The sequence below is a fragment of the Janthinobacterium sp. BJB301 genome, assembly GCF_002735685.1.
GTDB classification, from domain to species: Bacteria; Pseudomonadota; Gammaproteobacteria; order Burkholderiales; family Burkholderiaceae_D; genus Janthinobacterium; species Janthinobacterium lividum.
Genome location: NZ_PDZJ01000006.1, coordinates 56741 through 168948 on the forward strand (window position 1 = coordinate 56741; position 112208 = coordinate 168948).

Genomic DNA, 112208 nt, shown 5'->3' on the forward strand with positions numbered 1-112208 from the left:
CGCCATAACCGGCCACCGAAGCGACGATGCCGATGCCGCCACTGCCCTGGCGCAATAGCCACGGCAAGGCCTGCTCCAGGCAATTGAAGACGCCGCCCACATTCAGGGCCAGCAAGCCCTGGGCCGCCTCGAGGTCGAAGCTATCGGCGCGCATAGCCTGATAGCCGCCGGCGACCACCAGTATCAGGTCGATATGCGTCCACTGCTGCTGCAATTCTACGAAGACGGCCCGCAGCTGCGCGTGCTGGGTGATATCGAGCGGCAATGCCTGCGCCAGCGCCTGTCCCTCGCACAGCCGCTCAAGGCTGGCGCGATGGCGGGCTGACAAGGCCACGCTGGCGCCCTGCTCCAGCAACAAGGTGGCGCACGCGGCACCGATGCCGCTGGAAGCGCCGATGATCCATACGCGCTTGCCGGCCCAGCTGGTAACCTTGCGATTCATGGGGCCGCCTGCGGACGCTTGCTGAACGATAAAGTGACGGCGCCCAGGCTGAAGCCGAACTTGCTCATGGCGGCGCGATTCAGCATGACCTTGTCATCCATCAGGAACATCCAGTCCTCGAAGTCGACGTGGTAGACCGTGCCATCGACGGGCAACGCCATCACGTATTGCCAGCGCAGCGCATTGCCGGCCACTTCGCCGATGGCTTCCCCGATCACGTCGGGCGCCGTGCCGATGAAGCGCCCGGGCGCCGTCTTGCGCAAGGTCCACACGCGCCGTTGGCGGCTGCCGTCCGAATACGTGAAGTCTTCATCCAGGGTGCCCGTCTCGCCCACCCAGCTGGCCCGCATCACCACGGTGAAGCGCTTGACCACCTTGCCGGAGCGGTCCTGGAAGATGCCGTGGGCATCGAGCGTGCCATTGAAATACTGTTGCAGATCCAGTATGGGCAATTCCTGCGCATACGTGGCCGGCGTGGGCGGCGTGGAGCAGGCGGCCAGCGCCAGCATCAGGACCGCCAGCGGCAAACGGTGTTTGCAATAACTCATGAAGCGCATGCGCGATTCTCCAGGTGGTCACTATATATATGTTGCAAGGGTGCACGCCACAACAGTAACGCCGCCAGCAGTTTCAAGGCGCAGGGAAGCAAGGCGTAGGCGGCAGCCAAGGCCGGCAAGCCTTTGCTGCTGCCCGGCACATAGCCGAGCCAGGCCAGCAGGGGCAAGGCGATACCGGCCGCCAACGCCAGGCTCATCTGGACGCCCCAGTTCCACCAGCCGAAATACGCCGCTTCGTGCCGCCCGGCATGGCCGGCCGCGCCGATCAGCCCTGCCAGCAGGGCCGGCGGCAAGGCCAGGTCGGCGCCCAGCGCCAGGCCCGACAGCAGACAGATGGCGGCAAAGCCCCAGGCGGCGCCCGCGCCCAGGCCATACGCCCAGACAAACACGGTTGCGGCCAGCAGCATGGCACCACACCAGGCACGGGCTTCGCCAAAGCGTCGCGCCAGGGCCACCCACACGGGCATCGAGGCGGCCGCCGCGCAAAAGTAGACGATCAGGAACGGCCCTGCGTAATGGCCCAGGCGCAAGTAGTCAGTGGCAAAGAACAGGAACAGGGTGGCGGGAATGGCGGCCGCCACGCCATTGACGAGCAAGACGGCAAACAGCCAGCGAAAGGCGCGCTGGCGAAACGGCAGGCGCCAGGCGCCAGCGGGCAGCGCCTGCGGGCCTTGGCGCAACACCGGACGCGGCGCGCGCGCCAGCAGCAGCGCACCCGCCGCCAGCAGGCAGACGGCGAAGGCCAGCGACAAGCCGTCATAGCCGAGCACGGAAGTGAGCCCCGCTGCCAGGATCACGCCGAGCAAGCCGCAGCCTTCGCGCACGGCCGTCACCCGCGCCCGCTGCGCGCGCAGCTGGCTCAGGGCCGCGCCCCAGCTCTGGTGCGCGATGCCGGCCAGGCCATAGGCGGCATACACGAGCAGCAAGGCGGCCAGAAACCAAGCCAGGGTGGCAGCTTCCCGCATGGCCGGCGGATGGAACAGGGCAGCAAAGCCCAGCAGCAGCAAGGGCAGCGAGGCGCCAACATATATTGCATAGCTGCGCCCGCCACGTGCCATCCAGACACCGAGGGCAGGATCGATGAAGGCGGCGGCGATGCGTGCCGCCAGCAGCACGGCACCGATTTGCGCCAGGTCAAGACTGCTGCGCTGCGCATAAAACGGCGCCACATATATATAGATGGGCAGCGCCAGCATGGCCAGCGGCAGGCCGAACAGGCCATAACTGAACAAGGCAGGCAAGGTCAAGGCGCTGGCCCCGGCGTTCATGGCAGCGGCGCCGCACTCTGCAGCAAGGCCGCGCGCAGCTTCGGTGCCGTGGTCGACGGCGAGAGCCAGATGGCAAAGAAGGCGCGCGCGAAGTCGCCATCCGTCACGTCGGCCAGCACCTTGCCATCGAGATAAAAACGCACACCGGGCGCGATGCCCGCCCGATAGGCGCCCGCGATGCGCTGGTCTTCCTTGACGTCAGGAAAGATGCGCTGCATGGTGGCCAGCCAGGCCAGGCGCTGCTCCGGCGTACCCGCGCCGATTTTCTGCATCTGTTCGTAGCTGGCTTCGGCGATTTTCTTGCCGTCGAGCGCGCGCGCGTAGCGCAGTTCCAGTACAAACGGCGCCGATTCGGATGCCGTACCCTGGTAGCCTTGCGGTCCCACCCAAAGTTGCGCGCGGTAAATACGCATGCCGAACCACGTGTATTCGCCCTCGCCCGCCAGGCGGGCCTCGGGTACGTCGGCAACGATAAAGGCTGGCGGCGCGGCAGCGGCGCCCAACATGGTCAATGACAGCACAACAGTGGCAAGCAGGCGGCGCATGGTCAGTCCTTGATCAGGGTAAATTGCATCACATCCGTGTTGTGCTCCTGGAAGGCGGCCTCGCAATACGCGAGGTAAAACTCCCAGGTGAGCAGGAAACGGCCATCGAAACCCTGCTTTTCCAGCGCCGCGCGCTGGGCCAGGAAGCTGGCGCGCCACTGGCGCAAGGTTTCCGCGTAATCGAGGCCAAAGCTGAAGGCGTCTTCCACGCGCAAGCCCTGCGCCTCGGCGGCGCGGCGAAACCCGGCCGGCGAAGGCAGCATGCCGCCCGGGAAAATGTACTGTTGAATGAAATCCGTGCTCTTGCTGTAGCGCTCGAACAGTTCGTCGGCGATGACGATGGTCTGGATGCAGGCGCGTCCGCCCGGCTTCAGGTTGCGCGCCACACACTCGAAATAGCCGGGCCAGTAGCTTTGTCCCACGGCTTCGAACATCTCGATCGAGGCGATGGCGTCGTACTGGCCATGGCTGTCGCGGTAATCGCACAGCTGCAGGTCGGCCTGCCCTGCCAGCCCCGCATCGTGCAGGCGCTGGCGCGCATAGGCGAGCTGTTCGGTCGACAAGGTCAGGCCCGTCACGTGGGCGCCGTAGCTGCGCGCCGCCGTTTCCGCAAAGCCGCCCCAGCCGCAGCCGATTTCCAGCACGCGCTGGCCCGGCTGCAGTTGCAACTGGTCCGCGATGCGCCGGTATTTGGCACCTTGCGCCTGCTCCAGGCTGGCGCCTTCGGAAAACAGCGCGCTCGAATACGTCATCGACGGGTCCAGCCACAGCTGATAAAAGGCGTTGCCGATGTCGTAATGGGCGTGGATATTCTTCTTGCTGCCGGCACGCGAATTGCGGTGCAGCAGATGGCGCACCTTATAGATCAGGTTGCCCCACCAGTTGCCGTAGATCAGGGATTCGATGTGCGCACGGTTGCGTATCATCAATTCGATCAAGCCCGGCAAATTATCCGTGCGCCAGTCCCCCGCGATAAACGTTTCGGCAAAGCCGATGTCGCCCGAGCGCAGGACGGCCGCGCACAGGCGCCAGTTGTGCAAGTCCAGGGTGACGGGCTGGCTGCCATCGCCGTACAGCAAGATGCTGCCATCAGGCGTGCGCAGGCGCAAAGCGCCATATTGCAATTTTTCCAGCAAGCGCACAATCATGCGCCCGGCAGCGGGCATGTCACGATGGTCATGCACATGCACGGGAGTGGAACTGCTGCGCGCATGCAGGCCGGTCGGCAGGGAATCGGAGCTCATCGGGACACCTTTTCTTGTGGAGGGTGGGGTTTGCTGAAAAACGGCACGCGGCGCAGCCACAGGCGCAATGCCTGCCAATGGATGCGCGCCATCACGCCAAAGGTCATCAGGGGGTAGCGCAGCAAGGCCCAGGCGATGGCGCCATCGCGCAGCGGCTGCGCCGTGCCGGACAAGCTCGTCCGCAGCAGCGGGCCGTCGAGGTCGTCGTAATCGACCCTGGCCAGGTGGCGCTCGCCGCCCTGAGCCTGATTGCGCAGGAAACGGAAGCGGTACTGGCCTTCCACCTTGCAAAACGGCGACACGTGGAAAATTTTCTTGGCGACCAGTTCGCTGCCAAAGGCAATCGCGCCGCCCTGCTCGAGCAAGTACAAATGGCGCTCGCCAAAGGTATTGCGCACATCGCAGAGCACGGCCCGCAGCGCGCCGTCAAGCCCGTGGCAAAACCAGAAACTGACGGGATTGAAGACATAGCCGAACATGCGCGGCATCGTTTGCAGCCAGATTTCGCCGCCCGCGTCGACCACGCCATGCTGGCGCAGCAAGCCGTCGATCCAGTCCAGCAGCGGCGTCGTGCCATCGCCATGGTCGCTGTCGCGGAAGGACAGCACATTGGCGCCGTTGCGCGAAATCAAACGGGCAGCAAAATCGTGCGCGCCCAGGCTGCGCAAGGGCAAACGCAAATAAAACATGCCGTAAGCAAAGGCATGCGCGCGCGGACGCAGCCGCGCATGGCGCACCCGTCCCAGGCACAGCTGGGGCTGCGGCCGGAGCGGCTGCGTGGGATCACGCGGCATGGCCAAGCTCCGCCGACGCCAGGCCATTGAGTGCTTCGGCCACGGCCAGGCCCGACTTCAAGCCGTCTTCATGGAAGCCGTAGCCAGTCCAGGCGCCCGCGAACCACGTGTGCTGCGCGCCCTGGAAGCTGGCCAGGCGCGCCTGGGCCGCAATGGCCGCGCCATCGAACACGGGATGGGCATACGAAAACTCGTCGATGATGGTCGCCGGATCGGGCTCGTCGAGCGGATTGAGCGAAACGATGACAGGCGTGGTGAAGGGCAAAGGCTGCAACTGGTTCAGTAAATAATGCACGCACACTTGCGGCGCATCCCCGTGCGCGGCCGGCCGGCCCTGGTAATTCCAGGCCGACCAGGCACGGCGGCGCTGCGGCAGGCAGGACGCATCCGTATGCAGTACCGCGCGGTTGGGCTGGTAGCGCACGGCTTCGAGCACGGAGCGCTCGTCGTCGCGGATGTCTCCCAGCAGGGCCAGCGACTGGTCGCTATGGCAAGCGAGCACGACGTGGTCGACGTGGTCGACGCCGGCGGCCGTCTGCAGTTCCACCATGCGGGCGCCACCGTGCTGCTGGCGGCGCACGGCCAGCACGGGGCAAGCCAGGCGCTGCTGTGGGATGCCTGCCAGCAATTTTTCCACGTACACGCGCGAGCCGCCCCGCACCGTGCGCCATTGCGGCCGGTCGCTCACTTGCAGCAAGCCATGGTTGTGGCAGAAACGGATGAAGGTGGCCAAGGGAAAGGCCAGCATCTGGCGCGCCGGACACGACCAGATGCAGGCGGCCATCGGCAACAGATACCAGTGGCGGAACTCGTCGCCATAGCCGTGCAGGTCGAGAAACTCGCCCAGCGACACGGCCGGCGCCGGCAAGGCGGCCGTGGCCAGGGCGCTGGCCTGGCGGTTGAAGCGCAGAATGTCGCGCAACATGCGCAGAAAGGCGGGGCGCAGCAGATTGCTGCGCTGGGCAAACACGGTGTCCAGATTGGCGCCAGCCCATTCCAGCACGCGGACGTCCGGCGCAGCGCCCAGCGGCATCTTCACGGAAAACGACATATCGCTGTCGGCCGCCTCGACGCCCAGTTCCTGGAACAGTTGCACCAGGTGCGGATACGTGGCGTGGTTAAACACGAGAAAACCCGTGTCGACGCCATGCGTGATGCCATCGAGCGTGACATCCACCGTATGGCTGTGGCCGCCAAAATAGTCGCCCGCCTCGTACAAGGTGACGTCCCGGCCCGATTGCGCCAGGCGATAAGCACACGACAAACCTGCGATTCCTGCTCCGACGACGGCAATTTTCATGAGTACACCTGCATTAAGTTTGTCCTGGACAAAATCAGCTTCATGGATAATCGATGAAATATTGATTCATGTCAATGAGTGTGCGAGCCGCTCCAAAACTCATACGCCCGCGATTTCCAATCGGATTCAGCTATTTGGTATGGGGCGGCGGAAGGCGTAAAATGCATGCCACGTTCTTCCGCATGCGAGCAAAGCCACTCTGGTATGGATACTGACCTGCAACCTACTTCCGCCTTCAGCATCAGCGATGTCGAACGCGATACCGGACTGGCCAAGGAAACCTTGCGTGTGTGGGAGCGCCGCTACGCCTTTCCCCAGCCCCAGCGCGACGCCTTTGGCGAGCGCAGCTACCCGGCCGAGCAAGTGCAGAAGTTGCGCATGGTCAAGCGCTTGCTGGACCTCGGATTCCGCCCGGGCAAAATCATGCAGCACAGCACCGTGCAATTGCAGCAGCTGGCCAGCGCCAGCAGCGCGGCGCCGTCAACGCCAGCCCCCCAGCTCGAACACTACCTGTCCCTGTGCCGTGGCCACCAGATGGCAGAACTGGGCGACGCCCTGCGCAAGGCGCTGGCCGTGCTGGGCCTGAAAGCGTTCACCATCGACGTCATCGCCCCCCTCACCGGCATGGTGGGCGAAGCGTGGGCTTGCGGCGAACTGGCCGTGTATGAGGAGCATCTGTACAGCGAAACCTTGCAAACGGTGATGCGCCACGCCATCTTTTCCCTGCCACAAGCTAGCAGCCCGTCCACGCGCTCCCCACGCATCGTCCTCAGTACCTTGCCGCAGGAGCGTCATGGCCTGGGGCTGCTGATGGCCGAGGCGCTGTGCGCGGCGGCCGGCGCCCATTGCATGTCGCTGGGCGTGGAAACGCCGCTGACGGACATCGTCGCGGCCGCCCGCGCGCAACGGGCGGACATCGTGGCGCTGTCGTTTTCCAGCGCCAGCAAGCAACGGCAGACGCGCGACAGCCTGCAGCAGCTGCATGCAAGCTTGCCGCCCAACATGGAATTGTGGGCCGGCGGACGCAGTCCTGTGCTGACCAGGCAGCCGCCACACTTTTTGCATGTGCTGGACCTGCGGCAAGTCGACGAAAGCATCGCCGACTGGCGCCGCCGCCACCAGGCACTGGCCCTGCAAACCCACTGAACCGGCTGAAAAGCGCGGCAACTGCGGCGATCTCCGTGGATAGCCGCGCAATGTTGCCAATCGAACAGTAAAGCATGAAGGGCCGGGCGCGCTCTGGTAGAATAGCCCGTAACACAGTGTCCGGCGCCGCCGGGCCTTAGGTCAGCACCCGCCACCACACATCCATGTTTAGTTTCTTCAAGAAAAAACCCATCGCTCCCGAGGCTGCACCAGCCGAGCCTCTCGTCCTTCCCGCCGCCACGCCGCCTGCCGCTACGCCCCTGAGCGGTGCGCCGGCCGAGCTCGTGCCCGTGATCGTGGCCGCCGAACCCGAGAAAAAATCGTGGATGACGCGCCTCAAGGCCGGCCTGTCGAAAACCTCGAACACCCTGTCCGTGCTGTTTGTCGGCGCGAAGATCGACGACGCCCTGTACGAAGAGCTGGAAGCGGCGCTGCTGATGTCCGACGCCGGCATCGACGCCACGGAATTCCTGCTGACGGAACTGAAGAAGAGGGTCAAGGAAGACAAGCTGCTCGACGCAGCCGCCGTCAAGGCCGCCCTGAAAGTGCTGCTGATCGACCTGCTCTCGCCGCTGGAAAAGCGCTTCGAGCTGGGCCGCCACAAGCCGCTGGTGATGATGATTTCCGGCGTGAATGGCGCCGGCAAGACCACCACCATCGGCAAGCTGGCCAAGCACATGCAGTCGAACAACCAGTCCGTGCTGCTGGCCGCGGGCGACACCTTCCGTGCCGCCGCGCGCGAGCAGTTGATGGTCTGGGGCGAGCGCAACAACGTCACCGTGATTTCGCAGGAATCGGGCGACCCGGCCGCCGTGGCCTACGACTCCGTGCAATCGGCGAAGGCGCGCGGCATCGACGTGGTCATGGTCGACACGGCAGGCCGCTTGCCGACGCAGTTGCACCTGATGGAAGAATTGAAGAAAATCAAGCGCGTGATCGGCAAGGGCATGGATGGCGCACCGCATGAAACCTTGCTCGTCATCGACGGCAACACGGGCCAGAACGCCCTCACGCAAGTGAAGGCCTTCGACGATGCCCTGCAGTTGAGCGGCCTGGTGATCACCAAGCTGGACGGCACCGCCAAGGGCGGCGTGCTGGCGGCAATTGCCCGCGTACGTCCCGTGCCCGTGTATTTCATCGGCATCGGTGAGAAAATTGAAGACTTGCAGCCTTTCGTGGCTGCCGAATTTGTCGAAGCGCTGCTCGGATAAGCCCATACATGATTGAATTTCAGCACGTCTCCAAGCAATACTCCCCCGATGCCGTGGCGCTCAGCGACATTTCGCTCAGTATTGCCAAGGGCGAGCTGGTGTTTCTGGCTGGCCCGTCCGGCGCAGGCAAATCCACCTTGCTGAAAATGATCGCCGCCATGGAACGCCCCACGTCGGGCAAGCTGATCGTCAATGGCCAGGATATGGCGAAGATCAAGCCTGCCGGCGTGCCGTTTTTGCGCCGTAACATGGGCCTGATCTTCCAGCAGCAAAAATTGCTCAACGACCGCTCCATCCTGGCCAACGTCATGCTGCCGCTGCTCGTCGTCGGCGCCCACAAGGCGGCCGCCGAACAGCGCGCGCGCGCCGCGCTCGACAAGGTGGGACTGCTGGACCGCGCCATGGCGCGACCGCTGTCGCTGTCGGGCGGGGAACAGCAGCGCGTATCGATCGCGCGTGCCATCGTCAACCGGCCGCAGATCATCCTGGCCGACGAACCGACGGCCAACCTGGACCGCGCCAGCGCCAACAAGGTGCTCGACGCCCTGAAAGCATTCCACTCCGTGGGCGTGACCTGCCTCATTTCCAGCCATGACGAACAGATGCTCGACGCCGCCGCCCGCGTGATCCACCTGAAAAACGGCCAGCTGGTCGCCATCGACAAGGCCACGCAGGCGCCCGTCTTCGCGCCGCCCGATCCCGATTTTGCGCCCTCTCCCGACCAGGACGACGCGCAGGGAGAACAGGCATGAGAGGCTGGTTCCGTCAACACCGCTTCGCCCTCGGTTCGGCACTGATTCACTTGCGCAAGTCGCCGGGCGGCTTTCTATTGAACGTGCTCGTCGTCGCCATCGCCCTGTCGCTGCCGTTCGCCGGCTTGACCATGCTCGACAACGTGCGTCCCATGTCGGAACAGATGTCGGTCGACCCGGAAATCAGCGTCTTCCTGAAGATCGACACGCCGCGCGAGCAAGCCGTGGCCCTGGCCAGCGCCATGCGCAAGATCGTGGGCCCGCAAAAGGCGAAGATCGTCTTCATCCCGCGCGAACAGGCGCTGGACTCGCTGAAAAACAAGAGCGGCCTGGCCGATGTGCTCAGCACCCTGGGCGACAATCCCCTGCCCGACAGCTATGTGCTGAAACTCGATGCCTTCAGCAGCGCCAGCGAAGCGCAGGATGTCGATGCGGTGGCGGAACAGCTGCGCCAGCTGCCATTCGTGGAATCGGCGCAAGTCGATTCGGCCTGGGTCAAGCGCCTGGCGGCCCTGCTGGGCGTGCTGCGCCTGGTGCTGCTGCTGCTGGCGATCACGCTGGGCGTGGCCGTGATCGCCGTGGTCTTCAATACCATCCGCCTGCAGGTGATGCAGCAGCGCGATGAAATCAGCATCTCGAAATTGATCGGCGCCACCGATACCTTCATCCACCGCCCCTTTTATTACACGGGCGCCCTGCTGGGCCTGTGCGCCGGTGCGCTGGCCCTGGGCGCCGTGGCGCTGGCCTTGCAGCCGCTGAATACCGCGATTGCCGAGTTTGCCCGCCTGTATGCGTCCGAATTCCAGCTGGTGCCGCTGGCGCCGCTGCCGATGGCCGGCTTGCTGGCCCTCAGCGCCGGCCTGGGTCTGATCGGCGCCTTCCTGTGCGTGCAGCGCCACCTGGCGCGCCTGAACTGACCTTCCTTTCCATGGCGGCGCTCCCGCGCCGCCATGCGTCTCGCCATCTCCATATTGCTGTTATATTGATATTAAGCAAGTATTCTTAAGGCTCGCTTCAGTCAGAGGCCGTAGACTGGCCATGTTGTCGTAAAGCGGCCTGCAGCGCTGTTCAGATCGCTTTTTAAATATGTATATCAAGCACTCATTCGCCATAGCATTTAGGCTATCAGGTCGATTAAATGTGCTGATTGGCACTCTCAAGCAGAGAGTGCTAATATAGGGACATACCAACAGCAGAACCGCCATGGACGCCAGATGAAGATGGTGCCGCGATCTGCAAAGTGCAAGACCGAATACGCAAAAACGAAGATACGAGCTGCCACGTCGCGTGACGTGGCCAACTGGAACAAAGCAAGACTACGAGGGAGAAAACATGACTATGATGTCCGCAACGTCCGCATTGGTTCCGACCAAAAGTAATGCGCTGGGCCTCGGGTTCACTGGCAATCTGGGCAATATCGACGCCTATATTTCGGCCGTGAACCGCCTGCCCATGTTGACCCATGACGAAGAAATTTCGCTGGCGACACGCCTGCGTGAAAAAAATGACCTGGCCGCCGCGCAAGAACTGGTGCTGTCGCACCTGCGCCTGGTGGTCTCGATTGCCCGCGGCTACCTGGGCTATGGCTTGCCGCACGCCGACCTGATTCAGGAAGGCAATATCGGCTTGATGAAAGCCGTGAAGCGTTTCGATCCGGACCAGGGCGTGCGCCTGGTGTCGTACGCCATGCACTGGGTGAAAGCCGAGATGCACGAGTACATCCTGAAAAACTGGCGCCTGGTCAAGGTCGCGACGACGAAGGCCCAGCGCAAGCTATTCTTCAACCTGCGCAGCCACAAGACGGGCCTGGACGCGATGACGCCAAAGCAGATCGATGCGCTGGCCAAGCTGCTCGACGTGAAGCGCGAAGAAGTGATCGAGATGGAAACCCGCTTGAGCGGCCGCGACATCGCGCTGGAATCGCCGACCGACGATGAGGACGACAAGTTTTCGCCGATCGCCTATCTGTCGTCGGAGCAAAGCGAGCCGACCAAGGTACTGGAAGCGGAACAAGTGACGCGTCTGCAATCGGAAGGCCTGGAAACGGCACTGTCGAAGCTGGACGCCCGTTCGCGCCGCATCATCGAAGCGCGCTGGCTGGCCAACGACGACGGCTCCGGCGCCACCCTGCACGCGCTGGCAGAAGAGTTCGGCGTATCGGCCGAACGCATCCGCCAGATCGAAGTGGCGGCGCTGAAAAAAATGAAGGGCGCCCTGGCCGCCTACGTGTAATCGCAAGCAATGCCGCAATGCAAAAGGCGCCGCAAGGCGCCTTTTAGTTTTATAACTTGATATTTATCAACAGATAAACATTGTCAGCCCTTACGCTGCAGCCAAGCCCTTGGTGATCAGCTCGGCGACCAATTCATTCAGATCCGCGCCGCGTTCCTTGGCCAGGGTCTGCAATTGCAAGACCAGATCGCTGTTCAGCTTGACGGCGAATGGCACCAGGCCCAGGGCCTGATCGCGCTTGCGCTGCTCGCGGCGGTCGATGACCACCGCTTCCTTACCGAATGCACCGGCGCCGGGAACATTCATCTTTCCCATCAGTTTCTTGGCATCGCTTTTGGCCAGGTCGGTTTTTTTCATGGTTGTTTCCTGATTTTCAAAACAGCCATTCTACGCAGTAATCGGCGCGCCGCGTGGCTGGCGCATCAATTCACCGGCAGCACGCCAATAGCGCGCCGTAAAAATATCATTTTGTTACTATCATTTTCATCCCACGCGTGAACAAGCACGCCGGGGACGCTCCACCTGAAAGGAAAAACATGCATTATCTGACCCGCTCTTACCGCACCGTGCTGCTTCCCCTGTTCTACGCCTGCCTGGCCGTGCTGGCTGGCTGCGGCGCAGCCGGCAGCGCCGGCGACGCGGAAAACACGCCGCGCAGCGTCACCCACGTGCTGTCGCCGGGCGAACAGGTGGCCATCACGGCCACCGACACCCTGAAACTCGAACGTGTCAACGACAGCCGCTGCCGCAAGGGAGCCGTGTGCGTGTGGAAAGGCTACGTCAGCTACAGTTTCAGTTTGCTCAACAGCGCAGGCGCCACGGACATCGTCTTGTCCGACTCCATGCCCGGCGCCGCCAGTTCCGTCACCGTCAACCACCTGACGTTTACTTTGCTCGACGTCGATCCGGCCACGCCGCCCGCCCTGAATGCGGCCGAGCCCACGTACCGGGTCAAAGTGAAAATCACGCAGGGCGTACTGCCCCGCTAAACGCTGTGGCGCCGCCGGCTGTCGGCCGGCGCCTGCTGCCGGTCCAGCATGCCGTAATCGCGTACGACGGCGGCAATGCGCAGCCGGTAGTCGTCAAACACGCCCTGCCGGCCGGCCGTTTGCGCCGCGCGGTGCGCTTCCAGCTGCCGCCATTGCGCCAGCGCCGCCTCGTCGCGAAAGAACGATAGCGACAGTAATTTGCCTGGTTCGCTCAGACTGCTGAAGCGCTCGATGGAAATGAAACCGTCCACTTCATCGAGCAAGGGACGCAGCGCGGCGGCCAGGTCCAGATACTGCTGGCGTCCTTCCGCGCCGGGCCAGACTTCGAAAATCACGGCAATCATTTCATTTCTCCCAGGCTAAAAACAGGGATGCGCGCGTTCAGCGACGGCAGATAACGCCACGCCAGTGGCACGCGGTCCAGCCCGTCGGCCCACGCCTGCAGGCAAGCCGTGGCAATGGCCTGCGCGATGGACTGGCCCGGGCAGGCGTGGCGGCCATGGCCAAAGCCGCACTCCGCATGGCCGGCGCTGGCCAGCACGACGACGATCATCTGCCCGGCCGCCACGCGCACGCCATCGAATTCCACGTCTTGCGCCGTGTAGCGGCGCGTATTGTGGATGGAGGGGTCATGCCGGCTGACCTCGCGCAGCAGGGCTGGCCACAGCCGGGGGGCGGCACGCACTTGCGTGGACCACTGCGGTTGCGTGCGCAAGGCAACTATGGCATTGCCCAGCAAGCCGGCCGTGGCATCGCAGGTCTGCGACAGCAGACCCACGAGGTTGGCCAGCACGCCGCCCGAGGCTCGCCAGCCCAGCGCTTCCGCCTCGGACACGACCTTGGCCAGCAAGCTGCCGGGCAATGCATCCGCCTCGCGCAGCAACACGGTAAAACCTTGCAGCAAGGCGTCTGCAGCCACTTGCGCGCCAGCCAGTTGTTCTCCATCACTCAGCGGTGACAGGCAGGCGACGAAATCGCGCGTCCAGGCGGCCAGCGCCGGCCATTGCGCTGGCGCAAAACCCAGCAAGTCCGCCATGGCAAACAGGGGCAGTTCGAACAGCGCGCCGTTCAATTGCGCGGCGCTGGCGGGCACGCGGTCGCTGGCCATGCGCAATGTCCGCGCCTGCAGGCGCGCCAAGTCCACCTGTCCCAGCGAACGCGCCAGCACCTGCTTTGGCACGGCATGCCGTTCGCCTTCATTCATGCGCACCAATTCCGCAAAGATCGCACCGCACGGCGTGCCCGCCAGGGTATCCGGCACCGGCTGGCCGGTCGGGCGCACGCGGCAATCGGGATGCTCGAGCACGGCGCGCACGCCGGCCGCGCCCGTCGCCAGCCAGCAGTCGAGCTGCGCATCGAAACGCAGCGGCGGGCCGTCCGCCAGGCGCCGATAGTAGTCATACGGCGCCGCGTGGGTAAGGGCTGAAAAAGGGTCGGCGGGGTCGATAACAAAGTCGGCGAGCGGCATGCGCATTCCATTGCAGTGAGGTGGGGACACGAGTATGCTGCTCCTTCCACCACTACACTTCGCCCTGGAACGAATCATGGATGACAAGCTTCCCTCGGCCGACATGGGACTGGCGCAACTGGCCGGCGCCATCGCCGAACCGGCCCGCGCGCGCATGCTGTGCAGCCTGCTCGACGGCCATGCGCGCACGGCCACGGAATTGGCGGCGCTGGCCGAGGTGGGCGCCTCGACGGCCAGCGCCCATCTGGCGCGCTTGCGCGACGATGGCTTGCTGTCGATGTTGGCGCAGGGCAAGCACCGCTATTACCGCCTCGCCAGCGCGGAAGTGGGCCAGGCCCTCGAAGCGCTGCTGGTGGTGGCCGGCGTGGCGGCAACGCCATTTACGCCCACCACGCCGGACCGCTTGCGCCATGCGCGCACCTGCTACGATCACATGGCCGGCACGGTGGCCGTCGCCCTGCATGACCAGTTGCAAGCGCAAGGCTGGCTGCTGGACGATGGCGGCGAAGGCGAGTATCGGCTGTCGGCATCGGGCGCGGCCGGCATGGCGGCCCTGGGCATCGACGTGCCGCAATTGCAGCGCCAGCGCCGCCGCTTCGCCTGCGCCTGCCTGGACTGGAGCGAACGGCGCGCCCACCTGGGCGGCGCGCTGGGGGCGGCCATCCTGCAGCTGGCCCTGCGCCAGCGCTGGGCCGAACGCGAACTCGACAGCCGCGCCCTGCGCCTCACGCCGGCCGGTGAACGGCGCCTGCTGGCCGCCTTCGGTGGCGCTTGACCGGCGCAGGATTTTGTATCTCGGAAGCAACTAGAACGCAAAAAAAATGCGCTTTTATCATTCTTTTCATTCATCATATGCTGCGCCCTTGAGCGATCATCTTTACCTTTCGGCCATGGAAAGAGTCTATCTTGAAAACAGTGTCATCCAGCACGCGTCCCGCCAGCACCTGCCATAACTGCAATACCGATGCGCCAGGCAACTTCTGCAGCGCCTGCGGCCAAACGACTACCCTGCACATGCCCAGCGCGCGTGAATTCCTGCATGAATTTGTCGCCCATTATGTGGCGCTTGAAGGCAAGCTCTGGCGTACCCTGGCCCTGCTGCTGTTCCACCCAGGCGCACTCAGTAATGAATACCTCGCGGGACGCCGCGTGCGCTACGTCGAGCCGCTGCGCGTCTACCTGACCTTCAGCATCCTGTTCTTTGCCATCCTCAAGTTCAGCAGCCCCGGCGTGTTCCTCACCGTTCACGACCAGCAAGCCCAGGTAGGCGCCCATGGTCCCCGCCACATTGCGGAAAACAAGACATCGACCATGCAGGTCAGCATTCTGGGCCAGACGCCCACGCTGCCGCGCCAATGGCAAGACTTTGAGCAACTGCCCACGGCCGAGAAACAAAAACTCGTGGTGGAAAGCTTTTTCCATTACGCGCCGTACGCCATGTTTTGCCTGATGCCGCTGTTCGCCCTGTTCCTGAAAATCCTTTACCTGGGCAGCGGACGCCGCTATGGCGAGCATTTCCTGTTCGCCTTGCATACGAATGCCTTCGCCTTCATCACGATGGCGCTGATGATCCTGATTCCCGTCGACCTTGTCCGCCTCGTGCTCGGCGCCTGGCTGCTGGCCTATCTGCCCTGGGCCATGTGGCGCGTGTATCCAAGCGGCAAACTCGCCACCGTCTGCCGCTGGCTGTTATTGATGGTCGCCTACAGCCTCGCCATGAGCCTGGCGATCCTGGCCTGCATCGCCATCGGCGTGATGCTGCGGCATTAAGTTACGCCACTAAGGGACGCTCTGGCGGCGCCGTATCAGGCTATCATCCTGCACGCTATCTTTTTTGGGATGCACGATGATCAGCTTCGAAGGTTTGTCCAAACAGTACGGCGCGTTCGAGGCCGTCAAGCCGCTGACCTTGCAGGTAGGAAAAGGAGAGGTCTTCGGCTTCCTGGGCCCGAACGGGGCGGGAAAAACCACCACCATCCGTATGCTGATGGGCATCCTCGTGCCCAGCGCCGGGCGCGTGCTGGTCGATGGCCTCGATTGCCACCGCGATGGCGCCGCCGTCAAGCGCAAGGTAGGCTACCTGCCCGACAATCCCATCTTTTACGATTATTTGCGCGGCCGTGAAATCCTGCAATTCGTGGCCGAAATGCATGGTTTTTCGCGCACGGAAGCGGCCGCCCGCGCGGCGCGCCTGTTGACGGAATTCGGCCTGGACGAAGCGAGCGAGGATTTCGCCGTCAATTACTCGCTGGGCATGAAGAAAAAACTGGGCCTGGCCTGCGCGCTGATCCACGATCCAGCCGTGCTGATCCTCGATGAACCGATCAACGGCCTCGACCCGCGTGCCTCGCGCGACGTGCAGGAACGCTTGCTGCGCCGCGCCGCCGCCGGCGCCACCATCTTCGTGTCCACGCATTTGCTCGATATGGCGCAAAAGCTGTGCAGCCGGGTCGCCATCATCCACCGGGGCGCTTTAGTCGCCACGGGCAGCCTGGGCGATATCCGCCAGCAGTTGTCCAGCGATGGCAGCCTGGAAGAGCTCTTCTTGCAGCTCACCGATGAAACGTCGACGGCATGACACCGGCGCCGCCCACCGCCTGGCGCGCCGTCTGGCTGCTGACCCGCTTGCGCCTGCAGCGCCTGCTCAACATCAGCGGCCGGGGGCTTTCCTTCAAGAAAAACAGTAAAAGCCGCCCCGCCACGCCGGGCAAGCGCGGCGGACGCTGGCTGCTGGGCGCGCTGCTATTGCTGCCCATGCTGTTTTCCTTTGGCAGCATCGCCCGCCACAGCGTGCTGAACATGCATTGCTTGCTGGACCAGGTCGCCGCCTGCCAGGTGCGCGGCAGCCTGCACACGGACAGCGGCCTGCTCGACCCCGTCATCACGCAACTGATGGCCACGCCGTTCAGCGCGACGCTGATCGGCGGGCTGACCCTGCAACTAACGCTGTTGTGGCTGGTCAGCGTCCTGCTGCCGCTGGGCATGGGGGAACTATCGAAGCCGGATTGGGACCTGGAATGGCTGGTCACCCTGCCCGTCAGGAAAAGCACCCTGCTGTGGGCGCGCGTGCTCGAACGCACGCTCGTCAATCCGGCCGGCTTGCTGGCCTTGTGGCCCAGCACGACCGTCATCGCCTGGTATTCGGGCCAGGGCTGGTTTTCGCCACTGTCCGGCCTGCTCGCCAGCCTCGTCCTGCTGGCCCTGGCCGCCATGCTGCGCACTCTGGTCGACACGGGTTTGCGCCTGTCGCTCACGCCATCCCGGCTGGGCAACCTGCAGGCAGTGATTTCCCTGGCCGGGCTATTGCCCATGTATATCGGCATGTCGTTCGGCATGGGCACGGGCGGCTTCGCGTATGCCTGGGCGGCGGCCATGCCCGCCTGGAGCGGCTGGACGCCGCCGGGCCTGCTGCTGCGCCTGCTCAATGCCGATGGCGTGGCCGCCTTGCTGCCCGCCATCGTGCTGCTGGCGCAATGCTTGTGCTTGATGCTGCTGGGCATGGCCATCCTGCGCCGCCAGTTGCGCCATGGCGTCGTGGGCGCGGGCCAGCGCGAAGCCGCGCGCAAGCCGGCAACGGCGCCATCGCCCACGCAGCGGTGGCGCCCGCGCATCGGCACGGCGATCCAGCGGCGCGAGCTGACGTTGCTTTTGCGCGACCGCAATTTTCTCGTGCAAGCCCTGCTGATGCCCTTGCTGATCCTCGGCGGGCAAGCCCTGTTTACGGGCCAGGTGCGCGACGTGCACGCGCTGCTGGCCAGCCCCGTCTTGCTGGCCTCCACCGGCTTTTTCCTCGGCACGTATGTGCTGCTGATGTCGGCCTTCCAGACGCTGAACAAGGAAGGCGGCGCGCTGTGGCTGCTGTACACGTTTCCCGTCTCCATCGAACAGGCGCTGCGGCAAAAGGCGCAGCTGTGGGCCATGCTGGCCCTGCTGTATCCTTTGATACTGTTCGGTGCGGCGCTGGCCTGGCTGCCCGCGTGGTCGTGGCAGACGGCGGGCCTGATGCTGCTGGCCCTGGCCGGCATCCCTTTGTATGCGCTGATCGCCGTGGCGCTGGGCGTGTTTGCCAGCGACCCGCTGGCCACGGAAACCACGGCAAAGGTGCGCTCCACGTATATGTACCTGTATTTGCTGCTCACCGGCCTGTACATCGCCGCGCTGGCCGCCGGCAGCCTGGTGCAGCAACTCGTGTTTGTCGTGTTCACGGGCGCGCTGGCCGTGGCCCTGTGGCAAAAGGCGCGCGACGCGCTGCCCTGCCTGCTCGATCCCGCCGCTTCGCCGCCAGCGAGAATAGCGGCGGCCGATGGCCTGATCGCCGCCATGCTGTTTTTCATCTTGCAGACACTTTCCTTGATCTTGCTCAAAGGGAGCAGTGCGACGCCGCTGGCGCAGCTAGCCATCGCCTTCGGCGCGGCCGGTACGCTCACGTATGCGCTGCTGCGCCTCGTCTACTGGCGCGCCAGGACGGCCGGCGTGCCGCGCATCGGACAGGGCCGCCAGCCGTGGCGCCGGGGAGTCGCGGGCGCCTGTGCCGCAGTGCTGTTCGGCATCGGCTACGCGGCCCTGTTGCCGCCGCCCGCTGCACCATTGATGCAGATCAATGGCGATGGACTGTGGCTGCTGGCCGTGGGCGTGCTGGCCGCGCCCCTGTGCGAGGAATTCATCTTCCGCGGCTTGCTGCAGGGCGGCTTGCGCCGTTCTCTGCCCGCCTGGCAAGCGATCGGCATCGCCGCCGCGCTGTTTGCACTCGTGCATCCACCGGCCGCCATGCTGCCCGTCTTCGTGCTGGGCCTGTGCACGGGCATCGCATACGAGCGCAGCGGCGCGCTGCTGGCGCCCATGCTCGTGCACGCACTCTACAATGCCGCCATGCTCGGCTATCAGATGAATAGCTGATTGTTGCCGGGTTTGCTAGAATCCCACACGTTTCCGTCCGTATCCCAACCAATGACTACGCACAGATCACGCATGAATCCACGCTTGTTCGTCCCATTTATCCTCGTTGCGCTGCTGAGCGGCTGCACGGTACTCGCCCTGCGCCCCAACCGCGGCGTCGAAAACCGCACGTTTACCGTGCAGGAAACCCCGCGCCTGCGCATCGACGCGCCCAAGGCGCGCATCCAGAACCCCATGCCGAATGACCACTTCATCGGCATCGCCCTGTCCGGCGGGGGTAGCCGCGCAGCCAATTTCTCGGCCGCCTCGCTGGAACAGCTGGAACAGTTCGGCCTCGTCAGCGGCGCCTCGGCCATTTCCGGCGTGTCGGGCGGCGCCATCGCGGGCGGCTACTATGCGCTGCATGGCAAGCAGACGGACTGGCCCTTGCTGCGCAGCAAGCTGAAAACGGATTTCTTTGGCCAGACCATCTTGAAACCCGCCAACCTGACGACGATGCTGTTGACGAACAAGACGCGCACCTCGTTCCTGTCCGACGTGCTGGACGATGTGCTGTACGACAAGAAAACCTACCAGGACTTGCCGCACGACGGCCCCATCTTCCTGGCCAACGCAACGGACGCCACCGATGGCGGCAAGCGCGTGGTGTTTTCCTACGAGTATTTTTACAGCACCCTGCATTCGCCGATCCAGGATATCCGCCTGGCCACAGCCGTAGCCACCTCGGCCGCGTTTCCCGGCGTGTTCGATTCCGTCACCTTCGAGCGCTTCCGCCCGAAAAACAGTTTCGTGCCGGAACTCGGCTCCGAATCGCGCGAATCGCCGTCGTACGTGCATTTGTTCGACGGCGGCGCGGCCGACAACCTGGGCGTGGAAACCCTGTGGGACGTGGCCCTGACGCAGCTGTACGGCAACGACATGGCCGTCGTGCCGCCGCGCCTGAACAGCAAGCCCTTCATCCTCATTTCCATCGATGCCAACGCGCCCAATTCCAGCGCCGTGTTTGAAAAGATGTCGGACGAGCGCCAGCCGCTGGACCGCATCTTCAACAAGAATATCTACGATGCCGTCGACGCCCTGTTCTCGCGCCAGCGCAAGGAAAACCTCGTCAAGATGGGCTTTGGCCAAGCCCGCTTCGATACCATCACGCATGAAAACTTTGGCGACCTGAGCCAGAAATTCGTGAAGGGCAAGCGCACCTCGGCCTTTGCCATTCCCGTGCTGTGCCGCCCCCACCTGGGCCAGTACCGCTGCGAAGTCGATGCGGCCGATCCCTTGCCCGGCCAGATCCGCACGCGGCTGGAAGGCTTTGCCTGGCATATTTCCATCGACCAGATCGCCTCATTGGCGCTGCGCCTGGCCAGCGAGGACGTGCACGTCGACGGTGCGCGCAAGGAAGAGCGCGCCGCCCTCGTCAAGCTGCAACGCCTGGCCACGCAAACGAAAACCCATCTGAAGCTGACGGGTCCGGAAAATTGCAGCCCGGAAGTACTGCAATCGGCCCTGTACAGCGCCGCGCGCGTGCTGATCCTCGACGACGAAGAATCGCGCTTTGCCCTGTGCGACTACATGCTGGCGGGCCAGCTGATCAATGACGACACCGTCTGCAAGCAGCGCTATGTGCACGCCGTGCCCCGCTTTGCCATCGAAAGCGAAGATTTGCAGTACCGCAACCTGAGTTCGGACGGCAATTCCGTGAACGTGCCGATCCGCTGCAAGAAGTGAGCGCCCACAAAAAAGCCCGCACGATCGCTCGTGCGGGCTTTAGCGCAAGGATTCCAAGCGCCCGGCTGATCTAGATCAACCGACTACGCCTGCGCATGTAGCTGCGGCTTAACGCACCTTCCAGTTCCTGCTCCGTTTTATGCTGGTTCACCGTGTACAGGGCCCACAGGGCCGCCGGCGCCCAGCCGATCACAGTGCACTGCAAGAACAAGGCGGCGGCACCGGCCAGCGGGCGCCCCAGCATGAAAAACGTGAGACACGGAAGTAGCAAGGCTATCAGCAATCGCATCACGACATACTCTCCTAAATATAGAGCAGCGGACAAGGGCCGGTATCCGGTCCGTCCCCCGCCCGCTGCGTACTGCTCCTTATAGATGCACGGAAATCTGGGGCATTAAGTCGTCAAACGTGCGACCGTTGCCGTTTTCTCCGATGGCGTGCATCTTCCATTCGCCGTTATGGCGGTACAGCTTGGCCATGATCTGCGCCGTGTGGGAACCTTGCACAGACAGGTTGAAACGCGCGACTTCCTGGTTATTGCTGGCATTCAAGATGCGGCAATAAGCGTTTTCCACCTGCGAGAAGTTCTGGCCAGTAAAGCTGTTGACGGTGAAGACCAGGCTTTTCACGTTCGCCGGCACTTTCGACAGATCGACATTGATCTGTTCGTCGTCGCCATCGCCCGCGCCCGTGCGGTTGTCGCCCGTGTGGACGATGCTGCCGTCCTTGCTTTTCAGCTGGCGGAACCAGACAATGTCGGACGTGCTCTTGTTCTCATCGAACATGACGCACGACGCGTCCAGGTCGACGGCTTCCGTCTTCGAACCGAAACCGAGGAAACCCTTGGTCTTGGCCGCATCCCAGCCCAGGCCCATGGTGATACGGGTCAGGGTGGTACCAGCTTCTTTGTCCAGAGAAATCTTCTGGCCTTTGCTCAAATTGACAGACATACGCATTGCTCCTGTTTGGTTGGTTGCATCAACTGCTCTTACGCCGGCTTGCTTTGGGTCCAGGCGAGGAAGGCCGCGCGGTTGCGCGAACACACGAGGATTTTCCCCGTGCCTGAAAACTTCAGTACCATGCCTTCGCCGCTGGTCTGGCTATTGATCAGGTTACCCAGAAAGCCGCCGCTGCTGCCGGTCGTCATGGAAATTTCGTATTGCAGGCGGTTGTCCCAGCATACGACGTGCGAGTTATCGATCACCACGTCCTTGCCAGGCGTCACTTCCAGTATCGACATCGCGCCAAAACCGGACACCGCCAACTGGCCGCTGCCTGCCGTCTCGGTGATGAAAAAACCACCGCTCTGGGCAAACAGCGCATTGCCAAGGCTTTGCGTGCGCACCTTCAATTCCACGCCAGACGTGGCCGCCACGAAAGCGCCGTCGCTGATCATGTATTGTTGGGCGCCAACCTCGAGCACCCGCATCGCGCCAGGCAAGGTGGGCGACAGCAAGCAATCGCCGTCGCCCCGCATGGCCTCGATATGCTGCTGAAAGAACGATTCCCCGTTGGCAAAGGTGCGCATCAGCGCGGCGCCTATGCCGCCGGTCATCTTGCCTTTCAGCTCAAGATTGGTTTCCATCATCACCATCGCGTTGGATTCGCAATAAATCTTCTCGCCCTTCGCAAGCGACACATGCAGGAACGGATCGACGTCCCCGGTAATACTAAAAACTGGCATCTGACTGTTCCTTCCTCAACGATGATGATGGTCGGGCTAAACCGCCCTTACTACAGAATAACGGTGCCGCACAAAACCGTAGCGAGCGGATGTGATTTGTGGCCGAGAAGCGCAACCGTACTTTAGTACGGGGGCGCCGAGCCGGTGAGCATCGCCGGCCGCAAAGCGCACCGCGCAGTAGGTTTGGTGTGGCTACCTTACACGCCGACGCCGAACGATGCTGCGAGTGGACCCAGACCGCCCTTGTAGCCCTGGCCGATGGCCTTGAATTTCCAATCGGCGCCATTGCGGTAGATTTCGCCGAAGACCATGGCAGTTTCCGCCGAACCGTCTTCCGACAGGTCGAAGCGGGCGATTTCCGTGTTGCCATTGGCATTCACGCAGCGTACATACGCCTTCGATACCATACCAAAGTTTTGCTTGCGCGCTTCGGCATCGTGAATCGTGACGCAGACGGCGATCTTGTCGATCTCGGCTGGCACGGTGGCCAGGTCGACGATGACGGTTTCATCATCGCCATCGCCGGCGCCGGTGGTGTTGTCGCCCGAGTGGGTGACGGAACCGTCGCTCGATTTCAGGTTGTTGTAGAAAATCATGTCGACGTCGGCGCGAACCTTGCCGTCGGCCTTCAACAGGAACACGGAACCGTCGATGTCGAACGCGGCGCCATCGGTGGCGCGGGCATCCCAGCCCAGGCCGATGATCATCTTCGAAATGCCAGGGGCTTCCTTGCTCAGGTTGACGTTGCCGCCTTTTTGCAGACTGATTGCCATGATGTATTTCTCCTATGTGGGTTGTATATGACCAAACACCTGGCGTCCTCCACCGGCCTGACTCCCCAGGCCGGCGGCGACGCTTGCTACAACTTGCCGACAAACCGGTGTAGTCGTTTGCCGCGCATTCTTTACACTGCTGCTGTCTTGGCCGGTTCCAGCACTTCCGCCTGGCCTTCTTCAAGCGCCATCCTGCGCTTGTAGCGGATCGACGACCACAGCGAGGCGAGAATGAAGGCCACCCCGATCAGACCCGTGAAGATCTCGGGAATGTGGAACTTCATGCTGACCAACATGATCACGGCCAGGATACCGATCGCATAGTGCGCGCCGTGCTCCAGATAAACGAACTCGTCGAGCGTGCCCTTGCGGACCAGGAACACCGTCATCGAGCGCACGAACATCGCGCCAATCGCCAGGCCCAGCATGATGATCACGACATCCTTGGTGATGGCAAACGCGCCGATCACGCCGTCAAAGCTGAACGAAGCGTCGAGCACTTCCAGGTACAGGAAGCCGCCAATACCGCCGCGCTTGACGATGTCGCCCACGTTGCCGTCGCCGTTATCGCCTTCCAGCAAGCCGCTGACCACATCGACGCCCACGTAGGTCAAGATACCCCACAGGCCGGCCGTCAGCACCACCAGTTTCTGGCCTTCTTCGATCATCGACAGGCTGGCCATCAGGGTGCCCAGCGCGATCATCACGGAAATCGAGGAGATCTTGCCCAGCGCGCCCAGTTTTTCTTCAATACGGCCCAGCCAGTGCGTTTCTTTTTCCGAGTCCAGCAGGAAGTTCAGGAACACCAGCAGCAGGAAGATGCCGCCGAAGGCCGCCACTTCCGCATGGTGATTCGTCAAGTGCATCGAGTACTGTTCAGGATTGCTCAGTGCCAGATTCCATACTTCCATCAAACCCAGGTCCGCCGCTTGCGCCACGATGACCAGCGGGAATACCAGACGCATGCCGAAGACGGCGATGATGATACCGACGCCCAGGAACAGGCCCTGCCAGAACTTGTCCCAATTCTTCAGCACCGAAGCATTGACCACCGCGTTGTCGAACGACAGCGAGACTTCCATCACGCCCAGGATCACCGCGATACCGAGCGCCGCCAGCATCGTCTGCACGCCACCGTGCGTGTAACCCCACCAGGCGGAAATGCCCAGACAGATAAATGTCACTAGAAATGACACTCTGAAATGTTTCATCGATAGTTCCCCTTTATCCAAATTCAATGGAACGTAGTATAAGGACGTGTGACACATTTAAAAATAGAAGATAATGGAAGCATTACTTCGTAAAAACAGAAGATAGGTGCATGCGATGAAAACGACCGGTTTCAATTACCGCCATTTGTACTTCTTTTGGGTGGTCGCCAAGGAAGGCGGCGTGACGCGCGCGGCCGAGCGGCTGGGACTGGCCGTGCAAACCATCAGCACGCAGCTGGCCTTGCTGGAAAAGGAACTGGGCAAATCCCTGCTGCAGCCGCAGGGACGGCGCCTGGTGCCGACGGAAGCGGGCCGCCTGGCTCTCGGCTACGCGGACCAGATTTTCCTGCTGGGCGAACAGATGCAGGAAGCGCTGGCCGACACCGACGCGGAAAAGATGCGCCTGACGGTAGGCATTTCCGACTCGCTGCCGAAACTGATGGCGTATCGCATGCTCGACGCCACGCGCAGCCTGGACAAGCCCGTCAAGCTCGTGTGCCTTGAAGATGAATTCGAATCCCTGCTGGCCGACCTGGCCCTGCACAAGCTGGACCTGGTCTTGACAGACCGTGCCGTGCCGGCCGGCGCCAGCCTGCGCGTCTCGAGCCATTTGTGGGGCGAGAGCGCCATGAAGCTGTTCGCCATCCCCGCGCTGGCCGAGCGCTACCGCGAGGATTTCCCGCACCGCCTGAGTGGCGCCCCCTTCCTGCTGCCGGCGCGCAATAACGCCCTGCGCGGGCGCATCGACGAGTGGATGGTGCAGCAAGGCGTGCGCCCCGATGTGGTCGGCGAATTCGAGGATAACGCCATGCTCAACGCGTTCGGCCGCAAGGGCCTGGGCCTGTTCTTCGCGTCCGCCAGCCTGGCGGCCGACATCGAGGAGCAATTTGGCGCCGTGCTGGTCGGCGACGCCTCGTCCCTGCGCGAGCAGTTTTACGTCATCTCGAACGAGCGCAAGATCATGCACCCGGCACTCGATGTCATTTTGGCAGCTGTGCCGAGCCGGCACTGATCAGTCGCCCAGGTCGGCAGCGATGGCCGCCAGCCAGGCCGCCTGGTCCGGCTCGCAACTGTCCACATTCGCCAGCTGGATCACGGACAGGCCCGCCTCGGGCACGCGCAGCAGCAAGGCCCGGAAACCCCACAGTCCACCGTCATGGAACACCACCGTGCGTCCGCCATGCCCGATTTGCTCCAGCCCGTAGCGGTAGGACCAGCTCAGGCCATCGGGGCCCGGCGTTTCCGCCAGCTGCGCGCGCACCAGGCTGGACGGATCGCGGTACTGGCGCTGCCAGTCGCGCTCCCACAGGGCCAGGTCGTGCAGCGAGGCATACACGCCGCCGTCACCGACCGTATTCGCATTGCCCAGGTGCTGGCGATAGCCGCCCGCCTGCGCGGGATCAACGCTATAGCTGCGCACGCGCTGGGGCATGACAGCTTGCCGGTCGACATCAAAGGCCGTGGCGTGCATGCCCAGCGGCGCGAACAGGCGTTCGCGCGCCTGCGCCGCCAGCGGCTGGCCGGCGAGCGCTTCCACCAGCTTGGCCAGCAAGATGTAATTGCAATTGCTGTAGGCATACGCGCTACCGGGCGGAAATGTCAGATCCTCCATCCGCGCGATCAGGCGCAGCAGCAGCGCATTGTCAAAATAATCGCTGTCGTGGCGGCCCAGCTGGCACGCCAGGTAGTCGAAGTAATCGGGAATGCCGCTGGTGTGATTCAACAATTGACGCACCGTGACGACGGCGCCGAACTGGCGCACTTCGGGCAGATGGGGCGCCACGTCGTCGTCGAGGCCGATGGCGCCCTGGCGCACCAGGTCGAGCACGCAGGCGGCCGTGAATTGCTTCGATTCCGACGCCAGGTAGTAGCGCGACTGCGCCGTCAGGGGCACGCCCAGTTCCAGGCACGCCAGGCCATGATGCAGTTCCAATAAGGTCTCGCCATCGCGCTGGATCAGCGCGCTGAAACCGGGACCGTGCGCCGGCAGGCTGGCTTGCAAGGCAAGAAAGTGGCTGAGAAGATTTTTCATGGCGCGATCTTAGCATGCAGGCAAGATTACTTTTGTGCCATATTCATTAGCTAATCCGATAAATCCATTCGAAAATAACGTTTGAATAATCAATCAAAAGCGATTGTAATAAAGCCTGAGACAAACACGCGCCCGTCCCTCGCCGGCAGGGCGCGATCACCATAAAAACAGGAGCGACACTATGTCCACGGCAGGCACGACGATCGATATTCCCGATCTCATCAATAACAACAAGATCGGCTCCTTCCAGATCGGCATGCTGATCCTGTGCGGGCTATGCGTCATCATGGATGGCTTCGACGTGCAGGCGATGGGCTATGTGGCGCCTGCCATCATTGCCGACTGGCATGTGAGCAAGGCTAACCTGGGCCCCGTGTTCGGCGCGGGTCTCCTGGGCATGCTGGTGGGCTCGCTCGTCTTCAGCATCACGGCCGACAAGTTCGGCCGCCGCCCCGTGCTGATCGGCTCGACCATCTTCTTTTCGCTGTGCATGCTGGTCACGCCGCTGGCCACCACCATCGAGCAATTGCAGCTGATCCGTTTCATCACGGGCCTGGGCCTGGGCGCCGTGATGCCGAACGCCATGGCGCTGGCCGGCGAATACAGCCCCCTGCGCAAGAAAGTCACCCTGATGATGCTGGTCTCGTGCGGCTTTACACTGGGCGCCGTGCTGGGCGGTTTATTGTCCGCCGCGCTGATTCCCGCATTCGGCTGGCAATCCGTGTTTTACGTGGGCGGCGTGGTGCCGCTCGCCATCGGCGTGCTGATGTTCTTCCTGCTGCCGGAATCGATGCAATTCCTGGTGCTCAAGAAACGCAAGCTCGATAAAGTCGCCAAGTGGCTGAAACGCATCGACCCGACGGTCACCATCACGGCCGACACGCAATACCTCGTGCACGAGAAAGAGCACAAGGGCGCGCCCGTGCTGCAATTGTTTACGGGCGGCCGCGCAAAGATGACGATCCTGCTGTGGGTCATCAATTTCATGAACTTGCTCAACTTGTATTTCCTGTCCAACTGGTTGCCGACGATTGCCAAGGAAGCGGGCTTGTCCACGGCCAACGCCGTGCTGGCCGGCACGGCCCTGCAAGTGGGCGGCACCATCGGCACCCTGGTCATGGGCCAGCTGATCGACCGCTCCAGCTTCCGCCGCATCCTGCTGCCATGCTTCCTCGTCGCCGCCGTGGCGATTGCCCTGATCGGCCGTCCGGACGTCTCGCTCGCTTTCCTGTTCATCACGATCTTCATCGCCGGTTTTTGCGTGGTGGGCGGCCAGCCGGCCGTCAACGCCCTCGCGGCCAGCTACTATCCGACCACCCTGCGCTCGACGGGCATCGGCTGGAGCCTGGGCATCGGGCGCATCGGCTCCATCATCGGTCCCGTGCTCGGTGGCGAGCTGATCCGCCTGAACTGGCCCAACAGCACGATTTTCCTCGTCGTCGCCATTCCCGCCATCGTCTCGGCCATCATGGTGTTTGCCATGCGCGGCGGGCCGCAAGCGGCGGCCAAAGGCTGAACAAGCGTGAAAAACCTGCCGCGCCCGCCAGCCTGCACAGGCGGCGAGCGCGGCTAAATTAGGCTATGGCGCCCTTCGTCGTTTAAGATGTCGTTTTTACAGCCCATCTTCAGCGCCCCCATGCACAATGTCTTGCTAGTCCTGCTCGCCCTCTTCCTGGTCGCGCTGAACGGTTTTTTTGTTGCCGCCGAATTTGGCATCGTCACCTTGCGGCGCACACGCATCCGCGCCATCGCCAAGACACAGGGATTGCGGGGCCGCATCCTGGCCAAGGTGCATGGCCAGCTGGATGCCTACCTGTCCGCCTGCCAGCTGGGCATCACTCTCGCTTCGCTGGGCCTGGGCTGGGTCGGCGAACCGGCGTTTGCCGGCTTGCTCGAACCGCTGTTCGGCGCCATCGGCGTCACCTCGCAAGAGCTGATCCACGGCGTCTCGTTTGTCGTTGCCTTCAGCGTGATTTCCTTCCTGCATATCGTCGTGGGCGAACTGGCGCCCAAATCGATGGCCATCCGCAACCCGGAAGCCGTCGGCCTGTGGAGCGCGATTCCCCTGTACGGTTTTTACTGGGCCATGTATCCGGCCATCTACCTGCTCAACGCCAGCGCCAACTGGGTGCTGCGCATGGCGGGCCTGTCCGGCAAGGGCGGCCACGACGCCCATTATTCATCCGAAGAGCTGAAACTGATCCTGCGCACCAGCCAGCCGGGCGAGAAATTCACGCGCGACGAGCGCAACATCCTGGCGCAATCGCTTGATTTCGAACAGATGACGGTGTCGGACCTGATGCGCCCGATCAATGAAGTGATCGCCCTGCACGCTTCAAACACCCTGGAAGAAAACCTCGACACGGTGCTGCGCAACCGCTTCAGCCGCTACCCGTATTTCGACATGAATGAAGACGACGTGCTGGGCGTGGTGCACTTGAAAGACCTGTTCTTTGCCCAGCAGGCAGGCAAGCCGATCACCTCGCTCACGCCGTTTCTGCGTCCCGTCGACATCATTTCCGCGCGCACGCCGGCGCTGGAACTGTTCCGCCGCTTCCGCGACGGCGCACCCCACTTCGCCCTGATCGGCGAAAAGGGCAAGCGCCCGCTGGGGTTCATCACCCTGGACAACTTGCTCGGCGCCATGGTCGGCGAAATCCGCGATGAATTCCGCCGCAATGAAAACGACTGGCTCAAGCAAAGCGACGGTACCCTGATCGGCAAGGCCAGCCTGCCCATCTTCTCGCTCGAACGCATCCTCGGCATCGATATCGAAAACGAGGAACTGGGGCTGGACGACGTGGAATCGGTGGGCGGCTTGATCATGGTCAAGCTGGGCGACATTCCGAAGCAGGGCCAGCGCATCACCTTTGTCGACTTCGACATCGTCGTCAAGAAGATGAACGGGCCCCGCATCGTGCTGATCAAGGTGATCCCGAAGCAGGAACGGGACCTCGACGCAGACTTGCGCGACTGATTACTTCTTGCTCGTCAGGGTATCTTTTCCCTGCGGCACGGTGGTCTCGCCCACCGTCCACGTTTGCAGCAAGCTGTACAGTACCGCCAGCAGGGTCGGCCCGATGAAAATGCCGACGAAGCCGAAGGCCAGCACGCCGCCCAGCACGCCGAGCAGCACCAGCAGGAACGGCAGGCTGCTGCCGCGGCTGATCAGCATGGGCTTGACCACATTGTCCACGCCGCTGATCAGCAAACCGCCCCACACCAGCATGAAGATGCCCCAGCCCGTCTGGCCGTCATTGAACAGCCAGATGGCGGCGCCGCCCCAGATCAAGGGCGGGCCCACGGGAATCAGCGAAAAGATGAAGGTGGCCACGCCCAGCAGCGCCACGGCCGGCACGCCGGCGATCAGGAAACCCACCACGGCCACCAGGGCTTGCGCCAGCGCCGTGCCCAGCAAGCCGTACATGACGCCGCGCACGGTGCGGCTGATGGTCAGGCCCACGCCCGGCGCGCTGTCGCCGATGATGCGGCCGGCGCCCGTCATCAGGGCACGACTCAGCTGCTGGCCGTCGCGGTAAAGGAAGAAGCTGACGAACACGGCCAGGCTGGTCTGCGCCAGGCCCGTGCCCAGCAGGATGCCGCCGGAAGCGAGGAAATGGCGCGCCGGTTCCAGCATCGTCTTGCCCAAATTCAATAATTCCTCGCGGTCGGCGAGCAGGCGCTCCACGTAGCCAGCGATGGTTTCGCCCACCACGGGAATGCTGGCCAGCCAGGCCGGCGGATGCAGGCCGCCCGATTCCAGCGCCGTGCGCAACTGTTCATAGATGCGCGACACATTGTCGGCCAGGTTGTAGGTGACGAGGGCCAGCGGCAGCACGATGACCAGGATCAAGGACAGGGTCATGATGGCGGCCGCCCAATTGCGCCGGCCTTTCAGGCGTTCGAGCAGCAGCAGATACAGGGGCCAGCTGGAAATGCCCACGCAGGCGGCAAACAGCATGGCGGCGAGGAAGGGCCGCAAGACGAAAAAGCAGCCGATCAACAGGAAGATGATGGCTGCCAGGCGGGCGTGCGGCTCGAAATGTTTATCCATGTACTGCGTATCCTGAAGATGGCGCCCGGGGGCGCGATCAGGTCAGGATAGCAGAAGTTTAAGATCGTGCGCGATGGCGGCAGGCTTTTCGCCGTGGCGCACGAACAGGCGGATCTTGCCTTCGCGGTCGAAGACATAGGTGCCGGCCGTGTGGTCGACCGTGTAGCTCTCGTCCGTCTCGCCCTCGACCTTGGCGTAATACACCTTGAATTCCTTGGCTACCTTGGCCGTCGCGGCCGCATCGCCATACAGTCCCACGAAGCGCTTGTCGAAGGCCGGCACGTATTCGGCCAGCAAGGCTTGCGTGTCGCGCTCGGGGTCGACGGTGACGAACAGCACTTGCACCTGGTCCGCCTGCGGGCCCATTTCCTGCATCACCTGCGCCATGTCGGCCATGGTGGTGGGGCAGACGTCGGGGCATTGCGTGTAGCCGAAAAACATCAGCACCAGCTTGCCCTTGTAGTCGGCCAGGGTGCGCGGATGGCCCGTGTGGTCCGTCAGCGCGAACTCGCGCGCGTAGCCGAGGCCCGTCACGTCCGTGTTCTTGAAGGCCAGCTTCGGCGCGGCAGGCTTGCCGCAGCCGGCCAGGACGGCGACCAGCGCGGCCGCCAGCAACAGAGTCAGGTATTTTTTCATGTGCCGAGAGGAATGTAGTGGTCAACCAGCAAAGCCGCGAACAGCAAGGCCAGGTAGATGATGGAAAACGTAAAGGCCTTGCGCGCGATCAAGTCCGTGTAGTGGCGGTACATCTTCCACGCGTAATACAGGAAGCCGGCGTTCAGCACCACGGCCGAAGCCAGGTAGATCAGGCCGCTCATGCGCACGGCATACGGCAGCAAGGTGGTGGCGGCCAGCGCGATCGAGTATAGCCAGACGTGGAATTGCGTAAACTTCAAGCCGTGCGTGACGGGCAGCATGGGCAAGCCCGAGCGCGCGTAATCGTCGCGGCGGTACATGGCCAGGGCCCAGAAATGCGGCGGCGTCCAGACAAAGATGATCAGGACCAGCAGCCACGCCTGCATCGGCACGTCGTTGGCGACGGCGGCCCAGCCCAGCGCGGGCGGCATGGCGCCGGACAGGCCGCCGATGACGATGTTTTGCGGCGTTGCGGGTTTGAGCACCATGGTGTAGATCAGGGCATAGCCGACAAAGGTGACAAAGGTCAGCCACATGGTCAGCGGATTGACGAGGTGATACAAAATCGCCATGCCCAGGCCGCCGATCACCAGCGCGAATACCACCGTCTGTTTCACGGTGATGTCGCCCATGGCCATCGGGCGGCGCGCCGTGCGGGCCATGCGCGCGTCGATTTCGCGCTCGGCCAGGCAATTGACGGCAAACGCGGCGCCGGCCAGCAGCCAGATGCCGATGGTGCCGAACACCACTGCATGCCAGTCAGGCAACTCCTCGCTGGCCAGGAACATGCCGATGACGGCGCAAAATACAGCCAGTTGCGTCACGCGGGGCTTGGTCAGCGCCCAATACTGGGCGATGCGGGGGGATGGTTTACGGCTGATGGTCTGAGTAGTCATTTATGCGATACGGGAAGGACTGGCTGGTGCCGAGGGCACTGGCGCGGCGGCGGAAGCAGATTTCCGCGCTACATCGAGTTGGAATTTAGCCTTGTAGTTTAACATGGTCAGCAATAAGACGAGCAGCGCCGCGCCGCCGTTATGCATGACGGCAATCGACAATGGCCAGCTCAGGTAGATGGTCGCCAGGCCCGTGGCCGCCTGCAGTGCCAGCACCAGCGCCACCCAGCGGGCCGTGCCGCGCAAGGACGGCAGTTTCCACGCGCGAAACACCGTGTAGCCGATGCCAGCGAGCACGATAAAGGCGAAATTGCGGTGCACCCAGTGGATGGCCGTCAGCGCGGAAAACGGCAAATAATGGCCGGCGGCCGTCTTGCCCAGTTCGCGCCACAGATGAAAACCATGCTCGAAATCCATCTCCGGAATCACCTTGCCGCCGCACAGGGGGAAATCCGTGCAGGCCAGCGTGGCGTAGTTGGTGCTCACCCAGCCGCCCAGCGCGATCTGCACGGTCAGCAGCACGAGCGAAAAAATCGCCAGCGCGCGCACGGGGCGCAGCACGGACTCGTCCGCATCGGCGCGCTTGATTGGTGCCACGGCATGGTCCTGGCGTCCGCCCAGCCACGTCAGCATGGCCAGCAAGCCCATGCCCAGCAGCAAGTGGATGGTGACGATCACCGGTTGCAGCTTCAGGGTGACGGTCCAGGCGCCGAACGCGCCCTGCAGGCAGACGAACAAAAACAGCGCCGTCGGCAGCGCGGGAGCGAATTCCTCGCGTTTGCTTTTCTTCCACTGGCGCCACGCCTGCACCATCATCGCCACGATCAAGACGCCGATGGCCATGGCCAGGTAGCGGTGCGTCATTTCGATCCATGCCTTGACCACCGTGACGGGCCCCGTCGGCATCAGGGTTTCCGCCGCGACGATGTGCTCGTGCGCGAGGAAAGGATTGGCCGAGCCATAGCAGCCTGGCCAGTCCGGGCAGCCCAGGCCGGAATCGGACAGGCGCGTAAAGCCGCCAAACATGATCAGGTCGACCGTCAGGAAGACGGCGATCCACACGAGCTTGCGGTATTTATTGGCGTCCGCGGACACCCAGACCATGGTCAGCGGCAGCAGCGCCACCAGCAGACCCGTCAAGCCCAGCTGGGCCAGCGCGGAGAGATGCATCGTCGGCATGCAGACTCCTCAACCGATCGCCGAAGCTTTGAGCAGCTTGGCGATGTCTTTCTTGATCTTGTTCGGGTCCGCGTCTTTCGGGAAGCGCATCATCAGATTGCCCAGCGGATCGATCAAATAAAAATGGTCGCTGGTCTTGCCGCCCGGCTCCACGGGCAACCACGCTTTCAAGGCGTCGCTATTAACGCGCAGCATGCTGGTGCCGTCGAATTCGCGCATCACCAGGGTGTCGAGCGGCTGGGCATCCGTCACCAGCCAGACCCGTTCCAGGCGTTCGCGTTCCTTGCCCTGCATGAGGCGCAGTTGTTGCATGTCAAACAATTGCTTCTTGCATGTTTCCTGGCAATCGGATGGCCCCGTTTGCAGCAGCACCCACTTGCCCTTGAATTGCGCCAGCGGTGCCGCCTTGCCGTCCAGTTCCGTCACCTGCAATTGCGTTTCCGGTATCGGGTGCAAGCGCGGGTCGATCAGGGCGCCGTAATTGTTGCGGCCCGTGGGCTTGATGATGTAATACGTGAAATACGAGGCGATGATGGGAAACGCGCACACGGCAACGACGGCCAGCAATTTCCACCGTCCCGTATTTTGTGCCTGTTTATTGGTGCTGTCTTGCGTTGTGTCAGGGCTGTTTGTTTGCACGTCGAAATCCTGTAAAGACAAAAAATAGAAAGGCCATCAGTGCCAGTGCATACCACTGGAATGCATAGCCGCGGTGCTTGTCGGCGCCCAGGTCGGGCGCCGGCCAGTCGCGCACGGGAAGCTGGCCGGATGCTGGCGCCGTCGCTGAAGGATCCACTGAATCAGCCGTTTGTTCGAGAATAAATGGCTGCAAGGCCAGGCCGCTCGCCTGGGCCAGCTGGGCGATATCGGCATTTTGCACGATGGCGTGCGGCGCCAGGGCCGGTGCCGTGCCCAGTTCCATCACATGGCCCGCATTCAGCCGCGCGATGCCGGAAATCGTCACCGTGCCGGCCGGCGTGGCGTAATCAGGAATGCGCGTGCGCTCGGCATTGTTGCGCGGCAACCAGCCCTGCGCCACCAGCACGTGCATGGCAGAACCGTCGATCTGGAATGGAGTGAGCACGTGGAAGCCCGCTTGCCCTTTGTAGGGGCGGTTGTCCAGGTACACGGTCCAGGCGGGCACGAAATGGCCGGTGACGGTGATCCGGCGATATTCGATCGCTTGCGCATCGGCCGGCAGCAGGGGCGCGGCCGTCAATGCCAGCGGTGCGGCCAGGTTGCCCGCCTCGAGCCGGGCGGCGCGGGCGACTTTCTCGTCGCCACGGCGCTGCTGCCATTGCGCCAAAGAACACCCCAGGGCCACCAGTAGCAGCATTACAACAAATGGAATCCATCTAAAATGGAAGCGGATACGCATTACAATGAAACCTCCTCAAGCCAGGCGCTACCATCCATGAAAATCCTCGTTGCCATTGCCTTCATCCTGATTCTGGGCAGCCTGGGCTCGGCCCTGTTCTTCCTCATGCGCGACAAGGGCAAGAGCAACCGCACCGTGCAAGCGCTGGCCCTGCGCGTGGGCTTGTCGATCACCCTGTTTTTGCTGATCCTGCTGGCGCACAAGCTGGGCTATATCCAGCCGACGGGCATACACTAAGCTTCTTGCCTGATTGGCAAATTCTTCAGACTAAGAAAAAAGCCGTACCCAGGATGTCCCGGTACGGCTTTTTTTATGGTGCCGGCGCGCCCCTCAACAACGCGCGCCCTGCCCCGCCATTATAACCAATACACGACCACGTACAGACCCAGCCAGACGACGTCGACAAAGTGCCAGTACCAGGCGGCGCCTTCGAAGCCGAAGTGGTGCTCGGGCGTGAAGTGGCCTTTCAGCACGCGGTACAGGATGACGGACAGCATGATGGCGCCCAGGGTCACGTGGAAGCCGTGGAAACCCGTCAGCATGAAGAAGGTGGCGCCGTAGATGCCCGACGTCAATTTCAAGTTCAGTTCGCTGTAAGCGTGGATGTATTCATACACCTGGAAGCCCATGAAGATGGCGCCCAGCAAGATCGTGGCGAACAGGAACAGGGCCGTCATGCCGCGGTGGCCGGCGCGCAGCGCATGGTGCGAAATGGTCAGGGTCACGCCCGACAGCAGCAGCAAGGCCGTGTTGATGGTCGGAATCCAGAACGGCGTCATGGTGGTGAATTCCTGCACCGTGCCAGCCGGCCCCGTATTGCCCCAGTGGGCGGCGAAATCGGGCCAGATCACCTTGTGGTCAAGGTCGGCCAGCCACGGCATGGAGATGCTGCGCGCGTAGAACAGGGCGCCGAAGAAGGCGGCGAAGAACATGACTTCCGAAAAGATGAACCAGCTCATGCTCCAGCGGAAGGAGTGGTCGATGCGCTCGCTGTACAGGCCCTGTTCCGATTCGCTGATGGCGTCGCCGAACCAGAAATACAGCACCAGCAGGATGCCGGCCAGGCCCAGGTAATTCAGGTACGGGCCCCAGGAAACGTCGTTGACCCAGGCCGAGGCGCCGATCATGGTCAGCAGCAGGCTGGCGCCGCCCAGCATGGGCCAGCGCGACGGGCCAGGCACAAAATAATAAGGTACGGCGGCGTGGTTGGAACTCATCATCATCTCCTCAAAAACTTATAGGGTGGTTTTTTATAATTTATAAAACGACGAATTTGACAATCGAAATCAATATGCCGATCAGGCAAGCCACCACCAGGAAACCGGCGATGACGATGTGCACGGGGTTGAGCTTGGCCGAATCCGTGTCGAAATCGCTCTTGCGGCGCAGTCCCGTGAATGACCACACGACGGCCCGCAGCGAATACAGGAACGACGCTTTTTCAGGCTGCTTGGATTCGCCCATGCCACTCTCCTATTGGACGGCCGGCGTCTGAGCCTGGCTCAGACCGGCTATCTCGAAAAACGTGTACGACAGGGTGATGGTTTTCACCTCTTTCGGCAGGGCCGGATCGAGGAAGAACACCACCGGCATCTGCCGCGCTTCCTTCGGTTTCAAGGTCTGCTGCTTGAAACAGAAGCACTCGACCTTCTTGAAATGCGGCGTGGCGCTCTGTGGCGCGTAGCTGGGGATGGCTTGCGCGTTGACGACGCGGTTTTGCGTGTTGACCACTTCATACATGACGGTCACCAGTTCGCCCGGATGCACCTGCATGCTCGACACCGTCGGGCGGAAGCGCCATGGCCCCTGCGCATTGCCGTCGAACTCGACGGTGATGCTGCGCGTCGTGTCGACCTGCGTATTGTTGTCGTAGGCCACCGTGCCATCTTTTTGCGTCAGCACGTTGATGCCCATCACTTCGCAAATCTGCTTGTAGACGGGAATCAGGGCATAGCCAAAGCCGAACATCAGCACGGCAATGACGAGCAGCTTGCCCAGCATCTTGCGGTTCAGGCCGCGTGTTTCCTGTTGGTCGGGCGTCGTCACGTCAGAGCCACATGCGCTTGACGAATACGGACAGGAAGAAGAAGGCCGCCAGGGCCCCCAGTATCAGCCCGGTACGCAGGTTGTTCGGTTTTTTACGTTCGGTCATGACAGGCACTTTATTCAAGACGGGCCGCGGAACACGCCGGCCCGGGATACCTTATTTCACTGTCGGCGGCGTTTCAAACGTGTGGAAAGGCGCCGGGCTCGGCACGGTCCATTCCAGGCCTTCCGCGCCTTCCCATGGTTTCGCTGGCGCAGCCTTGCCGCCGCGGATGGTCGGCAAGACCACGAAGAACAGGAAGTACACCTGCATCAGGCCAAAACCGAAGCCGCCGATCGAGGCGATCATGTTGAAGTCGGTGAACTGCGCCGGATAGTCGGCGTAGCGGCGCGGCATGCCGGCCAGGCCCAGGAAGTGCATCGGGAAGAAGGTCACGTTGAACGTGATCAGGGACAGCCAGAAGTGGATCTTGCCGCGCGTCTCGTTGTACATGTGGCCCGTCCATTTCGGCGACCAGTAGTAGAAGCCGGCGAACAGGGCAAACAGCGAACCGGCCACCAGCACGTAGTGGAAATGCGCCACCACATAATAGGTATCCTGCAGCTGGATGTCGATCGGCGTGACGGCCAGGATCAGGCCCGTGAAGCCGCCCATGGTAAACACGAAGATGAAGCCGACCGAGAACAGCATCGGCGTTTCGAACGTCATGGAACCTTTCCACATCGTGGCGATCCAGTTGAACACTTTCACGCCCGTCGGCACGGCGATCAGCATGGTCGCGTACATGAAGAACAGCTGGCTGGTCACCGGCATGCCGGTGGTAAACATGTGGTGCGCCCAGACGATAAACGACAGAATCGCGATGGAAGCGGTAGCGTAGACCATCGACGCGTAGCCGAACAGGGGCTTGCGGGCAAACGCCGGCAGGATCTGCGAGACGATGCCGAAGGCCGGCAGAATCATGATGTAGACCTCGGGATGGCCGAAGAACCAGAAGATGTGCTGGTACATGACGGGATCGCCACCGCCTGCCGCGTTAAAGAAGGAGGTGCCGAAATGGCGGTCCGTCAGGGTCATGGTGATGGCGCCGGCCAGCACGGGCATGACGGCGATCAACAGATAGGCGGTAATCAGCCAGGTCCAGCAGAACATCGGCATTTTCATCAGTGTCATGCCCGGTGCACGCATGTTCAGGATGGTGACGATGATGTTGATCGAACCCATGATGGACGAGGCGCCCATCAGGTGCATGGCAAAAATCGCCATGTCCATGCCGGGGCCCATCTGCGTCGACAGCGGCGCATACAGGGTCCAGCCGGCAGCCGTGGCGCCGCCCGGCACGAGGAAGGACGTGGCCAGCAGGATGGCGGCCGGCGGCAGCAGCCAGAACGAGAAGTTGTTCATGCGGGCAAAGGCCATGTCGGACGCGCCCACTTGCAGCGGGATCATCCAGTTGGCGTAGCCGACGAAGGCCGGCATGATGGCGCCAAACACCATCACCAGGCCGTGCATGGTGGTCAGTTGATTGAAAAATTCCGGGTGAAAGAATTGCAAGCCTGGGTGAAACAGTTCCGTACGGATCATCAGGGCCAGCACGCCGCCCGACAGCAGCATGATGAACGAGAACCACAGGTACAAAGTACCGATATCCTTGTGGTTGGTGGCAAACAGCCAGCGGCGGTAGCCAGTGGGATGATCGTGGGCATGGTCGTGATCGTGACCGGCGTGGTCCAAGGTGCTAGTGCTCGTGCTAGTACTCATATGCGACTCCTAATTACTTGCGTGCAGCCACGATTTCGGCTGGTTGAACGATGTTCTCTTCGGCCTTGTTCGACCAGGTATTGCGCGTGTAAGTGATCACTGCGGCAATTTCCGTGTCGGACAGCTGTTTCCAGGCTGGCATTTCCGCCGGATACTTGCCGCTCTTTTGCCCGTTCAGCAAGACATGGATCTGTTCCGCTTTCGGACCGTTCACCACGGCCGAGCCGTCCAGCGGCGCGAATGCACCTGGCACGCCCTTGCCTGTCGCTTGGTGGCAGACCACGCAGTTGGCCGCATACACTTTCTCTCCCTTGACCTTCAACTCGTCGATGGTCCACACCTTGCTTGGATCATCAGCCAATGCCGCCATTTCCTTTTGTTTTACATCAACCCAGGCCTTGTAGTCATCGGCGGAGACCACCTTGACGACGATGGGCATGAACGCGTGTTCCTTGCCGCACAGCTCGGCGCAATTGCCGCGGAAGGTGCCGATATGGTCGGCCTTGAACCAGGTGTCGCGCACGAAGCCGGGAATCGCATCCTGCTTGACGCCGAAGGCGGGCACGGACCAGGCGTGGATGACGTCGTTGGCCGTCAGCACCACGCGGATCTTCTTGTTGACCGGCACGACAACTTCGTTGTCGACTTCGATCAGGTAGTTTTCGCCCCGTTTTTCCGTCGGCGGCACGCCTGGCGCGCCCACTTGCGAGCGCGGCGTGGCCAGGTTGGAGAGGAAGGAAATGCCTTCGCCCTCGCCTTTCAGGTAGTCATAGCCCCATTTCCACTGCATCCCGGTGGCCTTGATGGTGATGTCGGCGTTCGAGGTGTCCTTCATGCCGACGACGGTGCGCGTGGCAGGCAGGGCCATGCCGATGACGATCAGGAAAGGCACGACGGTCCAGGCGATCTCGACGGTGGTGCTTTCGTGGAAAGTGGCCGGCTTGTGGCCCAGGGACTTGCGGTGCTTGAAGATGGAATAAAACATGACGCCGAACACGGCTACGAAGATCACCAGGCAGATGATCATCATCAGGGTGTGCAAATCGTAGATTTCATGGGCGATCTGTGTCGCCGGCGGTTGCAGATTCATTTCGAACGGCACGGGACCGCCGGTGCCGGGATAGGTGCCGGCAGCCGGTGCCGCCGTGGCCCATCGCCCGATGCCAAACGCTGTCAAAGACAGCCCGAGCAGCAACGATTGAAGTCGCTTTGCATGTGTCATGTTTTCCCCAACCACCCAAAAATAATGATATTTTAAACGGCTGCGGACTTCTCCGTACTGGACCGCTGCCGCTCCTCCATGAAAGCAACACGGCCAGAATACGGCCATGTGCGTCAAGCACCAGCGAATTCCATGCTGGCTGCCGCAGCAAAAACGGCGGCGCGCAACCATGCTGGAACCCTGTTTTTCTTCCCCACACTGAAATGGCCTTGTGTGGAAGATGGTTACTATACTAATGCAGTAACTTCGAATTAGTCTTGCTTTGTTTTTTTTATTTTGTATGCAGCCCTTGTTTTTTCTACTTAGCAAGCTGACAAACAATCAACGATTATAATCAAGTAAACTTGAATCCATCAAGCAATAATCGGCTTTGTGCGCGCCCTTCTCCTGGCCGCCGCGCGCTTTGCAACGCTTGCTGCTGCATCCATGCGCGAATGCGACCAAGTGTCGGTTTCTTTAGCCTTTTATTTGGGCTTTCTCGGCAAATCAAAGCGGATGATCGCCTCGCCATTGCGCGTCACGCGCGGCGCGGGACGGAAGGCGTGGCCATAGATCACCTCGAAACTCAGGCCCAGCTTGCCGTCGGGACGGCGCATCTTTTCCAGCGCGGTCAGCATGCGCTGCCAGGCCGCCTTGCCCATCAGGCCGCGCCGGCGGGTGGTCAGCGGATTGCCGCCGAAGGCGCGCACGTCCGCCAGCAGTTTTTCCGCCGTATCGTAGGTGACGGTGATGATTTCCATATCCAGCACGGGCGTGGAAAAACCCGTCTCGACGAGCATGTCGCCAAAGTCGTGCATGTCGACAAAGGGCAAGGCGTGCGGATATAAATCGGCCTCGGCAAAGGCGTCGCGCACTTCGCGGAAGGTGTCGGGACCGAAACAGGAAAACATCAGCAAGCCATCGAGGCGCAGCGCGCGCCGCCATTCGGCAAACACGCGGTCGGGCTGGGCATGCCAGTGCAGCGCCAGGTTGGACCACACGAGGTCGATGCTGCCCTGCGCCAGCGGCAGGTCGCCGAGGTCGCCGCACAGCAGATCCACGCCCGCCTTGGCCGGCAGCAGTTTGCTGAGGAACTGGTTCAGGCTGGCCAGTTTCGACGCGGGCGCGCGCGCCGCCTGCATCATCGCTTGCGCTGCATCGAGACCGATAATCTGCGCGGCGGGATAATCCTTTTGCAACTGCGCCAGATCCGCACCGGGGCCGCAGCCGGCGTCAAGCACACGGTGCGGCGTGATTTTCACCAGCTCCAGGCGCTCGTGCATGCGTGCCGACACTTCGCGGCGCAGGAAGTCCGACGGCGCGATGCGCGCCGGACGGGAAAAGAAATCGCGTACTTGCACCGCATCGATGGGCGCACTCATTTTGGGCGGACTGGTGGGAACTGGCATGTTGAATCGGGTGAGGTGAGATAATGTCGGCAGTGTACATGGAACGACGCCATCGCGATGCGGACCGCCACCCAGCACCGCCTTGATGCCGCGTGGCAGGCGCTGCGGCTGTGGCTGGGCGCCACCTTGCTGCCGGCCCAGTGCGCGCTGTGCGGCATCGGCTGCCCGGAAGTGCTGTGCCCGCCCTGCCGCGCACAGTACCTGGGACTGCTGCGGCACCGCTGCCGCCAGTGTGCCAATCCGCTCGACGATGTGGCAACGCTGTGCGGACGCTGTTTGCGCCAGCGGCCCGCGTATGACGCCACCGTCACGGCGTTTGATTATGCGGCGCCCGTCGACCAGTTGCTGCTGCAGCTGAAATTCGGCGCGCGCCTGGCGCTGGCGCCCCTGTTGGCAGAATTGCTGCATGTTGCCATTCAGCAACAGCCGGATTGGGAGGCGCCGCAGTTGCTGTGCCCGGTGCCGCTGGGCCCGGCCCGGCTGGCCGAACGGGGCTTTAACCAGGCGCTGGAAATTGCCCGCCCGCTGGCGCGCCTGCTGCACGTGCATTTACAGCCCCGCCTGGCGCTGCGGGTGCGCGAAACCCGGGCGCAAAGCGGCGTGGCGCCGCAGGAGCGGCAAGCCAACCTGGCGCACGCGTTCTCCATTGCGCCGGAACACGCGCCATTATTGCAAGGATGCCATGTGGGCATCGTCGACGACGTGATGAGCAGCGGCCACACCGTCAACGCGCTGGCCGCCGCCTGCAAGAGCGAAGGCGCGGCCAGGGTCAGCATACTGGTGGTGGCGCGCACGCCGCCGCATTGAATTCGCTATATATTAGATACAGACAGACCCAAGGAGAGCATTTTGTTTCACGTTGTTTTGGTAGAACCTGAAATCCCGCCCAATACGGGCAACGTCATCCGCCTGTGCGCCAACACGGGCGCGCAGCTGCACCTGGTCGAACCGCTGGGTTTTCCGCTCGACGATGCCAAGATGAAGCGCGCCGGCCTCGATTACCACGATTACGCCAAGATGAAGGTGCACAAGAACTGGGCAGCGTTCCTGGCCGACACCCAGCCCGACCCGGCCCGCATGTTCGCCATGACGACGCGCGGCTCGCGCCCGTTCGGCGACGTGGCCTTCCTGCCGGGCGACGTGTTCGTGTTTGGTTCCGAGACGAAAGGCCTCGATCCGGCTCTGCGCGACGGCTTTCCTGCAGAGCAACGCATCCGCCTGCCGATGCGCCCGGACAACCGCAGCTTGAATCTGTCGAATACGGTGGCCGTCGTCGTCTACGAGGCCTGGCGCCAGCATGGGTATCAAGGTGGCGCGTAGGTCGGATCAGGCCCAAGGGGCCATAATCCGACAACATTGTTGGCGTTAGTGGCGTTGTCGGACTACGCGGGGCTTTACCCCGCTAATCCGACCTACGCGTTTGCATACGGCAATCAGCGCAGCGCCAGCTGCGCGTCAACGCCCGTATCCACGTCCAGCATTACCAGCTGCGTGCGCAGGTCGCGCGTGGCGGCCAGCTTGCCGTTCACGTACAGATTCGTCTTGACGCCATACACGCCCTGCGACACGCCGGCCGGCAAGGTCAGCTCGAACGAGTTTTCAAAGCGCCCGCCCGACTTGTTGTTGCTGGCCAGGGCTTTCGAGCCGGACTTGAATGGCTGGCCTTGCGGGTCGAGCACCACCAGCTCTTCGCGCACGTCGTTGACGCTTTGCGCGCTGCCGTTGACCAGCTCCACCACCGAATTAACCTTGAACGGCTGGCCGCGCTTGACGGTCGATGCGCTCAGCTGCGGCGTGTACGACACCACTTGCGGTTCGCGCGGCAGCGCGCCGCGCGTGCGGATGTAGTCGCGGTCCGCCTGCGCCGCCGTCTTGGTCTGGCGCGAATTGACATTGATGGCCAGGCAACCGGCCGCCGCCAGGCCGCCGCCGATGGCCGCGCCCTTCAGCGCGCTATTCTTGCCGCCCGCCAGCGCGCCCAGCAGTGCTCCCACGGCCGCGCCGGCAGCCGCCGTCGCGCCCATGCTGCACGGGTCCTCATCCGTGGCCGCCTGGCTTCCACCCTGCGGATAGGAATTGTCCTGGCGCACGCCGTTCGGGTTCATCGGCGCCGTGGCGCAGCCGGCCAGCATGGCCGCAATGGTCAGCGCAGCGGCTGCGCGCAAGGTGGTGTGGTTCAGCATGGTGATTCCCCAGATAGCTAATTGATCGTTGTTTCCGTCTGCAGCACTTGCCGTTCGCGCTCGCGGATGCGGCGCGACAGATTGTCGATGCGCGCATTGCCCGGATCGACGCGGCGCGCGCTTTCCAGATACGTCTTGGCCGCATCGAATTTCCCTTCCAGCAAAGAACGCTCGGCATCGCGCAAGAACGATTGCGCCATCTCGTTGCGCATGGCTGCGCCGCTATCGACGGGCGACGTTTCCGGCGGACGGCGTTCGGCCACCGCTGAACGTTCGACCGCGCGTGCGGGCGCAGGTTCCGCTGGCACGGCGCGGGCCGGTGCCGTTTCCACCGGCGCCGGGGCAGGCTCCGCGGCCGCCGACAGCGCCTGCACGTCGGCCTTCAACTGCGGCAATTCCAGCGCTTCGCGGTCGATCGCTTCCAGCCTGGCGATGCCATTCCTTGCCGCCGTCGCATCCTTGCCGTCCAGCGCCTGGCGCACTCCCACCAGCACGGACGCGGCTGCCGCCTGCTGGCGCGCCAGCTGTTTGCGCAGGGAATCCACGCTGGCAGCGCCCGCGCAATCGGCGTCGAGCGCGGCAATGCCCTTGGCCGCACTTTGCAATTGATGGCCATCAATGTTGCGCTCGATGGCGCGCACGCCCCGCTGGCAACTGCCCGATGCGGCGCCCGCCTTGCCGATGGCCGCCTGCAAGTCGTCCGCCTTGGCGCTGGACTTGCCCGTACACACATTCTTCGCCGTCGCCAGCTTCTGGCGGGCGCCTTCCAGGCTGCCATTCGCCACCAGTTGCAAGCCACTGTCGATGGCGTCATTGCAGGCCGACTCATTCTTTCCGCCCGGCTTGCCATTCATGTAGACGATGACGGCTGCCAGCACGGCAATACCGCCCAGCCAGCGCAGCCACTTGCGTGGCGGTGGCGGTGCTTCGGTTGACGCAGGTGGAGCTGCCTGCACGGGCTTCGGCACGGCTTTCGGCTGGGCCGGCTTCGGCGGCGCTGGCGGCGGCACGGCAGCCGGCGCGGACACCGGCACCGGCGGCGGTTTCGGCGTCGGCACAGGCGCCACAGGCACGGGCGGCGGCTTGGGCGCTACCGGCGGGGGCGCTGGTACCGGCTCTGGCCCGGGCAGCGGCGGCGGCACGGCCGCAGCTGCCCGGACAGCGCCAGCCACCGCGTGACCACAGTACGGGCAATGGCTGACAACGGTCCACAGGCCCGTCTTGCATTTGTTGCAGATATCCAAAACTAATCCTTCATTCCAACGTCATTCCAGCGTTCACAAAGGCGGCGGCATCAACGGTGGCGGCGCGCCTAGGAACAAAGGCGCCAGTTCAGGGAACTGGGCCAGGTCGACCCAGGCCGGCAAGCCGGCGCGCCACACCTTGGTGGTGCTTGGTGCGACTTGCCCTGCCTGCACGTACTGCACGATCTGCTGGGCCGTGAACGGTCCCTGCTGCTGGCCGTTTATACCCAGGAAATACTGGTATTCCACCAGCGGCGGCGGCATGCCGCCCAGCGGTGGTGGCATGCCGAACGCGGTTGCCGCAGGGGCAGCGGCCGCACCTGCCGGGCGCAGCAATTGCTCGAGGCGCCCCGCTTCCAGCATTTCCGCCTTGATCGCATATTTCAGGCGGGGCTGGCCGTCCGCTTCCGGCTCGCGCACTTCCCAGTCGTAGGCATCGCTGTCGGAGTCGCCGATGACGTTCGCCCACTCCTTCAGGCGTCCCAGCAAGGCTTGCACCGTGTGGTCGAGCTCGTCGCTGGCCATGCCCTTGCGGCGCGCCGACTCGCGCAGGCGCGCGCCCACTTCGGCGGAAATGGCGCTGCCAAAGCCGATGTACGGCAGCTGCGAGCCATCGGCCTGCGCCACCAGCTTGGGCGCATACACGCCACGCTCGTAGTATTTTGCCAGCGCCGCCATGGCCGCCGTCTGCACGGCGTCAAGCGCCGTCAATTTTTCTTCGATGCGCAGGGCGATATTTTTCTCGTACGAGGCAGGCATGCCGTTCTGGCGGATGGCCCGTTCATTGCCGATGCGACGCAAATCGCCCGGTTCGACGGCAAACTGGTACTGGCCCGGCGGCACGACCCGGCCCGTGTGGCGTGTCAACACGCCCAGCATGATCGCTTGCAGGAATTCGCCGAAGTCTTCCGCCAGACGCTTCATCTCGTCCGTGTTCGGCGCGATCGGGTGCGTGAATTGCGTCGGATCGATGTGCGTGTGGGTCGGCGCCTTGTCGTTGTCGCCTTCCTTGCGGTAACTGGTACGCCAGCCTTCCAGGCCGCGCAGCACCGTCATCGGCACGCCGGCCAGTTCGCAATAGCAGACGGCGCGCCCGCGGATGCCCGTCTCGACGATTTCCAGCTGGCTCACCGTGATGCCCACCTGGGTCGGCACGCACGATTCGAGCTCGGCGCCGAACTTCGCCTTGAAGGCGGCCGCGTTGGCCACGCCGATCACGCTCTTGAACTGGTCCGACACGACCGTGAAGTCGCCCGCCATGTTGGCGTCGATCCACGGCATGGAGCAGGCCAGCAGCTTGCGGAAACGGTCCAGGCGTTCGGACACATCCATCTGTTCCAGCGCTTCGAACAGCGGGTCGGGCGTACTCGTCGCCCCTTCGGCCAGGCCAGCCGTGGCGATCATGTTCTCGGCCATGCGCGTGACCTTGGCCAGGATCAAGCCCCGCTGCGCCGGTTCGCCCAGCATGGGGAACAGCGCTTTCGAGCCGCCCATGTCCTTGAACGCTTCATCGGCCCACTGGCGCAAGGTGGCCGCCGATGGCAGCGCGATGTCTTTTTCCGTGACGGGAATGACGATCAGGGTCGCGTGTTCCTTGTCCAGGTCCTTTTGCAGGATGGTATTGGCCGTCTTCAATTCCGCCAGCATGGCCAGCACGCCTTCGCGGCCCGTTTGCAGCTCGCCCACGAGGCCATTCCACTGCGCGCGGCCTTGTGCGTCGACGCCGATACGGTTGCCCAGCCAGCGCGACAGTTCGCCCAGCAGCAGCACGGACTCGTCCGCCGCCTTGGCGCGCAAATGGAATTTCAGGGCATTCGCCATTTCCGTGCGCAGATGGTCCATCACCACGCCCGCCTGCTTTTCACCATTGCTGAGGAAGCCGAAGGTACTGCGCGTCTGCTCCAGGTTGTTCAGCAGGCGCTCGTATTCGCGCGAGCGCACGGCTTCCTTGATTTCACGGTAACGCTCGGCATTGTTGCCGATCTGCGCCGTCAAGCCGCTGCCCGGCGCCTCGATGCGGTCCTTGATCTGTTCCACCAGCGACAGCACGTATTCGAGGCCGCCGAATTCCTTGTTGTCCAGGTAGCCATACAGCTGGTCGCGCACGACTTTCTTGACGTCTTCCAGCACTTCGCGGCGCCGCTTGCTGATACGGTCTTCCGTCGTGTCGGCCGTGGAATCCTGGTCGCGCACGGCGTCGCGCTCCAGGTGCTTCATGGCGTCGCGCACCTGCGCCGGCCATTCGCTGCGGTCGAAACCCGTGCGGATATCGTTGATGCGCGTATTGACGCGGTTTTCCACGCCGGCCAGCAAGTGGCCATGGCGGTCTTCCAGCAATTCATCGACGACGCGGAAATCGATGAAGTCGCCGCTGGAGCGCTTCAGTTCGATGCTCTTGTCGGAAAACTCGGGGAAATCGCTGAACGGCGTGCCCTTCAGGAACATATTGGCAGCGAGGAAATTATCGCGCTGCGTATCCGTGGCGCGGTTGGCGCCCGCATCCGTGCCGCCCACGCCAAAGAATGCTTGCAGCATGGCGCCGGCCCAGCGGTGGGCCCGCTCGTCGCGCGCCGCTTCCTGGCGCGTATCGAGCACGGCCATGCCGAACGAGGAAAAGCGCTTCGAGAAATACAGGCGCATGTCGCCGAAACGGTCTTGCGGCACGGGAGCGTTGTACAGCGAGTTCTTGTGCTGCGCCTGGTTGACGGCGATCGAACGCTTGGCGCGCGCGAAGTCGGCCGAGGCGAAATCCTCGAACAGCGAATCGGCCACCATATGGTAGACGTCGCTGACATCCTTGGTGTGCTGCTGCGCCAGGTTGCCCGAATCGATCAGGTAAACCTCGCTGTACGGCTCGCGCGTCAGTTCCGGGCGGTCATACGCATCCCAGCGGCCCACATAGCCCTTGTTGCCCATCATGGCCGATTCCAGCTCCATCAGCGCCGCGTAACCGTTGGCCTCGACCCGGTCCTTGTTGGCCTTGGTGTAGCCGGTCGGCAAGAACAGCATCAGCTCGACGTCGGCCGCGCCCACTTCGCTGCGCGCCAGCCAGCGCGCCAGCAAGCCCATGTCCAGGAAGGAACCGGAACCCGTGCCGCCCGCGACGGAACCGACGATGACGATGCGGAAACGGTTCGTTTCCATGCGCAAACCCAGTTCGGCCAGCTGGCGCTCGTGCGACAGGCCCGCTTTCAGGGCTTTCAGCTTCAAACGGATCTTGTCGCGGATCTTGGCATACTTGTCGAAGAAATACAGGCGCGAGACGGCGCGGATCTGGCCCGCGCCGCTGCTCATGTCGAAACGCAGTTCGCGGATGCGCTGCGGCGTCAGCGGCAGCCATTCCTTGATGTGCGGATACTTCTCCAGGGAATCTTCATCGCGGCTGTACTTGTCCATGTCGAACGATTCGACCACCTTGTCGTCGTCCGTGAACTTCACCTGGTCGAACTGCAAGTCCTTCGCCTGCGACTCGCCGCTTTCGATCACGGCGCCATTGTCGAGGTCGAAATGGATGAATTGCGCGATGGGAAAGTCGGCCAGCCCCTCGATGCGCGTACGGTTGCCCGCGCCGCCCCACAGGGTGTTGAGGATGCGCCGGCGCACGCGCATCAGCACCTGCATGCCAGTGCCGCCGATGCCGATGAACAGGGTCGGGCGCAGTTCGATGATCTTGTCCTGCTTGCGCTCGCTGGCGCCGCCGGTGATGGTTTGGTTCAGGTTCTCTGCCATGGTGATTCCTTCGATGATGCGTGCAACGGCGTGTTCTTAGCGGCGGCTGGAAGTAAATGTCAGCAACAGGGCAACCAGGCCCACCAGCACCAGCGGTCCCATGAACAGTGGCGCAAGGAATTTATGCGCGTTCACGGCGGCCAGCACGACACCGGTCGCCAGGCTGGCCAGGAAGATGAACAGCCACCAGCCCGAGGCATTGGCCTTGTTCGGCGGCACGCGCTTGGCCACCAGGCCATTCGCATAGGCATTCTTGGCAAAGAAAAAGGCGATAAACAGCAGCAACAGCACCACGCCGCCGACCAGGGTGTCGCGCGACGAGGTATCGGTCGTCCCGGCCGCATCGAACGCGGGCGCCGGTTCGGTGGTGGCCGTGGCGGTGGCGGCGCTGGCCGCGGATGCGTCGGCGGCCGGTGGTGCGGATGCCGGAGCCGTTACCGGGGCCGGCAAGGTAAAACCTGCGTTGTCTTTTGGAGTGTCTTGCGCCATGGTATGCCTCTGTTAAATGGAAGGAATTTTTAAGGAATCTGTGTTCAGGCCAGGGTCAAGGTATGGCCTTCGGCCACGCGCACGACGGCTGGCTTGCCCAGGCCCCGTTTGAGTTCGCCAATGTCGCGGCCGTCATCATCGCGGATCTGCACGCTCTTGAACGGTTTTAATAACACTTGCCGCTGCACGCCATCGGCCAGCACCTTGTAGCGCGTGGCGCGCGTGCCGACCAGGCCCAGCGCCAGCAAGCCCAGCACGAGCGCCAGCACGCCGCCCAGTATCACCAGCACGGGCAGCAGTGGATACTGTATGCGCACCAGCAACGGTATCGTTGCCTGCGAGGCGCGCACGCTGTCGGGCGGCGTAAACATGCTGGATATCGGGTCGCCCGGAAACAATTCCTGCAAATCCTTGCCAAAGCTGGACGCCAGCGCCAGCCGCTGTTCCGACAGGCCCACCTGCGCCTGCATGGGCAGCATCACCTGCTTGCCCATGGCGGCGATCGCCTGCGCCGACCACGGCGACGGAATTTGCGCCATCGGCAACGCGAACTGTACCAGCACGGACTGGCTGGCGCCCGGCTGCAACTGGCGGATTTGATCCGGCGCAACGTGCAAAGGCGCGTTCTGGCCGGCCAGGCTGGCGTGCACCCTGGCGCTGTCGATCACGTACGGGAAAAACATGTTTTGCAAGGACGCCTGCAGCACCACTTGCGGCACCAGGTTCGCCGCATCGACGTCGAGCACGATGGTGCGCCCGTCGCGGCCCAGGCTGGCGTGTACGTTGGCGCTGTTCTTGACGGACTGGGGCACGATGCGCACGGCATCCTGGTCCACCGGTTTCAGGCGCGCGGGCGGGCGCGTCAGCACTTGCGACAGCCGCCCTTCGGCCAGGATGCGGGTCAAAGCCTCGGACGCCGGCTGGCCATACGCCAGCGCATACACCATCAAGCCCCTGGCGCTGTACAGCTTGCCCTGCACGGGCATGCGCAGTGGAAACACCACCGTCTTGGTGATCGACGGCTCCAGATGCAGCAAGCGGTAAAAGTCGCGGTTGCGCTCGGCCGTCTGGCTGTCGTTGTTCGGGCTGTTCTTGTTATTCGTAAAGATCCACACGATGCCGGACGCGGACTGGAACGGCCCCGTGATGGTTTTTGTCACGGCTTCCTGGAAATCCGTGTCGGCCAGCGCGCCGCCGGCGCTCTTGCGCGCCAGGCCGAGATTGGCCAGCTGTCCCGCCACGCCGGCGCCGCCCTGCCCTTGCCCCAGCAGCGACGGCGACACGTGCGCGCCGCTGCTCTGGCTGAAGGCCAGCGTGTAGACCTTGTCGGACGGGCTCGTCGCGGCCTGCGCCACAGCGCCCACCAGGGCTTTCAGTTGCGAATGCTCATCCGTGTAAAACGGCTCCATCCAGCCCGAATTTTGCACGAGAAACGCTTGCTGGATGCCGGCCGCCTGCACGCTGGCGGTGGCGAACGAGAGGAAGGCGGCGCCGGCCGCGATCAGGACGCGCGCCTTCATGCCTGCAAGGCCCAGCCATCGATGCGCGACAGCAGCGGGTGATACGCCCACAAGGTGCCTTCATGGACAAACAGGCGCACGCGCCACGGCTCGCTGACGGCAAAGGTATGAAACACGGTTTCGCGCAACTCGTCGTCCTGTACCAGCTGGGCCGCCAGGCGCTCGTTCGAACGCAGCACGCTCGACAGGCCGGCGCTGGTGGCAAACTTCACGCCAAAGACGCTGCTGCCGGCACCCGATTCCAGCAAGGGCATGACAGCCTGGTTCTTGCCGCCATCGTCGCCATGTTCCGGCTCTTCCCACGGCGCCGTTTTCAGCTTGGTGGCGAAGCGGTAATTGAAGCTGCCCGAACACAGGCGCGGCGCCAGCGCATCGGCCCGTTCGGACTGCGCACCCAGTTTCACGTAGACATAGGTGCCGCGGCCACGCTCGAAGCACAGCTGCCACAGGCCGCCATCGCGCGACACGTACGGGCTGCCGAATTCGAAATGCGGCACCAGCCCTTCGGGCCAAGGCGTAAACGAAGCGGCCACGTTGCCGTCCGGCTGCAATTGCAGGCGCAGCTGGCCATTGGCGCAGGGCCACACGGCCATGCGGTTGTAGGCCACGGGCGCGCTGACGGTACCCAGCTCAACCACGCCGTCGAGCAGCACGTCGCTGCCCGGCTTTTGTTGCGCGTCAAGGTTGACAAAGCGGATGCGGCCATCGTCGTCGCGCAGCGGCGCCCACAAACGGCTCTGGAACCAGACGGGCGCGGCCGCGCACGGCGCGCCGCCCACATGCTCGACCACATAGGTGAGCGAAGGCACGTCGGGGCGGATGCAGGCGAGGCCATGGCTGGTCGGCAAGACCAGCACGCTGTTGAACTCCGGCACCAGCTCGGCGCGCCAGGCGCCGTGGGCCAGGTCCGATTCGGCCAGCAAGCTGCCATAGTCGGGGTCCAGCGCCAGCCAGCGTTTCGAGGCGGGCAGCCAGGCGTGCAAGACGGCCTTGCGCGGGTCGAGCGCCAGCAGCGCAGGCGCGCTGGTGCCGAACTGCGCGGAAAAGAATTCGTATTCGCCGGGCGGCGGCATGGGCAGCGAAGCATCGGCTTGCGCATGCTCTTCGCGGGCGCGCTGGTCGGCCAGTTTCAGGGGCACGCTGGCCTGGCGCAAGCCGGCCGGGCCCGCTGGCGGCACGTCGCTGACGGGATATGCGCCGTAGGGCGGCACCCAGGGCGGCGTGGCGGCCGTGTCGGGCGGCATTTGCAAGGTCGCGCCCGAGGCGGGGTCGAACGAAAATTCGGGCGGAAATTGCCGCACGGGCGCGCCGGCGGCTGCGGGCAGGCGCCGCGCGAGCATCAGCTTGCCGATATCGGCATGGCTCACCAAGGGCGAGACGTTCTGGCCGTCCGCGCTGCGTTGCATGCTCCACGCGCCATCGTCATCCACGTGCCAGGCGCCGGAGGGCAGTGGCCAATCCCCAGAAGTTTTATGATCCATTTATTTTCTATGACAAGCAATGCATTCAGACGGTGGAACGTGCTGGGGCTGACGAAACGAGGTCGCAGCCCTGGCAGTTCTCATAGTAACGTCTTTTTATCTGTATGGAAACATTGACGAGCTTCCTCAGCCCTGCTGCGTCCGCACTTTCGTCAACAGCTTGGTGGTCGAACGGTCGTGCTCGAAATCGATGGCCACGGCCTGGCCGCCATACGCCAGTACGGCCTTGCCTTCCGGAATGGCCGCCATGTCGTAGTCGCCGCCCTTGGCATAGATTTCCGGTTCGATGTCCAGCACCACTTCCAGGGCGCTGTCTTCCGAGAACGGCACGACCAGGCTCACCGCTTCCAGCGCAGCCAGCACGGCCATGCGGTCTTCGCAGCTGTTCAGGGGGCGGTCATCGCCCTTGCCCAGGCGTTTCACTGAAGCATCGGTATTCACGGCAACGATCAGCGAGGCGCCCAGCGCGCGCGCCTGCGCCAGATACGTTACGTGGCCGCGGTGCAAAATGTCGAACACGCCGTTCGTCACCACCACCGGTTTCGGCAGGGCCGCGGCGCGGGCGCGCAGTTCGTCACGGCCGCACAGTTTGTTTTCAAAATCAGGCATGGATATCTCTTGTTGGGTTAAATAGGGTGACGATACCGTCACGTTCAGGCGTGACTATCGCCTTGGATGCCGCCGGCATCCCGGCGCCAGGCATCGATCAAGGCCACGACGGCCGGGTCCAGCCCTTCTTCGGCGATGCGATCTTGCCGGTAGTAAATCATCAGCGCATACACGCCGGCCAGGCGGCTGACGGACGGCGACAGCGCATATTCATTGCCGCGCGCCGGTTGCCTGGCACGCCAGTAATTGATTGCCGCTTCCAGCGCCTGCAGGTGCAATTCCATCGCCATCTCCCTTCGCTGCCCGGTCCCGCATTATAGGGGGCGATCCGCTACAATACGCCATCGGCGCCACAGTTTCACGTTTGCGCCACCTTTCATTCATTGCAAGTAAGCACTTCCTGTGTTTCAATCAACCTATGACACTGACTGAACTGAAATATATCGTTGCAGTCGCGCGAGCGAAGCACTTCGGCCATGCCGCCGAAGCTTGCTTCGTTGCCCAGCCCACCCTGTCAGTGGCCATCAAGAAACTCGAAGACGAATTGGGCGTGGTCCTGTTCGAACGGGGCGGCGCGGAAATCTCCGTCACGCCACTGGGCGCGCAGATCATTGCGCAAGCCGAGCGCGTGCTGGAACAGACGGCCGCCATCAAGGAACTCGCCAAGCAAAACAAGGATCCGCTGGCCGGCCCCCTGCGCCTGGGCGTGATCTACACGATCGGCCCCTACCTGCTGCCGCCGCTGGTCAAGGCCATGATAGACCAGGTACCGCAGATGCCCTTGATCTTGCAGGAAAACTTCACGGTTCGCCTGCTCGAATTGCTGCGCCAGGGCGAACTGGACGTGGCCATCATGGCCCTGCCCCTGCCCGACCACGGCATGGCCATGCAGGAACTGTATGACGAACCGTTCGTCGTCGCCATGCCGCGCCAGCATCCGTGGACGGCGCGCGACAAAATCGCCGCGCAAGACTTGAAATCGGAAACCATGCTGCTGCTGGGCAATGGCCACTGTTTCCGCGACCAGGTACTGGAAGTGTGCCCCGAAATGGCGCGTTTTTCCTCGCCCGGCAACGGCATGCAGCGCACGTTCGAAGGTTCCTCGCTGGAAACCATCCGCCACATGGTCGCCAGCGGCATCGGCCTGACGGTCTTGCCGCGCGCCTCCGTTGCGAATATGCACGCCACCGACGGCATGCTCGAATACCGGCCCTTCGCCGCCCCCGTGCCATCGCGCCGGGTGGTGATGCTGTGGCGCAAGAGCTTTACGCGCAAGGCCGCCATCGACGCCCTGTGCGCGGCCATCGCCAGCTGCAACTTGCCGGGCATTACGCCGCTCTGCGAGGACGAAGACTAGCGCCCCAGGCGCAAAATAGTACATTTACATACTATTTGCGATAATCGACCTTTCTCTTCAACAAGATCGAGTCTTCCATGAACAAGCTGGCGCTGTATTTCCGCCTGATACGGCTGGACAAGCCTATCGGTACCGTATTGCTGCTGTGGCCTACCCTGTGCGCGCTGTGGCTGGCGCAGCAGGGCGTGCCGGACTGGCGGCTGCTGCTGATCTTTACCCTCGGCACTTTCCTGATGCGCTCGGCAGGCTGCGCCATCAATGACTACGCCGACCAGGATATCGACAAATTCGTCAAACGCACGGCCGAGCGTCCCATCACCAGCGGCCGCATCAGCGGCAAGGAAGCGCTGGCCGTGGCTGGCGTGCTGACCGTGCTGGCCTTTTGCCTGATCCTGCCCCTGAATGCGCTGACCAAGCAGCTGTCCGTGGCCGCCGTCATCATCGCCGGCACCTATCCCTATTTCAAGCGTTTCTTTGCCATCCCGCAAGCGTACCTGGGCATCGCCTTCGGCTTCGGCATCCCCATGGGCTTTGCCGCCATCACGGATGCCGTGCCCGCCGTCGCCTGGCTGCTGCTGCTGGGCAATGTCTTCTGGGCCGTGGCCTACGATACGGAATACGCGATGGTCGACCGCGACGACGATCTGAAGATCGGCATCAAGACCTCGGCCATCACCTTTGGCCGCTACGACGTGGCCATCGTCATGGCCTGCTATGCCGTTTTCCTGCTGCTGTGGCTGGCATGCGGCTGGTACCTGGGCTTGCGTTACTGGTTCGTGGCGGGCTTGCTGGTGGCGGCCGGCTGCGCCGTTTACCACTACACCCTGATACGCGCACGCGAGCGTATGCCGTGTTTTGCGGCATTCCGGCATAATAACTGGCTAGGAGCGGCGGTGTTTGCGGGCGTGGTACTGGACTTTGCTTTCCGTTAATCAATGATCCTTGCGCCGCGGCAGCCCTTGAGGCGGCGCAAGACAGGCCTGGCCGCAGCTGCCTACACTGGTATTTCACTGTGCAGTTTCACTTCCATGAGGTAATACATGAGCTCGATACATACCGGAAAATCCAGCAGCGACAGCATCCTCGCCGACGCCGACAAGGCCCGCGACAAACTGGTCGGCGACCTGAAAACCGTCATCAATGAAGCGGAAGGCTGGCTCGATGGCGCCAAGGATCAGACGGGCGAGAATGTCAAAGCCGTCAAGGACAAGTTCATCGCCACCCTGGAAACGGCCAAGAAAGACTTGATCAAGCTGGAAGAAGATTTGCTCGAACGTACCAAGCAGGCGGCCAAGGCCACCGATGAATACGTGCAGGACAATCCATGGAAAGCCGTGGGCGCGGGCGCCGTCATCGGCGTGCTGTTCGGCCTGCTGCTTTCCTCGTCACGCCGCTAGATAGTAACGACGCAGTACCGACGGCGCAGGCCGTCTCCTGACGCGAAAGGCAGCATATGGCTATCTTGCACCATGTCGCCCAAGTCGCAGCGACCCTCGCCGCCATCGTCCAGACCCGTCTGGCCCTGGCGGCCGTGGAAATGGAAGAAGAGTCGCTGCGCTTCCTGTCCTATCTGGCGCTGGCCATGCTGGCACTGCTGTGCCTGTTTGTCGGCCTGGTCTTGATCGTGTTCCTCGTCATCGTGCTGTTCTGGGATACGCACCGCATCGCCGCCATCGCCATCACGGCCGCCGTCTTCATCGGCGCCGCCATCGCCACCCTGCTGGGCGTGCGCGCCAGTTTCCGCAGCAAGCCGAAACTGCTTTCTTTTACACTTTCCGAACTGAACAAAGACCTGGACGAGCTGCAACTGCTGGCGCGCCGGGGATCGGAGCGGCCATGACCACGCATCCCACCAAGTTATCGCATGTGCACACGGCCGCCAGCCTGGCACAGCGGCGCGACGCGCTGCTGGCCGAATGTGCGCTGCAGCGCCTGGCCCTGGGCGTGCAGACGCGCCAATTGCTGGAGCCTTTAACGGGCGGCAATCTGCGCCACACCCTGGCCACGCGCTTTAAAATTCCCCTGATGATAGGGGGCGCCGTGCTGGGTTTGCTGCTCGTGCGCCCGCGCCGTTTCCTGCCGCTGCTGCGGGCGAGCGGCGCGCTGCTCAAGCACGCCACCACCGCCATGCCCGTCGTGCTGGCCCTGGCGCGGCGATTCAGCAAGAGAGAAACGCAGCCTTAGAATATTTTTCTCTGGCTGCATCCAAATGGCCAGCCCATGCGTAGTAATGGTATCAACCAGCCGGTTGAGCCAACTACCAGGAGTTCGCCATGCTTGCCACCATCGCCCCACGCCATACCGCCCCTTCGCTCACCGTGCTGTGCGCCGCCCTGCTCGTGGCCGCCTGTGCCCCCATGAGTGCCCGCTATTCGCAGGAACAATTACCGAATGCCGTCAAGGTGCCCGATGGCCACCAGGTAGCCATGCAAACGGTGGGCGTGGGCAAGATCGCCTACGAATGCAAGGCCAAGAAAGACATGACGGGCCATGAATGGGTCTTCGTGGGCCCGGACGCGGCCCTGAACGACCGCAGCGGGATGCAGGTCGGCACGTATGTCGGCCCACCCGCCACCTGGGCCAACCTGGATGGCTCGAAAGTCACGGCGACGCAAGTGGCCGTGGCGCCGGCCGGCGCCGGCAACATTCCGTATCAGCTGGTGAAAGCCAACCCGGCCACGGGCAGCGGCGCCATGCAGGGCGTCAGCTACATCCAGCGCGTGGCCACCAGCGGTGGCGTGGCGCCAAGCAGCCCCTGCGGCATGGAATCCGTCGGCACCAAACAATGGGTGCCCTATCAAGCCGACTACATTTTCTGGAAGGCCGCATAAATCAGTGAAAGCGACGGTTGGCAAGCGGGTTTCTGGCCTATACTCGGCCTTGAAAACTTGCTAACCGTTTACTCTTGACGATTGCGCCAACCTTGCCAACGCTAGCCGCCCCTTACGATTACGATGCCGCCCTGCGCGCCTGCGCCAGGGGCGAGCAGCAGGCATTGCACGGCCTGTACCAGCAGGAAAGCCGCTACCTTCTGGGCGTGGCCCTGCGCATCGTGCGCCAGCGGGCCCTGGCCGAAGACGTGCTGCACGACGCCTTCCTGAATATCTGGCGCCGCGCCGGCAGCTTCGACGCCACGCGCGGCAGCGGCAAGGGCTGGATCTATGTGGTGGTGCGGCACCAGGCGCTGGACATGGCGCGCGCCCGCGCCCATGAACTGTCAGCCGACGAGGATACCGTGGAAACCCTGCTGCACCAACGCCAAGGCCACGACGCGGGCGAGGCCTATGCCGACCAGGCGGACCTGGGCAAGCTGCACGATTGCCTCGGCCACCTGGATGAAGCCAAGCGCAATAGCATCCTGTACGCCTACGTCGATGGCTGTTCCCACAGCGAAATCGCGCAGCGCCTGCAAGCGCCGCTGGGGACCGTCAAAGCCTGGGTCAAGCGGGGCCTGGCCGCCTTGCGGGAGTGCATGGGATGATCAACAGCGACGAGGAATTGCACAGGCTGGCCAGCGAATATGTGCTGGGCACCCTGGAACTGGCCGAACGCGCGGAAGTGGAACAGCGCTTGCCGCGCGATGCCGCCTTGCGCGACGCCGTCGATGCCTGGGAACAGCGCTTGCTGCCATTGACCACCCTGGCGCCGCCCGAAACACCCTCGGCGCAACTGTGGCCGCGCATCAGCGCCAGCCTGTTCACGCCGAAAGCCGTGCAGCAGGCGGGCGGCTGGCAAGCGTGGTGGAACAGCCTGGCCTTCTGGAGACTGCTGGCCGGCGGCGGCCTGGTGGGGACAGCCGTGCTGGCCGTGCTGGTCAGCGTGCAGCTGCAAGCGCCGGGCGGACCCGGTTATCTGGTGGTGCTGGTGGCGCCGCAGGATAAATCGCCGGGCTGGATCGTGCAGGCGGGCGGACGCGGCGGCAAGAACCGCGACCTGAGCCTGATCCCGCTGGGTCCGACGAGCGTGCCGCAGCAAAAAGCCCTGCAATTCTGGACCAAGGGCAAGGATTGGGGCGCGCCTGTCTCGCTGGGCCTCGTCAAGCCGGGGCAAAGCCTCAAGCTGACCCTGGATAAGCTGCCGCCGCTGCAAGCCGATCAACTGTTTGAAATCACCCTGGAGCCGGAAGCAGGCTCGCCAACGGGCCGGCCGACAGGACCGATTTTATACATAGGCCGCGCCGTCAAGGTGATCTAATTACTTCGACAGCTCGTCACCCATCTCGCGCCCCCGTTGCGCGGCCGCCTTGATGCCCTTGACGATGGCCGCTTTCACGCCGCTCTCTTCCATGCTGGTGAGCGCCGCATACGTCGTGCCGCCTTTCGACGTGACCCGCTCGCGCAGCAAGGACACGGGTTCGCTGGAATTGGCCGCCAGTTGCGCGGCGCCCGTAAAGGTGGCAATCGCCAGCTGCGTGCCCTGCTCGGGCGTCAAGCCCAGTTCGGCGGCCGCCTGCTGCATCGCCTCGATAAAGTAAAACACATAGGCGGGACCGCTGCCCGACACGGCCGTGACGGGGTCGATCTTGGCTTCGTCATCGAGCCAGACGGTCTGGCCGACGGCGCGCAGGATGGCGTCCGCCATCTTCTTCTGTTCCTCGCTCACGCCGCTGCTGGCCACCATGCCCGTGATGCCCATGCCGATCAGGGCCGGCGTATTCGGCATGCAGCGCACGATGGCGGGGTAGTCGCCGAGCCAGCGCGACAGGTCGGCCGCGCGGATGCCGGCCGCGATCGACAGGATCAATGGCGCCCTATCCCCGTCGAGGAAAGGCAGCAACTGGGCTGCCACTTCGCGCATGCTTTGCGGTTTCACGGCCAGCACGATCACATCCACGCCGCGCAATGCCTCGCCGGCGGAAGCCGCCGTCGTGACGCCGAATTGCGCCTGCAGTTTTTCCAGCGCGGGCGCGTGCGGGTCGATCACGTGGATATTGCCGCCCAGGGTCAATTTGCCCGCCAGGCCCGCGATCAGGGCGGCCGCCATGTTGCCGCCGCCTACAAAGGCGATATTCAATTCTGTCGTCATGGTTATGCTTTCTGTCAATCAGTTAGGAATAGTTGCGGGAGCCGAAGATGGCGCTGCCCACGCGCACGATGGTGGCACCCTCGAGCACGGCGGCGCGCAAGTCGGCCGACATGCCCATCGACAGGGTATCGAGCGCCAGCCCTTCGGCATTCAATTGTTCGTACAGCGCGCGCAATTGCGCAAAGGCAACGCGCTGAAGCTGGAGCTCCGTTTCCGGCTCGGGGATGGTCATCAGGCCGCGCAAACGCAAGCGCGGCAGCTGCGCCACGGCGCGCGCCAGCGCTGGCAATTCGGCCGGCGTCACGCCGCTCTTGCTGGCCTCGCCGCTGATATTGACTTGCAGGCAGATATTCAGGTCCGGCAAGCCGGCCGGGCGCTGTTCGGACAGGCGCGCGGCGATCTTTTCCCGTTCCACCGTGTGCACCCAGTCGAAATGCTCGGCGATGGGGCGCGTCTTGTTGCTCTGGATGGGGCCGATGAAATGCCAGGCCGGGGCTTGCTGCGGTGCGGCTTCCTTCACAAAGGCAATCTTGTCGAGCGCTTCCTGCAGATAGTTTTCGCCAAACGCCGCCTGGCCCGCGCGCATGGCTGCCAGCACGGCATCCGCGCCGAAGGTCTTCGAGACGGCCAGCAGGGTCACGTCGGCCGGCGCGCGCTGCGCGTCAGCGGCGGCCTGCGCAATACTGTCGCGCACGGCTTGCAAGTTCTGTTCGATTGTGGACATAATCATTTTCTAGTGTATAGGGGCGGCGGCACAGTGCGCCAGCCCATCAATGCAGGCACAGGGATTATAAATGGACATCTCCGAACTACTCGCTTTCTCCGTCAGCAACAAGGCTTCCGACTTGCACCTGTCTTCCGGCCTGCCGCCGATGATACGGGTCAACGGCGACGTGCGCCGCCTGAACGTGGCGCCGCTCGAGCACAAGGAAGTGCACAGCATGATCTACGACATCATGAACGACAGCCAGCGCAAGGCCTATGAAGAAGCGCTGGAATGCGATTTCTCGTTCGAGATTCCCGGCCTGGCCCGCTTCCGCGTCAACGCCTACAACCAGGAACGCGGTGCCTCGGCCGTGCTGCGCACGATTCCGTCGAAGGTACTGACCCTGGAAGAACTCAACGCCCCGCGCATCTTCGGCGAATTGGCCATGCGTCCGCGGGGCCTCGTGCTGGTGACGGGACCGACGGGCTCCGGCAAGTCGACCACCCTGGCGGCGATGGTGAACCACGTCAACGAGCGCCTGAACCACCATATATTGACCATCGAAGACCCGATCGAATTCGTGCATGAACCGAAGAAATGCCTGATCAACCAGCGCGAAGTGGGCTCGCACACGCATTCGTTCAGCAATGCGCTGCGCTCGGCCCTACGCGAAGACCCCGACGTGATTTTAGTGGGCGAATTGCGCGACCTGGAAACCATCCGCCTGGCGCTGACGGCGGCCGAGACGGGCCACCTCGTGTTCGGCACGCTGCACACCTCGTCGGCGGCGAAATCGATCGACCGCATCATCGACGTCTTCCCCGCCGAGGAAAAGGAAATGGTGCGCGCCATGCTGTCCGAATCCTTGCAAGCCGTCATTTCGCAGAACTTGCTGAAAACCAAGGATGGCGCGGGCCGCGTGGCCGCGCATGAAATCATGCTGGCCACGCCGGCCGTGCGCAACCTGATTCGCGAAGCAAAAGTGGCGCAAATGTATTCGGCCATCCAGACGGGCAGCAACGTGGGCATGCAGACCCTGGACCAGTGCCTTGCCGACCTGGTGCGGCGCGGCACGATCTCGGCGGAAACAGCCCGCTCGGCCGCCAAGGCCCCCGAAAACTTCCCCGGATAAGCCATGCAGACGATGCACGAACACTATGGCGCCATGCACGCGCTGCTGGCGCAGATGCGCGCACGGGGCGGCTCGGACCTGTTCATCACGGCCGGCTTTCCGCCCGCCATCAAGCTCGACGGCAAGCTGACGCCGCTGGCAGAAGCCCCAGCCCCGCTCGACGCGCAGCAATCGGCCGGCTACGTGCGCGCCGTCATGAACGAACGCCAGGCGGCCGAATTCGCGTCCAGCCGCGAAGCCAATTTCGCCATCAGCCCGGAGGGGCTCGGACGTTTCCGCGTATCCGCCTTCGTGCAGATGGGCCAGGCAGGCATGGTCTTGCGCTTGATCAATACCGCCATCCCCACCCTCGATGGACTGGGTTTGCCCCCCATCCTGCAAGACATCGTGATGAGCAAGCGGGGCCTCGTCATCATGGTGGGCGCCACGGGCTGCGGCAAGTCGACCACGCTGGCGGCCATGGTGGGCCACCGCAACGCGCACAGCCACGGCCACATCATCACCATCGAAGACCCCGTGGAATTCATCCATCCGCACGGCAACTGCATCGTCACCCAGCGCGAAGTGGGCGTCGATACGGACGACTGGGCCACGGCCCTGAAAAACACCCTGCGCCAGGCGCCCGACGTGATACAGATCGGAGAAATACGCGACCGCGACACCATGGACCACGCCATCGCATTTGCCGAAACGGGCCATCTGTGCCTGGCGACCTTGCACGCGAACAACGCCAACCAGGCGCTGGACCGCATCATCAATTTCTTCCCCGAAGAGCGGCGCCAGCAATTGCTGATGGACCTGTCGCTGAATTTGAAGGGCATGATTTCGCAGCGCTTGATTCCCAGCAAGGAAGGCGGCGGGCGCAAGGCGGCGCTGGAAATCCTGCTCAACTCACCGCTGATGAGCGACCTGATCTTCAAGGGCCAGGTGCACGAGATCAAGGAACTGATGAAAAAATCGCGCGAGCATGGCATGCAAACCTTCGACCAGGCCCTGTTCGACCTGCACGAAGGGGGCGCCATCAGCTATGAAGACGCGCTGCGCAATGCGGACTCCGTCAACGACCTGCGCCTGACGATCAAACTCAAGGGCGCAACGGCGCCGGAACCGCCCCCGCAAACGGGCGCCACCAAACTGGGACTCCTCTGACATGACCAGCATCCACGATTTCCAGGCCGAGGCGCTCGACGGCACGCCGATCGACCTGGCGCAATACAAGGGCAAGGTGCTGCTGATCGTCAATACGGCCAGCGCCTGCGGCTTCACGCCGCAGTACCAGGGGCTCGAAGCGCTGTACCGCGAATTTCACGACCAGGGCCTGGTCGTGCTGGGTTTTCCCTGTAATCAATTCCGCCAGCAGGAACCGGGCTCGAATGCGGAGATCGGCGCCTTTTGCGAGAAAAACTTCGGCGTCACCTTCCCCCTGTTTGGCAAGGTCGACGTGAATGGCCCGCATACCCATCCCCTGTTTGCGCAATTAAAACAGGCGGCGCCCGGCATATTGGGCACGCAGTCGATCAAATGGAATTTCACCAAGTTTTTGGTGCGCAAGGATGGCAGCGTCTTTCGCCGCTATGCGACGGCCAGCAAACCGGCCAGTCTGGCAGCCGACATACGGCAATTGCTACAGGAGTGAAAAATGCAATACTTTGATTTAAGACAACAATCATGCGAAATCTATAAAACCGTATTTATTTCATGCCTGATATCAATATTGTGTTTCAAATAGCAAATATCGGTGATAATGTTTACATAATTATTCGCAGATATCGATCAAAAAACGATGCCAGTCTTTGGGAAAATATTATCTTCATGGATGCGGATGGGTAGTTATTCCCGCCTCTTCATCCCTATTACCTTCCTGATACTCGCCGTTTCCGCTGTACGCTATCACGCCCTGCTGGGTACGGAAACGGCGCTGGCCAATGCGCGCTACCAGAGCGACGCCCGGCAACTCGACCTGTTCCTGGCCAATAGCGTGCTGCCGCTGGCCGTGCATACGGACCGGCATGCGATGCACGACAGCGTGCAGCAAGCGCTGCGCAGCGCCCTGCCACTGAACCGCAGCCTCGCCTCCGTGCGCTGGGATACGGCTGGCGGGCATGTCGAAGTGCTGGCTGACAACAAGCTGAGCGATGCGCTGGCCGACGGCGTGCCGGCGTGGTTTGCGCGCCTGGCGGGCATGGCGGCCATCCGCAGCCGCCTGACGGTGGCGCTGCCGGACGGCGGCGACGGCATCCTCGACCTGCACTACACGCCCGGCCGGCCCCTGGCCCAGGTGTGGCAAAGGGTGCGCGAGCAGGCCGTGCTCAGCACCATCAATATCGTCCTCGTCTTCCTCCTGCTGGGTTTGATCCTGGCCTCGCACCGCAAGCTGCTGGCGCGGCTCGTGCAAGCGACGGACCGCTTTCGCGATGGCAACTTCGCCGTGCGCCTGGCGGCTGGCGCCACGCCCGAGGCGCAAGCCGTGTCGCAGTCGTTCAACGGCATGGCCGGCGATATCGAAGAACTGCTGACCTCGCTGAAAACCAGCCAGCGCCAGCTGGGCGAACAGCTGAACGAAACCGTGCACATGCAGCAGGCGCTGCAAAAGCTGTCCTGGCAAAACTACAATGACGTGCTGACGGGTCTCCCCAACCGTGCCGCGCTGGCCGCCCGCTTCGAGCAGGAACTGTTCCTGGCGCGCGAACGCCAGCGCCTGCTGGCCGTCTGCCTGTTCGACCTCGACCATTTTCAGGCCATCAACGACCGCTACGGCGCAGAAGCGGGCGATGAAATCCTCAAGCAGGTGGCCGGACGCCTGCACGCCTTTACCGGCCAGATCCATTACGCGGCGCGCCTGGGCGGCGATGAATTCGTCCTGCTGCTGTGCGGCCAGGCCAGCATCGCCAGCATCGAACAGAACATCACCCAATTGATGCAGGAACTGAGCCGCCCCTATCATTGCGACCAGCAGGCGCTGCACATGACGGCCAGCGTCGGCATCGCCGTCTACGCGGGCAAGGACCTGAATACGGAAAGCCTGCTGCGCCACGCCGACCACGCCGTCTACCAGGCCAAGCTGACGGGGCGCAACCAGTATCACTTCTTCGATACCAATCTCGATGAGGAAGTGCGTACCCACCACAACCAGCGCACGGAAGTGCGCCAGGCCCTGATCAATGGCGAACTGCGGCTGTACTACCAGCCCAAGGTGAATATGCGCGCCGGCACGGTGGTGGGCATGGAAGCGCTGCTGCGCTGGCAGCATCCACGCCGCGGCGTGCTGGCGCCCGCGCAATTCCTGCCGCTGGTGGAACAGACGGATTTGATCATCGACATCGGCGAATGGGTGCTGCGCCAGGCCCTGTGGCAGATGCAGCGCTGGGTCGCTTGCGGCAAGCACTGGGTGGTCAGCGTGAATATCGCGGCGCGCCACTTCCAGCAACCGGACTTCGTCTCGCGCCTGGAAACCATTCTCGGCGAATTTCCCGGCGTGCGCGCCAGCATGCTGGAACTGGAAATCCTCGAATCGTCGGCCCTGCACGACATCGAAGACGTGCGCCGCATCATCCGCGCCTGCCAGGCGCTGGGCATCACGTTCGCGCTCGACGATTTCGGCACCGGCTACTCGTCGATGTCGTATCTGAAACGCCTGCCGGCGAATATCGTCAAGATCGACCAGAGCTTCGTGCGCAACATGCTCAACGACCCCGACGACCTGCACCTGGTGCGCGCCGTCATCGGCCTGGCCCGGTCATTCAGCTTGACGGTGATCGCCGAAGGCGTGGAAAGCGTCGAGCATGGCGCGCGCCTGATCCAGCTGGGCTGCGACCTGGCGCAAGGCTACGGCATCGCCCGCCCCATGCCGGCCGACGCCGTGCTGGAGTGGGCCAACAATTTCATCCCTGCGCCGCAATGGCGCATCGCGCAATACAACGAAGTGCCTATTTGACCGGGGTCAAGGCGGAGTCGATCAATTCGATCCAGTGCCGCACGGGGGTCTCCGTGCCCGACTGCAGGTGGCTCAGGCAGCCGATATTCGCCGACACGATCATCTCCGGCTCGCACGCTTCCAGGTTCGCCACCTTGTTGTCGCGCAGCTGCTGCGACAGTGCCGGCTGCAGGATCGAATACGTGCCCGCCGAACCGCAGCACAGATGGCTGTCCGCGCACAGGCGCACGTCGACGCCGACGGCGCGCAAGACCTGCTCCACCTTGCCGCGCACCTGCTGGCCATGCTGCAGGGTGCATGGCGGGTGGTACGCCACTTTTTTGCCGATGCGCCCTTTCAGCAGCGCCACCAGTTCCGCTTCGAAGGCCGGCATGATCTCGGACAAATCGCGCGTCAGTGCGGCGATGCGCCGCGCCTTCTCCGCATAGCGGGCGTCGTGCGCCAGCAGGTGGCCATATTCCTTCACCGTGGCGCCGCAGCCGGACGCCGTCATGACGATGGCTTCCGCGCTGTCCACGCAGTCTACGTAGGGCCACCAGGCGTCGATATTGCGGCGCATGTCGTCCAGCGCCGCTTCCTGGTCGTTCAAATGATGGCGCAGCGCGCCGCAGCAGCCCGCCTTCGGCGCGACGATCAGCTGCACGCCAAGCGCGTCGAGCACGCGCGCCGTGGCCGCGTTGATGTTCGGCGACATGGCCGGCTGCACGCAGCCGTCGAGCAGCAGCATGGTGCGCGCGTGCTGGCGCGCCGGCCATGCGCCAGCGGCGGCGCCGGGTCGCAATTTATCCTGCAAGCTTTGCGACAGCAGCGGCCGCAGCGCCTGCCCCGCCTTGTACACGGGCGTAAACAGCCAGCGGCGCGGCAAGGCTTCCTTCAGGGCGAAGCGCAAGGCCCGTTCGCGCAAGGGGCGCTGCACGCGCTGCTCGACGACGCTGCGCCCGATGTCGACCAGGCGACCGTACTGCACCCCGGACGGACAGGTGGACTCGCAGTTGCGGCAGGTCAGGCAGCGGTCCAGATGCGTCTGCGTCTTGGCGGTGACGGGCGCACCTTCGAGCACTTGCTTGATCAGATAGATGCGCCCGCGCGGGCCATCGAGTTCGTCGCCCAGCAGCTGGTAGGTGGGACAGGTGGCCGTGCAAAAGCCGCAATGCACGCAGGCGCGCAGGATGGCTTCGGCTTCGTCGCCTGCCGGCGTATTCTTGATGAAATCGGCGAGATTGGTTTGCATGCACGCTCAATACATTCTGTGCGGGTTGAAGATGCCGGCCGGGTCGAAAGCCTGCCGCAGGCGCTGGTGGATGGTGGCCACGGCCGGCGCCAGCGGGTGGAACACGCCCACGGCCTTGTCGCCGCCGCGGAACAGGGTGGCGTGGCCGCCGGCGGCCGCTACGGCCTGGCGGATGTGCCGTGCGCCATCGGCATCGGCGCCGCCATCGAGCTTCAGCCAGCGCTGCGCCCCGCCCCACTCGATCATCTGGCGCCCCTTTAGAATCATGGCGCTGGCGTGCGGCGGCAACGACAAGCGCCACAGGCTGCCCGCGCCAGTAAAGAAATCGTGCGTTTGCTCGCGCACGGACAGCCAGAAGGCGGCCGCGTCATCGGCTGCCAGCAGCTCGCCTTTCAAGGCTTGCAGGGCCGCCGACACGGCCGCCTCGGCGCCGGACAGGCGCACCGTCAACACGCCGTCATGCCAGCAACTGGCCGATATCGGCAGCGGCTTGCCAGCCCATTCATTGAGCATGCGCAAGGCGGCGATTTCCGCACAGGCCACGCGAAACGTCGCTTCGCGCAGCGGCAAGGGCAGCACTTTCAGCGACACTTCCAGGATCAGGCCCAGGGTGCCCAGGGACCCCGCCAGCAGGCGCGAGACATCGTAGCCGGCCACGTTCTTCATGACTTGCCCGCCAAACGCCAGGCGCTCGCCATGGCCATCCATCAGCACGGCGCCCAGCACAAAGTCACGCAAGGCTCCTGCGCTGGCCCGGCGCGGGCCGGACAAGGCGCTGGCGACGACGCCGCCCACCGTGGCGTCCTGGCCGAAGTGCGGCGGCTCGAATGCCAGCATCTGGTTGCGCGCGGCCAGCGCCGCCTCGATTTCCGCCAGCGGCGTGCCGCAGCGGGCCGTGATCACCAGCTCCGTCGGTTCATAGTCGATGATGCCCGCATACGCGCGCGTATCGAGCACCTCGCCTTCGAGCTGCTGGCCATACCAGTCTTTCGTGCCGCCGCCGCGCAGGCGCAAGGGACTGCCCGCCGCGCTGGCCGCCAGGATCCGCTGCCTGAATTGTTCCGCTATCGCTTGCAAAGGGGTCTCCGGAAAATTAAAAACGGGGCAGGTTGGCGAACGGCAGCCGCCCCGCCGTCACATGCATCTTGCCGAATTCGGCGCAGCGGTTCAAGGTGGGAATCGCCTTGTCCGGGTTCAGCAAGGTATGGGGATCGAAGGCGCGCTTGACTGCAAAGAAGGCATCGAGTTCGGCGCGCGTAAACTGCACGCACATGGAATTGATCTTTTCCATGCCCACGCCATGTTCGCCCGTGATGGTACCGCCCACGGCCACGCACAGGGCCAGGATGTCCGCGCCAAACGCTTCGGCGCGCTCAAATTCGCCGGGCATGTTGGCGTCGAACAGGATCAGGGGATGCAGATTGCCGTCGCCCGCGTGGAACACGTTCGCGCAGCGCAAGCCATGCGTCGTTTCCATGTCGGCGATACCCGTCAGCACTTCCGCCAGGCGCTTGCGCGGGATGGTGCCGTCCATGCAATAGTAGTCGGGCGAGATGCGCCCGGCGGCGGGAAAGGCGTTCTTGCGGCCGGACCAGAATTTCATGCGCTCCGCTTCCGACTGCGAGACGGCGATGGCGCTGGCGCCCGCCCCTTCCAGCACGGCCGTCATGCGGGCGATTTCCTCTTCCACTTCCTCGTGCGTGCCATCCGCTTCGCACAGCAAAATGGCGGCCGCGTCGATGTCGTAGCCGGCCTTGACGAATGGTTCGACCATGCGCGAGGAGGTCCGGTCCATCATTTCCAGCCCGGCCGGGATAATGCCGGCCGCGATCACGTTGGCAACCGCATTGCCGCCCGTGACGACGTCGTCGAACGATGCCATGATGACCCTGGCCGTGGCCGGTTTCGGTATCAGTTTCACGGTCACTTCCGTGACGATGCCCAGCATGCCTTCGGAGCCGATGAAGACGGCCAGCAGGTCGAGGCCCGGAGCGTCCAGGCATTCGCCGCCCAGTTCCAGCACGTCGCCATCGATGGTGACGATGCGTACGCGCAGCACATTGTGCACGGTCAAGCCGTATTTGAGGCAATGCACGCCGCCCGAGTTTTCCGCCACGTTGCCACCGATGCTGCAGGCGATCTGCGAAGAAGGATCGGGCGCGTAATACAGCGCGTGGGGTGCCGCCGCTTCGGAAATGGCCAGGTTGCGCACGCCCGGCTGCACCACGGCCGTGCGCGCATAGGCATCGATGCGCACAATGCGGTTCAAACGCGCCGTCGACAGCACCACGCCATCGGCGATCGGCAAGGCGCCGCCCGACAGGCCCGTGCCGGCGCCGCGCGGCACGATCGGCACCTTCAACGCGCGGCAGACGCCGAGGATGGCGATGACCTGTTCTTCCGTGTCCGGCAAGGTCACCACCATCGGCAGCTGGCGGTAGGCGGCCAGGCCATCGCATTCATACGGGCGCGTATCTTCCGCGTCGGACAGCACGCAGCGTGCCGGCAGCACGGCCAGCAGGGCCGCGACGACGGCTTGCTGGCGCGCGGCGGTCAATCCGGATTCAGGGGCAGCATTGAGCATAAGATGGAGGGCAAATGGACATGGGCGTGCAACGATTGTAAGCACAAAAGTGGCGCGCGCCGCATTTTTTGTCCGATTTGCCCGCAAATCCGGGGCCAGGCGGCGCGCAGTGTCGTATGCTGCCCCCATTCTTCTTTACAGGACCGACATCATGGGCAACCGACTTTCGAAAATCGCCACGCGCACGGGCGACAATGGCAGCACCGGCCTGGGCGACGGCAGCCGCACCAGCAAGGACAGCGCCCGCATCCACGCCATGGGCGACGTGGACGAACTCAATTCGAATCTGGGACTGCTGCTGTGCGAAGCCATGCCCGACGCCTTGCGCGACGAGCTGGTGGCCATCCAGCACGATCTGTTCGACCTGGGCGGAGAAATCTGCATCCCCGGCTACCAGCTGATCAAGGAAGAGCACGTGCTGCGCCTCGACGACCTGCTGGCGAAATACAATGCGGACTTGCCGGCCTTGAGTGAATTCATCCTGCCGGCCGGTTCGCGCGCCGCTTCGCTGGCGCATGTGTGCCGTACCGTGTGCCGCCGCGCCGAGCGCAGCATCGTCGCGCTGGCCAATGCGGACCCCCTCCACGAACATCCGCGCCAATACGTGAACCGTCTGTCGGACCTGCTGTTCGTGCTGTCGCGCGTACTCAACCGCTTTGCCGGCGGCAGCGACGTGCTGTGGCGGCATGACCGCACGCGGGGATGACATAAAAAACGGCGATGCCTGTCAAACCGCATCGCCGTGCTTTACCAGCTGGCAGGGTGTTACTCAGCCGCAGGCCTGAAGACACACTTTATTGGCGCGGACGCATGAAGGAACACTGAACTCCATGACACAGGCATCGAGCGCCATATAGCACTCGGACTGGCATTCGGAAATGTCGGCGGTACTACTGGCCATCGCATACGAGGCGCTCACGCCCATGGCAAACAAAAAGAAACCCAGTTTTTTAAACATTGGTACTCCTTTGTGGAAATGTCAGACGATGAGCAACATCCATGGCGCGCCGTCCCTTACGCGTCATCCATCAGTGCCTCCGCGCGTCAGTTATGCGGCGGACGCAGGCATTCCTTCTGGCAAGCCTGATAATTTTCCATGCAGGCCGGCTGGCCGAATTCCACACAATCGAGCAGGTTGCGTTCGCAGACAAAGGTACAGTCAGGGCCGCCGGCATGGACACTGAAGGACAGCGCAGCACCGGCGGCAAACAGGAAAGCGGCAATCTTTTTGAACATGGTGAGCCTTTCAGGTTAACAAGTTGAAACGTCAGATTTTCTTCAGCGCCGCTTCCAGCGCGCCAGTATTGAAACCCTGGATCTTGCGGTTGCCGATCAACACCACGGGTACGCCGCCGCCGCCGAGTTCTTCATGGGCTTTTCTCGCTTCCGGTGATTTCTCGATATCGAGATCGACGAATTCGATCTTGTTTTCCTTGAAATACGCGCGCGTCTTGGCGCAATAGCCGCACCAATCCGTACCGTACAGCACCACCTTCGCCTGGGCATTCGGGAAATATGCGGCGTAATTACCCTCGGTGTAATTCGGCTTGAGCAAACCGGGCAACAAGGACAGGCCATAACCGCTGCCCAGGCCGGCGGCCAGGATCAAGCCATACATGGCGATGGTTTTAATTTTTTTCTGCATCATAAGTATTGTCAGAGGCGTCAATGATCGAGGGCGGCCGGCGCAGCGTGCGCGTGCCGGCCGCCTCGTAATGCAACATGGATATCAGGCGCCGATTTGGCAGACTTTCAGGCAGGCTTTGTAACTGCCTATGCAAAAGGGGGATCTGTCGCCATTCATCATCGTGCATTCCCGCAATTCCTCTTCGCAGCTGGAGCAGCCGATATCCGAAGCAATGGCATAGGAAGCACTCAATCCCACGGTAAAAATAAATGCGGCAATCTTTTTCATTTACTACTCTCCATGTGAGCTATTGCACCAAGCAATCGCGTCAGACCAGTCGTAAGAAATTTCATCTTTGCTTGCTACAAAATCGAATATAGACCGCACTTATTTTAGAGTCAACGTTTCCTTTCGATAAATTTCCAGTTTGGAAAATATATCGGGACAGCCCATGAAATGTGGAATTTGGAGAGATTGGAAGGCGCCAAACGTCTATACAATATTGGCGCCGCAATCAGTAGAGGCCGGTTGCGGGCGCAGCCGGCCGAGCGGCTACACGACGCCGAAAAAACGCGTCAGCACGATGGCGTCACCGCGCGCCGCCAGCCAGCGCCTGCACATGCTCGCGCAGCAAGCCGCGCAGCAGCTGCACCTGGGCCACGGCATCGGCCTGCAGGGCCGTCAATCCCTCGGCAATGCAGGGAGCAGGCGCGCCGGCATCGGCTTCACCACGCAGCAAGGCATCGATTTCCCCGCTGACGGCGGCAATCCACCGTTGCAATTCGGGCGGCGCAGGCTCGGCCTGGGGACTCAGACTGATGCGCGCCGTGCTGCCCGCCACGCGGCGCAGCAGCGGCAGGGTGCGCAGCGCCGCCAGACCCACGCCGCTACTGCGGTCCAGGCGGCGCTCGATGCGCAAGCGCTGCAAGACCTGTTCCGCGTTATTGCTGGCCAGTCCCGCCTCGCGGCGCAGGCGCGCGATGGCGCTATCCCAGCGTCCACCCGCCGCCAGCACGGCCAGCAGGTATTTCAGGTTGGCCGACACGGCTTTCGCCAGGCGCTGGTCCAGGTCGTCCGCCTCGCGGTCCGGCCACAGGAAAAACGTGGCCAGCAGGGCCAGCACGCAGCCCAGCACATTGTTGCCCAGGCGGCTCATCGCATACACCATCTCGCTGGCGGGCGCCGCATAATCGGCCACCAGCACGAAGGCCGGCGTCATGAACAGCACGTGCAGGCTGTAGCTGACACGGCGCAAGGCCATGGTCGCGACGATCAGGGGAAACACCACCAGCGAAATACCGAGCGGCGTGTAAATGACCAGGCCGATCAGCACGGCCAGCACGGCGCCCAGCACGCTGCCCGCGACCCGCTCGATGCCGCGCGGCCACGTGGTCGACACGGATGGCTGCAGTATCAGCAAGGTCGCCATGGTGGCCCAGTAGCCGAACGGTATATGCAAGGCCTCGACCAGCAGGAAGCCGGCCGTCGTCGCCAGCGACACGCGCGCCGCATGGCGCCAGCTCAGCGACTGCGGCGTGGCATTGACTTTTGCCGTCTGCCACGCCTGCCCCAGCGCCAGGAAGGCCGCTTCGCGCCACGGCAGCTGCGCCGCGCGCGGCAAGCCCAGCTCCATGAAGTCCACGTTCAGGCGCAGCGGCAGCAAGGCGCCCAGCGCCGCTTCCAGGCGCCGTCCGCAGCCGGCCAGGCGGCGCTGCAAGGCCAGCGGCGGCGTTTCCGGCTGGCGCTGCACGGCTTGCCCCAGGCGGCGCAGCAGCACGGCCATCACTTCCAGGCTGCGCCGCGCGCGCGGGTCCCGGCGCAGGCGCTGCTGCTCGCGCTCGCACGTATGCGTGACGGCGATCAGATAGGCGAAGATGCGCTCGGCGTCGCTGAGCGCCAGCAGCAGGTTGTCGTACAGGGCGCTGCGGCCCGCGCGCGCAGGCGGCACGGCGGCCAGCGCCACCCGCGCCGCTTCCAGCGCGGCGCGCGCCTGCGAACGGTAGCTGGCGCCATGTGCTGCCGCGTCCGCCTGCGCGGCATCATGTGCGAGAAAGCGCGCATTGTCGCGCGCGATGCCGGCCAGGCGCGAATACGCGGCGCGAATGGCGCGCCTGGCAGGGCTGAACGGGTGGATGCGCCAGACGGTAAAGCTGAGCACGGTGGCGAACAGGCAGCCGAACATGTACAGGCCCAGGAAAGGCGCCGTCTGCGTCATCGATTCCAGCGGATGCGTGACCATCACCACGCACGCCGTGGCGGCCAGGATGGCCACCTGCGCCGTGGCCGCGCCCCAGATGCGCGCCAGCGCGCCGGCCCAGGAAAACAGCAGCACGGCGATGGCCGCCGCCGCCACGCCATGGCCGGCCGCCAGCGCCGTCAGGCCGCCGGCCACGGTCGACAGCAAGCCGAAGCCCACCATCGAGACGAAGCGCATGCGCCGCGTGCCCGCCGCGTCGGCCAGGCAAGTCCAGAAGGCGCCGATGGCGGCCCAGGAAAAATCGGGGTGGTCGAACAGCAGGCCCAGCAGCAGCATGGCGCTCGAGGCGCAGGCGGCCCGCAAGCCTTCGGACAGGTTCGTTTCGTCGATGGCCAGGCTGACCATCCACAGGGGGCGGCGCTGCGCCAGGGTATCGGTATAGGCGTGCATGCCCGTCAGCCAGCGGCTGGCCAGCGCGCGCGAACGGCGGTGAAGTTTCCTGAAATGCAATATCGACTTTGAAAAGTATCAAAGCGTCATCGTAGCATTCCCTGGCGAAAAATGTTGCAGTGCAACGTAAATGACAGCAGACGAAAAAAAAGCGACACCGCGATGTCGCTTTTCCGTATGCAAGCCAGCTTAGCTGACAGCTGCCAGGCGCGGCGGCTGCGTGCCGCCAAAGCGCTGCTCGATCGACGCGGCGATGCCGGTGGCGTCCAGGCCCACGCTTTTCAGCAGTTGCACGGGGTCGCCATGGTCGATGAAGGTGTCGGGCAAGCCCAGCATCAGGATCGGCTTGACGATGCCTTCCGCTGCCAGCGCCTCGGCCACGGCCGAGCCGGCGCCGCCCATGATGCAGCCCTCTTCCACCGTCACCAGGTAATCGTGGTCGGCGGCCAGCTGTTTCACCAGTGCCACGTCGAGCGGCTTGACGAAGCGCATGTTCGCCACCGTCGCGTCGAGCTTCTCGCCCGCCGCCACGCTAGGCGCCACCATGGAACCGAAGGCCAGGATGGCGATGCGCTTGCCCTGGCGCTTGATCTCGCCCTTACCGATTTCAATGCTCGTCAGTTCCGGCACGATGGCCACGCCGGCGCCGGCGCCGCGCGGATAGCGGATCGCGGCCGGGCCAGGATAATGGTAGCCCGTCGTCAGCATTTGCCGGCATTCGTTTTCGTCGGACGCGGCCATGATGACCATGTTCGGGATGCAGCGCAGGAATGCCATGTCGTAATTGCCCGCGTGCGTGGCGCCATCGGCGCCCACCAGGCCGGCGCGGTCCAGCGCGAACGTCACGTCCAGGTTTTGCAGGGCCACGTCGTGGATCAGCTGGTCGTAGGCGCGCTGCAGGAAGGTCGAATAGATGGCCACGACGGGTTTCAAGCCTTCGCAGGCCAGGCCCGCGCCAAACGTCACGGAATGCTGCTCGGCAATGCCGACGTCAAAGTAACGGTTCGGATATTGCTGTTCGAACTTGACCATGCCCGAACCTTCGCGCATGGCCGGCGTGATGCCCACCAGGCGCTTGTCGTGGGCGGCCATGTCGCACAGCCAGTTGCCGAACACTTCCGTGTACGTCATCTTGCCCGGCGCCGTGGCCGGCTTGATGCCTTCCAGCGGATTGAACTTCGGCGTGCCGTGATACAGGATCGGCTCCGCCTCGGCCAGCTTGTAGCCTTGCCCCTTCTTGGTGACCACGTGCAGGAATTGCGGGCCCTTCAATTGCTTGATATTTTGCAAGGTCGGGATCAGCGAATCGAGGTCGTGGCCGTCGATGGGACCGATATAGTTAAAACCGAACTCTTCGAACATGGTGGCGGGCACGACCATGCCTTTGGCGTGCTCTTCAAAGCGCTTCGCCAGTTCCAGCACGGGGCCGGGCAAGACGGACTTGCCGACATTTTTCGCTGCCGCATAGAACTGGCCCGACATCAGACGCGCCAGGTGGCGGTTCAGGGCGCCCACGGGCGGCGAGATCGACATGTCGTTGTCGTTCAGGATCACCAGCAAGTTGACGTCTTCCTGCACGCCCGCATTGTTCATCGCCTCGAAAGCCATGCCGGCCGTCATCGAGCCGTCGCCGATCACGGCGATCGCATGCAGCGGGTCACCCTTGATCTTGGCGGCCTGCGCCATGCCCAGCGCGGCCGAGATCGACGTCGACGAGTGCGCCGTGCCGAAGGTGTCGTATTCGCTTTCGTCGCGCTTCGGGAAGCCGGAAATGCCATCCTTCTGGCGCAGGGTATGCATGCGCTCGCGGCGGCCCGTGAGGATCTTGTGTGAATAGGTCTGGTGGCCCACGTCCCACACGATGCGGTCGTGCGGCGTGTTGAACACGTAATGCAGCGCGACAGTCAGCTCGACCGTGCCCAGGTTGGACGACAAGTGGCCCCCCGTCTTGGAAACGGAGTCGAGCAGGAAGCTGCGCAGTTCCTGGGCCAGCGGCACCAGTTGCGAGCGGGCCAGCTTGCGCACTTGCGCTGGTTCATTGATGGTTTCTAACAGTTTCATTTATGCCTTCCGCTGCACGACCAGGTCCGCCAGCTCGCGCAAACGGCGTGCCTTGTCCCCGAATGGCGCCAGCGCCGCATGGGCGTCGCACCGCAATTGTTCTGCCAGGGCTCGCGATGGTTCCAGCCCCAGTATCGATACGTAAGTGGGCTTGTTGGCGGCCGCATCCTTGCCTGCCGTCTTGCCCAGGGTGGCCGAATCAGCCGTTGCGTCGAGCACATCGTCGACCACCTGGAACGCCAGTCCGACGGCGCGCGCATACGCGTTCAGCGCCGTCATCTCGTCCGCCGTCAAGTCCTTGCCGGCCAGCGCGCCGAGAATCACGGCCGCGCGCAGCAAGGCGCCCGTTTTCAGTTGATGCATCTGTTCCAGCTGCGGCAAGGTCAAGGCCAGGCCGACGCTGTCGAGGTCGATCGCCTGGCCGCCGCACATGCCGGCCGAACCGGAGGCGTGCGCCAGCAGCTTGATCATCGCCATTTGCCGCGCAGGAGGAATAGCAGCGCCATCGGCCAGCAGCATGAACGCTTGCGATTGCAGCGCGTCGCCGACCAGCAGGGCCGTCGCTTCATCGTAGGCGATGTGCACGGTGGGCTTGCCACGGCGCAAGGCATCGTCATCCATGCACGGCATGTCGTCATGCACGAGCGAATACACGTGAATCATTTCCAGCGCGCAAGCAGCACGGGCGAGGGTATCTCGATCGGCATCAAACAGTTTGCCAGCCGCCATCACCAGCAGCGGGCGCACGCGCTTGCCGCCGCCCAGCAGCGCATAGCGCATGGCAGCGTGCAGCTTGTGCGGCACGGTATCGGCCGCCGGCAGGAACTGGTCGAGCCGGGCTTCCACGCCGGACTGGGTGGCTTGGATCCAGTCGCCGAAGGTCACGCCATCTTGTTGCATGCTGGCCATCATTGGGCGGCCTCGCCGGCATCCACGAACGGTTTCAACATGTCGCCTTCGAGTACTTTCACCTGCGCTTCGACGCTGTCGAGCTGGCTTGCGCAATACTTGACCAGTTCCGAGCCGCGCTGATACGCCGCGACCGATGCTTCCAGCGGCAACTGGCCCGCTTCCATTTGCGTTACCAGCTGCGCCAGTTCCGCCATTGCCTCTTCAAACGAGGCCGGCGCTGCGGCAGCGGCAGTTAATTTCTTCGACATAGACTCAGATCTCTTCGTGGCACGAGGGGCTTGTAGGGAGACGCCGGGGATTCCCGGCCAGCATAGAAGCGTTATTTTAGAACAAACCACACTATTAAGTGAAAACTAAAGCGCAATCGGCGCGCTCAAAGTCAATAGCGTTGCCAGCTTGTCAGTGAATTTTAGCCGAATCCCCCCTCTCTGCCGAAAATTGCGCGCCAAATGACAATGTTTCTCATTAATAGGCTATTTCGCGGGGGAGTTTGATAATGCCGAGGCCGATCCGCGCTATAATCGCCGGTTCTGTCCGAAATACCGTTTCAACAAATTTGAATTCAGGTCTTTGCGGATTCTTTCTCTCTGTAGCGGTTGCCCAGGGAATGGCCTGGGGCACTGCTGACCGTTGTACATTTATGGGGGGTTGGGATGTCCGATCTGGCTACTCACGCCAAGCTGGCGCGTTCAAACGCGCAACTTCCGGTCCACGTCTATTTTGACGAAACGCTGTTGCAGCGTGAAATGCAGCAATTGTTCCAAGCCGGCCCGCGCTATGTCGGGCATGAGCTGATGGTGCCGGAAACCGGCGATTTTGCGACCCTGGCGTCTGAGAACGAAGGGCGCATGCTCGTGCGCAACGCCAATGGCATCGAAGTGCTGTCCAACGTGTGCCGTCACCGGCAGGCGCTGATGTTCAATGGCCGCGGCAATGCGAATCATATCGTCTGCCCGCTGCACCGCTGGACCTACGATCTCAAGGGTGAATTGATCGGCGCGCCGCATTTCCCCGAGACGCCGTGCCTGAACCTGTCGAAAACGCCGCTGCAAAGCTGGAATGGCTTGCTGTTCGAGCAAAACGGCTACAACGTGATGGAAAAATTGAAAGCTTTGTCCGTCTCGAAAGACCTCGATTTTTCCGGCTATATGTTCGACCACGTGGAAATCCACGAGTGCGACTACAACTGGAAGACCTTCATCGAAGTCTATCTGGAAGACTATCACGTGGAACCGTTCCACCCGGGCCTGGGCAGCTTCGTCAGCTGCGACGACCTGCGCTGGGAATTCGGCAAGGATTACAGCGTGCAAACGGTGGGCGTGCACCGCGGCTTGCAGCAAGCCGGCTCGCCTGCCTACAAGAAATGGCAGGAGCAGGTGCTGCAATTCCGCGGCGGCGAAGCGCCGCCGTATGGCGCCATCTGGCTGACCCTGTATCCGAACATCATGGTCGAATGGTATCCGCACGTGCTGGTCGTCTCGACCCTGTGGCCCGACGGCCCGCAAAAGACGCGCAACGTGGTGGAGTTTTATTACCCGGAAGAAATTGTGTTGTTCGAGCGCGACTTCGTCGAAGCGGAACGGGCTGCCTACATGGAAACCTGTGTCGAGGACGATGAAATCGCCCAACGCATGGACGCGGGCCGCAAGGCCCTGATGGCGCGCGGCGTCAGCGAAGTGGGCCCTTACCAGTCGCCGATGGAAGATGGCATGCAGCATTTCCACGAGTGGTATCGCAACAATATCGAACTGTAGTCCCTCAAGGGCCGCCTCGTGCGGCCTTTTTTTATCCCCGCGTTTTTCAGGAATCAGATGCAATCTCTTTGGATGCTGTTTGCAAGTTTCATGTTCGCCATCATGGGCGTGTGCGTCAAGCTGGCGTCGGATATGTATTCGACGTCCGAAATCGTCATGTACCGCGGCATCATCGGCATGACCGTCATGAGCTGCACCATCCTCTATCAGGGTGGCAGCTTTAAAACCACGATGCCGGGCCAGCATCTGTGGCGCGGCGTGGTGGGCGTGATCGCCCTGTGGCTGTGGTTTTATGCCATCGCCATCCTGCCGCTGGCCACCGCCATGACTCTGAACTATATGGCGCCCATCTGGATCGCCGTGATCCTGCTGGCCGGCGGCTGGTGGAAGGCAACGAAGCAAGTCGAGTGGCCGCTGGTGGCGGCCATTGCCATGAGCTTTGTCGGCGTGACCCTGCTGCTGCAGCCCGTGTTCGAGACGGACCAGGCGGCTGGCGCCATCACGGCTCTGATTTCCGGCATGCTGTCGGCCCTCGCCTACCTGCAGGTGCGCAAGCTGGGCCTGCTGGGCGAACCCGAATACCGGGTCGTGTTTTATTTCTCGGTCGTCAATTTCCTCGCTGGCGTGATCGGCCACGTGGCCAGCGCCGGCGGCGGCCCCGTCGTCTGGCACGCGCACACGAGCGGCTACGGCATCGGCTTGCTGGCCGCCATCGGCCTGTGCGCCACCATGGCGCAGATGGCCATGACGCGCGCCTATCGCCTGGGCAAGACCCTCGTGGTTGCAAACCTGCAATACACGGGCATCGTCTTTTCCAGCTTCTGGGGCGTGGTGATCTTTGGCGACCTGTTCGACTGGCATGGCTGGGCCGGCATCAGCATCATTCTCGCTTCCGGCATCGCGGCAACCTATTACAATACCCGCAACACGGCCCGTGGCGCGGCGATCGCGCGCACGGATCCCATCGCCAGCGAAGTGTAAGGAGTCATGACCTTGTATACGACCTTGATCAACAGCAATGATTTGTCCAGCCACCTGAACGACAGCAACTGGGTCATCCTCGATTGCCGCCACGACTTGCTCAACCCGGCCGCCGGCAGCGATGCGTTTGCCGCCGGCCACATCCAGAACGCCCAGTTCGCCGATATCGACACGGCCCTGTCCGGCCCCAAGACGGCGCGCGGCGCGGACTTTACCGGACGCCATCCGCTGCCCGACCGCAACGCCCTGCTGGCCACCCTGCGCGGCTGGGGCATCAATGACGACACGCAAGTGGTCGCCTACGACGGCCAGGGCGGCATGTTCGCCGCCCGTTTGTGGTGGCTGCTGCGCTGGGTTGGCCATCCAGCCGTGGCCGTGCTCGACGGCGGCCTGGCCGGCTGGCAGGCGCAAGGCTTGCCGCTGGTCACACCGGTGGCGCCCCGCCCTATTGGCAACCTGACGGAAAAAGCCAGCCTGACGCGCACGGTCAGCGTGCAGGACGTCGTTGCCAACCTGGAAACCCAGGCGTTGACGGTGATCGACGCGCGCGCGCCCGACCGTTATCGCGGCGAAAACGAAACCATCGACCCCGTGGGCGGCCATATCCCCGGCGCGAAAAACCGTTTCTTCAAGGACAACCTGCTGCCAGACGGCCGTTTTAAAAGCGCGGAAGAACTCAGGCAGGACTTCAGTGCCTTGGTCGCCTCGCCGCAGGCAGCCATCCTGCAGTGCGGTTCCGGCGTGACGGCTTGCCACAACCTGCTGGCACTGGAAGTGGCAGGTTTGCCTGGCGCGGCCCTGTATCCGGGCTCGTGGAGCGAATGGTGCGCCGATCCGGCGCGGCCCGTGGCGACGGGGAGTTAAAAAAATGGCGGACCAGCTGGTCCGCCATTTCACCTGTGGATAACTACGACGTTATCCCCAGCGCTTGATTCAAGCGCTCCAGTTCCGCCAGCCACGCCTGCTGGCTGGCCGGCTTCTGGTGGCGCGGCTTCCTTGCCAGGTCTTCCGCCAGCAATTGCTCCAGTTCGCACAAGCGCTCCAGTTGCACGTCGATGTCCGTCAGTACCGCAGACGCATGCTCCACGCGCGGCGCAGGCGTCGACGCCTGCCCATCTTCCGCACTCAGCCGTGCATACGCGCTGGCCGCGTCAAGCCACTCTTCCAGCCCGCCATCGGCCACCACCCAAAACCGGTTGCAGGCCGTCTCGATCAGGTCGCGGTCGTGCGACACCAGCAGGCAGCCACCCGCAAAGCTGAGCAGCGCTTGCCCCAGTTCCGCCTTGCCCTGCATGTCCAGGTGATTGCTGGGCTCGTCCAGCAGCAGCAAGTGGTAGCTGGCCAGCGACAGCCCCAGGAACAGCAGCCGCGCCCGCTCGCCGCCGCTCAGGGTGGCCACCGTCTGGCCATGGCGCGCATACGGGAAACCGGCCGCGATCAACGCCTGCTTGCGCGCCACCTGGCTGCGCGCAGCCTCGTTTTGCACGGCAAACGGGTACAGGGCGTCGGACAGGTCGGCCGTATCGGCCAGTTGCTTGAGCGACTGGTCGTAATAGCCGATGTTCGCCGCCTTGTGATAGCGCAAGTCGCTGCGCTCCTCCTGTGCCTGGATCGCTTGCCAGCACAGGCGCAGCAGCGACGACTTGCCGCTGCCGTTGGCGCCCAGCAAGGCGACCCGGTCGCCCGGTTTCAGCCACAGCTGGCCGACCTGGAACAGCACGGGAGACGCAGGCACGGCGCGCACATCCAGCCCGTCGAGCGCCAGCAGCTGGTCGGCCGCCAGCGCCTTGCCGCGCAGACTCAAGCGCCAGGGCGCGCCGTCGCTGACGAACGATTGCACATCCTTCAGCTTGTCGATGCGCCGCTGCATGGTCTTGGCCTTGCGCGCCAGGTCTTCATTGTCATAGGTGCGGCCCCACAAGGCCAGGCGGGCGCTGCTGGCCGACAGGCGGTCGATTTCCTTCTGTTCGGCCGCATGCCGGGCGGCAGCGGCTACGTCCGCCTCTGCCAGCGCCGCCAGCGCGGGGCCGCACGGCAAATCGAAATCGTACAGGCGGCTATCGCGCAAGATCCAGCTGCGCGTGGCCACGTTGTCGAGCAGGCGCTGGTCGTGCGAGACGAGGATGAAGGCGCCGCGCCAGGCCAGCAGGAATTGCTCCAGCCACAGCAGCGACGGCAAGTCCAAGTGATTGCTCGGTTCGTCGAGCAGCAGCACGTTCGGCTCCTGCAGCAGGGCACGCCCCAGCAATAGTCTCGTGTGCTGGCCGCCGGACAGCGAATGCACGGGCACTTGCGCCGTTTCTTGGTCAAAACCCAGTTCGGCCAGCAGGCTGTCGACCCGCCAATGCAATTCCGGCTGCTCCAGCACGGGCGCCAGCAAGGCGTCGTACAGGCTCAGCTTGGCAAGTTCTGGCGGCAAGTGCTGCTCCACGTGCTGCAAGCGGCAGGCACGAGCATAGTGGATGGTGCCGGCAGTGGCTACACGCGTGCCGCTGAGCAATCCCAGCAAGGTGGATTTGCCGCAGCCATTGTGGCCGATCAGGCCGATGCGGTCGCCCTGGCGCAGGGTAAAGGCGAGTTCGTTGAAGAGGAAACCGTCGTGGGTATCCAGTTGTAAAGCTTGTGTCGAGATAAGGGTAGTCATGGCTCTTGTCTTTGTTCGGGATGCAAGCATCCGCGTTAACAGGAGCGCTAACGACAACGGAGTACCAGGAAAGGACTCGTCTGGGAGGGTGACTTTGCTCTGGCCAGGTTATCGCAGCGCGATAGAACGTGGGCAAGAGCTGGCAAATGCGCTTAAAGAGCGTGCGCGCCACAAGGCGAGCAACAAGTTTTCTTCCATGATATTTTCCTCCTTTCTGTGCAAGTTAGTCAGAAAGGCAATATAGCATAGGTAGCACTGCGCCGGCAGCGCCAGGCATCAACCACCGTGACGCTTATGCGTCAGGAACAGCACGATGCACACGCCCAGTGCGATCAACAGCACTTGCGGAATGGTTTCGCGCAAGGTGGCGCGGCGCTGCATCTGCGGCATCAGGTCGCTCAAGGCAATATAGATAAAGCCTGACGAGGCGAACACGAGCACGTAAGGAATCAGATTGCTGGCGCGGTCCAGGGTGAAATAGCCGAGCAAGCCGCCCGCCACCGCCATCAGGCTGCACAGCAGATTGAAGATATACGCGCGCAGGCGCGAGAAGCCGGCATTGAGCAGCACGATGAAGTCGCCGATTTCCTGCGGAATTTCATGCGCGATGATGGCCAGGCCCGTCACCAGGCCCAGTTTCGGGTCGGCCAGGAAAGCGGCGGCGATCAGGATGCCGTCCGTAAAGTTGTGCATGCCGTCGCCCACTAAAATCATCCAGCCGGCCTTGCCCGCCTCGTGCTTGTCGTGGCCGTGCGCATGGTGGTGGCCATCGCCTTCGTGGTGGTGCGAATGGCGCAAAATCGCGAATTTTTCCAGCATGAAAAAGGCCAGCAAACCGGCCAGCAGCGTGGCGAACAGGCTGCGCGGGTCCGCCTGCGATTCGAACGCTTCGGGCAAAGCGTGCAGCAGGGACGTCGACAACATGATGCCGACGGACAAGCTGACCATGCGCTCGACCACTTTGGAAAGGAATGCAAACGAAAAGATCGCCGCCGCGGTAATGCTCAACACGCCCGCGATCGTGGTCGCGAGCAAAATGGATATAAGGACGGGATCGATGATTTTCTTACCTCAAAATGGCGCCGGGTCACTGGCGCCCGCGATGCTGGCGTCTGGCCTGATGAATGCGTTGTTATCTATTGTTTAATTTTTTGCGCGTTTGGCGGCAGCGTCGCGCGATGAAGATGCAATTGTACTGCATTGGCGCGCACCGGGCATTTTACAGCCCGGTGCGTCTTTCGCGTCAATTTATGGAAGATGCGGTATGTTTCTGTTGCAGATCACGCCACGCCGTGGCTTTTGAACCAGGCCAGGCAGCGCGCATAACCGTCTTTCGCATCGGCCGCCACATAGCTGGGGCGGTAATCGGCGTTGAAGGCATGGCCCGCATCGGTATACACGACAAACTCGGATGGGTTGCCGCCCTTGGCCAGCGCATCCTTCATCTTGCCGATCGATTCCTGGCTGATGCCCGTATCCTTGCCGCCATACAAGCCCAGTACGGGAACCTTCAAGGTAGCGGCGATATCGATGGGATTGCTCGGCTGCAAGGCAGTCGGTTCGCCGACGAGGCGGCCATACCAGGCCACGCCCGCCTTGACGGCCGGATTGTGCGCCGCGTACAGCCAGGTGATGCGCCCGCCCCAGCAAAAGCCCGTGATGCCCAGGCGGCTCGTATCGCCGCCATTCTGTTTCGCCCATGCCACCACCGCATCGAGGTCCGCCATCACTTGCGCGTCCGGCGTCTTGGCGATGATGCCTTTCATCAACTCCGGGATGCTGGCCACCTTGGTGGGATCGCCCTGGCGCACGAACAAATCGGGCGCCAGCGCCAGATAACCCTGCTTGGCAAAACGGCGCGCCATGTCGGCAATATGTTCATGGACACCAAAGATTTCCGAAATGACCAGTACCACGGGCAAACCCGTCTTGCCTTCCGGCTGCGCCGCATACACGGGCACGGCCTGGCCATCGACCATCACCGACATGTGGCCCGTGACGAGCCCGGCGGAATCCGTCTTGATGACGTTTTGCGCCGCCACGGGCAAGACGGCCACGGCAAAGCCAGTGCCCAGCGCCACCTTCAGGAAACCACGCCGGCCATCCGGCCCGGACAAGCTGCTCTGGCCCAGCAAACTTTCACAATCGGTGATCATGTCGCTCATGCGTTTCTCCTGAAGGTATTGCGTTTGGAAATGTCGGCTTACGCTGCGCTAAGCCGACCTACGGTCATTGCTCAAGTAAACATGTAGGCCGGCTTAGCGGGACACGCCCCGCGTAAGCCGACGCAGCATCAATGCGCTTCGTCCCAGTTCCTGCCGACGCCCACCTCGGCCGTCAGCGGCACTTTCAGCGCGGCCACGCCCGCCATCAGTTCCGGCAGCTTGCGCTGGACCAATTCGAGCTCCGCGTCCGGCACTTCCAGCACCAGTTCATCGTGCACTTGCATGATCATCTTCGTCTGCAAGTTGTCCGTTTCCAGCCAGCCTTGCACGGCGATCATGGCCAGCTTGATCAGGTCGGCCGCCGTGCCCTGCATGGGCGCATTGATCGCCGCCCGTTCCGCGCCCTGGCGGCGGGGGCCGTTCGGCGAATTGATTTCCGGCAACCACAAACGGCGGCCGAACACGGTTTCCACGTAGCCGCGCGCCTTGGCTTGCTGGCGCGTGTCTTCCATATACTGTTTTACGCCGGAAAAACGGGCAAAGTAGCGGTCGATATAGCTTTGCGCAGCCGTACGGTCCACGCCCAGATTACCGGCCAGGCCGAATGCGCTCATGCCGTAGATCAAACCAAAGTTGATGACCTTGGCGTAGCGGCGCTGTTCGCTTTGTACTTCCGCAGCCGGCACGCCGAAGATTTCAGCGGCCGTGGCGCGGTGAATGTCGATGCCGTCGGCAAATGCGCGCAGCATGGCTTCGTCGCCCGAGATATGCGCCATGATGCGCAATTCGATCTGCGAATAGTCGGCCGAGACGATGCTGCTGCCGGGCGGCGCAATAAACGCTTCGCGGATGCGCCGGCCTTCCGCGCTGCGGATGGGGATATTCTGCAAGTTCGGGTCGTTCGACGCCAATCGTCCCGTCACGGCCACGGCTTGCGCATAGTTCGTATGCACGCGTCCCGTGGTGACGTTGATCATCTTCGGCAATTTATCCGTGTACGTCGACTTCAACTTGGCCATGCCGCGGTATTCGAGCAGCACTTTGGGCAATGGATAATCCTCGGCCAGCTTTTGCAGCACTTCTTCATCCGTCGATGGCGCGCCCGTCGGGGTTTTCTTGACCACCGGCAGTTTTAGCTTTTCAAAGAAGATTTCGCCGATCTGCTTGGGCGAACCCAGGTTGAATGGCTGCTCGGCCAGTTCATACGCCTTCTTTTCCAGTTCGAGGATTTTCACGGCCAGCTCGGCCGACTGGATGTTGAGCAATTCGTCGTCGATCAGCACGCCGTTGCGCTCGATCTTTTGCAAGACCACGGCCGTCGGCATCTCGATCTTTTCATAGATGAAGGTCAGCTTGTCATCATTCGCCACGTTGCCCCACATGGCATTGTGCAAGCGCAAGGTGACGTCGGCATCCTCGGCCGCATATTTCGCCGCCTGCTCTACCTCGACTTGATTGAACGTGATCTGCTTGGCGCCCTTGCCGCACACGTCCTCGAACGGGATGGTCGTGTAGTTCAGGTGGCGCAGGGCCAGGCTGTCCATGTCGTGCTTCTTGTGCGATTCAAACACATACGATTCGAGCAGGGTATCGTGGGCGATGCCGCGCAACGTCACGCCGTGGTTGGCGAAGATGTGGCTGTCGTATTTCAGGTTCTGCCCCAGCTTGGGCTTGTTCGCATCTTCCAGCCATGGACGCAGCTTCGCCATCACGTGTTCACGCGTTAATTGCTCGGGCGCGCCCGCGTAGTCGTGGGCCAGCGGGATGTAGCAGGCAGCGTGCTCGGCCACGGAGAGGGAAATGCCGACCATTTGCGCCGTCATCGGCTCCAGCGACGTGGTTTCCGTGTCGACTGCCGTCAGGGGCGCCGCATCGATCAGGGCAATCCATTTGTCCAGCTGCTCGTCCGTCAGCACGGTTTCATACACGGCTTCCACTGCTGGCGCGGCATCGGCAAACATGTCGCCCGTCGTGTTGGCAGCAGCGGCACCGGCAGTTGCCGGTGCGCCAACAGGCGACATCGGCGGCGGCGTGGCGCCCAGTTCGCGCAGCAGGGCCTTGAAGCCGTAGCGCTGGAAGAAGGCCAGCAGCGCTTCCTTGTCTTCGTGTTTCGCCACCAGCGAGTCGGCGATGGTCGTCATGTGTCCGGACAAGTCGCAATCGGTCTTGACGGTGATCAAGGCGCGCGCCTGCGGCAGCCATGGCAAGGCCGTGCGCAGGTTTTCACCCACGGCGCCGCCCACCTTGGCCGCGTTTTCCATCACGCCTTCCAGGCTGTCGTACAAGGTTAGCCATTTGACGGCCGTCTTCGGGCCGCATTTCGATACGCCCGGCACGTTGTCCACGGTATCGCCGATCAGCGACAGATAATCGATGATGCGGTTCGGCGGCACGCCGAATTTGACCAGCACGGCCGCTTCATCGAGCTTTTCGTTGCTCATGGTATTGATCAGGGTCACCTGGCTGTTGACCAGCTGCGCCAGGTCCTTGTCGCCAGTCGACACCACCACGTTCATGCCGGCGGCGGCGGCCTGCACGGCCAGCGTGCCGATCACGTCGTCCGCCTCCACGCCGTCGACCATCAATATCGGCCAGCCCATGGCGCGCACGGCTTCGTGGATCGGCTCGATCTGCAGGCGCAGGTCGTCCGGCATCGAGGCGCGCGTGGCCTTGTATTCCGGATACATGTCGTCACGGAACGTTTTACCTTTGGCATCGAACACGCAGGCGATGTAGGCGGCCGGGTAATCGGCGCGCAGGCGACGCAGCATGTTGACCATGCCGTGCATGGCGCCCGTGGGGTAGCCATCCGGGCTGCGCAGGTCGGGCAGCGCATGGAAGGCACGATAAAGGTAACTGGAACCGTCGACTAACAGCAGGGTGTTTTGCATAATGCCAATAAAATAAGGTGAGCCGCGCCAGCCGGGAAGAAACAGCGGCGGACGGGCGGAATATCGCACAATTATCGCAGAGTTTAGGGCCACGCCACCGGCCGCAACGCGTGCCGTTCCTGGCGTTTTTATCACCCCGGCAGCCCCATGCGGGCGCGCGGGCGGCCGCTGCGGGCCATTTCGGCGCATTAATCAGCCGTATTAAGCAGCATTGCCTACCAGTTTGTTACAATGCCTTATAGATAAATTGACGGCACTACACCACTGCACGCGCTGCAGTCCCACACATGGAAGCGAACCCATCATGATGCGTACATCGACACTCTGGACATTCCTCGCCCTGCCCCTGCTGGCATGTTCGGCCATCGCCAGCGCCCAGACGCCGGCCAAACCGAGCGACGCGCCGCCGCAGCTCGAACGTATCGAGGAAATGGGCGAAGCGCCCATCACCGTGGCACCGGCCGCAGCCAAGCAGCAGATTACCGAGAAACGCGAAGCGGGCGTGACGTCCGAAGTGAAAGTGACGAGCGGCGGCAGCACCTATTACATGAAGCCGGCCGCCGGCGGTGACCAGGCCCACAGCGGCGCCTTGCGCGGCCCGCAATGGAAAGTACTGGAATTTGATCTGGGCAAGAAGAAACAGAAACAACGCGATGAAGAGGCAGCGGACGCACCAGCACCGCCAGCACCAGCGAAGTAAGCAGCCACTCTCTTCTGCCCTGCCCCGGCCATCTGCGGGGCAGCCGGCTTTTTTTGACCTTTTAGACCAATCCTCTCTTTCCCATGGCAGTTTTTACCGCGCTACACCTGGACGATATCGGCCAGTGGATCACGCAGTTTCCACTCGGCAAACCTCTGGCGCTCAAGGGCATCGCGTCCGGCATCGAAAACAGCAATTTCTTCCTGAGCACGGAGCGCGGCGAGTACGTGCTGACGATCTTTGAAAACCTCAGCTTCGAGCAATTGCCGTTTTATCTGCAACTGATGCGCCATTTGGCGGACCGGGGCGTACTGGTGCCGGCGCCGATCGCCAATGCGGACGGCGAACTGGTGACGGCCCTGCAAGGCAAGCCGGCCGCCATCGTCAGCAAACTCGACGGCAGCTCGCAGATGGCGCCGCAGGCCGTGCATTGCGCGGCCGTGGGAGCCATGCTGGCGAAGATGCACCTGGCGGCGCAGGACTTCCCCCTGCAACAGCCGAATCTGCGGGGACTGGACTGGTGGAACACCACCACGCCCCTCGTTCTGCACCACCTCGACGATGCCAGAGCGCACTTGCTGCGCGCGGAAATCCATTTCCAGGACGCGTTTGCTGCCTGCGATACGTATAAAGCCATCCCGCGCGGTCCCGTGCATGCCGACTTGTTCCGCAACAATGTCATGTTTGACGGCGAACAACTGACGGGCTTTTTCGACTTTTACTTTGCCGGCTGCGACACCTGGCTGTTCGACGTGGCCGTCACCGTCAACGACTGGTGCGTGGACCTGGACACGGGCGTGCTCGACACGGTGCGCGTGCGCGCCCTGCTCGACGCCTACCAGGCCGTGCGCCCGTTTACGCACGAAGAACAAACGGCATGGCAACCGATGCTGCGCGCCGCCGCGCTGCGCTTCTGGCTGTCGCGCCTGTACGATTATTACCAGCCGCGCGAAGCGGAAATGCTGACCCCGCACGATCCCACGCATTTCGAACGCATTCTGCGCGAACGTATCGCCACACCTGCTCCGGAACTGTTTTAAACATGGAAAAATTACCTGCAAGTACAGGTTGGCAATGGGTGAAACAAGGCTTCGCCCTGTTTCGCAAGCAACCTGGCGGCATGTCGATGCTGTTTCTCGGCTATATGTTCTGCATGCTGGCCGTCAGCATCGTGCCCGTGCTCGGCCAGATGCTGCCCGTCATCCTGGTCCCCGTCTTTTCCGTCGCCTTCGTGCAAGGCTGCCTGAACATCGACCAGGGCAAGCGCGTCTTGCCCAGCCTGTTGATCTCGGGCTTCCGCAAGCCCGCGTTTCCTTCCCTGTTCGGCCTGGGCGTGCTGTACATCCTGATGGCCATCGTGGCCATCGGTGCCTCGACTTTGGTGGACGACGGCTTGCTGTGGCAACTGGTCACCGGGCAATTGACGGAAGAAGCGGCGCGCACCGCCATCCCCGAATCGCGCCTGGGCCTCGGCATCCTGCTGGCCATCGTGCTGTACGTGCCGGCCGCCATGGCCTTCTGCTTTGCCGCACCGCTGATCTACTGGAAACAAACCGGGCTGGGCAAGGCGCTGTTCTTCAGCTTTTTTGCCGTCTGGCGTTCGCTGTCGGCCTTCATCGTCTTCGCCGCCACCTGGTTCGCCATCAGCGTCGTCACCAGCCAATTGCTGGCCGTCATCTTTGGCCGCACTCCGCTGATGATGCAGCTGATGATGCCGCTGTCGATGATTCTCACCATCATCATGCATTGCTCGTTCTACGCCGCCTACCGCCAGATCTTCGGCTTGCCCGTCGATGAGAGCAAGACGGTGTCGCTGGACAAGCCGAACGACTGATTGCTACGCCGCATAAGAAAAGGGCAGCCTGCGCAGGCTGCCCTTTTTTCTGGCCTCAGGGAGTTCAACGCCCTAATCTCTCCAGCTTGGCGATACCCAGGTCCAGCACCTTCATGCCGTGCTGGCCGAAGTTGATTTGCGCGCGCGCATTGCCGCCGCCGCCTTCGATATTGACGATCACGCCTTCGCCGAACTTGGTGTGCGCCACGGATTCGCCGATGCGCCAGCCGCCGCCCGTGGCTTTTTGCGCGATCTTTTGTGCAATCGCATTGTCCGAACCCAGGCTGGCCACCTTGGGCGCCTCGTCCCAGGCCGACTTGCGGTTGCCGAACCAGTTCGCCTGCACCTTCGGCGACAGCCATTTCAAGGATTCTTCCGGCAATTCGTCGAAGAAGCGCGATTTCATGTTGTAGCGCGTCTGGCCATGCAGCATGCGCGTCTGCGAAAAGCTCATGTACAGCCGCTTGCGCGCGCGCGTGATGGCCACGTACATCAGCCGGCGTTCCTCTTCCACGCCGTTGTCTTCCTTCGAGCTGCTTTCGTGCGGGAACAGGCCCTCTTCCAGGCCTGTGATGAAGACATTGTCGAATTCCAGGCCCTTGGCCGAGTGCACGGTCATCATCTGCAGCGCATCCTGGCCCGCCTGCGCCTGGTTGTCGCCCGCTTCCAGCGACGCGTGCGACAGGAAGGCGGACAGCGGCGACATCACGGCCGGCAGCGGCGCGTCGGCATCGAGGATTTCGATGCCGTCCTGGTTGACGACGGGCGCGCCCGATTGCGCCTGGGCGGCAGGGCCCAGATGGGCCGGCGCGCTCTGGCCGAAACCTTCTTCGGAAATGAACTGGCTGGCCGCGCTGACCATCTGCTCCAAGTTCTCGATGCGGTCGGCGCCCTCTTTTTCTTTTTGATAATGTTGCAGCAAGGTACTCGCTTCCAGCACCACTCTGACCATTTCCGGCAAGGACAATTGCTGCGTTTCGAAACGCACGCCCTCGATCAGCTTGACGAAACCGGCCAGCACGCTGCCCGCCTTGCCCGCCACATACGGCACGGCCGCATACAGCGAAATGCCGTACTGTTCCGACGCGGCCTGCAATTGCTCGATCGAGCGCATGCCGATGCCCCGCGTGGGGAAATTGACCACGCGCAGGAAGGCCGAATCGTTGTGCGGATTGTCCATCAATTGCAAATAGGCAATCGCGTGCTTGACCTCGGCGCGCTGGAAATAGCGCTGGCCGCCATACACGTGATACGGAATCGCGGCCGAGAACAGCGCATGCTCGATCACGCGCGACTGCGCATTCGAGCGGTACAAGATGGCGATTTCACTGCGCGAAGCGCCATCGGCGATCAGGCTTTTCGCCTCTTCGATGATCCACTGCGCTTCCTGCAGATCGGAACTGGCCTCATACACGCGCACCTGCTCGCCATGGCCCGCGTCCGTGCGCAGATTCTTGCCCAGGCGCTTGCTGTTGTTCGCAATCAGCACGTTGGCGCTGTCGAGGATGTGGCCGTGCGAGCGGTAGTTCTGCTCCAGCTTGATCAAGTTCTTCACCTGGAACTCGTGCTCGAAAGCGCTCATGTTGCCCACGTTGGCGCCGCGGAACGCATAGATGCTCTGATCATCATCGCCGACGGCAAACAGGGCACCGCCATCGCGGCTGCCGTGGCCGGCCAGCAATTTGAGCCAGTTGTATTGCAGATTATTCGTATCCTGGAACTCGTCCACGAGGATGTGGCGGAAACGGGCCTGGTAGTGCTCGCGCAGAGGCTGGTTACGGCTCAGCAATTCATACGTGCGCAACAGCAATTCCGCGAAATCGACGACGCCTTCGCGCTGGCACTGGTCGTCGTACAGCTGATACAGCTCGACCATCTTGCGCTCGTGCGCGTCGTACGCTTCCACGTCCGTGGCGCGCAAACCCTGGTCCTTGGCATTGTTGATGAAATACATCACCGTCTTCGGCGGGAATTTTTCATCGTCAATATTATTCGCCTTCAACAAACGCTTGATCACCGACAATTGATCCTGGGAATCGAGGATCTGGAAGGTCTGCGGCAAGGCCGCGTCGCGGTAGTGCGTGCGCAGCAGGCGGTTGCACAGGCCGTGGAAGGTGCCGATCCACATGCCGCGCGTGTTGATCGGCAGCATGGCCGACAGGCGCGTGAGCATTTCCTTGGCGGCTTTATTGGTAAACGTCACGGCCAGGATGCCGGGCGGCGATACCTGCTGGGTCTGGATCAGCCACGCGATGCGGGTGGTCAGCACGCGGGTCTTGCCAGAACCGGCGCCTGCCAGGATCAGCGCGTGCTGCGCCGGCAAGGTGACGGCAGCCAATTGTTCGGGATTGAGGTTGTGAAGAAGATTTTGCATCCCGTGATTATACCGGCATGGCTAAAAATACTGTGCATTTGTCCAGCGGTCGCGCCGTATTCGCCGCGTGCGCGCTACAATCGGCATCACTGCACAGCTGACGAAAACATGCCCATGACACCTCCCAGCCACCTCGACGGCGCCCGCGTACTGGCCTGGGTCTGGTCCGGCCTGCCTTTCGGCCACGTCACCAATGAAGACGGCGCCGCCCCCATCGCCATCCACGGTCTGGCCGTGTGCCGCTACGGGGACGAGGCGCAAGTCTACCGTTTCAGCTGCGACGCGCACTGGGAAACGGTACAGGATGAGGTGTATGCCAGCGAGGACGACGCCAGGGAGCAGCTGCCGGCGCAATACCGCGCCGTGGCCGCCGTGTGGAACACACCGTGAGTTACGCCATCCGCGCAGCCACCGGCGCCGACCTGCCCCTGCTGGCCCAGGTCGAGCGCAGCGCCGCAGCGCTGTTTGCCCACGCAGGCCCCGAACTGGCGTGGCTGGCGCAGGGAGAACCCTTGCCACTGAGCACCTTGCAGATGCTGCAGCAGCATGGCGGCGTATGGGTGGCCGCCGATGGCCTGGACCGGCCATCGGGTTTCCTGGCCGCCCAGCCGCTCGACGGCCAGTGGTTCATCGTGGAATTGTCCGTTGCCCTGCCGCATCAACGGCAGGGCCTGGGGGCGCGCCTGCTCGACGCGGCGGCGGCCCATGCCCGGACGCTGGGCTGCGCATGCCTGACACTGAGCACGTATCGCCACCTGCCATGGAACGCGCCCTACTATGCGCGCCACGGTTTCAGCGCAATCGAGGCCGCGGCGCTGGGCGCGGGTCACGCGCTCAAGCTGGCGCGCGAAGCGCAGGACGGGCACGACCCGGCGCTGCGCTGCCTGATGCGCAAGCCACTGGCCCGCTGATTCAGCACAGCATTCAGCGCACCAGCTTTGCCTTGCCTTCGCTGAGCGCCTGGGCGATCACCTGGCGCGTGGTCTTGTCGGCGATCTTGACGACTTTTTCCTGCTGGCGGCCCAGGTCGTCCATTTGCTTGCCCAGCGCTTCCATCGGCTTGCTGCGCTGCTCCATCTGGCGCGACATCTGCTCCATTTTCTCGGCCTCGCGCTCGTGCACGTCGGCGATGCGGTCGTTGATCTCTTCCATTTCTTCCTGCGCATCTTCCATCTGCTGCTGCAGGCGTTCCACGTCGCGCTCGGCCGCGCGGCGCGCCGTGCCGCTCGTTGCCAGCGCCTGGCGGCGCGAGGCGTCGCCGAGCTTGCGGCCCAGCTCCTGCTGCTGGCGGCCCAGCGCGCGCAGCTGTTCCGACTCGCGCGCGCTGCCCTTTTCCAGGCTGCGGGCGCCCATCTTGCGGCCCATTTCACCCATGGCCTTGCCGTGCGCGCCCATTTGATCGCCAAGCGCGCTCATCTCCTTGCCCAGCTGTTTCGAGGGCAGCCATGCCGTACGCACCTTGCCCAGCAAGGCCGTATCCTGCAGCACGTAAGCCTGTCCCTGATCGCGGAACCACAGGAAGGGGCCCTTGATCGAGCGCTTGAGCTTTTCCACCTGCTGCGAATGAATATCGCTGTCGATAACGATGACGCCCTCGCTATCCCTCGTGCCATCGACCAGCGCATAGCTTTCGCCCTTGTCGAGCGAACGGCTGACCTGCACGCTGGGCGCGGCTGGTGCGGCCGGTGGCGCGGGCGGTTGCGGCGGCTGCACGGCCAGCGCGCTGCCGCCAAGCAGGATACCGGCCAGGCTGAGGATCAAACGGTGGGAAGTGGACATGGCTGCCTCGTCGCAAAAGTAGTGGAACGTTGACTGTAGCGGCAACCGAACCTGGCCTCCAGCGCGCTGCGACAGGCTGCAAAAAGACCTGGCTGAATGGCAAACACCGGCGATGGATGGCATCCGGACAAAAAAAAACGGAGGCCGCAGCCTCCGCAAAAACGCCGTGGTACGGCGTATTTCAATTAAATTTCAATTAATTAATACAGCACGACGGAGCGGATCGATTCACCGCTCTTCATCAAGTCGAAACCTTGATTAATATCATCGAGCTTCAGCCTGTGTGTGATCAAATCATCGATATTGAGCTTGCCTTCCATATACCAGTCGACGATCTTCGGCACGTCCGTGCGTCCCCGCGCGCCGCCGAAGGCGGAACCTTTCCACACGCGTCCTGTCACAAGCTGGAATGGACGGGTGGAAATTTCCTGGCCGGCCGCCGCCACGCCGATGATGATGGATTGGCCCCAGCCCTTGTGGCAGCACTCGAGCGACTGGCGCATGGTGGTGGTGTTGCCGATGCATTCGAATGAATAGTCGGCGCCGCCGTCCGTCAGCTGCACGATAGTGTCGACAACGTTTTCCACCTCGTTGGCGTTGACGAAATGCGTCATGCCGAACTTGCGCGCGATGGCCTGGCGCGCCGGGTTGATGTCCACGCCGATGATCTTGTCGGCGCCAACCATTTTCGCCGCCTGGATCACGTTCAAGCCGATGCCGCCCAGGCCGAACACGACCACATTGGCGCCCGCTTCCACCTTGGCCGTAAACAACACGGCGCCCACGCCCGTCGTCACGCCGCAGCCGATGTAGCAGACTTTGTCGAATGGCGCATCTTCGCGGATCTTCGCCAGGGCGATTTCCGGCACGACGATATAGTTCGAGAAGGTGGATGTGCCCATGTAATGGAAGATGGGCTTGCCGTCGATGGAAAAGCGCGAAGTCGCGTCCGGCATCAGGCCGCGGCCCTGGGTCGAGCGGATCGACTGGCACAGGTTGGTTTTTTGCGACAGACAGAATTTGCACTGGCGGCATTCCGGCGTGTACAGGGGGATGACGTGGTCATCCTTCTTCAGGCTTTTCACGCCCGGGCCCACGTCGACGACGATGCCGGCGCCTTCATGGCCGAGGATCGACGGGAAGATGCCTTCCGGATCGGCGCCCGACAGGGTGTAGTAATCGGTATGGCAAATGCCGGTGGCCTTGATCTCGACCAGTACTTCGCCCTCGCGCGGGCCGGCCAGGTCGACTTCTTCGATCGTCAGCGGAGCGCCCGCCTTCCATGCAATCGCTGCTTTGGTTTTCATGTGTGTCCTGTCTATGGTTGAACCAGGCGCGCCAGCGCGCCGTATCGCCACATCATAACAAGGCAGGCGCCGACGTGCCACGCCGGCGCCGGTGCAACGCTTACTTGGTTTTCGCCCGGTTCAAAAAGGCGCCGTGCAGGCCGTTCAGGGTTTCTTCGGCCAGCAGCAGCTGGCTGGCGATTTCATTGATCTTGCGGCGGCTGGAACGGGCGTGGTCGCGCAGCACTTCGAACGCCGTGTTGCGGTCCGTCTGGAACTTGCCCATCAGCAAACCGACAGCCAGGCTGGTTTCGCGGCCGGCGGCCAGCGCCGCATTCAGGTTCAGTTCGGTGCGCCGGAGCTGGCGGATTTCATCGGCGCGCGCCAGACCCGCTTCAAACGCGGGCATCAAGCGGCCTTCGTCGACGGGTTTGACGACATAGCCGACGGCGCCATAGGCGGCCGCCTGCTTGCCCGATTCGCTGTCGCCGCTGCCGGACAGGAACATGAACGGCACGGCCGTTTCGCCATGCAGGCGCTTGGCCAGCTCCAGGCCGGACATGCCCGGCATATGGATGTCGAGCAAGGCCAGGTCGGGCTCGCGCTGGGCAATCAGCTGCAGCGCCACTTCGGCCGAATGGGCCAGGGCCGTCTCGTAGCCGGCATGGCGCAGGACTTCGCCGAGGAATTCCAACAGGAGTTGGTCATCGTCAACGATCAGGATAAGGCGTTTCGCGGCGGCTGGCTGACTCATGGGCAAAGGGACCTCGGTAATGAATGATGCTCTTATTATATGCCGATTATCCGCCCAAACCAGCCCTGCACCCGCATGCTCATGCCGCAAACAAGTGATTGAATTGCTGCACCGCAATATTCACATCGTCCGCCTGGTATTCTTTGCCAAAGACGCTGCTGATGGCCGCCACCATGTCGGCGCCGCGCGCCACCAGCGGCGCCGCGTTCTCCGGCGTCATGCCGCCGATCACCACGCAGGGCAAGGCGATCTCGCGCTTGGCCTGCACCACGATATCCAATGGTGTTGTGACCGGATACTTTTTCACCAGCGAGGGATAGAAGCCGCCGAAGGCCACATAGCTGGCGCCACCCGCCTGCGCCGTCCTTGCCAGGGCCATGTCGCCATAGCACGAGGCGCCGACGAGCTTGTCCTTGCCCAGGCGCGCGCGCACCTGCGCGACGGACGCATCCGTGCCGCCCACGTGCACGCCGTCCGCGTCGAGCTCTTCGCACAGCTCGATAAAATCGTTGATGATGAAAGGCACGCCATACTTGCGGGCCAGGACCAGCAAGGCGCCCGCCTGCTCGCGCCGCTGTTCCGCCTCGGCGCTCTTGTGGCGGTATTGCAGCAGGGCCACGCCACCGTGCAAAGCCTGTTCCGTGATATCGAGCAGGCGGTCGGTGTCATCCCAGTTCGGGGTAACCAGATACAGTCCACGCATGATGTTTTCCTTATTGAATGAATCGTTGCGGCATCAGCTGGCCTGGCGCAACCGCATACGCGCCGGCCAGGGCCGCATGGCAATAGCTTTGCGCGCCATCCAGCGCTTCGGGCAATGCCTGGCCCAGTGCCAGGCGCGCCGCGATGGCGGACGCCAGGGTACAGCCGCTGCCGTGGAATTCGCCGGGCAGGCGCGGCCAGCGCCACTCGCGCGCCCTGTCCTCGCCATCGTGCCAGCGGTTGACGATCACCTCGCCTTCGCCATGGCCGCCCGTCACCAGCACGTTCTTGCAGCCTTGCGCGCGCAGGTTTTGCTCGCCGCCCAGGGCCGCCGCTTCCGGCCCGTTCGGTACGATGACGGTAGTCACCGGCAGCAAGGGCGCCAGCGCCAGCACGGCGTCGTCCCGGCTGAGCACGTCGCCATGGCCGCTGGCCAGCACGGGATCGAGCACGACAGGCAAATCCGGCCAGACCAGCCGCAATTGCGCGATCAGTTGCGCAATGACGGCCGCATTCGCGGCGCTGCCGGGAATGCCGATCTTCACGGCATCGATGGCGATCTTGTCGATCAGCGCCTGCGCTTGTCGGCGCAGCAATTCCGGGGCCACAGGCTCGACAGCAAACACGCGGTCGTTGTCCTGCACCGTCAGCGCCGTGATGACAGGCAAGGCATGCGCGCCCTGCGCGGCAATCGCCACGATATCGGCGGCGATGCCGGCGCCGCCGGACGGATCGGCGCCGGCAAACACCAGCACCGTCGGCCGGCTCCACGGCTTCACGCCAGGCGGCCCGCCATCGGCGACGATGGCGAAGCGGCAAATTTGCGCGGCATGCGTCCCGCCAGGAATGCTTCGCGCCCGGCCCGCACGGCCAGCTTCATGGCATGCGCCATGCGCACGGGGTCGCGCGCGCCGGCGATGGCAGTATTCATCAGCACGCCATCGCAGCCAAGTTCCATGGCAATGGCCGCATCCGACGCCGTGCCCACGCCTGCGTCCACCAGCACGGGTACTTTCGCCTGATCGATGATCAGCGACAAGTTCCACGGATTCAGGATGCCCATGCCCGAGCCGATCAGCGACGCCAGCGGCATGACGGCCACGCAGCCGATGTCCTCCAGAATCTTCGCCTGGATGGGGTCGTCGCTGCAGTAGACCATCACGTCGAAGCCATCCTTGACCAGCGCTTCTGCCGCGACCAGGGTTTCCGGCATGTGCGGAAACAAGGTTTTTTCGTCGCCCAGCACTTCCAGCTTCACCAGATTGCGCCCGCCCAGGAGCTCGCGCGCCAGTTGCAGGGTGTAGACGGCATCTTTTGCGTTGTAGCAGCCGGCCGTGTTCGGCAAAATCGTGTACTGGTCCGGTGGCACGAAATCGAGCAGGCTGGGCGCGTTCGGGTCCTGGCCAATGTTGACCCTGCGGATCGCCACCGTGATGATCTGCGCTTCCGCCGCATCCGTCGCTTCGCGCGTCTGCGGCAAATCCTTGTACTTGCCGCTGCCCACCAGCAGGCGCGATGGGTACTGTTTTCCCGCAATGGTCAGCAGGTCGTTGTTTGTTGCGGTGTTCATGTGTTCTTCCTTCTCTATTCTCAACTTAACCGCCGCCGATGGCGCGTACTATTTCCACTTGATCTTGCGTCTGCAAGACCTGCCCTGGCCACGCCTTGCGCGGCACGACGTTGCGGTTGACGGCCAGCGCCAGCGCCTGGTTTTCCAGCGACAGGGCGGCGATCAATTGATCGAGGGTTTGCCCCGGCGGCACCTGGTGCGGTGCGCCGTTGAGCGTGATGGATATCAATGCAGGCATCACGCTCTCCTTCAGACCTTGCGGTACAGCTCGGCGCCGTTCTTGATGAATTCGATGGCCTTGATTTCCATGCCCTGCTTGAGCGCCTTGTCTTCCGCGATACCCATGCCGGCCGCGTATTCGCGCACCTCCTGCGTGATCTTCATCGAGCAGAAATGGGGGCCGCACATGGAGCAGAAATGCGCCACCTTGGCCGAATCCTTGGGCAGGGTTTCATCGTGGAATTCGCGCGCCTTGTCCGGGTCCAGGCCGATGTTGAACTGGTCGTCCCAGCGGAATTCGAAGCGGGCTTTCGACAGCGCGTTGTCGCGGATTTGCGCGCCCGGATGGCCCTTGGCCAGGTCGGCCGCATGCGCCGCGATCTTGTACGTGATGATGCCATCCTTGACGTCCGCCTTGTTGGGCAGGCCCAGGTGTTCCTTCGGCGTCACATAGCACAGCATGGCCGTGCCATACCAGCCGATCATGGCCGCGCCGATGCCCGAGGTGATGTGGTCATAGCCGGGCGCGATATCCGTCGTCAACGGCCCCAGGGTGTAGAACGGCGCTTCGCCGCACTGCTCCAGCTGCAAGTCCATGTTTTCCTTGATGAGCTGCATCGGTACGTGGCCCGGACCTTCGATCATCACTTGCACGTCGTGCTTCCACGCAACCTGCGTCAGTTCGCCCAGGGTTTTCAGTTCGCCCAGCTGCGCCTCGTCGTTGGCGTCGTAGATGGAACCGGGACGCAAGCCGTCGCCCAGCGAGAACGACACGTCATACGCCTTCATGATTTCGCAGATCTCTTCGAAATGCGTGTACAGGAATGATTCCTGATGGTGCGCCAGACACCATTTCGCCATGATGGAGCCGCCGCGCGAGACGATGCCCGTCAAGCGCTTGGCCGTCATCGGCACATAGCGCAGCAGCACGCCCGCATGGATGGTGAAGTAGTCGACGCCCTGCTCGGCCTGCTCGATCAGGGTGTCGCGGAAAATTTCCCACGTCAGATCTTCGGCCTTGCCATTGACCTTTTCCAGCGCCTGGTAGATGGGCACGGTACCGATGGGGACGGGGCTGTTGCGCACGATCCATTCGCGCGTCTCGTGGATATGTTTACCTGTGGACAGGTCCATCACATTGTCGCCACCCCAGCGGATGGCCCAGGTCATCTTTTCCACTTCCTCGCCGATGGAAGACGTCACGGCGGAATTGCCGATATTCGCATTGATCTTCACGAGGAAATTGCGGCCGATAATCATCGGTTCGACTTCCGGGTGGTTGATGTTGGCCGGAATGATGGCGCGGCCGCGGGCGATTTCCTCGCGCACGAATTCCGGCGTGATTTCCGCCGGGATGCTGGCGCCGAACGACTGGCCAGGATGCTGGCGGCCCATCAGGTCGGCCAGGCGTTCGCCCATGGGGCCGGAAGCTTTCAGCTCGCGCAAATATTCCTGCCGGCGCATGTTTTCGCGGATGGCAACGAATTCCATTTCCGGCGTGATGATGCCTTGGCGCGCGTAATGCATTTGCGTCACGTTCTTGCCGGCAATGGCGCGGCGCGGCTTGCGGTGCAAGTTGAAACGCAGCTCGGCCAGTTTCGGGTCCGCCAGGCGGGCGATGCCGTAATCGGAGGTCGGACCGGGCAATTCTTCCGTGTCGGCGCGCTCCATGATCCATGGCAGGCGCGGCGTATCCAGGCCCGAGCGGATGTCGATCTGCACGTCCGGGTCCGTGTAGGGGCCGGAGGTGTCGTAGACGTAGATCGGCGGATTCTTTTCGCCGCCGAATGACGCTTCCGTATCGGACTGGCTGATCTCGCGCATCGGCACGCGGATGTCGGGGCGGCTGCCTTGCACGTAAATCTTGCGCGAATTGGGCAGCGGCGCGATGGCGGCTTCGTCGACCGTGGCGGTGGCGGAGAGGAATTTCGGGTTGGCGTTCATTTTGGCTCCTTGGCTAGACTATTTTTAAGCCTGGAGCCAGCTAAGGAGGTTCGGCTGCGCGCACGCGGAAAAGCGGGGTGCGTTCATCCTAAAGCTTCCCTTCGCTGGCATTATCCAGATCAGGTTCGGAGGGTATTTCTCACCCGCGCTTGCACCGTGTTTCCACAGCGAAAGGCAGGACCCCTAGCGTTTGCCGCCTTGCGGCAGCGAGCCAATTATACGCGGTTCACGCCGCGTGGCCAGATGATTTCTTGCAGGTGTCGTCTTTGCGCATCTGCTGCATTGCAACAGACGCCATCGCGCTTATTTCTTCTTGCCCCAGCGCCAGCTGGTCGGTTCGCCCTTCAGCTGGCAGATGAAAATGAGCACGGCAACGATGGCCACTTCATAGACGATGTAGCCGACCAGCATGGTTTGCGGCGGAAACAGGAAGGCGCCGCAGGCGAACAGCGCCAGCGCGGCCAGGAACACCAGCCAGCCTTGCCAGGTGATGGGCAAGCCCCAGCCCCAGCCATAGGTCTTGGCGGGGAACCAATAGGAGGGAGATTTGTCAGCCATGATGCTTTCCTTGTGGATGTGGATGGCACCAAGTATAAATCAGGCGATGCGCAAGCGCTCCGTGACATCGAGGCCGATGCCGCGGTAGCCGATGAAGCGGCTGCCATTGTCGAACATCGGTTCGCCGCTCACTTGCAGGTACTGCGTGCTGCCGTCGAGGTTGGCGCGGCTGTAGATGAAATCAAGGAACGGTTCGCGTGCGGCAATTTTTGCGTCGAGCAGCGCGCGTTCGGTGGCGTTCCAGCGCTGTGGCTCTTCCTCGCTGCCAATGCCCAGCATTTCGGCCACGGGGCCGGAAAAGCGCGTCAGATTGCCTTGCGCATCCTGTTCCCAGTACCAGTCGGACGACAGTTCCGTGAAGCGCTGGAAGCGCGCTTCGCTTTCGCGCAGCTCCGCCGTGCGCGCTTCCACCATCTGTTCCAGCGACTTGTTGTATTCGGCCAGCTTCTGGTACAGCAAGCGCACTTCCAGCATGTTGTGGATGCGCGTTTTCACTTCCACCAGGTCGAAGGGCTTGCTGACGAAATCCTTGGCGCCCGCTTGCAGCGCGCGCAGCTTGTGGCCGGGCTGGGCCGTGATCACCAGCACGGGCAGATAGCTGCCCGCTTCGATGTCGCGCAAGCCTTCCATCACCTCGAAGCCATCCATTTCCGGCATCTGCAAGTCGAGCAGGATCAGGTCGTAACGGTGCTGCTGGTGCAGCGCATGCACGGCTTGCGGATCCATGGTGGAGGTGATGCGCGTATAGCCGGCATTGCGCAGCACCTGTTCCAGCAGCATGACGTTGGCCTCCTGGTCATCAACGATGAGGATGCTGGCGTTCAGGATCTCGGTGGCTTGAAGCATGGCGGTATTCCTAAAATTAAGTGCTGAATTAGCGTACTGCGTGAGTGTCGTCGGCCAGGCCGTGCGCGGCCGCATGGTGCAGGGCCACGTCGAGCGCATCCATGAACTCGACGACCTTGATCGGCTTGGTCAAATAGCGGAAGAAACCCGCTTCCAGGCCTTTCTCGATGTCGCGCGGCACGGCGTTGGCCGACAGGGCCATCACGGGAATGTGGCTGGTGAGCGGGTCGTCGTGCAGGATATGCAGTGCGCCGAAGCCGCTGATGCCGGGCAGGTTGATATCCATCAAGATCACGTCCGGCTGATACGTGCGCGCCAGGTCGATGCCCAAGTGCGCATCGATGGCTGTGAGCAACTTCAAATCGCTGCGGCGGGCGATCAGTTGCTCCACCAGCGCCAGGTTGGCGGGATTGTCTTCCACGTACAGCAAGGTGCGCTGGCTTTCCTGCGGCACCTGCACCTGCGGCAGCGCGTCGCCGTCGCCCAGCACCAATGCCGGCGCGCTGCTCGAAGCGAGCTCGAACCAGAACGTGGTGCCCACGCCCACCGTGCTGTCGACGCCGATGGTGCCGCCCATCAATTCGATCAATTGCTTGGTGACGACGAGACCGATGCCCGTGCCCTCTTCCGTGCTGTTTTCCTGTCCCAGGCGGTTGAAGGGCTGGAACAACTGTGCCACCTGGCCCGCATCGAGGCCGACGCCACTGTCGCGCACGCTGACCCGCACCTTGGCGCCGCGCTGGCTGCAATCGACGGTAACGGTGCCGCCGCCCTGGTTGTACTTGATGGCGTTCGACAGCAGGTTGACCATCACCTGTTTCACGCGCGTGCGGTCCGCATGCACATAGAATGCCTGGCCGCAGCGGGGGAAGTGCATGCGGATGCCGCGCTTTTCCGCCTGCGGCGCGATCATCGCCTGGCAATCCTGCAGTACGTCGAGCAGGGACATGGCTTCCTGCGACAAGGTGACCTTGCCCGATTCGATCATGGCCAGGTCGAGGATCTCGTTAATCAGGCGTAACAGATACCAGCCGCCCTTGAGGATTTGTTCGATCGAGCGCTGCTGCGGCGGGCTCGGCGGCGGCACGTCGGACGCCATCAGCTGCGCAAAGCCCAGCACGGCATTCAGGGGCGTGCGCAATTCGTGGCTCATGCTCGACAGGAATTCGGACTTGGCGCGGTTGGCCTTTTCCGCCACCAGGCGCGCCTTCTTCAACTCCGCATTGTTGGTCTCTACCAGCGAGCGCGTATACGCCTGCTGTTCGCGCAGGCGCTGGTCCAGCAGCGCCTGTTCCGCCTCGACCTGCTTGCGTGCCGTATTGTCCGTGCCGATCAGCAAGTAACCGATGACCTTGTTCTGCACGTCGCGCAAGGCCGTCACGGAGACGATGGCCGGGAAACGGCTGCCATCCTTGCGGATGTAGGTCAGTTCATAAATGTCTTCGATGCCGCGCGTGGCCTTGAACACGAGCGCTTCCACGCCGGGCGTGATGACCCTGTCGAGTTCGGCACTGAGGGCGGCCGCGCGCGCGACGATTTCTTGCGCATCGGAAATGCCGGCCGGCGTCAGCTTGTCCACCACGTCGCTCGCTTCATAGCCCAGCATGCGTTCGGCGCCCACGTTGAAGATCTGGATCACGCCCTGCGCATCGGTGGCGATGCACGAGAAATTGGCGCTGTTGAAAATCGCATCCTGCAAGGCGCCCGCCTTGAGCAGCTGGCGCGGCAGGCTGGCCGCCAAGGTGCGCCGGTACAGCGCGACAAGCAGCATCAGCAGCAAGAAGACCAGCGCGTCGATGACGCATGCCGTCTCGAACGGCGCGCGCCAGGCCAGCAGGCCGATGGCCAGCAGCACGATGGCGCTGAACGAAAACGCCAGCGCCATGGGCCAGCGCGACGGTGCGCGCGGGGGAATATTTTCAACAGATTGCATGGGCTAGCCTGAGCTGTAACAACGATAAAAAAAAGATGCGGTGTTCAGTGCGCCTGGCGCTGGCGCACATCCGACAACAGGCGCGTGAATTCCTTTTTGACCACGCCATAGCATTCGCACACATGGCCTTCGAGGCCGGCACGGTCCAGCACGGAGATATGGCCGCGCCGGTAACTGATGAAGCCGCGCGCCTGCAGACGCCCGGCCGCCTCCGTCACGCCTTCGCGGCGTACGCCCAGCATGTTGGCAATCAACTCCTGCGTCATCGTCAGCTCGCGGTTCGGCAGGCGGTCCATGGTCAGCAGCAGCCAGCGGCACAGCTGCTGCTCCACCGTATGGTGGCGGTTGCAGACGGCCGTTTGCGACATTTGCGTGATCAGCGCTTGCGTATAGCGCAGCAGCAAGCGCATGACGGGACCGGCGCGGTCGAACTCTTCCATCAGCAAATGCGCCTTCAGCCGGTAGCCGACGCCGCCCGTCTGCACGACGGCGCGGCTCGGCGTCGAATTGCCGCCCATGAACAGCGACACGCCCACGACGCCTTCATTGCCGACGCCGGCAATTTCCGACGAGCCGCCGTTTTCCAGCAGGTAGTGAATGGAAACGATGGCCGTGGTGGGGAAATACACATGCTGCAGCTTGTCGCCCGAATCGTAGATCACGTCACCGAGCAACATGGATACTTGCTCCAGGTGGGGGGCCAGGCGCGCGAAATCGGCGTCGAGCATGGCGGCGAGCAAATGGTTTTGATTCGGGTTGTGTAGCTGGGCATGCAGACTCGACATGGGCAGGTTTCCTGTTTTCCAGTCGTCAGCTAGGGGATAGTTGAAAGGCGTCCGAACGAGGGGCGCCATGTAGTGCAGCGTAACACAGCGCTTGCACAGTGACCCGACTATATTTCTTGTCGGCATGCCCGTCCGTTCGGTAGCGAACGGACGACATTTCGCCGCCCGCCCTACAGTCAGTCACTGCCCGGCCTGCCTGATCATGGATCGGCACCGGCGCTGCCACGGGGCCACCATGCAATCATTCTTCAAGCGCATCTCCATTTCTGTTTCTACCTCGGCCCTGCTCACCCTGGCGTTCGGGCTGTGTTTGACGGCACTGTGCTACGCCTCGGCACGCCAGATCGAGTCGGAAAGCACCCGGCTGCTGCTGCAGTACCACGCCAGCGGGCACACCTTGGGCGCCGCCCTGCTGCCGGCCAAAGGCATGGGCCTGGACGCCAGCCATCGCGGCTCGCTGTATGTACTGCTCGGTGGTGTGCTGTCGAGCCTGCTGGCGGCCGCGTATGTGTATCAGCTGGTGTCGCGCAATTCCGTGATTGCCCGCATCACGGGCGAGCGCACGGCGGCGCTGCAGTTTGCCAATTTGCGCCTGTCCGAAGACATCGCCGCGCGCATGCACAATGAAAAGTCGCTGCGGCTGCGCGAACGCATCATCGAAGTGTCGGCCAATGCCATCATCCTGTGCAGCGCCGACGCACCGGGCTACCTGATCGAATACGTCAACCCCGCCTTCGAGCGCATCACCGGCTATACGGCCGGCGAAGTCATCGGCCAGCGCCTGGAAGACTTGCAAGGTCCCGAGCAGGGGCGGCAAGACATGCACGCCATTACGGCGGCCCTGCGCGAACAGCGCGAAGGCAAGGCCATCGTGCGCAATTTCCGCAAGGATGGCAGCAGCTACTGGAGCGAGCTGTTCGTCGCGCCCGTGCGCGACGATGGCGATGGCGCGCTCAGTCACTTTGTCGTGGCGCAATACGACATCAGCACCGTCATGCGTTTCGAACAGGAAATGGAATTTCAGGCCAGGCACGATATCCTGACGGGCCTGGCCAACCGGGCACTGCTGCGCGAACGGCTGGAGCAGGCGATGGCCGTGACGCGGCGCAGCGGCCTTCCCCTGTGGGTGGTTTTCATCGACCTCGACCGCTTTAAATTCGTCAACGATACCCTGGGCCATGATGCAGGCGACCTGGTGCTGAAAAGCGTGGCCGAACGCCTGCGCGACGCCACGCGCGAAGTCGACACGGTGGCACGCCTGGGCGGCGACGAATTCGTGCTGCTGCTGCCCCAGCATGGCAATGGCGAACCGGGCGCGACCATTCTGCAGCGCATCCAGGACGCCGTGGCGCAGCCGCTGCAACTGGGCGAATATGAATTTTTTCTCAGCTGCTGCATGGGCGTGGCCGTGTATCCCGACGATGGCGACGATGCCGACACCCTGATCAAGCACGCCGACATTGCCATGTACCGCGCCAAGGAACAGGGACGGGGCCACTGGCAATTCTATGCCTCGGGCATGAATGCGGGCACCCTGGAGCGCCTGGGGCTGGAGAGCGAGTTGCGCCACGCCCTGGAACGCGGGCAATTCCACCTCGAATACCAGCCCCAGCTGGACCTGGCCAGCGGCGCCGTGGTGGGCATGGAAGCGCTGCTGCGCTGGCAACATCCGCAACTGGGACGTATTCCACCTGCCAGCTTCATCGGCCTGGCCGAGGAAATGGGCTTGATCACCCCCATTGGCGACTGGGTGCTGCGCACGGCGTGCGCCCAGACGCGTGCCTGGCAACTGGCCGGCCATGGCCCGCTACGCCTGGCCGTCAATCTGTCGGCGCGACAATTCAAGCAAAGGAATCTGCTGCACGCGGTGGCGCAGGCACTGGCCGAGACAGGCCTCGATGCGGCCCATCTGGAACTGGAATTGACGGAAAGCATGGTCATGCATAACGTGGAGCAAGCCACGGCCATCATGGCCAACCTGAAGGCGCTGGGCGTGCAATTGTCCATCGACGACTTCGGCACCGGCTATTCCAGCCTGGCCTACCTACGCCACTTCCCTATCGACGTGCTGAAAATCGACAAAACCTTCGTCAGCGACATCACGCACAGCGACGACGACGCCGCCATCGTGCGCGCCATCATTTCGCTGGCGCACAGCTTGCGCCTGAAAGTCATCGCCGAAGGTGTGGAAACGGAACAGCAGCTGGCCTTCCTGCGCCAGCAAGGCTGCGACCAGATGCAGGGCTATTTGTTCAGCCGCCCCCTGGCCGCCCCCGCCTTCGAAGCGCTGCTGCACGAAGGCAGCATGCTGCCCGCCTAGCGTGACGGTTTAAAACGCGTGGCGCAGGCCGACGTTGAAGGCGCGGTTGCCGCTGCCCACTTCGGTGGCATTGCCCACCATGTAGGCCGCATCGTTGCGGTTACGGATGTGCGCGTAGGCAACATACACCTTGCTGCGCTTGGACAAGGCATACATGGCGCCGATGGCCAGCTGCTGCGCATCGCGGTTGGCAGCATCGCGGTCATCCTTGCGCACATACGAGGCCAGCAGGGTAGTCGCGCCGAGCGGCACGGACACGCCGACGATGGCGTCGCGGCTGTCGGTGGACTGGGCCGGCGCCTGCGCCGCGCCGTACGGATTTTCCGCAAAGAACATGCTGCTGCCATCGCCCGTATTGCGGCCATAGCCGGCAAATGCCGTGGCCACGCCGAAGTTGTAGTTACCTGCCAATATCGTGTTGTTCACGTCGGCCTTGCCCGGCTCGCCGGCACGGCTCTGGCGCGCCAGGCGCAAGGTCAATGGACCGTTGACATAGCCGAGGGCCAGGCCCAGCGAACGCTGGTCCGCCGCAATCCCCGTGTGTTCGCCAAAGCCGACCATGACCGTGGCCGTGACGCCGCGCAGCTCGGGCGAGGTATAGCGCACGGTATTGTCGATGCGCGTGGCCGAATAGCCGGCCAGGTTGGTCGACGCGCCCGCCATGCCGCCCTCGAATGGATCGGCGACGTCGGTCAGCGCCTGGCTCTGCAGGTTGTACTGGCGACCCACGGTCAACATGCCCAGCGGACTGTCGAGGCCGACAAACGCCTGGCGGCCAAACAACTGGCCTGCCTGGTCCGAGCGGCCCGTGTCGCTCAGGACGCCCGCTTCCAGCGTGAACACGGCTTGCAAGCCGTTACCCAGGGATTCCGTGCCGCGCAAGCCCAGACGCGAACCGGCCGACACGCCGCTGGTGAGCTTGCTGACGCCGCCTTCCTGCACCAGACCCGCATCCATCAAGCCATACACGTTGACGGAGGACTGGGCATGGGCGGCAGGCAAGGCGCCCAGGGTGGCGATGGTCGAAACGAGGCCGACACTGATCGAGAGTTTTTTCATGCTGGTTTCCTTATGCAGGCAAAACCGGGAAAGCGCGCGGCCATGGCATAGCCACAGCGGCCAGGCGCTGTGGAACATGCCGTATCGAAAGACGACGGGCCAGATAACAACATTCCTGGCTAAGCTGTGGCGGCAGCGGCGTGCAATGACGAGCCGCCTTGATTCCGCCGTGAATGGTGCACCGCTGGCGGTGCGCGTGGCTCAGGCGCCCAGCCCGCAGGGGACGCTCTAAAAGTGGCTGGCATCGCAGATGCGCTGGCCGGGTGACGCGGACGAGAGTTGGAGTGAAACTTTGATACAACTGCGCCCGCTGGCGCCGTCCGCAAAGATAGGGCAGGAGGCGCCAAGGCCGGCATTATAACATCGGCAGCGCTTTTATCCCCGTTCTGTTGCCCGTCAACGGCCCGCAAAGCCGCCAAAACACTGAAAAAGGCGGCTTGCCACGCTGCAGGCGATGCCGCGTCATCTATAATGGTTCCTTTTGCCAATCACACGCCAAATCATGGAATTAGCCAAGTCTTTCGAGCCCGCCGACATTGAACAATTCTGGCGCACCGAGTGGGAGCAGCGCGGTTACTTCACCGCCACCCTCGATGCGGGAAAACCTTCCTTCAGCATCCAGTTGCCGCCGCCGAACGTCACCGGCACCCTGCACATGGGCCATGCGTTCAACCAGACCATCATGGATGGCCTGACCCGCTACCACCGCATGCTGGGCCACAACACGGCCTGGATACCCGGCACCGACCACGCGGGCATCGCCACGCAGATCGTCGTGCAACGCCAGCTGGACGCGCAAAAGATTTCGCGCCATGACCTGGGCCGCGAGAAATTCGTGGAAAAAGTGTGGGAATGGAAAGAAAAATCCGGTTCCATCATCACTGGCCAGATGCGCCGCCTGGGCGCCTCGGCCGACTGGCAGCGCGAATACTTCACGATGGACGAACCGCGCTCGAAAGTCGTCACCGACGTCTTCGTGCGCCTGTTCGAGCAAGGCCTGATCTACCGCGGCAAGCGCCTCGTCAACTGGGACCCCGTGCTGGGCACGGCTGTGTCCGACCTGGAAGTGGTGTCCGAGGAAGAAGACGGTTCCATGTGGTACATCAAGTACCCGCTGGCCGACGGCAGCGGTTTCCTGACGGTGGCCACGACCCGTCCTGAAACCATGCTGGGCGACGTGGCCGTGGCCGTCGATCCGACGGACGAGCGCTACACGGCGCTGGTGGGCAAGATGCTGAAACTGCCGCTGACGGGCCGCGAAATCCCCATCATCGCCGACGAATACGTCGACAAGGAATTCGGCACCGGCTGCGTGAAGATCACCCCGGCGCACGATATGAACGATTACGCCGTGGGCCAACGCCACAAGCTGGCGCAGATCGTCATCCTGACCCTGGACGCAAAGATCACCGACGACGCGCCGGCAGCCTACCGCGGCATGGACCGCTTCGCCGCGCGCAAGCAGATCGTCGCCGACCTCGACGCGCAAGGCTTGCTGGAACAAGTCAAGCCGCACAAGCTGATGGTGCCGCGCGGCGACCGCACGGGCGTCGTCATCGAGCCGATGCTGACGGACCAGTGGTTCGTCGCCATGAGCAAGCCGGCCCCGGAAGGCACCTTCTTCCCAGGCAAATCGATCGCGGAAACGGCGCTGGACAAGGTCGCCAGCGGCGAAATCAAGTTCGTGCCGGAAAACTGGAGCACCACCTACAACCAGTGGCTCAACAACATCCAGGACTGGTGCATCTCGCGCCAGCTGTGGTGGGGCCATCAAATCCCGGCGTGGTACGACGATGCCGGCAATATCTTCGTTGCCAAGACGGAAGCGGAAGCCATCGCCAAGGCGCAGGCGGCCGGCAGCACGGGCCCCTTGAAGCGCGACGACGACGTGCTCGACACGTGGTTCTCGTCCGCGCTCGTACCGTTCTCGACCATGGGTTGGCCGGAAGAAACGCCGGACATGAAGGCTTTCCTGCCATCGTCCGTGCTGGTGACGGGTTTCGACATCATCTTCTTCTGGGTCGCGCGCATGGTCATGATGACGGCGCACTTCACGGGCAAGGTACCGTTTGAAACCGTCTACGTGCACGGCCTCGTGCGCGATTCGACGGGACAGAAGATGTCCAAGTCGAAGGGCAACACCCTGGACCCGATCGACTTGATCGACGGCATCGACCTGGAAGGCTTGATCGTCAAGCGCACCACGGGTTTGATGAACCCGCGCGACGCGGAAAAGATCACCAAGGCAACGCGCAAGGAATTCCCGGAAGGCATTTCCGCCTACGGCACGGACGCCGTGCGCTTCACCATGGCCAGCTATGCATCGCTGGGCCGCAACATCAATTTCGACCTGGGCCGCTGCGAAGGCTACCGCAACTTCTGCAACAAGATGTGGAACGCCACCCGTTTCGTCATGATGAATACGGAAGGCAAGGACTGCACACCGAATGACGCCGACCTGTCGCAAGCGGACAAGTGGATCATCTCGCTGCTGCAAAAAGCGGAACTGGACGTGGCCAAGGGCTTTGAAGACTTCCGTTTCGACAATATCGCCGCCACCATCTACAAATTCGTCTGGGACGAGTATTGCGACTGGTACCTGGAAGTCGCGAAAGTCCAAGTGCAACAGGGCACGGAAGGCCAGCAGCGCGCCACCCGCCACACCCTGCTGCGCGTACTGGAAGTGGTGCTGCGCCTGGCCCATCCGATCATCCCCTTCGTCACGGAAGCTTTGTGGCAGACGGTGGCGCCATTGGCCGGCAAGACGCTCAAGGCCGAAGGTGATTCGATCATGATGCAGCCGTATCCGATCGCCAACACCGACAAGATCGATGAAAGTGCCGAAGCGTGGATGCAGCAGCTGAAAGCCTTGACGGACGCAACGCGCAACCTGCGCGGCGAAATGCAGATCTCGCCGTCCGTGCGCGTGCCGCTGATCGTCGAAGCGGGCAATGCCACGGAAAAAGCCGCGCTGGCATCGTACGCACCGTACATCCAGTCGCTGGGCAAGCTGGCCGAAGTGCAGATCGTCGATGCGCTGCCGGACTCGCCAGCGGCCGTCGCCATCGTCGGCACCACCAAGCTGATGCTGAAAGTGGAAATCGACGTGGCCGCCGAACGCGAGCGCCTGGGCAAGGAAATCGCCCGCATCGAAGCGGAAATTGCCAAGGTCAACAGCAAGTTGGGCAATGAAAGCTTTGTTGCGCGCGCCCCTGCCGCCATCGTTGCGCAAGAAAACGAGCGTTTGCTCAGTTTTTCGGCGACAATTGAAAAACTGCGCGAACAGTTTGCTAAACTAGCCAGCGCATAAGGCAAGTTTGGAAGGATTGCGCGGCGTCATCTCCTGACGCCGCGCAGCACTGCTGGTCTTGCCTTGGTATCTATACTGTTTCGTAACAGATCAAAAAAACCACAGGAGACTAGCGATGCATAAACTATTCAAAGCAAGCGTACTGGTGGCCGCCCTGGCCATCGCCGGCAGCGCCACCGCGCGCGACGGCAACTACACCCCCGTCGGCACGTGGAAAACCATCGATGACGCCAGCGGCAAGCCGAAATCCCGCGTTGTCATCACGGAAAACAATGGCGTCTTGCAAGGCAAGATCGAAAAGCTGTTCCGTGGCCCGAATGAAGATCAAAATCCCAAGTGCGACAAGTGCACGGGCGCCAACAAGGACCAGCCCATCATCGGCCTGGTGATCCTGTCCGGCCTGAAATATGACGGCAAGGAATGGACAGGCGGCGAAATCACGGACCCGGCCAGCGGCAAGGTCTACAAGAGCAAGGCAGAACTGACGGAAGGCGGCACCAAGCTGCAAGTGCGCGGCTATGTCGGCGTGCCGATGTTTGGGCGCTCGCAAACGTGGGTGCGCGAAGAGTAAGCAACCGCCCCGCCCTGTCGAAGCCGGCCCTGCGCCGGCTTTTTTGTGCCTGCGTTCCGCACACGGCCGTTGTTTTTCAGGCCGAATCGTTCCCTTTTGAACCCATTCCCCGTCAAAGACAAGCTAAGCGCGCCAGCGCACATACCTTCAGTTTCCTAAATGAAATAGTGCATGCCTGTGACGCCATCGCCCTGTAGCGAAAGGCGGCATGGCTCTGCCGGATGACCTCATCCGCGGATGCCCGGCAATGACTGCCATGCACAAAGGAATTATATGAATCTCTTCAAGCGATATCTGAACCCGCTGCTCGTCTCGGCAGGTCTGCTGGCCATGGCCGCCCTGGCCGGCTGTGGCGGCGGCGACCAGGGACGCGATCCCATCCTCGGCTTGCCGGCTGCCACCTTGTCCAGCCTGGCCGTCACGCCAGCCACGGCCACGGTCGCCATCGGCGCGGGCCAGCAATTCACGGCCATCGCCACGTATAGCGACGGCTCCTCGCAAGACGTCAGCGCCAAGTCGGCCTGGACGTCGGCCACGCCAGCCAGTGCGACAGTCAATGGCGCCACAGGCTTGAGCACCGGCATCGCTGCCGGCGGCAGCAGCATCAGCGCCGCGTTCGGCGGCAAGAGCGCGGCGGCCCAGCTGACCGTCTCGCCGGCCACCTTGACGGCGATCGCCATCACGCCGCTCGCGCCATCCATCGCCATCGCCGCAACACAGCAATTCACGGTGAGCGGCAGCTTCAGCGACGGCGCCACGCGCGACGTCACGGCCGTGTCGACCTTTGCTTCGGCCAGCCCTACCACGGCCAGCATCGCCGCTGGCGGCTTGGCGCTGGGTAAGGTTGCCGGCACGACACAGATCACGGCTACCACGGGCACCTTGACAGCCAGCACCGTGCTGACCGTCACGCCAGCGACCCTGCTGGCTATCGCCGTCACGCCACAAAACCCCGTCATCCCGGCCGCCGCGACGCGCCAGCTGGCCGTCCTTGCCACGTATTCGGATGGCAGCAGCGTGGACGTCACGACCGGCAGCACCTTCGTTTCAGTCACGCCCGCCTCGGCCACCGTCGCCAGCGGCGGCCTCGTCACCGGCGTTGCCTTTGGTACCAGCGTCATGAATGCCAGCTTCAACGGCAAGACGGCCAGCACCACCGTGACCGTACCTGCCCTCACCCTGGTCAGCATCGCCGTCACGCCAGCCACGGCCAGCATCGCTGTTGGTGCCCAACAGCAATTCATTGCCACCGCAACGTATTCGGACAGCTCGAACGCCATCGTCACCAACAGCGCCGCCTGGACGTCGGGCACCGTTGCCAACGCCAGTGTACTGAACACAGGCGTCGCCACCGGCATCGCCGCCGGTACCAGCAGCATCACGGCCACGGCCGGCGGCCAGTCGGGCAGCGCATTGCTGACGGTCACGGCCGTCGCCATCCCGCCCGTCCTCAATCCGATCGTCCTGGGCCGCGCGGCGCCGTTCGGCGTACTGGCCGGCACCTCGATCACGAACAACTCGGGCGGCACCACCCTGATCACGGGCGACGTCGGTGCGCCTTCGCAGACCACCGATCCGACCCAGGCGGCCGGCTTTACCAACTACAAGTCGGGCGCCATCCTGGCCGGCGCCATGACGGATTTGCAAGCGGCGATCACGGACGGCAATAGCCGGACTTGCGACGTCACCTTTGCCGGCGGCATCGACCTCGGTGGCCAGACCTTCGGCCCCGGCGTGTATTGCTATGCCGGTGCCATCAGCATTACCGGTACGCTGACACTGAACGGTCCCGGCGTGTACATCTTCCGCACGGCGCTGACCCTGGACTCGACCGTCAATTCGGTAGTTGCCCTGAATAACGGCGCCACGGCCGACAACGTCAGCTGGCTGCCTGTCGGCCCGACCACCCTGGCCGCGAACAGCGTCTT

General features: G+C 63.0%; 110 protein-coding genes and 1 riboswitch (2 of these 111 running past the window's edge). Of the genes, 42 read left to right on the top strand and 68 right to left on the bottom strand.

Going from position 1 to position 112208, the window contains the following annotated elements; genetic code table 11:
• The 7 genes in view from CSQ91_RS25710 to CSQ91_RS25740 are tightly spaced (at most 2 nt apart) and all read right to left on the bottom strand, a layout consistent with a single transcriptional unit that may run on beyond the window.
• Positions 1-442: the 5' portion of an SDR family NAD(P)-dependent oxidoreductase gene (locus tag CSQ91_RS25710; protein ID WP_099390004.1), read on the bottom strand. The gene continues 326 nt to the left of window position 1, outside the view; only the first 442 of its 768 coding nucleotides appear in the window; it begins with the start codon at positions 440-442; the stop codon falls past the left edge of the window.
• The gene (locus tag CSQ91_RS25715) at positions 439-990 is read right to left on the bottom strand and encodes a DUF3833 domain-containing protein (RefSeq protein ID WP_099390081.1); all 552 of its coding nucleotides are present in this window, start codon (positions 988-990) and stop codon (positions 439-441) included. The genes CSQ91_RS25710 and CSQ91_RS25715 overlap by 4 nt, the downstream gene beginning before the upstream one ends.
• Positions 987-2267 carry an MFS transporter gene (locus tag CSQ91_RS25720; RefSeq protein ID WP_092612953.1) on the bottom strand — a complete coding sequence of 427 codons (1281 nt, stop codon included), beginning with the start codon at positions 2265-2267 and terminating at the stop codon, positions 987-989. Before CSQ91_RS25720 ends, CSQ91_RS25715 begins: the two co-directional genes overlap by 4 nt.
• Positions 2264-2812, bottom strand: coding sequence for a chalcone isomerase family protein (locus CSQ91_RS25725; protein ID WP_099390005.1), 549 nt, complete (start codon positions 2810-2812; stop codon positions 2264-2266). The genes CSQ91_RS25720 and CSQ91_RS25725 overlap by 4 nt, the downstream gene beginning before the upstream one ends.
• A gap of 2 nt (positions 2813-2814) precedes the next feature.
• Entirely contained in the window at positions 2815-4056 is a 1242-nt protein-coding gene (locus CSQ91_RS25730; RefSeq protein WP_373630563.1) for a class I SAM-dependent methyltransferase, read from the bottom strand.
• Positions 4053-4850: a DUF1365 domain-containing protein gene (locus CSQ91_RS25735; protein WP_099390083.1), complete on the bottom strand. Its 798-nt coding sequence runs from the start codon at positions 4848-4850 to the stop codon at positions 4053-4055. Before CSQ91_RS25735 ends, CSQ91_RS25730 begins: the two co-directional genes overlap by 4 nt.
• Entirely contained in the window at positions 4840-6150 is a 1311-nt protein-coding gene (locus CSQ91_RS25740) for an NAD(P)/FAD-dependent oxidoreductase (RefSeq protein ID WP_099390006.1), read from the bottom strand. The genes CSQ91_RS25735 and CSQ91_RS25740 overlap by 11 nt, the downstream gene beginning before the upstream one ends.
• A 204-nt stretch (positions 6151-6354) precedes the next feature.
• Here CSQ91_RS25740 and CSQ91_RS25745 point away from each other — a divergent pair, with 204 nt between their 5' ends.
• From CSQ91_RS25745 to rpoH, 5 genes are all read left to right on the top strand, one after another.
• Positions 6355-7296, top strand: coding sequence for a MerR family transcriptional regulator (locus CSQ91_RS25745; protein ID WP_092612944.1), 942 nt, complete (start codon positions 6355-6357; stop codon positions 7294-7296).
• Between the two features lie 164 nt (positions 7297-7460).
• Complete coding sequence (gene ftsY, locus CSQ91_RS25750) at positions 7461-8507, top strand: signal recognition particle-docking protein FtsY (RefSeq protein WP_070278166.1); 1047 nt, start codon at positions 7461-7463, stop codon at positions 8505-8507.
• An 8-nt stretch (positions 8508-8515) separates the two neighbouring features.
• Positions 8516-9259, top strand: a complete 744-nt coding sequence (locus CSQ91_RS25755) for a cell division ATP-binding protein FtsE (RefSeq protein WP_034784934.1) — start codon at positions 8516-8518, stop codon at positions 9257-9259.
• The gene (ftsX, locus tag CSQ91_RS25760; RefSeq protein WP_034784931.1) at positions 9256-10176 is read left to right on the top strand and encodes a permease-like cell division protein FtsX; all 921 of its coding nucleotides are present in this window, start codon (positions 9256-9258) and stop codon (positions 10174-10176) included. Before CSQ91_RS25755 ends, ftsX begins: the two co-directional genes overlap by 4 nt.
• A 421-nt stretch (positions 10177-10597) precedes the next feature.
• Positions 10598-11491: an RNA polymerase sigma factor RpoH gene (gene rpoH / locus CSQ91_RS25765; RefSeq protein ID WP_034784924.1), complete on the top strand. Its 894-nt coding sequence runs from the start codon at positions 10598-10600 to the stop codon at positions 11489-11491.
• 90 nt (positions 11492-11581) lie between these two features.
• Here the strand turns inward: rpoH and CSQ91_RS25770 are convergent, their stop codons facing one another.
• On the bottom strand, positions 11582-11848 hold the full coding sequence (locus CSQ91_RS25770) for a hypothetical protein (RefSeq protein WP_034784922.1): 267 nt from the start codon (positions 11846-11848) through the stop codon (positions 11582-11584).
• Between the two features lie 179 nt (positions 11849-12027).
• Here CSQ91_RS25770 and CSQ91_RS25775 point away from each other — a divergent pair, with 179 nt between their 5' ends.
• Entirely contained in the window at positions 12028-12480 is a 453-nt protein-coding gene (locus CSQ91_RS25775) for a hypothetical protein (RefSeq protein WP_099390007.1), read from the top strand.
• On the opposite strand, the gene CSQ91_RS25780 is transcribed toward CSQ91_RS25775, so the two are convergent.
• Positions 12477-12824, bottom strand: coding sequence for an antibiotic biosynthesis monooxygenase family protein (locus tag CSQ91_RS25780; protein ID WP_070258828.1), 348 nt, complete (start codon positions 12822-12824; stop codon positions 12477-12479). The genes CSQ91_RS25775 and CSQ91_RS25780 overlap by 4 nt on opposite strands.
• Positions 12821-13948, bottom strand: a complete 1128-nt coding sequence (locus tag CSQ91_RS25785) for a cytochrome P450 (RefSeq protein ID WP_099390084.1) — start codon at positions 13946-13948, stop codon at positions 12821-12823. The genes CSQ91_RS25780 and CSQ91_RS25785 overlap by 4 nt, the downstream gene beginning before the upstream one ends.
• Before the next feature lie 76 nt (positions 13949-14024).
• Here CSQ91_RS25785 and CSQ91_RS25790 point away from each other — a divergent pair, with 76 nt between their 5' ends.
• The 5 genes from CSQ91_RS25790 (at position 14025) to CSQ91_RS25810 (ending at position 20569) form a co-directional block, all read left to right on the top strand.
• Complete coding sequence (locus tag CSQ91_RS25790; protein ID WP_099390008.1) at positions 14025-14723, top strand: ArsR/SmtB family transcription factor; 699 nt, start codon at positions 14025-14027, stop codon at positions 14721-14723.
• 140 nt (positions 14724-14863) lie between these two features.
• Positions 14864-15718: a DUF3667 domain-containing protein gene (locus CSQ91_RS25795; protein WP_225317264.1), complete on the top strand. Its 855-nt coding sequence runs from the start codon at positions 14864-14866 to the stop codon at positions 15716-15718.
• 76 nt (positions 15719-15794) lie between these two features.
• Positions 15795-16526: an ABC transporter ATP-binding protein gene (locus CSQ91_RS25800; RefSeq protein WP_099390009.1), complete on the top strand. Its 732-nt coding sequence runs from the start codon at positions 15795-15797 to the stop codon at positions 16524-16526.
• Entirely contained in the window at positions 16523-18844 is a 2322-nt protein-coding gene (locus CSQ91_RS25805; RefSeq protein ID WP_099390010.1) for a type II CAAX endopeptidase family protein, read from the top strand. The genes CSQ91_RS25800 and CSQ91_RS25805 overlap by 4 nt, the downstream gene beginning before the upstream one ends.
• 72 nt (positions 18845-18916) lie before the next feature.
• Positions 18917-20569, top strand: a complete 1653-nt coding sequence (locus CSQ91_RS25810) for a patatin-like phospholipase family protein (RefSeq protein WP_070258818.1) — start codon at positions 18917-18919, stop codon at positions 20567-20569.
• A gap of 70 nt (positions 20570-20639) precedes the next feature.
• Here CSQ91_RS25810 and CSQ91_RS25815 read toward each other — a convergent pair whose 3' ends face one another.
• The 5 genes from CSQ91_RS25815 to CSQ91_RS25835 form a co-directional block, all read right to left on the bottom strand.
• The gene (locus tag CSQ91_RS25815; protein ID WP_099390011.1) at positions 20640-20858 is read right to left on the bottom strand and encodes a YqaE/Pmp3 family membrane protein; all 219 of its coding nucleotides are present in this window, start codon (positions 20856-20858) and stop codon (positions 20640-20642) included.
• A gap of 79 nt (positions 20859-20937) precedes the next feature.
• A complete protein-coding gene (locus CSQ91_RS25820) occupies positions 20938-21519 on the bottom strand; it encodes a TerD family protein (protein WP_034784902.1) in 582 nt (193 codons plus the stop codon).
• A gap of 38 nt (positions 21520-21557) precedes the next feature.
• Positions 21558-22253 carry a TIGR00266 family protein gene (locus tag CSQ91_RS25825; protein WP_070258816.1) on the bottom strand — a complete coding sequence of 232 codons (696 nt, stop codon included), beginning with the start codon at positions 22251-22253 and terminating at the stop codon, positions 21558-21560.
• Between the two features lie 197 nt (positions 22254-22450).
• The gene (locus CSQ91_RS25830) at positions 22451-23026 is read right to left on the bottom strand and encodes a TerD family protein (protein ID WP_034784897.1); all 576 of its coding nucleotides are present in this window, start codon (positions 23024-23026) and stop codon (positions 22451-22453) included.
• A 131-nt stretch (positions 23027-23157) separates the two neighbouring features.
• Positions 23158-24237, bottom strand: a complete 1080-nt coding sequence (locus CSQ91_RS25835) for a DUF475 domain-containing protein (RefSeq protein WP_099390012.1) — start codon at positions 24235-24237, stop codon at positions 23158-23160.
• A gap of 115 nt (positions 24238-24352) precedes the next feature.
• Here CSQ91_RS25835 and nhaR point away from each other — a divergent pair, with 115 nt between their 5' ends.
• The gene (gene nhaR, locus CSQ91_RS25840; RefSeq protein ID WP_070258811.1) at positions 24353-25249 is read left to right on the top strand and encodes a transcriptional activator NhaR; all 897 of its coding nucleotides are present in this window, start codon (positions 24353-24355) and stop codon (positions 25247-25249) included.
• Here the strand turns inward: nhaR and CSQ91_RS25845 are convergent, their stop codons facing one another.
• Positions 25250-26269, bottom strand: coding sequence for a serine hydrolase domain-containing protein (locus tag CSQ91_RS25845; RefSeq protein ID WP_099390013.1), 1020 nt, complete (start codon positions 26267-26269; stop codon positions 25250-25252).
• 181 nt (positions 26270-26450) lie between these two features.
• Between CSQ91_RS25845 and CSQ91_RS25850 the strand changes: the two genes are divergently transcribed.
• Together CSQ91_RS25850 and CSQ91_RS25855 are read left to right on the top strand one after the other, a co-directional pair.
• Positions 26451-27785, top strand: coding sequence for an MFS transporter (locus tag CSQ91_RS25850; protein ID WP_099390014.1), 1335 nt, complete (start codon positions 26451-26453; stop codon positions 27783-27785).
• A 120-nt stretch (positions 27786-27905) separates the two neighbouring features.
• Positions 27906-29246 carry a hemolysin family protein gene (locus tag CSQ91_RS25855; RefSeq protein ID WP_034785374.1) on the top strand — a complete coding sequence of 447 codons (1341 nt, stop codon included), beginning with the start codon at positions 27906-27908 and terminating at the stop codon, positions 29244-29246.
• Here the strand turns inward: CSQ91_RS25855 and CSQ91_RS25860 are convergent, their stop codons facing one another.
• Genes CSQ91_RS25860 through CSQ91_RS25885 form a run of 6 tightly spaced genes read right to left on the bottom strand, consistent with a single transcriptional unit; the run spans position 29247 to position 34412 of the window.
• The gene (locus tag CSQ91_RS25860) at positions 29247-30323 is read right to left on the bottom strand and encodes an AI-2E family transporter (protein WP_099390015.1); all 1077 of its coding nucleotides are present in this window, start codon (positions 30321-30323) and stop codon (positions 29247-29249) included.
• Positions 30324-30365: 42 nt separating this feature from the next.
• On the bottom strand, positions 30366-30959 hold the full coding sequence (locus CSQ91_RS25865; RefSeq protein ID WP_034784885.1) for an SCO family protein: 594 nt from the start codon (positions 30957-30959) through the stop codon (positions 30366-30368).
• The gene (cyoE, locus tag CSQ91_RS25870) at positions 30956-31855 is read right to left on the bottom strand and encodes a heme o synthase (protein ID WP_070258805.1); all 900 of its coding nucleotides are present in this window, start codon (positions 31853-31855) and stop codon (positions 30956-30958) included. The genes CSQ91_RS25865 and cyoE overlap by 4 nt, the downstream gene beginning before the upstream one ends.
• Positions 31856-33025 carry a COX15/CtaA family protein gene (locus tag CSQ91_RS25875; RefSeq protein ID WP_099390086.1) on the bottom strand — a complete coding sequence of 390 codons (1170 nt, stop codon included), beginning with the start codon at positions 33023-33025 and terminating at the stop codon, positions 31856-31858. It abuts the gene before it with no gap.
• An 18-nt stretch (positions 33026-33043) separates the two neighbouring features.
• Positions 33044-33673 (bottom strand): SCO family protein, encoded by a 630-nt coding sequence (locus CSQ91_RS25880; protein WP_099390016.1) that lies wholly within the window; start codon positions 33671-33673, stop codon positions 33044-33046.
• Positions 33654-34412, bottom strand: a complete 759-nt coding sequence (locus CSQ91_RS25885; protein ID WP_034784879.1) for an SURF1 family protein — start codon at positions 34410-34412, stop codon at positions 33654-33656. The genes CSQ91_RS25880 and CSQ91_RS25885 overlap by 20 nt, the downstream gene beginning before the upstream one ends.
• 36 nt (positions 34413-34448) lie before the next feature.
• Here CSQ91_RS25885 and CSQ91_RS25890 point away from each other — a divergent pair, with 36 nt between their 5' ends.
• Complete coding sequence (locus CSQ91_RS25890) at positions 34449-34649, top strand: twin transmembrane helix small protein (protein WP_034748996.1); 201 nt, start codon at positions 34449-34451, stop codon at positions 34647-34649.
• A 119-nt stretch (positions 34650-34768) separates the two neighbouring features.
• Here the strand turns inward: CSQ91_RS25890 and CSQ91_RS25895 are convergent, their stop codons facing one another.
• From CSQ91_RS25895 to CSQ91_RS25920, 7 genes are all read right to left on the bottom strand, one after another.
• Positions 34769-35629: a cytochrome c oxidase subunit 3 gene (locus CSQ91_RS25895; protein ID WP_034784877.1), complete on the bottom strand. Its 861-nt coding sequence runs from the start codon at positions 35627-35629 to the stop codon at positions 34769-34771.
• Positions 35630-35669: 40 nt separating this feature from the next.
• Positions 35670-35876, bottom strand: coding sequence for a DUF2970 domain-containing protein (locus CSQ91_RS25900; RefSeq protein ID WP_034749002.1), 207 nt, complete (start codon positions 35874-35876; stop codon positions 35670-35672).
• A gap of 9 nt (positions 35877-35885) precedes the next feature.
• A complete protein-coding gene (locus CSQ91_RS25905) occupies positions 35886-36458 on the bottom strand; it encodes a cytochrome c oxidase assembly protein (RefSeq protein ID WP_034784875.1) in 573 nt (190 codons plus the stop codon).
• A 1-nt stretch (position 36459) separates the two neighbouring features.
• A complete protein-coding gene (locus CSQ91_RS29095; protein ID WP_211551746.1) occupies positions 36460-36564 on the bottom strand; it encodes a cytochrome oxidase small assembly protein in 105 nt (34 codons plus the stop codon).
• A gap of 51 nt (positions 36565-36615) precedes the next feature.
• Positions 36616-38220, bottom strand: coding sequence for a cytochrome c oxidase subunit I (gene ctaD, locus CSQ91_RS25910; protein WP_034784874.1), 1605 nt, complete (start codon positions 38218-38220; stop codon positions 36616-36618).
• A 13-nt stretch (positions 38221-38233) separates the two neighbouring features.
• The gene (gene coxB, locus CSQ91_RS25915) at positions 38234-39442 is read right to left on the bottom strand and encodes a cytochrome c oxidase subunit II (RefSeq protein WP_034784872.1); all 1209 of its coding nucleotides are present in this window, start codon (positions 39440-39442) and stop codon (positions 38234-38236) included.
• A 464-nt stretch (positions 39443-39906) separates the two neighbouring features.
• Positions 39907-40830 carry a methyltransferase domain-containing protein gene (locus CSQ91_RS25920; RefSeq protein ID WP_257217483.1) on the bottom strand — a complete coding sequence of 308 codons (924 nt, stop codon included), beginning with the start codon at positions 40828-40830 and terminating at the stop codon, positions 39907-39909.
• A gap of 57 nt (positions 40831-40887) precedes the next feature.
• On the opposite strand from CSQ91_RS25920, the gene CSQ91_RS25925 reads away from it, so the two are divergent.
• Together CSQ91_RS25925 and trmL are read left to right on the top strand one after the other, a co-directional pair.
• Positions 40888-41637: a ComF family protein gene (locus CSQ91_RS25925; protein WP_099390018.1), complete on the top strand. Its 750-nt coding sequence runs from the start codon at positions 40888-40890 to the stop codon at positions 41635-41637.
• A 42-nt stretch (positions 41638-41679) separates the two neighbouring features.
• Positions 41680-42150 (top strand): tRNA (uridine(34)/cytosine(34)/5-carboxymethylaminomethyluridine(34)-2'-O)-methyltransferase TrmL, encoded by a 471-nt coding sequence (trmL, locus tag CSQ91_RS25930; protein WP_034784868.1) that lies wholly within the window; start codon positions 41680-41682, stop codon positions 42148-42150.
• Positions 42151-42263: 113 nt separating this feature from the next.
• On the opposite strand, the gene CSQ91_RS29045 is transcribed toward trmL, so the two are convergent.
• The 8 genes from CSQ91_RS29045 to CSQ91_RS25980 all read right to left on the bottom strand — a co-directional run bounded on the left by CSQ91_RS29045 (position 42264) and on the right by CSQ91_RS25980 (position 52369).
• Entirely contained in the window at positions 42264-43013 is a 750-nt protein-coding gene (locus CSQ91_RS29045) for a hypothetical protein (RefSeq protein ID WP_180278520.1), read from the bottom strand.
• A gap of 17 nt (positions 43014-43030) precedes the next feature.
• On the bottom strand, positions 43031-44086 hold the full coding sequence (locus CSQ91_RS25945; RefSeq protein WP_180278521.1) for a hypothetical protein: 1056 nt from the start codon (positions 44084-44086) through the stop codon (positions 43031-43033).
• A gap of 204 nt (positions 44087-44290) precedes the next feature.
• Positions 44291-47986, bottom strand: a complete 3696-nt coding sequence (locus tag CSQ91_RS25955) for a tubulin-like doman-containing protein (RefSeq protein WP_099390022.1) — start codon at positions 47984-47986, stop codon at positions 44291-44293.
• A gap of 36 nt (positions 47987-48022) precedes the next feature.
• Positions 48023-48475 (bottom strand): hypothetical protein, encoded by a 453-nt coding sequence (locus CSQ91_RS25960; protein ID WP_099390023.1) that lies wholly within the window; start codon positions 48473-48475, stop codon positions 48023-48025.
• Between the two features lie 44 nt (positions 48476-48519).
• Positions 48520-49995, bottom strand: coding sequence for a hypothetical protein (locus tag CSQ91_RS25965; protein WP_099390024.1), 1476 nt, complete (start codon positions 49993-49995; stop codon positions 48520-48522).
• A complete protein-coding gene (locus CSQ91_RS25970) occupies positions 49992-51401 on the bottom strand; it encodes a hypothetical protein (RefSeq protein WP_099390025.1) in 1410 nt (469 codons plus the stop codon). The genes CSQ91_RS25965 and CSQ91_RS25970 overlap by 4 nt, the downstream gene beginning before the upstream one ends.
• 201 nt (positions 51402-51602) lie before the next feature.
• The gene (locus CSQ91_RS25975) at positions 51603-52085 is read right to left on the bottom strand and encodes an adenylyltransferase/cytidyltransferase family protein (RefSeq protein WP_034784861.1); all 483 of its coding nucleotides are present in this window, start codon (positions 52083-52085) and stop codon (positions 51603-51605) included.
• Positions 52086-52129: 44 nt separating this feature from the next.
• Positions 52130-52369, bottom strand: coding sequence for a DUF3717 domain-containing protein (locus CSQ91_RS25980; RefSeq protein WP_034785368.1), 240 nt, complete (start codon positions 52367-52369; stop codon positions 52130-52132).
• A gap of 134 nt (positions 52370-52503) precedes the next feature.
• On the opposite strand from CSQ91_RS25980, the gene CSQ91_RS25985 reads away from it, so the two are divergent.
• The 8 genes from CSQ91_RS25985 to CSQ91_RS26020 all read left to right on the top strand — a co-directional run bounded on the left by CSQ91_RS25985 (position 52504) and on the right by CSQ91_RS26020 (position 57636).
• Positions 52504-53442 (top strand): hydrogen peroxide-inducible genes activator, encoded by a 939-nt coding sequence (locus CSQ91_RS25985; protein ID WP_034784860.1) that lies wholly within the window; start codon positions 52504-52506, stop codon positions 53440-53442.
• A 77-nt stretch (positions 53443-53519) separates the two neighbouring features.
• Positions 53520-54374 carry a 4-hydroxybenzoate octaprenyltransferase gene (ubiA, locus tag CSQ91_RS25990; RefSeq protein ID WP_034784859.1) on the top strand — a complete coding sequence of 285 codons (855 nt, stop codon included), beginning with the start codon at positions 53520-53522 and terminating at the stop codon, positions 54372-54374.
• A 108-nt stretch (positions 54375-54482) separates the two neighbouring features.
• Entirely contained in the window at positions 54483-54839 is a 357-nt protein-coding gene (locus CSQ91_RS25995) for a DUF883 family protein (protein WP_034784857.1), read from the top strand.
• 56 nt (positions 54840-54895) lie between these two features.
• Positions 54896-55282 (top strand): phage holin family protein, encoded by a 387-nt coding sequence (locus CSQ91_RS26000; RefSeq protein WP_034784855.1) that lies wholly within the window; start codon positions 54896-54898, stop codon positions 55280-55282.
• Positions 55279-55626 (top strand): hypothetical protein, encoded by a 348-nt coding sequence (locus CSQ91_RS26005; protein WP_099390026.1) that lies wholly within the window; start codon positions 55279-55281, stop codon positions 55624-55626. The genes CSQ91_RS26000 and CSQ91_RS26005 overlap by 4 nt, the downstream gene beginning before the upstream one ends.
• Before the next feature lie 89 nt (positions 55627-55715).
• Complete coding sequence (locus CSQ91_RS26010; RefSeq protein WP_092612870.1) at positions 55716-56273, top strand: DUF3455 domain-containing protein; 558 nt, start codon at positions 55716-55718, stop codon at positions 56271-56273.
• 92 nt (positions 56274-56365) lie between these two features.
• Positions 56366-56923 (top strand): sigma-70 family RNA polymerase sigma factor, encoded by a 558-nt coding sequence (locus tag CSQ91_RS26015; protein ID WP_092613087.1) that lies wholly within the window; start codon positions 56366-56368, stop codon positions 56921-56923.
• Positions 56920-57636: an anti-sigma factor gene (locus CSQ91_RS26020; protein WP_099390027.1), complete on the top strand. Its 717-nt coding sequence runs from the start codon at positions 56920-56922 to the stop codon at positions 57634-57636. Before CSQ91_RS26015 ends, CSQ91_RS26020 begins: the two co-directional genes overlap by 4 nt.
• Here the strand turns inward: CSQ91_RS26020 and proC are convergent, their stop codons facing one another.
• A complete protein-coding gene (gene proC / locus CSQ91_RS26025; RefSeq protein ID WP_092612864.1) occupies positions 57637-58467 on the bottom strand; it encodes a pyrroline-5-carboxylate reductase in 831 nt (276 codons plus the stop codon).
• A 22-nt stretch (positions 58468-58489) separates the two neighbouring features.
• On the bottom strand, positions 58490-59191 hold the full coding sequence (locus CSQ91_RS26030; protein WP_099390028.1) for a YggS family pyridoxal phosphate-dependent enzyme: 702 nt from the start codon (positions 59189-59191) through the stop codon (positions 58490-58492).
• Positions 59192-59261: 70 nt separating this feature from the next.
• On the opposite strand from CSQ91_RS26030, the gene CSQ91_RS26035 reads away from it, so the two are divergent.
• The 4 genes from CSQ91_RS26035 to CSQ91_RS26050 all read left to right on the top strand — a co-directional run bounded on the left by CSQ91_RS26035 (position 59262) and on the right by CSQ91_RS26050 (position 64239).
• Complete coding sequence (locus CSQ91_RS26035) at positions 59262-60305, top strand: type IV pilus twitching motility protein PilT (RefSeq protein ID WP_034784839.1); 1044 nt, start codon at positions 59262-59264, stop codon at positions 60303-60305.
• A gap of 3 nt (positions 60306-60308) precedes the next feature.
• Entirely contained in the window at positions 60309-61454 is a 1146-nt protein-coding gene (locus tag CSQ91_RS26040) for a PilT/PilU family type 4a pilus ATPase (RefSeq protein WP_180278522.1), read from the top strand.
• A gap of 1 nt (position 61455) precedes the next feature.
• Positions 61456-61941 (top strand): glutathione peroxidase, encoded by a 486-nt coding sequence (locus CSQ91_RS26045; protein WP_092612859.1) that lies wholly within the window; start codon positions 61456-61458, stop codon positions 61939-61941.
• 186 nt (positions 61942-62127) lie between these two features.
• Positions 62128-64239, top strand: coding sequence for a putative bifunctional diguanylate cyclase/phosphodiesterase (locus tag CSQ91_RS26050; protein WP_099390029.1), 2112 nt, complete (start codon positions 62128-62130; stop codon positions 64237-64239).
• On the opposite strand, the gene glcF is transcribed toward CSQ91_RS26050, so the two are convergent.
• Genes glcF through CSQ91_RS26065 form a run of 3 tightly spaced genes read right to left on the bottom strand, consistent with a single transcriptional unit; the run spans position 64232 to position 68054 of the window.
• Positions 64232-65470 carry a glycolate oxidase subunit GlcF gene (gene glcF, locus CSQ91_RS26055; RefSeq protein WP_099390030.1) on the bottom strand — a complete coding sequence of 413 codons (1239 nt, stop codon included), beginning with the start codon at positions 65468-65470 and terminating at the stop codon, positions 64232-64234. The genes CSQ91_RS26050 and glcF overlap by 8 nt on opposite strands.
• A 6-nt stretch (positions 65471-65476) precedes the next feature.
• Positions 65477-66547, bottom strand: a complete 1071-nt coding sequence (gene glcE / locus CSQ91_RS26060; protein ID WP_099390031.1) for a glycolate oxidase subunit GlcE — start codon at positions 66545-66547, stop codon at positions 65477-65479.
• 16 nt (positions 66548-66563) lie between these two features.
• Entirely contained in the window at positions 66564-68054 is a 1491-nt protein-coding gene (locus CSQ91_RS26065; RefSeq protein ID WP_099390032.1) for an FAD-linked oxidase C-terminal domain-containing protein, read from the bottom strand.
• Positions 68055-68205: 151 nt separating this feature from the next.
• On the opposite strand from CSQ91_RS26065, the gene CSQ91_RS26070 reads away from it, so the two are divergent.
• Positions 68206-68760, top strand: a complete 555-nt coding sequence (locus CSQ91_RS26070) for a cob(I)yrinic acid a,c-diamide adenosyltransferase (protein WP_099390033.1) — start codon at positions 68206-68208, stop codon at positions 68758-68760.
• 63 nt (positions 68761-68823) lie between these two features.
• Here CSQ91_RS26070 and CSQ91_RS26075 read toward each other — a convergent pair whose 3' ends face one another.
• The 8 genes from CSQ91_RS26075 to CSQ91_RS26110 form a co-directional block, all read right to left on the bottom strand.
• Positions 68824-69012 (bottom strand): hypothetical protein, encoded by a 189-nt coding sequence (locus CSQ91_RS26075; protein WP_034749095.1) that lies wholly within the window; start codon positions 69010-69012, stop codon positions 68824-68826.
• An 86-nt stretch (positions 69013-69098) separates the two neighbouring features.
• On the bottom strand, positions 69099-69290 hold the full coding sequence (locus CSQ91_RS26080; protein ID WP_070278226.1) for a hypothetical protein: 192 nt from the start codon (positions 69288-69290) through the stop codon (positions 69099-69101).
• 31 nt (positions 69291-69321) lie between these two features.
• Positions 69322-69702, bottom strand: coding sequence for a glutaredoxin family protein (locus CSQ91_RS26085; protein WP_034784825.1), 381 nt, complete (start codon positions 69700-69702; stop codon positions 69322-69324).
• Positions 69703-69783: 81 nt separating this feature from the next.
• On the bottom strand, positions 69784-69969 hold the full coding sequence (locus CSQ91_RS26090) for a hypothetical protein (RefSeq protein WP_034784824.1): 186 nt from the start codon (positions 69967-69969) through the stop codon (positions 69784-69786).
• 301 nt (positions 69970-70270) lie between these two features.
• Positions 70271-72328 (bottom strand): FUSC family protein, encoded by a 2058-nt coding sequence (locus CSQ91_RS26095; RefSeq protein ID WP_099390088.1) that lies wholly within the window; start codon positions 72326-72328, stop codon positions 70271-70273.
• Positions 72329-72517: 189 nt separating this feature from the next.
• Positions 72518-74389 carry a 1-deoxy-D-xylulose-5-phosphate synthase gene (gene dxs, locus CSQ91_RS26100; protein ID WP_092612844.1) on the bottom strand — a complete coding sequence of 624 codons (1872 nt, stop codon included), beginning with the start codon at positions 74387-74389 and terminating at the stop codon, positions 72518-72520.
• The gene (locus CSQ91_RS26105) at positions 74390-75289 is read right to left on the bottom strand and encodes a polyprenyl synthetase family protein (protein ID WP_099390089.1); all 900 of its coding nucleotides are present in this window, start codon (positions 75287-75289) and stop codon (positions 74390-74392) included.
• Positions 75290-75297: 8 nt separating this feature from the next.
• On the bottom strand, positions 75298-75549 hold the full coding sequence (locus CSQ91_RS26110) for an exodeoxyribonuclease VII small subunit (RefSeq protein WP_034784821.1): 252 nt from the start codon (positions 75547-75549) through the stop codon (positions 75298-75300).
• A gap of 405 nt (positions 75550-75954) precedes the next feature.
• Between CSQ91_RS26110 and CSQ91_RS26115 the strand changes: the two genes are divergently transcribed.
• The 3 genes from CSQ91_RS26115 to CSQ91_RS26125 are packed head-to-tail and all read left to right on the top strand — an operon-like array spanning position 75955 to position 78900.
• Positions 75955-77055 carry an aromatic ring-hydroxylating oxygenase subunit alpha gene (locus CSQ91_RS26115; RefSeq protein ID WP_099390034.1) on the top strand — a complete coding sequence of 367 codons (1101 nt, stop codon included), beginning with the start codon at positions 75955-75957 and terminating at the stop codon, positions 77053-77055.
• A gap of 57 nt (positions 77056-77112) precedes the next feature.
• Positions 77113-78036: a DMT family transporter gene (locus CSQ91_RS29435; protein ID WP_099390035.1), complete on the top strand. Its 924-nt coding sequence runs from the start codon at positions 77113-77115 to the stop codon at positions 78034-78036.
• 12 nt (positions 78037-78048) lie between these two features.
• Positions 78049-78900, top strand: a complete 852-nt coding sequence (locus CSQ91_RS26125) for a sulfurtransferase (RefSeq protein ID WP_099390090.1) — start codon at positions 78049-78051, stop codon at positions 78898-78900.
• A gap of 43 nt (positions 78901-78943) precedes the next feature.
• On the opposite strand, the gene CSQ91_RS26130 is transcribed toward CSQ91_RS26125, so the two are convergent.
• The 4 genes from CSQ91_RS26130 to polA all read right to left on the bottom strand — a co-directional run bounded on the left by CSQ91_RS26130 (position 78944) and on the right by polA (position 85736).
• A complete protein-coding gene (locus CSQ91_RS26130) occupies positions 78944-80680 on the bottom strand; it encodes an ABC-F family ATP-binding cassette domain-containing protein (protein WP_099390036.1) in 1737 nt (578 codons plus the stop codon).
• 276 nt (positions 80681-80956) lie between these two features.
• Positions 80957-81715, bottom strand: coding sequence for a ZIP family metal transporter (locus CSQ91_RS26135; protein WP_051959370.1), 759 nt, complete (start codon positions 81713-81715; stop codon positions 80957-80959).
• Between the two features lie 245 nt (positions 81716-81960).
• The gene (locus tag CSQ91_RS26140; protein WP_099390037.1) at positions 81961-82845 is read right to left on the bottom strand and encodes a dienelactone hydrolase family protein; all 885 of its coding nucleotides are present in this window, start codon (positions 82843-82845) and stop codon (positions 81961-81963) included.
• A gap of 128 nt (positions 82846-82973) precedes the next feature.
• Positions 82974-85736: a DNA polymerase I gene (gene polA / locus CSQ91_RS26145; protein ID WP_099390038.1), complete on the bottom strand. Its 2763-nt coding sequence runs from the start codon at positions 85734-85736 to the stop codon at positions 82974-82976.
• A gap of 304 nt (positions 85737-86040) precedes the next feature.
• On the opposite strand from polA, the gene CSQ91_RS26150 reads away from it, so the two are divergent.
• The 3 genes from CSQ91_RS26150 (at position 86041) to CSQ91_RS26160 (ending at position 88270) form a co-directional block, all read left to right on the top strand.
• Positions 86041-86436 carry a hypothetical protein gene (locus CSQ91_RS26150; RefSeq protein ID WP_070278239.1) on the top strand — a complete coding sequence of 132 codons (396 nt, stop codon included), beginning with the start codon at positions 86041-86043 and terminating at the stop codon, positions 86434-86436.
• An 83-nt stretch (positions 86437-86519) separates the two neighbouring features.
• Entirely contained in the window at positions 86520-87476 is a 957-nt protein-coding gene (locus tag CSQ91_RS26155) for a homoserine kinase (protein WP_099390039.1), read from the top strand.
• Positions 87477-87478: 2 nt separating this feature from the next.
• Positions 87479-88270, top strand: coding sequence for a BPSS1780 family membrane protein (locus CSQ91_RS26160; RefSeq protein WP_034784808.1), 792 nt, complete (start codon positions 87479-87481; stop codon positions 88268-88270).
• 64 nt (positions 88271-88334) lie between these two features.
• Here CSQ91_RS26160 and CSQ91_RS26165 read toward each other — a convergent pair whose 3' ends face one another.
• Positions 88335-90644 (bottom strand): UvrD-helicase domain-containing protein, encoded by a 2310-nt coding sequence (locus CSQ91_RS26165; RefSeq protein WP_099390040.1) that lies wholly within the window; start codon positions 90642-90644, stop codon positions 88335-88337.
• Between the two features lie 114 nt (positions 90645-90758).
• Here CSQ91_RS26165 and CSQ91_RS26170 point away from each other — a divergent pair, with 114 nt between their 5' ends.
• Together CSQ91_RS26170 and CSQ91_RS26175 are read left to right on the top strand one after the other, a co-directional pair.
• Positions 90759-91034: a hypothetical protein gene (locus CSQ91_RS26170; protein WP_099390041.1), complete on the top strand. Its 276-nt coding sequence runs from the start codon at positions 90759-90761 to the stop codon at positions 91032-91034.
• Positions 91031-91555: a GNAT family N-acetyltransferase gene (locus CSQ91_RS26175; protein ID WP_099390042.1), complete on the top strand. Its 525-nt coding sequence runs from the start codon at positions 91031-91033 to the stop codon at positions 91553-91555. The genes CSQ91_RS26170 and CSQ91_RS26175 overlap by 4 nt, the downstream gene beginning before the upstream one ends.
• A gap of 13 nt (positions 91556-91568) precedes the next feature.
• Here CSQ91_RS26175 and CSQ91_RS26180 read toward each other — a convergent pair whose 3' ends face one another.
• The 12 genes from CSQ91_RS26180 to CSQ91_RS26235 form a co-directional block, all read right to left on the bottom strand.
• Positions 91569-92423: a hypothetical protein gene (locus tag CSQ91_RS26180; RefSeq protein WP_143451099.1), complete on the bottom strand. Its 855-nt coding sequence runs from the start codon at positions 92421-92423 to the stop codon at positions 91569-91571.
• Positions 92424-92623: 200 nt separating this feature from the next.
• Positions 92624-93730 (bottom strand): S-(hydroxymethyl)glutathione dehydrogenase/class III alcohol dehydrogenase, encoded by a 1107-nt coding sequence (locus CSQ91_RS26185; protein ID WP_034749160.1) that lies wholly within the window; start codon positions 93728-93730, stop codon positions 92624-92626.
• Positions 93731-93830: 100 nt separating this feature from the next.
• Positions 93831-94463 (bottom strand): ANTAR domain-containing response regulator, encoded by a 633-nt coding sequence (locus CSQ91_RS26190; RefSeq protein WP_034749164.1) that lies wholly within the window; start codon positions 94461-94463, stop codon positions 93831-93833.
• A gap of 79 nt (positions 94464-94542) precedes the next feature.
• A complete protein-coding gene (thiE, locus tag CSQ91_RS26195; RefSeq protein ID WP_099390044.1) occupies positions 94543-95166 on the bottom strand; it encodes a thiamine phosphate synthase in 624 nt (207 codons plus the stop codon).
• Between the two features lie 10 nt (positions 95167-95176).
• Positions 95177-95944 carry a bifunctional hydroxymethylpyrimidine kinase/phosphomethylpyrimidine kinase gene (gene thiD, locus CSQ91_RS26200; protein WP_257217484.1) on the bottom strand — a complete coding sequence of 256 codons (768 nt, stop codon included), beginning with the start codon at positions 95942-95944 and terminating at the stop codon, positions 95177-95179.
• Complete coding sequence (locus CSQ91_RS26205) at positions 95941-96735, bottom strand: thiazole synthase (protein ID WP_099390046.1); 795 nt, start codon at positions 96733-96735, stop codon at positions 95941-95943. Before CSQ91_RS26205 ends, thiD begins: the two co-directional genes overlap by 4 nt.
• Positions 96736-96760: 25 nt before the next feature.
• Positions 96761-96964, bottom strand: coding sequence for a sulfur carrier protein ThiS (thiS, locus tag CSQ91_RS26210; protein ID WP_070222852.1), 204 nt, complete (start codon positions 96962-96964; stop codon positions 96761-96763).
• Positions 96965-96984: 20 nt separating this feature from the next.
• Positions 96985-98898, bottom strand: a complete 1914-nt coding sequence (gene thiC, locus CSQ91_RS26215) for a phosphomethylpyrimidine synthase ThiC (RefSeq protein ID WP_034784795.1) — start codon at positions 98896-98898, stop codon at positions 96985-96987.
• Between the two features lie 79 nt (positions 98899-98977).
• Positions 98978-99093: riboswitch (TPP riboswitch) on the bottom strand.
• Positions 99094-99201: 108 nt separating this feature from the next.
• Positions 99202-99456 carry a hypothetical protein gene (locus CSQ91_RS26220; protein ID WP_034784794.1) on the bottom strand — a complete coding sequence of 85 codons (255 nt, stop codon included), beginning with the start codon at positions 99454-99456 and terminating at the stop codon, positions 99202-99204.
• A 39-nt stretch (positions 99457-99495) separates the two neighbouring features.
• A complete protein-coding gene (locus CSQ91_RS26225; protein ID WP_034784792.1) occupies positions 99496-100302 on the bottom strand; it encodes a response regulator in 807 nt (268 codons plus the stop codon).
• Positions 100303-100330: 28 nt separating this feature from the next.
• The gene (locus CSQ91_RS26230) at positions 100331-102235 is read right to left on the bottom strand and encodes a PAS domain-containing hybrid sensor histidine kinase/response regulator (RefSeq protein WP_240317681.1); all 1905 of its coding nucleotides are present in this window, start codon (positions 102233-102235) and stop codon (positions 100331-100333) included.
• Positions 102236-102279: 44 nt separating this feature from the next.
• Positions 102280-103020, bottom strand: coding sequence for a Crp/Fnr family transcriptional regulator (locus CSQ91_RS26235; protein WP_034784790.1), 741 nt, complete (start codon positions 103018-103020; stop codon positions 102280-102282).
• A gap of 235 nt (positions 103021-103255) precedes the next feature.
• On the opposite strand from CSQ91_RS26235, the gene CSQ91_RS26240 reads away from it, so the two are divergent.
• The gene (locus CSQ91_RS26240; protein WP_257217485.1) at positions 103256-105340 is read left to right on the top strand and encodes a putative bifunctional diguanylate cyclase/phosphodiesterase; all 2085 of its coding nucleotides are present in this window, start codon (positions 103256-103258) and stop codon (positions 105338-105340) included.
• A 9-nt stretch (positions 105341-105349) separates the two neighbouring features.
• On the opposite strand, the gene CSQ91_RS26245 is transcribed toward CSQ91_RS26240, so the two are convergent.
• Positions 105350-106399, bottom strand: a complete 1050-nt coding sequence (locus tag CSQ91_RS26245) for a porin (protein ID WP_070278374.1) — start codon at positions 106397-106399, stop codon at positions 105350-105352.
• Positions 106400-106901: 502 nt separating this feature from the next.
• On the opposite strand from CSQ91_RS26245, the gene CSQ91_RS26250 reads away from it, so the two are divergent.
• The 3 genes from CSQ91_RS26250 to CSQ91_RS26260 all read left to right on the top strand — a co-directional run.
• Positions 106902-109709 (top strand): valine--tRNA ligase, encoded by a 2808-nt coding sequence (locus tag CSQ91_RS26250; RefSeq protein ID WP_099390048.1) that lies wholly within the window; start codon positions 106902-106904, stop codon positions 109707-109709.
• A 115-nt stretch (positions 109710-109824) separates the two neighbouring features.
• A complete protein-coding gene (locus CSQ91_RS26255) occupies positions 109825-110280 on the top strand; it encodes a DUF2147 domain-containing protein (RefSeq protein WP_099390049.1) in 456 nt (151 codons plus the stop codon).
• A 273-nt stretch (positions 110281-110553) separates the two neighbouring features.
• Positions 110554-112208 carry the 5' portion of an ice-binding family protein gene (locus CSQ91_RS26260; protein WP_225317182.1) on the top strand. 121 nt of this gene lie beyond the right edge of the window, so only the first 1655 of its 1776 coding nucleotides appear in the window; it begins with the start codon at positions 110554-110556; its stop codon lies beyond the right edge, outside the window.

Excerpts from the sequence above, each read along its gene's own strand:
- CSQ91_RS25715 (WP_099390081.1), bottom strand. The coding sequence starts at position 990 with ATGAGTTATTGCAAACACCGTTTGCCGCTGGCGGTCCTGATGCTGGCG.
- CSQ91_RS25720 (WP_092612953.1), bottom strand. The coding sequence starts at position 2,267 with ATGAACGCCGGGGCCAGCGCCTTGACCTTGCCTGCCTTGTTCAGTTAT.
- CSQ91_RS25725 (WP_099390005.1), bottom strand. The coding sequence starts at position 2,812 with ATGCGCCGCCTGCTTGCCACTGTTGTGCTGTCATTGACCATGTTGGGC.
- CSQ91_RS25730 (WP_373630563.1), bottom strand. The coding sequence starts at position 4,056 with ATGAGCTCCGATTCCCTGCCGACCGGCCTGCATGCGCGCAGCAGTTCC.
- CSQ91_RS25735 (WP_099390083.1), bottom strand. The coding sequence starts at position 4,850 with ATGCCGCGTGATCCCACGCAGCCGCTCCGGCCGCAGCCCCAGCTGTGC.
- CSQ91_RS25740 (WP_099390006.1), bottom strand. The coding sequence starts at position 6,150 with ATGAAAATTGCCGTCGTCGGAGCAGGAATCGCAGGTTTGTCGTGTGCT.
- CSQ91_RS25745 (WP_092612944.1), top strand. The coding sequence starts at position 6,355 with ATGGATACTGACCTGCAACCTACTTCCGCCTTCAGCATCAGCGATGTC.
- ftsY (WP_070278166.1), top strand. The coding sequence starts at position 7,461 with ATGTTTAGTTTCTTCAAGAAAAAACCCATCGCTCCCGAGGCTGCACCA.
- CSQ91_RS25755 (WP_034784934.1), top strand. The coding sequence starts at position 8,516 with ATGATTGAATTTCAGCACGTCTCCAAGCAATACTCCCCCGATGCCGTG.
- ftsX (WP_034784931.1), top strand. The coding sequence starts at position 9,256 with ATGAGAGGCTGGTTCCGTCAACACCGCTTCGCCCTCGGTTCGGCACTG.
- rpoH (WP_034784924.1), top strand. The coding sequence starts at position 10,598 with ATGATGTCCGCAACGTCCGCATTGGTTCCGACCAAAAGTAATGCGCTG.
- CSQ91_RS25770 (WP_034784922.1), bottom strand. The coding sequence starts at position 11,848 with ATGAAAAAAACCGACCTGGCCAAAAGCGATGCCAAGAAACTGATGGGA.
- CSQ91_RS25775 (WP_099390007.1), top strand. The coding sequence starts at position 12,028 with ATGCATTATCTGACCCGCTCTTACCGCACCGTGCTGCTTCCCCTGTTC.
- CSQ91_RS25780 (WP_070258828.1), bottom strand. The coding sequence starts at position 12,824 with ATGATTGCCGTGATTTTCGAAGTCTGGCCCGGCGCGGAAGGACGCCAG.
- CSQ91_RS25785 (WP_099390084.1), bottom strand. The coding sequence starts at position 13,948 with ATGCCGCTCGCCGACTTTGTTATCGACCCCGCCGACCCTTTTTCAGCC.
- CSQ91_RS25790 (WP_099390008.1), top strand. The coding sequence starts at position 14,025 with ATGGATGACAAGCTTCCCTCGGCCGACATGGGACTGGCGCAACTGGCC.
- CSQ91_RS25800 (WP_099390009.1), top strand. The coding sequence starts at position 15,795 with ATGATCAGCTTCGAAGGTTTGTCCAAACAGTACGGCGCGTTCGAGGCC.
- CSQ91_RS25805 (WP_099390010.1), top strand. The coding sequence starts at position 16,523 with ATGACACCGGCGCCGCCCACCGCCTGGCGCGCCGTCTGGCTGCTGACC.
- CSQ91_RS25810 (WP_070258818.1), top strand. The coding sequence starts at position 18,917 with ATGAATCCACGCTTGTTCGTCCCATTTATCCTCGTTGCGCTGCTGAGC.
- CSQ91_RS25815 (WP_099390011.1), bottom strand. The coding sequence starts at position 20,858 with ATGCGATTGCTGATAGCCTTGCTACTTCCGTGTCTCACGTTTTTCATG.
- CSQ91_RS25820 (WP_034784902.1), bottom strand. The coding sequence starts at position 21,519 with ATGTCTGTCAATTTGAGCAAAGGCCAGAAGATTTCTCTGGACAAAGAA.
- CSQ91_RS25825 (WP_070258816.1), bottom strand. The coding sequence starts at position 22,253 with ATGCCAGTTTTTAGTATTACCGGGGACGTCGATCCGTTCCTGCATGTG.
- CSQ91_RS25830 (WP_034784897.1), bottom strand. The coding sequence starts at position 23,026 with ATGGCAATCAGTCTGCAAAAAGGCGGCAACGTCAACCTGAGCAAGGAA.
- CSQ91_RS25835 (WP_099390012.1), bottom strand. The coding sequence starts at position 24,237 with ATGAAACATTTCAGAGTGTCATTTCTAGTGACATTTATCTGTCTGGGC.
- nhaR (WP_070258811.1), top strand. The coding sequence starts at position 24,353 with ATGAAAACGACCGGTTTCAATTACCGCCATTTGTACTTCTTTTGGGTG.
- CSQ91_RS25845 (WP_099390013.1), bottom strand. The coding sequence starts at position 26,269 with ATGAAAAATCTTCTCAGCCACTTTCTTGCCTTGCAAGCCAGCCTGCCG.
- CSQ91_RS25850 (WP_099390014.1), top strand. The coding sequence starts at position 26,451 with ATGTCCACGGCAGGCACGACGATCGATATTCCCGATCTCATCAATAAC.
- CSQ91_RS25855 (WP_034785374.1), top strand. The coding sequence starts at position 27,906 with ATGCACAATGTCTTGCTAGTCCTGCTCGCCCTCTTCCTGGTCGCGCTG.
- CSQ91_RS25860 (WP_099390015.1), bottom strand. The coding sequence starts at position 30,323 with ATGGATAAACATTTCGAGCCGCACGCCCGCCTGGCAGCCATCATCTTC.
- CSQ91_RS25865 (WP_034784885.1), bottom strand. The coding sequence starts at position 30,959 with ATGAAAAAATACCTGACTCTGTTGCTGGCGGCCGCGCTGGTCGCCGTC.
- cyoE (WP_070258805.1), bottom strand. The coding sequence starts at position 31,855 with ATGACTACTCAGACCATCAGCCGTAAACCATCCCCCCGCATCGCCCAG.
- CSQ91_RS25875 (WP_099390086.1), bottom strand. The coding sequence starts at position 33,025 with ATGCATCTCTCCGCGCTGGCCCAGCTGGGCTTGACGGGTCTGCTGGTG.
- CSQ91_RS25885 (WP_034784879.1), bottom strand. The coding sequence starts at position 34,412 with ATGCGTATCCGCTTCCATTTTAGATGGATTCCATTTGTTGTAATGCTG.
- CSQ91_RS25890 (WP_034748996.1), top strand. The coding sequence starts at position 34,449 with ATGAAAATCCTCGTTGCCATTGCCTTCATCCTGATTCTGGGCAGCCTG.
- CSQ91_RS25895 (WP_034784877.1), bottom strand. The coding sequence starts at position 35,629 with ATGAGTTCCAACCACGCCGCCGTACCTTATTATTTTGTGCCTGGCCCG.
- CSQ91_RS25900 (WP_034749002.1), bottom strand. The coding sequence starts at position 35,876 with ATGGGCGAATCCAAGCAGCCTGAAAAAGCGTCGTTCCTGTATTCGCTG.
- CSQ91_RS29095 (WP_211551746.1), bottom strand. The coding sequence starts at position 36,564 with ATGACCGAACGTAAAAAACCGAACAACCTGCGTACCGGGCTGATACTG.
- ctaD (WP_034784874.1), bottom strand. The coding sequence starts at position 38,220 with ATGAGTACTAGCACGAGCACTAGCACCTTGGACCACGCCGGTCACGAT.
- coxB (WP_034784872.1), bottom strand. The coding sequence starts at position 39,442 with ATGACACATGCAAAGCGACTTCAATCGTTGCTGCTCGGGCTGTCTTTG.
- CSQ91_RS25920 (WP_257217483.1), bottom strand. The coding sequence starts at position 40,830 with ATGCCAGTTCCCACCAGTCCGCCCAAAATGAGTGCGCCCATCGATGCG.
- CSQ91_RS25925 (WP_099390018.1), top strand. The coding sequence starts at position 40,888 with ATGCGGACCGCCACCCAGCACCGCCTTGATGCCGCGTGGCAGGCGCTG.
- CSQ91_RS29045 (WP_180278520.1), bottom strand. The coding sequence starts at position 43,013 with ATGCTGAACCACACCACCTTGCGCGCAGCCGCTGCGCTGACCATTGCG.
- CSQ91_RS25955 (WP_099390022.1), bottom strand. The coding sequence starts at position 47,986 with ATGGCAGAGAACCTGAACCAAACCATCACCGGCGGCGCCAGCGAGCGC.
- CSQ91_RS25960 (WP_099390023.1), bottom strand. The coding sequence starts at position 48,475 with ATGGCGCAAGACACTCCAAAAGACAACGCAGGTTTTACCTTGCCGGCC.
- CSQ91_RS25965 (WP_099390024.1), bottom strand. The coding sequence starts at position 49,995 with ATGAAGGCGCGCGTCCTGATCGCGGCCGGCGCCGCCTTCCTCTCGTTC.
- CSQ91_RS25970 (WP_099390025.1), bottom strand. The coding sequence starts at position 51,401 with ATGCAACGCAGCGCGGACGGCCAGAACGTCTCGCCCTTGGTGAGCCAT.
- CSQ91_RS25975 (WP_034784861.1), bottom strand. The coding sequence starts at position 52,085 with ATGCCTGATTTTGAAAACAAACTGTGCGGCCGTGACGAACTGCGCGCC.
- CSQ91_RS25980 (WP_034785368.1), bottom strand. The coding sequence starts at position 52,369 with ATGGAATTGCACCTGCAGGCGCTGGAAGCGGCAATCAATTACTGGCGT.
- CSQ91_RS25985 (WP_034784860.1), top strand. The coding sequence starts at position 52,504 with ATGACACTGACTGAACTGAAATATATCGTTGCAGTCGCGCGAGCGAAG.
- ubiA (WP_034784859.1), top strand. The coding sequence starts at position 53,520 with ATGAACAAGCTGGCGCTGTATTTCCGCCTGATACGGCTGGACAAGCCT.
- CSQ91_RS25995 (WP_034784857.1), top strand. The coding sequence starts at position 54,483 with ATGAGCTCGATACATACCGGAAAATCCAGCAGCGACAGCATCCTCGCC.
- CSQ91_RS26000 (WP_034784855.1), top strand. The coding sequence starts at position 54,896 with ATGGCTATCTTGCACCATGTCGCCCAAGTCGCAGCGACCCTCGCCGCC.
- CSQ91_RS26005 (WP_099390026.1), top strand. The coding sequence starts at position 55,279 with ATGACCACGCATCCCACCAAGTTATCGCATGTGCACACGGCCGCCAGC.
- CSQ91_RS26010 (WP_092612870.1), top strand. The coding sequence starts at position 55,716 with ATGCTTGCCACCATCGCCCCACGCCATACCGCCCCTTCGCTCACCGTG.
- CSQ91_RS26020 (WP_099390027.1), top strand. The coding sequence starts at position 56,920 with ATGATCAACAGCGACGAGGAATTGCACAGGCTGGCCAGCGAATATGTG.
- proC (WP_092612864.1), bottom strand. The coding sequence starts at position 58,467 with ATGACGACAGAATTGAATATCGCCTTTGTAGGCGGCGGCAACATGGCG.
- CSQ91_RS26030 (WP_099390028.1), bottom strand. The coding sequence starts at position 59,191 with ATGTCCACAATCGAACAGAACTTGCAAGCCGTGCGCGACAGTATTGCG.
- CSQ91_RS26035 (WP_034784839.1), top strand. The coding sequence starts at position 59,262 with ATGGACATCTCCGAACTACTCGCTTTCTCCGTCAGCAACAAGGCTTCC.
- CSQ91_RS26040 (WP_180278522.1), top strand. The coding sequence starts at position 60,309 with ATGCAGACGATGCACGAACACTATGGCGCCATGCACGCGCTGCTGGCG.
- CSQ91_RS26045 (WP_092612859.1), top strand. The coding sequence starts at position 61,456 with ATGACCAGCATCCACGATTTCCAGGCCGAGGCGCTCGACGGCACGCCG.
- CSQ91_RS26050 (WP_099390029.1), top strand. The coding sequence starts at position 62,128 with ATGGGTAGTTATTCCCGCCTCTTCATCCCTATTACCTTCCTGATACTC.
- glcF (WP_099390030.1), bottom strand. The coding sequence starts at position 65,470 with ATGCAAACCAATCTCGCCGATTTCATCAAGAATACGCCGGCAGGCGAC.
- CSQ91_RS26065 (WP_099390032.1), bottom strand. The coding sequence starts at position 68,054 with ATGCTCAATGCTGCCCCTGAATCCGGATTGACCGCCGCGCGCCAGCAA.
- CSQ91_RS26070 (WP_099390033.1), top strand. The coding sequence starts at position 68,206 with ATGGGCAACCGACTTTCGAAAATCGCCACGCGCACGGGCGACAATGGC.
- CSQ91_RS26075 (WP_034749095.1), bottom strand. The coding sequence starts at position 69,012 with ATGTTTAAAAAACTGGGTTTCTTTTTGTTTGCCATGGGCGTGAGCGCC.
- CSQ91_RS26080 (WP_070278226.1), bottom strand. The coding sequence starts at position 69,290 with ATGTTCAAAAAGATTGCCGCTTTCCTGTTTGCCGCCGGTGCTGCGCTG.
- CSQ91_RS26085 (WP_034784825.1), bottom strand. The coding sequence starts at position 69,702 with ATGATGCAGAAAAAAATTAAAACCATCGCCATGTATGGCTTGATCCTG.
- CSQ91_RS26090 (WP_034784824.1), bottom strand. The coding sequence starts at position 69,969 with ATGAAAAAGATTGCCGCATTTATTTTTACCGTGGGATTGAGTGCTTCC.
- CSQ91_RS26095 (WP_099390088.1), bottom strand. The coding sequence starts at position 72,328 with ATGCACGCCTATACCGATACCCTGGCGCAGCGCCGCCCCCTGTGGATG.
- dxs (WP_092612844.1), bottom strand. The coding sequence starts at position 74,389 with ATGAAACTGTTAGAAACCATCAATGAACCAGCGCAAGTGCGCAAGCTG.
- CSQ91_RS26105 (WP_099390089.1), bottom strand. The coding sequence starts at position 75,289 with ATGCAACAAGATGGCGTGACCTTCGGCGACTGGATCCAAGCCACCCAG.
- CSQ91_RS26110 (WP_034784821.1), bottom strand. The coding sequence starts at position 75,549 with ATGTCGAAGAAATTAACTGCCGCTGCCGCAGCGCCGGCCTCGTTTGAA.
- CSQ91_RS26115 (WP_099390034.1), top strand. The coding sequence starts at position 75,955 with ATGTCCGATCTGGCTACTCACGCCAAGCTGGCGCGTTCAAACGCGCAA.
- CSQ91_RS29435 (WP_099390035.1), top strand. The coding sequence starts at position 77,113 with ATGCAATCTCTTTGGATGCTGTTTGCAAGTTTCATGTTCGCCATCATG.
- CSQ91_RS26130 (WP_099390036.1), bottom strand. The coding sequence starts at position 80,680 with ATGACTACCCTTATCTCGACACAAGCTTTACAACTGGATACCCACGAC.
- CSQ91_RS26140 (WP_099390037.1), bottom strand. The coding sequence starts at position 82,845 with ATGAGCGACATGATCACCGATTGTGAAAGTTTGCTGGGCCAGAGCAGC.
- polA (WP_099390038.1), bottom strand. The coding sequence starts at position 85,736 with ATGCAAAACACCCTGCTGTTAGTCGACGGTTCCAGTTACCTTTATCGT.
- CSQ91_RS26150 (WP_070278239.1), top strand. The coding sequence starts at position 86,041 with ATGATGCGTACATCGACACTCTGGACATTCCTCGCCCTGCCCCTGCTG.
- CSQ91_RS26155 (WP_099390039.1), top strand. The coding sequence starts at position 86,520 with ATGGCAGTTTTTACCGCGCTACACCTGGACGATATCGGCCAGTGGATC.
- CSQ91_RS26160 (WP_034784808.1), top strand. The coding sequence starts at position 87,479 with ATGGAAAAATTACCTGCAAGTACAGGTTGGCAATGGGTGAAACAAGGC.
- CSQ91_RS26165 (WP_099390040.1), bottom strand. The coding sequence starts at position 90,644 with ATGCAAAATCTTCTTCACAACCTCAATCCCGAACAATTGGCTGCCGTC.
- CSQ91_RS26170 (WP_099390041.1), top strand. The coding sequence starts at position 90,759 with ATGACACCTCCCAGCCACCTCGACGGCGCCCGCGTACTGGCCTGGGTC.
- CSQ91_RS26180 (WP_143451099.1), bottom strand. The coding sequence starts at position 92,423 with ATGTCCACTTCCCACCGTTTGATCCTCAGCCTGGCCGGTATCCTGCTT.
- CSQ91_RS26185 (WP_034749160.1), bottom strand. The coding sequence starts at position 93,730 with ATGAAAACCAAAGCAGCGATTGCATGGAAGGCGGGCGCTCCGCTGACG.
- CSQ91_RS26190 (WP_034749164.1), bottom strand. The coding sequence starts at position 94,463 with ATGAGTCAGCCAGCCGCCGCGAAACGCCTTATCCTGATCGTTGACGAT.
- thiE (WP_099390044.1), bottom strand. The coding sequence starts at position 95,166 with ATGCGTGGACTGTATCTGGTTACCCCGAACTGGGATGACACCGACCGC.
- CSQ91_RS26205 (WP_099390046.1), bottom strand. The coding sequence starts at position 96,735 with ATGAACACCGCAACAAACAACGACCTGCTGACCATTGCGGGAAAACAG.
- thiC (WP_034784795.1), bottom strand. The coding sequence starts at position 98,898 with ATGAACGCCAACCCGAAATTCCTCTCCGCCACCGCCACGGTCGACGAA.
- CSQ91_RS26220 (WP_034784794.1), bottom strand. The coding sequence starts at position 99,456 with ATGGCTGACAAATCTCCCTCCTATTGGTTCCCCGCCAAGACCTATGGC.
- CSQ91_RS26225 (WP_034784792.1), bottom strand. The coding sequence starts at position 100,302 with ATGCTTCAAGCCACCGAGATCCTGAACGCCAGCATCCTCATCGTTGAT.
- CSQ91_RS26230 (WP_240317681.1), bottom strand. The coding sequence starts at position 102,235 with ATGCAATCTGTTGAAAATATTCCCCCGCGCGCACCGTCGCGCTGGCCC.
- CSQ91_RS26235 (WP_034784790.1), bottom strand. The coding sequence starts at position 103,020 with ATGTCGAGTCTGCATGCCCAGCTACACAACCCGAATCAAAACCATTTG.
- CSQ91_RS26240 (WP_257217485.1), top strand. The coding sequence starts at position 103,256 with ATGCAATCATTCTTCAAGCGCATCTCCATTTCTGTTTCTACCTCGGCC.
- CSQ91_RS26245 (WP_070278374.1), bottom strand. The coding sequence starts at position 106,399 with ATGAAAAAACTCTCGATCAGTGTCGGCCTCGTTTCGACCATCGCCACC.
- CSQ91_RS26250 (WP_099390048.1), top strand. The coding sequence starts at position 106,902 with ATGGAATTAGCCAAGTCTTTCGAGCCCGCCGACATTGAACAATTCTGG.
- CSQ91_RS26255 (WP_099390049.1), top strand. The coding sequence starts at position 109,825 with ATGCATAAACTATTCAAAGCAAGCGTACTGGTGGCCGCCCTGGCCATC.